At 54.7% G+C, this 115,343-nt stretch carries 88 protein-coding genes, 2 tRNA genes and 3 rRNA genes (2 of these 93 cut by a window edge); 44 read left to right on the top strand and 49 right to left on the bottom strand.

Annotated features, from left to right (window positions below; all coding sequences use genetic code 11):
* The 3 genes from K0H63_RS02390 to K0H63_RS02380 all read right to left on the bottom strand — a co-directional run.
* A protein-coding gene (locus K0H63_RS02390; protein WP_220066550.1) for a malic enzyme-like NAD(P)-binding protein crosses the window boundary here: on the bottom strand, nt 1-923 show its 5' portion. It extends 325 nt beyond the left edge of the window; the window shows 923 of its 1,248 coding nt (coding positions 1-923); its start codon is at nt 921-923; the stop codon falls past the left edge of the window.
* A gap of 503 nt (nt 924-1,426) precedes the next feature.
* Nucleotides 1,427-1,639, bottom strand: a complete 213-nt coding sequence (gene rpmE / locus K0H63_RS02385) for a 50S ribosomal protein L31 (RefSeq protein ID WP_011758567.1) — start codon at nt 1,637-1,639, stop codon at nt 1,427-1,429.
* 147 nt (nt 1,640-1,786) lie between these two features.
* Entirely contained in the window at nt 1,787-2,512 is a 726-nt protein-coding gene (locus tag K0H63_RS02380; RefSeq protein ID WP_220066549.1) for a FimV/HubP family polar landmark protein, read from the bottom strand.
* Nucleotides 2,513-2,634: 122 nt separating this feature from the next.
* On the opposite strand from K0H63_RS02380, the gene priA reads away from it, so the two are divergent.
* The 6 genes from priA to hslU all read left to right on the top strand — a co-directional run bounded on the left by priA (nt 2,635) and on the right by hslU (nt 11,728).
* Nucleotides 2,635-4,830 carry a primosomal protein N' gene (gene priA, locus K0H63_RS02375; RefSeq protein ID WP_220067786.1) on the top strand — a complete coding sequence of 732 codons (2,196 nt, stop codon included), beginning with the start codon at nt 2,635-2,637 and terminating at the stop codon, nt 4,828-4,830.
* A gap of 155 nt (nt 4,831-4,985) precedes the next feature.
* Nucleotides 4,986-6,833, top strand: coding sequence for a hypothetical protein (locus tag K0H63_RS02370; protein WP_220066548.1), 1,848 nt, complete (start codon nt 4,986-4,988; stop codon nt 6,831-6,833).
* Nucleotides 6,834-7,331: 498 nt separating this feature from the next.
* A complete protein-coding gene (gene argS, locus K0H63_RS02365; RefSeq protein ID WP_220066547.1) occupies nt 7,332-9,077 on the top strand; it encodes an arginine--tRNA ligase in 1,746 nt (581 codons plus the stop codon).
* 3 nt (nt 9,078-9,080) lie between these two features.
* The gene (locus K0H63_RS02360; RefSeq protein ID WP_220066546.1) at nt 9,081-9,638 is read left to right on the top strand and encodes an SPOR domain-containing protein; all 558 of its coding nucleotides are present in this window, start codon (nt 9,081-9,083) and stop codon (nt 9,636-9,638) included.
* A 230-nt stretch (nt 9,639-9,868) separates the two neighbouring features.
* Nucleotides 9,869-10,393, top strand: a complete 525-nt coding sequence (hslV, locus tag K0H63_RS02355; RefSeq protein ID WP_011758561.1) for an ATP-dependent protease subunit HslV — start codon at nt 9,869-9,871, stop codon at nt 10,391-10,393.
* Nucleotides 10,394-10,402: 9 nt separating this feature from the next.
* Nucleotides 10,403-11,728, top strand: a complete 1,326-nt coding sequence (hslU, locus tag K0H63_RS02350; RefSeq protein ID WP_220066545.1) for an ATP-dependent protease ATPase subunit HslU — start codon at nt 10,403-10,405, stop codon at nt 11,726-11,728.
* A 163-nt stretch (nt 11,729-11,891) separates the two neighbouring features.
* Here hslU and K0H63_RS02345 read toward each other — a convergent pair whose 3' ends face one another.
* The 4 genes from K0H63_RS02345 to K0H63_RS02330 all read right to left on the bottom strand — a co-directional run bounded on the left by K0H63_RS02345 (nt 11,892) and on the right by K0H63_RS02330 (nt 19,242).
* Nucleotides 11,892-15,347 (bottom strand): S8 family serine peptidase, encoded by a 3,456-nt coding sequence (locus K0H63_RS02345; RefSeq protein ID WP_220066544.1) that lies wholly within the window; start codon nt 15,345-15,347, stop codon nt 11,892-11,894.
* 227 nt (nt 15,348-15,574) lie between these two features.
* Nucleotides 15,575-17,848 (bottom strand): tetratricopeptide repeat protein, encoded by a 2,274-nt coding sequence (locus K0H63_RS02340; protein ID WP_220066543.1) that lies wholly within the window; start codon nt 17,846-17,848, stop codon nt 15,575-15,577.
* Between the two features lies 1 nt (nt 17,849).
* Nucleotides 17,850-18,563: a response regulator gene (locus tag K0H63_RS02335; RefSeq protein ID WP_220066542.1), complete on the bottom strand. Its 714-nt coding sequence runs from the start codon at nt 18,561-18,563 to the stop codon at nt 17,850-17,852.
* Nucleotides 18,564-18,672: 109 nt separating this feature from the next.
* The gene (locus tag K0H63_RS02330; protein WP_220066541.1) at nt 18,673-19,242 is read right to left on the bottom strand and encodes a lipid-binding SYLF domain-containing protein; all 570 of its coding nucleotides are present in this window, start codon (nt 19,240-19,242) and stop codon (nt 18,673-18,675) included.
* Between the two features lie 227 nt (nt 19,243-19,469).
* On the opposite strand from K0H63_RS02330, the gene K0H63_RS02325 reads away from it, so the two are divergent.
* Both K0H63_RS02325 and K0H63_RS02320 read left to right on the top strand, forming a co-directional pair.
* Nucleotides 19,470-20,051, top strand: coding sequence for a histidine phosphatase family protein (locus tag K0H63_RS02325; protein WP_220066540.1), 582 nt, complete (start codon nt 19,470-19,472; stop codon nt 20,049-20,051).
* A 133-nt stretch (nt 20,052-20,184) separates the two neighbouring features.
* Nucleotides 20,185-21,477 carry a Xaa-Pro dipeptidase gene (locus K0H63_RS02320; protein WP_220066539.1) on the top strand — a complete coding sequence of 431 codons (1,293 nt, stop codon included), beginning with the start codon at nt 20,185-20,187 and terminating at the stop codon, nt 21,475-21,477.
* A gap of 17 nt (nt 21,478-21,494) precedes the next feature.
* Here the strand turns inward: K0H63_RS02320 and K0H63_RS02315 are convergent, their stop codons facing one another.
* The 4 genes from K0H63_RS02315 to K0H63_RS02300 all read right to left on the bottom strand — a co-directional run bounded on the left by K0H63_RS02315 (nt 21,495) and on the right by K0H63_RS02300 (nt 26,624).
* Entirely contained in the window at nt 21,495-21,746 is a 252-nt protein-coding gene (locus K0H63_RS02315; protein WP_220066538.1) for a hypothetical protein, read from the bottom strand.
* 15 nt (nt 21,747-21,761) lie between these two features.
* Entirely contained in the window at nt 21,762-22,673 is a 912-nt protein-coding gene (locus tag K0H63_RS02310; protein WP_220066537.1) for a GGDEF domain-containing protein, read from the bottom strand.
* A 246-nt stretch (nt 22,674-22,919) separates the two neighbouring features.
* A complete protein-coding gene (locus K0H63_RS02305; RefSeq protein ID WP_220066536.1) occupies nt 22,920-23,267 on the bottom strand; it encodes a DP-EP family protein in 348 nt (115 codons plus the stop codon).
* 132 nt (nt 23,268-23,399) lie between these two features.
* A complete protein-coding gene (locus K0H63_RS02300; protein WP_220066535.1) occupies nt 23,400-26,624 on the bottom strand; it encodes an nSTAND1 domain-containing NTPase in 3,225 nt (1,074 codons plus the stop codon).
* A gap of 118 nt (nt 26,625-26,742) precedes the next feature.
* On the opposite strand from K0H63_RS02300, the gene K0H63_RS02295 reads away from it, so the two are divergent.
* A complete protein-coding gene (locus K0H63_RS02295) occupies nt 26,743-27,123 on the top strand; it encodes a gamma-butyrobetaine hydroxylase family protein (protein WP_011758549.1) in 381 nt (126 codons plus the stop codon).
* A 272-nt stretch (nt 27,124-27,395) separates the two neighbouring features.
* A complete protein-coding gene (locus K0H63_RS02290) occupies nt 27,396-29,723 on the top strand; it encodes a M4 family metallopeptidase (RefSeq protein WP_220066534.1) in 2,328 nt (775 codons plus the stop codon).
* A 51-nt stretch (nt 29,724-29,774) separates the two neighbouring features.
* Here K0H63_RS02290 and K0H63_RS02285 read toward each other — a convergent pair whose 3' ends face one another.
* Complete coding sequence (locus tag K0H63_RS02285) at nt 29,775-30,317, bottom strand: hypothetical protein (protein ID WP_220066533.1); 543 nt, start codon at nt 30,315-30,317, stop codon at nt 29,775-29,777.
* A 97-nt stretch (nt 30,318-30,414) separates the two neighbouring features.
* On the opposite strand from K0H63_RS02285, the gene ubiD reads away from it, so the two are divergent.
* The 3 genes from ubiD (at nt 30,415) to K0H63_RS02270 (ending at nt 33,593) form a co-directional block, all read left to right on the top strand.
* The gene (gene ubiD, locus K0H63_RS02280) at nt 30,415-31,896 is read left to right on the top strand and encodes a 4-hydroxy-3-polyprenylbenzoate decarboxylase (protein ID WP_220066532.1); all 1,482 of its coding nucleotides are present in this window, start codon (nt 30,415-30,417) and stop codon (nt 31,894-31,896) included.
* Between the two features lie 121 nt (nt 31,897-32,017).
* Nucleotides 32,018-32,716, top strand: coding sequence for an NAD(P)H-flavin reductase (fre, locus tag K0H63_RS02275; protein ID WP_220066531.1), 699 nt, complete (start codon nt 32,018-32,020; stop codon nt 32,714-32,716).
* A 106-nt stretch (nt 32,717-32,822) separates the two neighbouring features.
* Entirely contained in the window at nt 32,823-33,593 is a 771-nt protein-coding gene (locus tag K0H63_RS02270) for a substrate-binding periplasmic protein (RefSeq protein WP_220066530.1), read from the top strand.
* Nucleotides 33,594-33,605: 12 nt separating this feature from the next.
* Here K0H63_RS02270 and K0H63_RS02265 read toward each other — a convergent pair whose 3' ends face one another.
* A complete protein-coding gene (locus K0H63_RS02265) occupies nt 33,606-33,896 on the bottom strand; it encodes a helix-hairpin-helix domain-containing protein (protein WP_220066529.1) in 291 nt (96 codons plus the stop codon).
* A 94-nt stretch (nt 33,897-33,990) separates the two neighbouring features.
* Here K0H63_RS02265 and K0H63_RS02260 point away from each other — a divergent pair, with 94 nt between their 5' ends.
* The gene (locus K0H63_RS02260) at nt 33,991-34,569 is read left to right on the top strand and encodes a nucleoside triphosphate pyrophosphohydrolase family protein (RefSeq protein WP_220066528.1); all 579 of its coding nucleotides are present in this window, start codon (nt 33,991-33,993) and stop codon (nt 34,567-34,569) included.
* Between the two features lie 133 nt (nt 34,570-34,702).
* Nucleotides 34,703-35,767, top strand: coding sequence for a TMAO reductase system periplasmic protein TorT (torT, locus tag K0H63_RS02255; protein ID WP_220066527.1), 1,065 nt, complete (start codon nt 34,703-34,705; stop codon nt 35,765-35,767).
* On the opposite strand, the gene ubiA is transcribed toward torT, so the two are convergent.
* Nucleotides 35,718-36,590 (bottom strand): 4-hydroxybenzoate octaprenyltransferase, encoded by an 873-nt coding sequence (ubiA, locus tag K0H63_RS02250; protein WP_434086744.1) that lies wholly within the window; start codon nt 36,588-36,590, stop codon nt 35,718-35,720. The two genes, torT and ubiA, sit on opposite strands and share 50 nt — an antisense overlap.
* A gap of 79 nt (nt 36,591-36,669) precedes the next feature.
* Entirely contained in the window at nt 36,670-38,835 is a 2,166-nt protein-coding gene (gene uvrD / locus K0H63_RS02245; protein ID WP_220066526.1) for a DNA helicase II, read from the bottom strand.
* Nucleotides 38,836-38,984: 149 nt separating this feature from the next.
* Here uvrD and K0H63_RS02240 point away from each other — a divergent pair, with 149 nt between their 5' ends.
* The gene (locus K0H63_RS02240) at nt 38,985-39,878 is read left to right on the top strand and encodes a winged helix-turn-helix domain-containing protein (protein ID WP_220066525.1); all 894 of its coding nucleotides are present in this window, start codon (nt 38,985-38,987) and stop codon (nt 39,876-39,878) included.
* A gap of 361 nt (nt 39,879-40,239) precedes the next feature.
* Here K0H63_RS02240 and K0H63_RS02235 read toward each other — a convergent pair whose 3' ends face one another.
* The 4 genes from K0H63_RS02235 to K0H63_RS02220 form a co-directional block, all read right to left on the bottom strand.
* Nucleotides 40,240-41,214 (bottom strand): homocysteine S-methyltransferase family protein, encoded by a 975-nt coding sequence (locus tag K0H63_RS02235; RefSeq protein ID WP_258405637.1) that lies wholly within the window; start codon nt 41,212-41,214, stop codon nt 40,240-40,242.
* Between the two features lie 316 nt (nt 41,215-41,530).
* Nucleotides 41,531-42,463 carry an SPFH domain-containing protein gene (locus K0H63_RS02230; protein ID WP_220066524.1) on the bottom strand — a complete coding sequence of 311 codons (933 nt, stop codon included), beginning with the start codon at nt 42,461-42,463 and terminating at the stop codon, nt 41,531-41,533.
* Between the two features lie 12 nt (nt 42,464-42,475).
* Nucleotides 42,476-43,390 (bottom strand): SPFH domain-containing protein, encoded by a 915-nt coding sequence (locus K0H63_RS02225; RefSeq protein WP_220066523.1) that lies wholly within the window; start codon nt 43,388-43,390, stop codon nt 42,476-42,478.
* An 18-nt stretch (nt 43,391-43,408) separates the two neighbouring features.
* Complete coding sequence (locus K0H63_RS02220) at nt 43,409-43,876, bottom strand: NfeD family protein (RefSeq protein WP_220066522.1); 468 nt, start codon at nt 43,874-43,876, stop codon at nt 43,409-43,411.
* A gap of 396 nt (nt 43,877-44,272) precedes the next feature.
* On the opposite strand from K0H63_RS02220, the gene K0H63_RS02210 reads away from it, so the two are divergent.
* Nucleotides 44,273-45,025: an outer membrane protein OmpK gene (locus tag K0H63_RS02210; RefSeq protein WP_011758533.1), complete on the top strand. Its 753-nt coding sequence runs from the start codon at nt 44,273-44,275 to the stop codon at nt 45,023-45,025.
* A gap of 57 nt (nt 45,026-45,082) precedes the next feature.
* On the opposite strand, the gene udp is transcribed toward K0H63_RS02210, so the two are convergent.
* The gene (gene udp / locus K0H63_RS02205) at nt 45,083-45,841 is read right to left on the bottom strand and encodes a uridine phosphorylase (protein ID WP_011758532.1); all 759 of its coding nucleotides are present in this window, start codon (nt 45,839-45,841) and stop codon (nt 45,083-45,085) included.
* Between the two features lie 437 nt (nt 45,842-46,278).
* On the opposite strand from udp, the gene K0H63_RS02200 reads away from it, so the two are divergent.
* Complete coding sequence (locus K0H63_RS02200; RefSeq protein ID WP_011758531.1) at nt 46,279-46,494, top strand: HP1242/YdcH family protein; 216 nt, start codon at nt 46,279-46,281, stop codon at nt 46,492-46,494.
* Between the two features lie 86 nt (nt 46,495-46,580).
* Here K0H63_RS02200 and K0H63_RS02195 read toward each other — a convergent pair whose 3' ends face one another.
* Nucleotides 46,581-47,756, bottom strand: a complete 1,176-nt coding sequence (locus K0H63_RS02195) for a type III PLP-dependent enzyme (protein WP_220066521.1) — start codon at nt 47,754-47,756, stop codon at nt 46,581-46,583.
* A 306-nt stretch (nt 47,757-48,062) separates the two neighbouring features.
* Here K0H63_RS02195 and ygiD point away from each other — a divergent pair, with 306 nt between their 5' ends.
* Both ygiD and K0H63_RS02185 read left to right on the top strand, forming a co-directional pair.
* A complete protein-coding gene (gene ygiD, locus K0H63_RS02190) occupies nt 48,063-48,836 on the top strand; it encodes a 4,5-DOPA-extradiol-dioxygenase (protein WP_220066520.1) in 774 nt (257 codons plus the stop codon).
* Nucleotides 48,837-48,977: 141 nt separating this feature from the next.
* Nucleotides 48,978-49,826 carry a mechanosensitive ion channel family protein gene (locus tag K0H63_RS02185; RefSeq protein WP_220066519.1) on the top strand — a complete coding sequence of 283 codons (849 nt, stop codon included), beginning with the start codon at nt 48,978-48,980 and terminating at the stop codon, nt 49,824-49,826.
* 27 nt (nt 49,827-49,853) lie between these two features.
* On the opposite strand, the gene K0H63_RS02180 is transcribed toward K0H63_RS02185, so the two are convergent.
* Entirely contained in the window at nt 49,854-50,738 is an 885-nt protein-coding gene (locus K0H63_RS02180) for a radical SAM protein (protein WP_220066518.1), read from the bottom strand.
* Nucleotides 50,739-50,940: 202 nt separating this feature from the next.
* Between K0H63_RS02180 and K0H63_RS02175 the strand changes: the two genes are divergently transcribed.
* Complete coding sequence (locus K0H63_RS02175) at nt 50,941-51,120, top strand: hypothetical protein (RefSeq protein ID WP_258405636.1); 180 nt, start codon at nt 50,941-50,943, stop codon at nt 51,118-51,120.
* Between the two features lie 96 nt (nt 51,121-51,216).
* On the opposite strand, the gene K0H63_RS02170 is transcribed toward K0H63_RS02175, so the two are convergent.
* From K0H63_RS02170 to K0H63_RS02155, 4 genes are all read right to left on the bottom strand, one after another.
* On the bottom strand, nt 51,217-51,534 hold the full coding sequence (locus tag K0H63_RS02170) for a putative quinol monooxygenase (protein ID WP_220066516.1): 318 nt from the start codon (nt 51,532-51,534) through the stop codon (nt 51,217-51,219).
* Between the two features lie 4 nt (nt 51,535-51,538).
* On the bottom strand, nt 51,539-51,997 hold the full coding sequence (locus K0H63_RS02165) for a GNAT family N-acetyltransferase (RefSeq protein WP_220066515.1): 459 nt from the start codon (nt 51,995-51,997) through the stop codon (nt 51,539-51,541).
* Between the two features lie 128 nt (nt 51,998-52,125).
* A complete protein-coding gene (locus tag K0H63_RS02160) occupies nt 52,126-53,715 on the bottom strand; it encodes a DHA2 family efflux MFS transporter permease subunit (RefSeq protein ID WP_220066514.1) in 1,590 nt (529 codons plus the stop codon).
* 10 nt (nt 53,716-53,725) lie between these two features.
* Entirely contained in the window at nt 53,726-54,772 is a 1,047-nt protein-coding gene (locus K0H63_RS02155; protein ID WP_220066513.1) for an HlyD family secretion protein, read from the bottom strand.
* A 99-nt stretch (nt 54,773-54,871) separates the two neighbouring features.
* On the opposite strand from K0H63_RS02155, the gene K0H63_RS02150 reads away from it, so the two are divergent.
* Nucleotides 54,872-55,813, top strand: a complete 942-nt coding sequence (locus K0H63_RS02150; RefSeq protein ID WP_220066512.1) for a LysR family transcriptional regulator — start codon at nt 54,872-54,874, stop codon at nt 55,811-55,813.
* Nucleotides 55,814-55,949: 136 nt separating this feature from the next.
* Nucleotides 55,950-56,978 (top strand): DUF4382 domain-containing protein, encoded by a 1,029-nt coding sequence (locus tag K0H63_RS02145; protein WP_220066511.1) that lies wholly within the window; start codon nt 55,950-55,952, stop codon nt 56,976-56,978.
* A 24-nt stretch (nt 56,979-57,002) separates the two neighbouring features.
* Here the strand turns inward: K0H63_RS02145 and K0H63_RS02140 are convergent, their stop codons facing one another.
* The 4 genes from K0H63_RS02140 to zntR form a co-directional block, all read right to left on the bottom strand.
* Nucleotides 57,003-57,329, bottom strand: a complete 327-nt coding sequence (locus K0H63_RS02140) for a hypothetical protein (protein ID WP_220066510.1) — start codon at nt 57,327-57,329, stop codon at nt 57,003-57,005.
* 31 nt (nt 57,330-57,360) lie between these two features.
* On the bottom strand, nt 57,361-59,334 hold the full coding sequence (locus K0H63_RS02135) for an alpha/beta hydrolase family protein (RefSeq protein WP_220066509.1): 1,974 nt from the start codon (nt 59,332-59,334) through the stop codon (nt 57,361-57,363).
* Nucleotides 59,335-59,529: 195 nt separating this feature from the next.
* Nucleotides 59,530-60,963 (bottom strand): SO_0444 family Cu/Zn efflux transporter, encoded by a 1,434-nt coding sequence (locus K0H63_RS02130; protein WP_220066508.1) that lies wholly within the window; start codon nt 60,961-60,963, stop codon nt 59,530-59,532.
* Nucleotides 60,954-61,415 carry a Zn(2+)-responsive transcriptional regulator gene (gene zntR, locus K0H63_RS02125; RefSeq protein WP_220066507.1) on the bottom strand — a complete coding sequence of 154 codons (462 nt, stop codon included), beginning with the start codon at nt 61,413-61,415 and terminating at the stop codon, nt 60,954-60,956. The genes K0H63_RS02130 and zntR overlap by 10 nt, the downstream gene beginning before the upstream one ends.
* Nucleotides 61,416-61,707: 292 nt before the next feature.
* Between zntR and purH the strand changes: the two genes are divergently transcribed.
* The 3 genes from purH to K0H63_RS02110 all read left to right on the top strand — a co-directional run bounded on the left by purH (nt 61,708) and on the right by K0H63_RS02110 (nt 68,042).
* Nucleotides 61,708-63,297: a bifunctional phosphoribosylaminoimidazolecarboxamide formyltransferase/IMP cyclohydrolase gene (purH, locus tag K0H63_RS02120; protein ID WP_220066506.1), complete on the top strand. Its 1,590-nt coding sequence runs from the start codon at nt 61,708-61,710 to the stop codon at nt 63,295-63,297.
* A gap of 57 nt (nt 63,298-63,354) precedes the next feature.
* Entirely contained in the window at nt 63,355-64,650 is a 1,296-nt protein-coding gene (purD, locus tag K0H63_RS02115) for a phosphoribosylamine--glycine ligase (RefSeq protein ID WP_220066505.1), read from the top strand.
* Nucleotides 64,651-64,844: 194 nt separating this feature from the next.
* Nucleotides 64,845-68,042: an ImpA family metalloprotease gene (locus tag K0H63_RS02110; protein ID WP_220067782.1), complete on the top strand. Its 3,198-nt coding sequence runs from the start codon at nt 64,845-64,847 to the stop codon at nt 68,040-68,042.
* Between the two features lie 68 nt (nt 68,043-68,110).
* Here the strand turns inward: K0H63_RS02110 and K0H63_RS02105 are convergent, their stop codons facing one another.
* Nucleotides 68,111-68,923 (bottom strand): SDR family oxidoreductase, encoded by an 813-nt coding sequence (locus tag K0H63_RS02105; RefSeq protein WP_220066504.1) that lies wholly within the window; start codon nt 68,921-68,923, stop codon nt 68,111-68,113.
* Nucleotides 68,924-68,994: 71 nt separating this feature from the next.
* On the bottom strand, nt 68,995-71,511 hold the full coding sequence (locus K0H63_RS02100) for a putative bifunctional diguanylate cyclase/phosphodiesterase (protein ID WP_258405635.1): 2,517 nt from the start codon (nt 71,509-71,511) through the stop codon (nt 68,995-68,997).
* Between the two features lie 278 nt (nt 71,512-71,789).
* Between K0H63_RS02100 and K0H63_RS02095 the strand changes: the two genes are divergently transcribed.
* From K0H63_RS02095 to K0H63_RS02080, 4 genes are all read left to right on the top strand, one after another.
* On the top strand, nt 71,790-72,491 hold the full coding sequence (locus K0H63_RS02095) for a spondin domain-containing protein (protein WP_220066503.1): 702 nt from the start codon (nt 71,790-71,792) through the stop codon (nt 72,489-72,491).
* 11 nt (nt 72,492-72,502) lie between these two features.
* Nucleotides 72,503-73,222, top strand: coding sequence for a spondin domain-containing protein (locus K0H63_RS02090; RefSeq protein WP_220066502.1), 720 nt, complete (start codon nt 72,503-72,505; stop codon nt 73,220-73,222).
* 108 nt (nt 73,223-73,330) lie between these two features.
* Nucleotides 73,331-74,044, top strand: coding sequence for a response regulator transcription factor (locus tag K0H63_RS02085; protein ID WP_220067780.1), 714 nt, complete (start codon nt 73,331-73,333; stop codon nt 74,042-74,044).
* Nucleotides 74,044-75,471 (top strand): HAMP domain-containing sensor histidine kinase, encoded by a 1,428-nt coding sequence (locus K0H63_RS02080; RefSeq protein WP_220066501.1) that lies wholly within the window; start codon nt 74,044-74,046, stop codon nt 75,469-75,471. Before K0H63_RS02085 ends, K0H63_RS02080 begins: the two co-directional genes overlap by 1 nt.
* Nucleotides 75,472-75,636: 165 nt before the next feature.
* Here the strand turns inward: K0H63_RS02080 and hemE are convergent, their stop codons facing one another.
* Nucleotides 75,637-76,701 (bottom strand): uroporphyrinogen decarboxylase, encoded by a 1,065-nt coding sequence (gene hemE, locus K0H63_RS02075; protein WP_220066500.1) that lies wholly within the window; start codon nt 76,699-76,701, stop codon nt 75,637-75,639.
* 456 nt (nt 76,702-77,157) lie between these two features.
* Between hemE and K0H63_RS02070 the strand changes: the two genes are divergently transcribed.
* From K0H63_RS02070 to K0H63_RS02055, 4 genes are all read left to right on the top strand, one after another.
* Complete coding sequence (locus K0H63_RS02070) at nt 77,158-77,622, top strand: Rsd/AlgQ family anti-sigma factor (RefSeq protein WP_011758507.1); 465 nt, start codon at nt 77,158-77,160, stop codon at nt 77,620-77,622.
* 185 nt (nt 77,623-77,807) lie between these two features.
* On the top strand, nt 77,808-78,428 hold the full coding sequence (locus K0H63_RS02065) for a glutathione S-transferase family protein (protein ID WP_220066499.1): 621 nt from the start codon (nt 77,808-77,810) through the stop codon (nt 78,426-78,428).
* Between the two features lie 187 nt (nt 78,429-78,615).
* Nucleotides 78,616-79,344: a lipase family protein gene (locus tag K0H63_RS02060; protein WP_220066498.1), complete on the top strand. Its 729-nt coding sequence runs from the start codon at nt 78,616-78,618 to the stop codon at nt 79,342-79,344.
* Nucleotides 79,345-79,644: 300 nt separating this feature from the next.
* Nucleotides 79,645-81,054, top strand: a complete 1,410-nt coding sequence (locus K0H63_RS02055; RefSeq protein WP_220066497.1) for a DEAD/DEAH box helicase — start codon at nt 79,645-79,647, stop codon at nt 81,052-81,054.
* 490 nt (nt 81,055-81,544) lie between these two features.
* Here the strand turns inward: K0H63_RS02055 and K0H63_RS02050 are convergent, their stop codons facing one another.
* Nucleotides 81,545-81,907 carry a hypothetical protein gene (locus tag K0H63_RS02050; protein WP_041409643.1) on the bottom strand — a complete coding sequence of 121 codons (363 nt, stop codon included), beginning with the start codon at nt 81,905-81,907 and terminating at the stop codon, nt 81,545-81,547.
* 586 nt (nt 81,908-82,493) lie between these two features.
* Entirely contained in the window at nt 82,494-85,091 is a 2,598-nt protein-coding gene (gene acnB, locus K0H63_RS02045) for a bifunctional aconitate hydratase 2/2-methylisocitrate dehydratase (protein ID WP_220066496.1), read from the bottom strand.
* 371 nt (nt 85,092-85,462) lie between these two features.
* Here acnB and hxpB point away from each other — a divergent pair, with 371 nt between their 5' ends.
* A complete protein-coding gene (gene hxpB, locus K0H63_RS02040; RefSeq protein WP_220066495.1) occupies nt 85,463-86,128 on the top strand; it encodes a hexitol phosphatase HxpB in 666 nt (221 codons plus the stop codon).
* A 75-nt stretch (nt 86,129-86,203) separates the two neighbouring features.
* Here the strand turns inward: hxpB and K0H63_RS02035 are convergent, their stop codons facing one another.
* From K0H63_RS02035 to ampD, 9 genes are all read right to left on the bottom strand, one after another.
* Nucleotides 86,204-88,264: a M13 family metallopeptidase gene (locus K0H63_RS02035; protein ID WP_220066494.1), complete on the bottom strand. Its 2,061-nt coding sequence runs from the start codon at nt 88,262-88,264 to the stop codon at nt 86,204-86,206.
* Nucleotides 88,265-88,380: 116 nt separating this feature from the next.
* Nucleotides 88,381-90,582, bottom strand: coding sequence for a patatin-like phospholipase family protein (locus tag K0H63_RS02030; protein WP_220066493.1), 2,202 nt, complete (start codon nt 90,580-90,582; stop codon nt 88,381-88,383).
* Between the two features lie 103 nt (nt 90,583-90,685).
* Nucleotides 90,686-95,161, bottom strand: a complete 4,476-nt coding sequence (locus K0H63_RS02025; protein WP_220066492.1) for an EAL domain-containing protein — start codon at nt 95,159-95,161, stop codon at nt 90,686-90,688.
* Between the two features lie 150 nt (nt 95,162-95,311).
* Nucleotides 95,312-96,742 carry a dihydrolipoyl dehydrogenase gene (lpdA, locus tag K0H63_RS02020; protein WP_126169213.1) on the bottom strand — a complete coding sequence of 477 codons (1,431 nt, stop codon included), beginning with the start codon at nt 96,740-96,742 and terminating at the stop codon, nt 95,312-95,314.
* A gap of 170 nt (nt 96,743-96,912) precedes the next feature.
* Nucleotides 96,913-98,871: a pyruvate dehydrogenase complex dihydrolipoyllysine-residue acetyltransferase gene (gene aceF, locus K0H63_RS02015; protein ID WP_220066491.1), complete on the bottom strand. Its 1,959-nt coding sequence runs from the start codon at nt 98,869-98,871 to the stop codon at nt 96,913-96,915.
* A gap of 11 nt (nt 98,872-98,882) precedes the next feature.
* The gene (aceE, locus tag K0H63_RS02010; protein WP_220066490.1) at nt 98,883-101,552 is read right to left on the bottom strand and encodes a pyruvate dehydrogenase (acetyl-transferring), homodimeric type; all 2,670 of its coding nucleotides are present in this window, start codon (nt 101,550-101,552) and stop codon (nt 98,883-98,885) included.
* A 74-nt stretch (nt 101,553-101,626) separates the two neighbouring features.
* On the bottom strand, nt 101,627-102,379 hold the full coding sequence (gene pdhR / locus K0H63_RS02005; protein ID WP_220066489.1) for a pyruvate dehydrogenase complex transcriptional repressor PdhR: 753 nt from the start codon (nt 102,377-102,379) through the stop codon (nt 101,627-101,629).
* 205 nt (nt 102,380-102,584) lie between these two features.
* Entirely contained in the window at nt 102,585-103,445 is an 861-nt protein-coding gene (gene ampE, locus K0H63_RS02000) for a beta-lactamase regulator AmpE (protein ID WP_220066488.1), read from the bottom strand.
* A gap of 83 nt (nt 103,446-103,528) precedes the next feature.
* Nucleotides 103,529-104,101, bottom strand: a complete 573-nt coding sequence (gene ampD / locus K0H63_RS01995; RefSeq protein WP_434086743.1) for a 1,6-anhydro-N-acetylmuramyl-L-alanine amidase AmpD — start codon at nt 104,099-104,101, stop codon at nt 103,529-103,531.
* A 332-nt stretch (nt 104,102-104,433) separates the two neighbouring features.
* Here ampD and nadC point away from each other — a divergent pair, with 332 nt between their 5' ends.
* From nadC to mutT, 9 genes are all read left to right on the top strand, one after another.
* A complete protein-coding gene (nadC, locus tag K0H63_RS01990; RefSeq protein WP_220066487.1) occupies nt 104,434-105,291 on the top strand; it encodes a carboxylating nicotinate-nucleotide diphosphorylase in 858 nt (285 codons plus the stop codon).
* A gap of 1,640 nt (nt 105,292-106,931) precedes the next feature.
* On the top strand, nt 106,932-107,369 hold the full coding sequence (locus K0H63_RS20180) for a pilin (protein ID WP_220066486.1): 438 nt from the start codon (nt 106,932-106,934) through the stop codon (nt 107,367-107,369).
* An 11-nt stretch (nt 107,370-107,380) separates the two neighbouring features.
* Nucleotides 107,381-109,087, top strand: coding sequence for a type IV-A pilus assembly ATPase PilB (pilB, locus tag K0H63_RS01980; protein WP_220066485.1), 1,707 nt, complete (start codon nt 107,381-107,383; stop codon nt 109,085-109,087).
* Nucleotides 109,088-109,245: 158 nt separating this feature from the next.
* Nucleotides 109,246-110,505 (top strand): type II secretion system F family protein, encoded by a 1,260-nt coding sequence (locus K0H63_RS01975; protein ID WP_220066484.1) that lies wholly within the window; start codon nt 109,246-109,248, stop codon nt 110,503-110,505.
* A 46-nt stretch (nt 110,506-110,551) separates the two neighbouring features.
* Nucleotides 110,552-111,466: a prepilin peptidase gene (locus tag K0H63_RS01970; protein ID WP_220066483.1), complete on the top strand. Its 915-nt coding sequence runs from the start codon at nt 110,552-110,554 to the stop codon at nt 111,464-111,466.
* Nucleotides 111,466-112,083, top strand: coding sequence for a dephospho-CoA kinase (coaE, locus tag K0H63_RS01965; RefSeq protein ID WP_220066482.1), 618 nt, complete (start codon nt 111,466-111,468; stop codon nt 112,081-112,083). The genes K0H63_RS01970 and coaE overlap by 1 nt, the downstream gene beginning before the upstream one ends.
* On the top strand, nt 112,076-112,810 hold the full coding sequence (gene zapD, locus K0H63_RS01960) for a cell division protein ZapD (protein WP_220066481.1): 735 nt from the start codon (nt 112,076-112,078) through the stop codon (nt 112,808-112,810). Before coaE ends, zapD begins: the two co-directional genes overlap by 8 nt.
* A 62-nt stretch (nt 112,811-112,872) precedes the next feature.
* Nucleotides 112,873-113,088 (top strand): DNA gyrase inhibitor YacG, encoded by a 216-nt coding sequence (gene yacG / locus K0H63_RS01955; protein ID WP_220066480.1) that lies wholly within the window; start codon nt 112,873-112,875, stop codon nt 113,086-113,088.
* Nucleotides 113,089-113,129: 41 nt separating this feature from the next.
* Nucleotides 113,130-113,525: an 8-oxo-dGTP diphosphatase MutT gene (mutT, locus tag K0H63_RS01950; protein WP_220066479.1), complete on the top strand. Its 396-nt coding sequence runs from the start codon at nt 113,130-113,132 to the stop codon at nt 113,523-113,525.
* A gap of 143 nt (nt 113,526-113,668) precedes the next feature.
* Here the strand turns inward: mutT and rrf (K0H63_RS01945) are convergent.
* The 5 genes from rrf (K0H63_RS01945) to K0H63_RS01925 all read right to left on the bottom strand — a co-directional run.
* A 5S ribosomal RNA gene (gene rrf / locus K0H63_RS01945) occupies nt 113,669-113,784 on the bottom strand.
* A gap of 40 nt (nt 113,785-113,824) precedes the next feature.
* Nucleotides 113,825-113,900 (bottom strand) — tRNA-Thr (locus K0H63_RS01940).
* Nucleotides 113,901-113,943: 43 nt separating this feature from the next.
* Nucleotides 113,944-114,059: ribosomal RNA gene (gene rrf, locus K0H63_RS01935) — 5S ribosomal RNA — on the bottom strand.
* Between the two features lie 41 nt (nt 114,060-114,100).
* Nucleotides 114,101-114,176: transfer RNA gene (locus tag K0H63_RS01930), tRNA-Val, on the bottom strand.
* A gap of 85 nt (nt 114,177-114,261) precedes the next feature.
* A 23S ribosomal RNA gene (locus K0H63_RS01925) occupies nt 114,262-115,343 on the bottom strand (it continues 1,812 nt past the right edge of the window).

The following is a 115,343-nucleotide window of genomic DNA, read 5'->3' as shown; positions in this document are numbered from 1 at the left end:
CGGCCGGTACCCATAATGATGTCCTTGCGGGTATCGTGGGCCAGTTCAGGCTTGATCTCGGGATCCGGGTTGGAACAGGCAAAGATCACCGGATTGTCGGCCATCAAGAGCACATCTTCGGCGCCAAGGACGTCCGGACCGGACAGACCCAGGAACACGTCGGCGCCCTTAATCACATCCTGCAGCGTGCGCTTGTCAGTGTTGTTGGCAAACAGCGCCTTGTATTCGTTCAGGTCATCGCGGCGGGTGTGGATGACACCTTTGCGGTCCAGCATGTATACATTTTCACGCTGGGCACCACACTTGACCAACATGGTCATACAGGCGATGGCGGCGGCGCCGGCACCCATACACACGAACACGGCTTTATCGATGGATTTACCCTGAATTTCCAGCGCGTTGATCATGCCGGCAGCGGTGACTATGGCAGTGCCGTGCTGATCGTCATGGAAAACCGGAATGGCGCAGCGCTCAATCAGCTCACGCTCAATCTCGAAACACTCGGGCGCCTTGATGTCTTCCAGATTGATGCCACCGAAGGTGTCGGCAATGGCTTCAACGGTATTGATGAATTCTTCTGTAGTGCGGTGCTTCACCTGAATATCGGTGGCATCGATATTGGCAAAATGCTTAAACAGCAGCGCCTTACCTTCCATCACGGGCTTGGAGGCCAGGGGACCCAGGTTACCCAGACCCAAAATGGCGGTACCGTTGGAAATCACGGCAACCGTGTTGCCCTTGGCGGTGTAACGATAAGCGTCGGCAGGATTGGAGGCGATTTCACGCACCGGCTCGGCCACACCCGGGCTGTAAGCCAGCGCCAGATCCATGCTGGTTTCAGCGGGTTTGGTGAGACACACAGCCATTTTTCCAGGAACCGGAAATTCATGATAATCGAGTGCTTGTTGACGAAGGTCTGCCATTTTTTAATCCTGAACGACGTTTTTATGGGTAAATCCGCGGGTAAAAGGGCATTGCAACAGCAAGTTCAGGCCCCTTTACTAAGGCCATAAAGATTACGCGAATTACCTGGGCTTTGAAACCAACCTTCAACAAATTTCAGGGACTTGATCGTCGCCAACACATCAAAGCGCCATTTTCAGCAATTAACTTTGGCAAACAAAAGCCAAACCATTAATTAACTTTGTTGTTTTTATACTGAAGCAACTCGTGAAAACCGCCTTATTGGCGCAGCGCAACACGATTTATGTAGCAAAATTACCAAATTTAATTCCATTTTCATGACTTCACCGGAAATCACAGCCGAAAGTCGTAAAATCATCGCTCGGAAAATAAACTCATCTGACCTCGGTGCACACAACACGGTTCGTGGCAAGGTTGGTGGAAAAATGAAGAACAGGCTCAGGCGCAAAAGCAAAAAGGGCACCACGAGGGTGCCCTTTTTATGAATTCATTGCTGTTGCAATTACTTCTTGCCAAGCATACCGAAACGCTTGTTGAACTTGTCGATACGACCACCAGTGTCAACCACTTTCTGGGTACCAGTGTAGAATGGGTGACAAGCACCACACACGTCCAGGTGCAGGTCTTTACCTACAGTGGAGTTGATCTTGATAACGTTACCACAGGTACAGGTGGCAGTGATCTGGGCGTATTCAGGATGGATACCTGGTTTCATCGGGATTACCTCAAAGTAAAGGCCATGTCGCTCTTCCAACCCGAAGTCGGACACCACATGCAGTTAATAACAAGTATGTTAGGGCGCAGAATGGTACAGGATCTCACCCATACTGACAAGCGGATTATCGCTTAAAAAGCCAGCGATTCACTCCAGGCTTTTGGCTTCAAAAATACGTCTCGCCTCACGGGTATCCGGATAACGCCCCAGCAGCGCCGGTGATGGGCACTCCAGCTTCACATCTTGCTTGAGGCCGCTGATTTTGCCCTTGGTAAAGGCGCGGGGATTGGCATCAAACAGTGCCATCATGGTGCTGTATACGTTGGTATTCCAGCGCGGCGCATAACGGCTGGCAATGCGCCAGAGGGTCTCGCCCGGCTGGTACTCCACGGCGCAGCCACTGCTGTGGTTGGCGGCGCTGGCAGCCGCCAATTGCGGATGAGTGGGTTTCGCCACAGGAACAGACTCGGGCGCCAACAGTTCGGCGGCCTTTCTTGGGGGCGCACTCGGCGCTTTCGCGACTCGCTCCTGGCCGCCAAACAGCGGGATAACCTTATACTCCTGCCACTGATTGACCACGTATTCGCGCACCACCAATTCGGCATTGGCGTCTGTCACATTGTCAACGCCAAACAGCAACAGCATAAAGTTGTTAAGGGGCTCCACCATGAGCTTTTCTTCCCGGGAACCCTGGCGCACCACAAACTCCAGTCGCGACAGGTCACTGCGCTCAGACACGATGTTAACTCGCAGGCGCGGGTATTCCCCCAGGGTGAATTGGCTTTTATTGATACTGACATGGGATAGACGCGCCTGTGCGGGCGTCAGGGCCTGAACCATCAACAGCAAGGCAAGGATGAAAAGTCTAGTCATTGTTTTTCCTGCATCGTTTTCTTGCATTGTTTTTCTTGCATAGCTACCGGGCTGCTTTAGCTGTGGCTGAGTTCCCACGCTGCCGTTACACTAGAGGCAACTCAAGCCAGATGTACCTGATTATGCCACAGTTTGTTGAAGTTGCTCTGCCGGTTCCCATGCGCCGCAGTTACAGCTATCGATTGCCAGCACAGCCAAGCTCTGCACCCTGCCCCGGCAAAAGGGTCAAGGTCCCCTTTGGCAAACAACAACTGATAGGTCTTATTACCGCCATCAAAGACAGCTGCGAGCTGCCCGAAGCCCAAATCAAAGAAATCATTGAGATAATCGATGATGCACCGGCCCTGTCTGAACCACTCTATAAACTGACTCTCTGGGCCGCAAGGTATTATTTTTGCAGTCAGGGACAGATGCTGACCCAGGCATTGCCGGTGGCACTGCGCAAAGGTGCGGATGCCGCCCCAAAGAGTCGCACCTGGCTTAAATTAACCGACAAGGCCAGAGAGGCTGGCATCGCCACCCTGAAGCGGGCACCTGCGCAGCAAAAGCTCGCCGAAATGCTCTGGCAGCATCCCCTGAGCCTGGATGAGTTCAACGCCATGGAGCTCAGCAAGGCGGCGCTGAAAGGTCTCGAAGACAAAGAGTGGGTACAGCGGGAACAGGTACCGGTAGACATCAACCTTGGCTGGCGAACAGCTCTTGAGCTTGGGGAAACGCCCCATAAGCTGAACAAGGAGCAGGCCGTAGCGGTCGCCGCCATCAACGCCGCTCAGGGGTACGAATGCGCACTGCTGGAGGGCATCACGGGCTCAGGTAAAACAGAGGTGTACCTTTCAGTATTGGAAAAGGTTCTGAGCGAAGGCAAACAAGCCCTGATTTTGGTGCCTGAGATAGGCCTGACGCCCCAGACCATTGACCGCTTCCGTCGCCGCTTCAAGGTTGAAGTTGCGGTCATCCACTCCAACCTCACCGACAATCAGCGCCTCGATGCCTGGCGTGCAGGGCGCAGCGGCGAAGCCGCCATCATTATCGGTACCCGCAGTGCGCTGTTCACGCCCATGGCGTTCCCCGGCATTATCATCCTCGACGAAGAGCACGACAGTTCCTTCAAGCAGCAGGAAGGCGTGGGCTACCATGCCCGTGACTTGGCGGTGATGCGTGGCCATTTGGAAAATATTCCCGTGGTGCTGGGCTCGGCCACCCCTTCGTTGGAGTCGCTGCAAAACGCCCTCTCGGGTCGTTACCGGCACCTGCATCTGGGGGAGCGGGCCGGCAACGCCAAAAAGGTACGCCAGGGCATTATCGATATCCGCAACCAGCCGCTGAAGGCAGGTATGTCGGCGGCGCTGCTCAACGAAATGCGGCTGCATCTGGATGCAGGCAATCAGGTGCTGCTGTTTTTGAATCGCCGCGGCTTTGCTCCGGCGCTCCTGTGCCATGAGTGCGGCCATTTACATGAGTGCGATCGCTGCGATGCCTTTTTTACTGTGCATCAAAAGCTTGGCGAAATTCGCTGCCATCACTGTGGCAACCAATATGCGATTCCGCGCCAGTGCCATAACTGCGGTTCCACCATGCTGATGGGCCAGGGCATAGGCACAGAACAGCTCGAGCAAGTGCTGAAAGACGAGTTCCCCAAGTACCCTGTGGTACGCATCGACAGAGACACAACCCGCCTCAAGGGCTCGCTGGAAAATCACCTGCAGGCCATTCATCGGGGTGACTACAAAATCCTGGTGGGTACCCAGATGCTGGCCAAGGGCCATCACTTCCCGGACGTGACCCTGGTGGGTCTGCTGGATGTGGATGGCGCCCTGTTCAGCGCCGATTTTAGGGCGCCGGAACGCTTTGGCCAGCTCTACACCCAGGTGGCGGGCCGTGCTGGCCGCGCCGCCAAACCCGGCACTGTACTGCTGCAAACTCACCAGAGCGATAACCCCATACTGCGGGAGCTGATGCACAAAGGCTACGGTGAATTTGCCCGTGGCCAGCTCAGTGAGCGTAAACAGGCAGCACTGCCACCGGCGTGGCACATGGTGCTGGCACGGGCCGAAGCCCACAGGGCAGAAGATGCCGAGGCCTTTTTGGCTGCCATTGCAGCCATGTTGCCAAGGGACAAGGGGTATGAAGTTATTGGCCCCCTGCCCGCCCCCATGGACCGTAAGGCCGGCAAGCACAGACGCCAGTTGATGTTTCAGGCCGAGCAACGTCAGGGATTACAGCAGGCGCTGGAAGCCATCTTGCCTGCCATCGACCTCCTGCCAGAGGCCAAACGTTGCCGTTGGAGTCTGGACAGGGACCCGCAGGATTTGCTGTAACCACAAAAACACCTAAGGCACTGACTTTAAAAGATTCAAATCTTTTCAAAAAGAATCACATCTCACTTTTGTCGGTCTTTCTTATGCTGTCATCTGGGCGTACACCCCCAATTCCCAACAGGGACTAAACGGACGCATAACTTAAGGATCGAATCATGCACATATCCCTCTTCTTACGCGGTGGTCTGTTGCTGCCGCTGGCACTTGGCCTGGCCGCCTGTGGTGGCAGCGACAATGACGACAACACAGAGCAACCCACTGAACCTGCCCAGCTGAAGATTGGCGGCAGCATCAGCGGCCTAAATGGCACTCTGGGACTGACGCTCACCGCTGGCAGCACGCAAACCCAAAGCGTCACAGCAAGCAGTTTCCAGTTCACCAACAGTGTGGCTGAAGGCACGGGATTCAGCATCAGTATCAGCAGCCAACCTGAAGGACAGGTCTGCAGCATCACAGGTGCCAGCGGAACCCTGAGCAGTGCCAATGCCAACGCCGCTCAGGTCAGTTGCGTCAGTGCTCAGGCAGGGCTATTCCTTGACAGTCCGGTCGCTGGTATAGGTTATCGCACCGAAACCCAAAGTGGCCTCACCGACGCTATGGGTCGCTACCAGTATTTGCCGGGCGAAACCGTGGTGTTTTTCATTGGCGATCTGACGTTTCCTGCTGTTGAAGCCACAGGACTGGTTACCCCCAATGATTTTGCCGATGGCGATGCCACCACGGTTTCCAACATCGCCCGCATATTGCAAACGTTGGATGAAGATGAAGACCCCAGCAACGGTATTACATTGTCACAGGCCACCACAGAGGCCTTTAACGGCACGGCACTGGACGTCGGCAGTACCGGCTTTGCCGATGCCGTTGCCTCAGTGCTGACCACATTGGATAACCGCACCCTGATAAGTGATGCCGATGCCAGGGCCCATGTGGAAACCTCTCTCAGGCAACAACTGCTTGGCAGCTGGCTGCTTAAAGAAGGTGAAGGCATGCGCAATATCCTCACCTTTGTGGATGAAAGCCATTATTTGATACTTCACGAACATTCAGACGATGGCGATCAGCTGGCAGGCAGTGCCGAGTTGGGTGAGTATGAATGGGACCCTACTACCGGTTCGCTCAGCCTGAGTTTGATTGCCGAGTCTGACAACAGCGGTGGCTTTTTTGATGGTGGCAGCCACGAAGCAAAGTCCATGACGTTGGGTGAGTCGCTGACCATTCAATTCAGCGAGGACAGCATTAGCCTGACTCGAATAGATGATGGCAGCAGCGACCTCGTCGGCTCCTGGAAGGTGTGGGAAGAAGCCGATGAAAACCTCACCGTGGTGGTGTTTCTCTCAGGCACTGAATACGCTCTGGTGCACACCAACAATCAGGAAAGCTACGCCGACTCCTCGCCCCGGGCACTCTCCGGAGAATTTGGCCAATACCAGTGGAATGGCAGCAGTTTCAGCGTTACCGCGGTCACCGTGGATGCCGATGGTCCGGGTGGGCTTTACGACAAGGACAGCTCAACCTCAGGTGACACTCTCGTGCTCAAACCTTTTGGCGAAATCTGGTTCCAGGATGCTGAAGATGGCCGCTACAGCCTGCCTAAACTCGAACGCTTTGCTGCCATGCTGCAGGATTACGACAGCGAACATCCCCTTGGTCAGGTCAGCTTGGTGCGCGCCACCGACGGCTTCAGCAATGCAGATGTACTGACCCAACAGTTCAGTATGAATTTCAAACTTTTCGATGGTGACATGGGTACCTTCCATGTCTATTTCGATGCTGACGGCGTCGGTACCATCTGGGAAGGTGAAGAGCCCAGTCTGGCAATGAACTGGCACATCAATTTGGCTGGTTCCATCGAGATAAACTATACCGACACCAGTGAAACGACCTTTGTGATGGTGCTGGCACCGATTGCAGGGAAACCCAACGCCGTCCTTATCTCTCTGACGTCATCAGAAAACGAAGACTCCCTCTGGCAGAGCCAGATGATGGCTGAGTCCGCCAACTGACCAGACTGAAGTCACACTCTGCAGAATGCAGCCTCAGGGCTGCATTTTTTAGAACCGCTATTTGAATAACAGATAAAAAAATCGCGGCTAAAAAGCCGCGCAAGGTGGGATGTCAATGAGCTCTGTTCACAAAAGCGGGCAAACAGGAGTGAGAAACAGGTGAAAAAACATGGCCACAGAGGACACACCAGAGCAAAGTTACATTTCACTCTGCAGCCTCTGTGAGGCCATAAGTCGCTGGTCAACCTTACTGCGCTAACAAGAACAAGCTACCCAGCATAACCAACATCCATGTCTAACGAACCATGCTGACACTATGCACCAGTCACCATGAACTCCCCCTTGGCAACGCATGAATTAATGTTCATCTACACAATTCACCCGGGTGCTTTGTGTTTTTGCTCAAAAAGTTCCTTCTGCCAATAGCCAGCCGGGGGGCGCAGAGGCTACAATTCCCGGTTATTCCCGTTAAACCTTGAAGTCAATAGATACAGGCCGATGAAAGAACTCATTCAATCCTTGCTCGAACAAACCCTTGAATCCTTGAAAGCTCAGGGCATAGTGCCCGCCGACTTTGAAGCGCGCATTCAGGTCGACCGAACCAAGGACAAGAGCCATGGCGATCTCGCCACCAATCTGGCCATGATGCTGACCAAGGTTGCCGGTAAGCCGCCACGTGAAATGGCGCAGCTGATCATCGACAATCTGCCCGCGTCCGCGCAGGTAGCCAAGGTCGAAATTGCCGGCCCCGGCTTTATCAACTTCTTTATTGACGACAACGCCCTGGCCAACCAGCTCAAGGCCGCGCTTGGCGATGCTATGCTGGGCGTAAAAGCCGCCGCATCTCAAACCGTGGTGGTGGACTACTCCTCCCCCAACCTCGCCAAGGAAATGCACGTAGGTCACCTGCGCTCCACCATCATTGGTGACAGCGTGGTGCGCGCGCTGGAATTCCTCGGCCACAAGGTCATACGTCAAAACCACGTGGGTGACTGGGGTACCCAGTTCGGCATGCTGCTGGCCTACATGGAAGAGCTGCGCGCACAGGGCGACGACAAGGCCAACCTGGAACTGTCAGACCTCGAAAGCTTCTACCGCGCCGCCAAGCTGCGCTTCGACGAATCCGACGAATTCGCCACCCGCGCCCGTCAGTTGGTGGTTGAGCTGCAAAGCGGTGATGAGTACTGCAACAAGCTGTGGCGCGAATTTAACGACATCTCCCTGAGCCATTGTCACGACGTGTATGCGCGTCTGGGTGTGAGCCTGACCCGAAACGACGTCCACGGTGAGAGCGCCTACAACGCCGATCTGGCCCAGGTTGTTGCCGATCTCGATGCCAAGGGCCTGCTGGCCATCAGCGACGGCGCCAAGGTGGTATTCCAGGAAGAATTCCGCAACAAAGACGGCGAGCCACTGCCGGTGATCATCCAGAAAGCCGATGGCGGCTTCCTGTATGCCACTACCGATCTCGCTGCTATGCGCTACCGCTCCGGCACCCTCAATGCCGACCGCGTGCTCTACTTTGTGGATCTGCGTCAGGCACTGCACTTCCAGCAGGTGTTCAGCCTGGCTCGCACCGCCGGTTTCGTGCGTGACAACATGACACTCGAGCACATGGGCTTTGGCACCATGAACGGCGAAGACGGCCGCCCATTCAAGACCCGCTCCGGCGGCGTGGTGAAGCTGGTTGACCTGCTGGATGAAGCCGTTGAACGTGCCGAGCAGCTGGTGCGCAGCAAGAACCCGGATATGGATGAGGCCGAAGTTAAAGAAATCGCCCGCGTGGTCGGCATCGCCTCGGTGAAATACGCCGACCTGTCCAAAAACCGCAGCAGCGATTACATCTTCAGCTTCGAACAGATGCTGAGCTTCGAAGGCAATACAGCCCCCTACCTGCTGTACGCCTACACCCGTGTGGCCGGTATCTTTAAGAAAGCCGAGAACATCGATTTGTCCGGCGCCGAGCTGGTGCTCGAGCACGACAAAGAGAAGGAGCTGGGCAACAAGCTGGCGCAGTTCGGTGAAATCCTTGCCCGCATGGTGGACAAGGGTCAGCCGCACATCCTCTGCGGTTACCTGTATGAGCTGGCAGGCGCCTTCTCCAGCTTCTATGAGGCTTGCCCAGTGCTGAGCGCTGACACCGAAGCTGCCCGTGACAGCCGTCTGCTGCTGTCCCGCCTGACCGCCAACACCCTCAAGCAGGGGCTGTCGCTGCTGGGCATCGAGACTCTGGAGCGCATGTAATCCATGAGTCGCGATTACGCCAACCGTACGCCACGAAGCAAAGGTCGTGGCGGTAACAAGAATGCCCGCACGCCGGGGCGAAAGCCCTGGATCGCGCTGATTGTGGTTGTCGCATTGGTGGCGGGCTTCGGCTATTTCCTGTGGACCATCAAGGGCAGTGCTGACCAGGTGGAACCGGCCAAAACCGAGACCAAAGCCAGTAAGCCCAAGAAAGACCCCAACGCGCTGCCGCCCAAGCCGCAGGAAGAATGGACCTACCTGAAAGAGCTCGAGAATAAGCAGGTTGAGGTGGATGTTCCGCCACCTGAGACACTGCGCTCAACCGGTCCTTATCAGATGCAGTGTGGCTCTTTCCGCGAGATGTCCCAGGCAGAAAAGATGAAGGCGGTCATCGCCTTCCAGGGCATGGAAGCGCAAATTCGCAAGGTGCAGGGTGGCAGCGGCACCTGGTACAAGGTGGTGATTGGCCCCTATGAGCGCAAGCGCGAGGCCGAGCGCGCCCGCCACAAGCTGCAGGCCATCGGCATGAACACATGCCAAATATGGCTGTGGCAAAACTGAGTATCAGCTCAAGTGTTCAGCACCCCATCGGCATGAACACCTGTCAGACATGTCTGGCTGTGACAAACAGAGCATAAGCACACAACACTTAAGGTCGCCTCAGGGCGACCTTTCTTTTGACCCTCATCACTTGAAACTCTTTACTCACTTGAAAAGCGGGCGCACGACCCCATATAGGCTGTATTCGTCCCCCGAAGGCCCATCCTTCGGACGCTAAAAGAGGATCCATTGTGACTACTATCGTATCCGTGCGCCGTAATAATCAGGTGGTTATCGCAGGTGATGGCCAGGTATCCCTCGGCAATACTGTCATGAAAGGCAATGCCCGCAAGGTTCGCCGCCTGTACCACGGCAAGGTATTGGCCGGATTTGCCGGTGGTACCGCCGATGCTTTCACCCTGTTCGAGCGCTTTGAAGCCAAGCTGGAAATGCACCAGGGCCATTTGATGCGCGCTGCGGTGGAGCTGGCCAAAGACTGGCGCACCGATCGCATGCTGCGAAAACTCGAGGCGCTGCTGGCCGTGGCCGATGCCGAAAGCTCACTCATCATTACCGGTAACGGCGACGTGGTGCAGCCCGAAAACGATTTGATTGCCATTGGCTCAGGCGGGAATTTCGCCCAGGCTGCCGCCACTGCACTTTTGGAAAACACCGACCTTGGCGCCCTCGAGATTGCCGAAAAGTCACTGACCATCGCCGGCGATATTTGCGTATTCACCAACCAGTTCAAGACCATCGAAGAACTGAGTTACTGAGGAATCACCATGTCTGAAATGACTCCCCGCGAGATTGTTCACGAGCTGGACGCCCACATCATTGGCCAGCAGAAAGCCAAACGCAGCGTGGCCGTGGCCCTGCGTAACCGCTGGCGCCGCATGCAGCTGGATGCAGCGCTTCGTCACGAAGTGACCCCCAAGAATATCCTGATGATTGGCCCCACCGGCGTGGGTAAAACCGAAATCGCCCGCCGCCTGGCCAAGCTTGCCAACGCGCCCTTTATCAAGGTGGAAGCCACCAAGTTTACCGAAGTGGGTTATGTGGGCAAGGAAGTGGAGCAGATCATTCGCGATCTGACCGACACCGCCATCAAGCTGACCCGCGAAGTGGAAATGAAAAAGTGCCGTACCCGCGCCGAAGAGGCCGCCGAGGAGCGGGTACTGGATGCCCTGCTGCCACGCCCCAAAAACGACTGGGACAACAGCAGCGATGACAACTCTGCCAGCCGTCAAATCTTCCGCAAGAAGCTGCGTGAAGGTCAGCTGGACGATAAAGAAATCGAAATCGATATCGCTGGCCCGCATATTGGCGTGGAAATCATGTCACCACCGGGCATGGAAGAAATGACCAACCAGCTGCAGAGCCTGTTCCAAAACATGGGTCAGGCACCTGCCAAGCGCAAAAAGATGAAGATCAAAGATGCACTCAAGCAACTGGTGGATGAGGAAGCCGCCAAGCTGGTGAATCAGGAAGATCTGAAAGAAAAGGCCATCGAACTGGTTGAGCAGAACGGCATCGTCTTTATCGATGAAATCGACAAGATCTGTAAGCGCGGCGAAACCTCTGGCCCCGATGTATCCCGCGAAGGGGTGCAGCGCGACCTGCTGCCCTTGGTTGAAGGCTGCACAGTCAACACCAAGCACGGTATGGTAAAAACCGACCATATCCTGTTTATTGCCTCGGGCGCGTTCCAGATGTCCAAGCCATCGGATCTTATCCCCGAGCTGCAGGGCCGCCTGCCCATCCGGGTAGAGCTGGATGCCCTTACTGCCTCCGACTTCAAGCGTATTCTCACCGAGCCACACGCCTCGCTCACCGAGCAGTATGTGGCGCTGATGGCCACCGAAGGCGTGACCATCGAGTTTACCGAGACAGGCATCGATCGTATCGCCCAGGCCGCCTGGCAGGTGAACGAGCGCACCGAAAACATCGGTGCCCGCCGTCTTCACACAGTAATGGAAAGGTTGATGGAAGATATCTCCTTCGAAGCCAGCGACAAGTCCGGCAGCAAGTTCACCATAGATGCTGATTACGTGAATGCGCATCTGGACAACCTGGTGCAGGACGAAGACTTAAGCCGCTTTATTCTGTAAGCCATCGGCTTGGGATGCTTTGTTTGATACGGCAAAGCACTTGAGCATAGAAAAGGCCGGGATGATTCCCGGCCTTTTTATTTACCTGAGATAAGGTATCGGATAGTCCTCCCTGATTAAGCCACCTGACTGGCAAGCGGCTTAGCAGCGAAGGAACTCAGTGTTACTTACCCTTACCGCGGGTGTTCAACACTGGGGTTACAGTGATGACTTCGGAGCAGATATCGCTGCCTGCTTCACAGACCTGGTAGGCAAAGCTACCTTCGCTGCTGTTGAAGCGGTCGCTGAAGCTGCCACGGTCACGGGTGCTGCTGATCAGCTGGCCATCACGATACACATCAACGTTGCGGGCAGTAGAACCACTCCAGCTCAGGCTGATGTTCACCTTGTTACCGTCGGTGCTGCCGGCTGCATCAAGACTGATGGCGGCTTTTACAGTGACCTGCTTGCTGATGCTGTGGCTGGCGCCATTGTTGTCGGTCACAGTCAGTGTCACCTGATAGCTGCCACCTGTTGCATAGCTGTGGCTTGGGTTGGCAAGCGTTGAAGTATTGCCATCACCAAAGTCCCATGCCCAGGTAACCACGGAACCATCGGCATCACCAGAGCCATCGACAAAGCTCACATCCAGGTGATTGACCTGGAAGCTGAACTCGGCGGTAGGCAGCTCATTCACTGGGGCAGGCTCTACTGTCAGGGTCACCATAGTTTCACCGTTGGCAGCTTCGCTATCGGCGGCGCTGGCGGTGACAGTGTGCTGGCCCACACTCAGGCTGTTGGTGCTGAAGTAAGCGCCAGAGCCAATCACACCGTCCAGATCCGAGGTCCATACCAGGGTGTTGGTCACATCACCGTCTTCGGCATCGTTGGCAGAGCCTACGAACGTCACTGTGTCACCTTCGATAACGCTGCTGCCACCCACTGGGGCATGGATGTTAACCACAGGCGCTTGGTTGTCTGGGGTCGTAGAACCGCCATCATGGGTAAAGCTCAGTGTCCAACGGTTCAGCCAGCCGGAGTTGTTGCTCCACTCATCCTTAATGATGAGCTGCCAGGTGCCCGCTGCCATTTCGCCATTGAACTCAACCGGATAGAAGGTTTTCACCAGGTCACGATAGTATTCGCTTGAGTCTTTGCGATCGAAAATCTCGACCCGGGTGCCATTGGGCGATACCAGATGAATGAGCATATCGTTGGCGAAGCTGTGCTGAATATCAACGAACAGGCTCATGTCCTTGATTTTCAGCCCCAGGGGCACGTCAATCTCGGCCACTACTGTTCCCAGATCCACAATCGGTTGACGGTTCGTGTCCTCATAGGAAACAACGGTGCCGTCACTAACAACGTACAGAAAGAACTCACGGCTGCTCACCACCCCTTGGCTGTCAGAGGCTGATACTGTGATCTGGTGGGTACCCTGACTCAGGTCTGAGCGGGAGAAGCTGCCACCGGTACCAATCTGACCATCGAGGCTGGAGGTCCACACCAGCGAAGCACGCACATCACCATCTTCAGAGTCGGTGGCGTCGGCAACAAAATTAATTACATCGCCGGGCAGGTACAGGGCATTTTGCAGGTTGGCGCCAATGGTCACCGTCGGTGGCAAGTTGGTGCCGGGCTGAGAGCCACCGGTCACGTCCATGCTCCAGCTATTGAGGGTGCCCACATCGCGGAAACCTGAGTCAACCACGTGCAGGGTCCAGTCACCGGAGGCGTCTTCCAGATCGAAGTCTTCCACCGCGTAGCTGGCCACCAGGTTATCTGCGCTGCCGCCAGTACGGTTGTGCAGGGTCACGGCACGGCCACTTGGCGAAGCGAGGGTAACGGTAAGATCGCCAATGTAGGTGTGGGCGATATCCACATTCACCACCAGATCGGTCAGGGTCAGGTTCATGGGCACATTGATAACACTGCTCACACCAGCGACATTGTCATCGGGAATCGCTACCGGAATGTCATTGCTGTAAGTGGTGCTGAAGGTACCTGCGGGGTACACCAGCAGGCTCACATCTATGCTCTTGTGGATATCAGCGTCAACGGCGTTGATGGTGATGATGTGATTACCCAGAGCAGTGTTGGCATCGGTGGCAACCGTCATGGTGGTGCGACCGTCGGCAGGCACAGTGCTGCTGGAGAAGGTCACAGCTGCATTCAGTCCAGCCGGTACATCGGCGCTGAAGCTGGCGTTGCCGTTGTAACCGCCCACGGCATTCATATCGATATCAAAGGTGACAGAGGAGTCCTGGTTCACCGTGCGGCTGGCAGGGCTCACCAGCAGGTAGTAGCCCGGGCCACCGGCACCGGCCATGTTCAGGGCACCTTCCAGATTCAGGCGCTTACCTGTCACTGTCTTTCCTTCCAGCGCGGCAATGGGGTCGCCGGAGGACATCAGGATGTTCTTCACATCGGCGGTGGTCAGAGTGGGATCGGCGGCCAAAATCAGTGCAGCGGCTCCCGCCACATGGGGAGTCGCCATGGAGGTACCGCTCAGGTTGTTGTAGTCATTGCCCGGAATGGTGGAGTACACATCCGAGCCGGGTGCACCCATATCCACAGTGTTCAGGCCCCACTGAGAGAAGTAGGACATCTGGTCATCACTGGTGGTGGAGGCAATGGCCATCACGTTGGGCACATCATAGTTTGAGGGCCAGTTGTCGTTGACATCGTTGTCCACCGCATCGTTACCGGCCGCGGCCACAAACAGGATATCGGCATTGTTGGCCGCGGTGATGGCATCTTCCAGCGCCTGACTGAAGGCACCACCACCCCAGGAGTTGTTCGTTACGCGGATGTTCACGCCACGGTTTTTCAAATCCACCATGTAATCAATACACTGGATACCGTCTGCTGTGGTACCGCCCTGACTGCCGAGGAAGGAACAGCCCACCATGGCGGTATTCCAGTTAACACCTACCACACCTGTGCCATTGTTGCCGGTGGCGCCTATGGTGCCGGCAACGTGGGTGCCATGGTAGTGAGTGTCCTGGGGGTTACCGTTGTCATTGATAGCAGAAATACCATGAATATCATCGATATAGCCGTTGCCGTCGTCGTCAATACCATTGTTGGGCACTTCGTTGGGGTTGACCCAAACGTTGTCACGCAGATCTGGATGGTTGTAGTCAAAGCCGGTGTCAATCACACCAACCACTACCTCTCGTGAGCCCATTTCCATTTCCCACGCCTGCTCGGCATGGATTTTTGGCATGCCCCAGAGCTGGCTGTAGCCTGGGTCGTTTGGCACCACTGAGGGGTAGAATCTGTGGTTGAGTTCGGCGTATTCGATGTTTGGATTGTGCTTGAGACGCTCCACCATAAGACGGGGATCCAGCCCCCGGGGCACAGTGAGTTCAGCCAGGCGTCCTTTGGCGATGTTACGGAAACGGTCATCCACACCGTCGTCATTTTTGTCTTTAAATGACACACCGTACTGAGCAAGCAACTGCTTGCGGTCCGCTTTCTTGGCGGTTTCTTTGAATTTAACGATAACAGAGGAATTGTCGAAGTCTTGTTTGGGTTCAACCTTCTTTGCGGCCAGCGCCGGAGCGGTAACAGCCATCAGGGAAGTTGAGAGCATGGCCAAAGTCAATCGGCTCAGGCGTGGGTGCAGCTTTCTCATGTGTGGTCTCCTGTGATTAAGAGTGTCCGCTATAATGATTATGTATGCGAACACATACAATCTAGACACACAAGAAACAAAATTCAAACAAAAATGACACTTTTTAGACAAAAAAGATCGCCGCATCCTGTCTGAGTACGCTTTTTATCAGCAAATAGAAGGAGTTTGAGACAAGTGTATTTTTTCGAATACAAAGAAAGTGCAGGATGGGTGAACGTGCAAATGCGTCAGCAGGGCCAGATAAGTTCGAAACGGGCGCCGCCCAACGGACTGTCGCTCACCCGGATATGGCCATGACCGTTTTCAGCCAACCGACGGGCAATCGCCAGCCCAAGGCCAATACCACCAGTGGCCCGGGTGCGACTGGGATCCAGGCGCACAAAGGGCTCGAAAATACGTTCCCGTTCAGAGGCTGGCACGCCCGGTCCGTCGTCATCCACTATGATGCAGATGTGTTCCGCTTCTCGCTGGCAGCTGACCTGAACCTGCTGGCGGCTGTAGCGCAGGGCGTTGGAGAGTAAATTATTGATGGCCCACTCCAGATGTTTCTTACTGGCGGTGAGCCTTAAGTCTTCATCGATAGCCGCCAATTTCAGATGCTTCTCTGGGAACAGCTGATGCTGGCGTGCCACCAGGGTTTGCAACAGGGGCGCCAATGACAGGGATTCACTCGGCGCACGTCGCGGGCTGCCTTCTGCTTTGATAAGTTTGACAATTTCTCGGATTAGTTCGTCCAGTTCTTCCAGCCCGCGCAGCACCCTGTCTTCCAACTGTGGCTGCTCATTGGCATCGGCTTCCATCAGCATATCGAAGGCCAGTTGTACCCTAGCCAACGGTGCCCTGAATTCATGGGCCACCGCCTGCATCAAGTCCCGCTGCATTTGAATGGAGCGCTGCAGCGCCTGATTGACCCGGGCCTGACTGTGTCGGCCGTAGAGCAGCAGCATGATGGCGGCAACGGCAATCAGCGCCAAAATCCAGAGGTTACGGGCCACCCGCTGCTGTTTTATCACCTCCGCCTGCAGTGCTTTTTCATTCTCAAGCTCGGTTATCTGGCGCTGGCGTTTTTCCGCCTCGAAGGAGCTGCGAAGCCAGGCCAGCCGCTCCTGGGAACTGGCATTGAAAAGGGCATCATTAATGCTTTTGAATTCTTTGTGGCTGGCAAGCGCCTGTAGATAATCCCCTTTTCGCTCATAGACTTGCGAAAGGATGTCATAGGTATCCCTCAGCAGGCTGCGATCGCCGCTGGTCAGAGCCAATTGCTGTGCCTGCAGCGCCCGTTCCCGCGCCACGTCCACCTCACTGGTCACCAGAAAATAATCCGCAAGTCGCAGGCGCCCCTGAGCCTGCAAGGCCACCAGTCCCAGGCGATCGGCAATGGCCAGCCCGCGCTCCAGATAGCGCCTTGCGCCCTGAGTATCACCCATGGCCAGCGAAAGCTTACCCAGGCTCATCAGGGCTGTGGCCGTGATATTGCCATCGTTAAGCTCTTCACCGTAGGCGAGAGCCTGCTCCATGGAGGCTCTGGCATCGGCATCATTTTTCAGTTTCTGATTGACCATGCCCAGGGCTGTGAGCGCCTGCGCCATGCCGGTTTTATCCCCCAGCGCCTCAAATCCCTTCAGCCCCTGCTGCAACTGAAGCATGGACGCCTTCAAATCCCCTATCTGCTCATAGGTAATACCCATGTTGTGATGCAGCTCGGCAACGCCGGGCTTATCGTCCAGCTTTTCGCGGATCCGCAGCGATGCCTGCTGATTGGCCAGCGCCTCTCCATAATCCCCGAGGGTGGCATGAATGCCGGCAATATTGTTCAGCGCCGTAGCCAAAGGCCGCTCGTCCCCCAGTCCCTGGTGTATGTCCCGCGCCCGGGTAAAACACTCCAGCGCCAGTTGGTACTCCGCCTTGTCGCTGTAAATAAGCCCCATATTGTTGTAGGTGGTCGCCTCAAACGAGCGCTTATTGAGCCCTTTGGCAACCTCCAGCGCCCGCTGATAATAGGTCAGCGCCTTGTCCAGCTGGCTCTGACGCCAGTAAATAAGGCCTGTTACATTGAGGGGCACCACCAACATCTCGGGCTGGTGCTGATTCTCCGCCAGCGTTAACGCCGCCTCGCCGTATTTTGCGGCCTCGGCAAAGTCTCCCAATAACATCTTGGCCCAGGCTAGGTTGCTGAGCGCCATCACTTCGGAGGCGGGTTCGGGCCTTTCTTTCAGCAGCGTTAATGCCTGACTGCTGTAGTCGATGGTTTTGAGGGGATCGTCATTGCGGGACGCGGCAGCGAGTTCGAGCAGCGCCTGCACTCTTGCATCACCGCTTAACTCAGCGCTGGCTCTGTCAGCGTCACTGGCCTGATTTTCCCTACAGCCAGAGAGGGACAAGGCCATTATCATTGCCAACATCAGCGCCAATACGCAGGACGAGAGCGACGACAGCCATGGCATCCCACCCGACCGCAAACGGCGTCCTTGAGGATGGGGTAATGCCGATGGCTGCGTCATTTCAATTCAATGTCAGTACGTAGCCCTGGCCACGCATGGTTTTGATGAGAGCAGGTTCACGGGGGTCGTCGCCCATTTTGCGGCGCAGGTGTGACACCCTGAGGTCGATGGTGCGGGGGGTACTGTCGTAGCCAATTTCTTTGAAGTGGTCGCAAATAGCGTCACGGTCCAGGATGCGGCCGGCGTGCCTGGTTAAGAGCCACAGCAGCTCGAATTCGGCCAGGGTCAATTCCAGATTACCACCGTGCAGCATCGCCGTGCGCTCAAGCTTATCGAGAATAAGCCCATTGACCACAAGCCGCGATTCGCTGGCAGCAGGTGCTTCCTGCAGCTGGGTATCCTGCAATTCTGAGCGGCGCAGCAAGCTGCGAATGCGGGCAAGGAGTACCCGGGAACGAACAGGCTTGGCGATATAGTCATCGGCACCGGTTTCCAGCCCCGCCACCTCATCAATATCGTCCCCAAGGCCGGTCAGCATCAGAATGGGCCCAGCGTATTGAGAACGCACCTTGCGGCAAATAGACAAGCCATCCATGTCTGGCAGCATCACGTCAAGCACCACCAGTCTTGGTCTTTCTTCTATGATGCGTCTTGCCGCGTTGAGACCGTTGGATTCGGTTCTGACCTCAAAGCCGTTCTTGGTCAGAAAGTCACTGAGCAGCTCTGTCAGTTCCTGATCGTCATCCACCAGCAGGATAAATTCATTTAAGTCCATGATCGCCTGTTTCCTGAAGCTATGGACTTGATTGTATGTAATTACGTACAAAATTCAAATTCTGTATTCCGGTAGTGACCAAACAGACACTACCGGAAAAATCAGTCGTCTAATTGTACTCAGTCACATCCTGGGTAAAGTCAGTGGGCCAGAATTTGTATCCCTGAACCGTGGCCTGAGCGGCAGCGCCCCAGATGGCCGACTGGAACACCTTCACACCACCCACATCGTAGGAAGTATTCGCCGCCACCTGGCCACCATCTTCCTCGTGTCGGGCCGTGGCTTCGGCGCGGGCGCCGGCATCCCAGCCCTCGGTACGAAAACGCTGCATGGCAGCGGCATCGTGGAAGGTATAGAGGAAGGCCACTTTTTTAAACCCAATTCCCAACCCGGCACCGAGGGAGGCGAAGCGATAGTATTCAATCTTGCCGGCGCTGCTGAAGGTACAAACTCCCCCCCCGGTGGAGGCTGCAAACAGGTAACTGTCGCTGCCGGTACACACCAGATACCCCAAACTGGAAGATACCGCAGACTTTGCTGTGGGATGATCTTTATAGATATCCTGCAGCGCTCCGGCGGTTTCTTTTCTGGCATTGGCCTTCTTGGCCTCGGGAGTCGAGCCGGTGGCGCAGCCACCAAGCACTAAGATGAGGGGAATGGCTAAGTATCCAAGTTTCATGGTCGCGTCCTTGTCTGATTGATTAACAGTATAAAAATCAATCAAAACTCTAGTTTGCTGCCAAACAAATTGCCAGTCGCCCCACTATCAAGGGCATTGGACATCAACGACTGCTGGGCTTGCCATGACGTAAGCGGGGTCGGGCTCTGCATGCCAATCCGCTTGCCGCCACCTGTCAGCTCGGCTAGAGTCCCGTCTTTACCGCTGTAATTCGTGAAAGGTTTGCCATGCCCACCGATATTTTTCTGCTTCGCCACGGCCAAACAGAGTTCAATGCCCAAAGGCGACTCCAGGGACACTGCGACTCGCCCCTCACCGCCCTTGGCAGAGCGCAGGCCAGAGCCTACGGGCAGGCACTCAGGCGTTGTGGCAACCTCGACGACTACGCCCTGCTGACGAGCCCTTTGGGTCGGGCGATGGAAACCGCCGCTATCGTGGCCGACACCCTGGGGCGCACGCCTGACAGCATCATCCCAGAGCCACGCATCAAAGAAGCCGGCTTGGGTGAGTGGGAACAGGAACATATCCCCGATATCCACAGCAGCTGGCCGGGACTCGAGGCCATGCCGGGCTGGTATATCAAGGGCCCCGGCGCCGAGCCATTGAGTGCACTGCGTGAGCGTCTGCTTCACTGGCTTGAGGACCCGGCCACACCGCAAAAAGTGATTTTGGTGTCACACGGGGTGACCGGCGTGGTACTCAGAGGCCTGCTGCAAAACCTCGGTGATGACGAGATGTGGCGCCAGGATAAACCCCAGGATGCCTTTTATTATTTCAGTCACAATCGCCTGCACCGGATATCCTGCTAAGGTCCCTCACCAGGGCTGAACCCCTTGAAAGTAAAGACTCCTGTCCGGGCGTTGTTGCGTCCGGGTCGCTGAGGTATGCTCAAAAATCTGCCCGCTGCCGGGCCATTTTGCAGAACAACAACGAGAACATCCGATGCGCCATACCTCATCCCTGCCCCGCTTGTCTTATTTGTCACTGTCATTGACTTTGTCGGCGGCCATGCTGCCCTTTTCGGCATTGTCTGCCACCTTTATCAGCGCCGATGCACTGCTGGATGTGCGCAGCGGCAAGATAATTGACTCGCCGCTGCTGAAAATCGAAGAGGGTCGCATCGTTGAGTTGGCTACCCAGGGCAAGCTCGACATCCCAGTTGGCAGCGAGCTCATTGAACTCAAAGGCAAGACCCTGTTGCCGGGGCTGATGGACATGCACGTGCATCTTGGCAGCGATGCCGAGGACAACTTCCTCGAATCGATGAACTACTCAATCCCCCGTCAGACGGTCAAGGCGGTGAAAAACGCCAAAAAGACCCTCGAAGCAGGCTTTACCACGGTGCGGGATCTCGGCGATTCGGGCTACAGCGTGATTGCGGTACGTGATGGTATCAATGCCGGTGAAATCCCCGGCCCACGTATTTGGAGCGCGGGCCATGCCCTGTCAATCACGGGTGGCCATTGCGACGACAACTTCAGCGCCCCCGAAATGCACTCGGTTGCCGGCGGTGTGGCCGATGGTCCCTGGGCGGTACGGGCCAAGGCGCGGGAAAATATCAAATACGGCGCCAACACCTTAAAGATTTGCGCCACCGGCGGTGTGTTCTCCAAGGGCACCAAGGTGGGCGTACAACAATACACCGAAGATGAACTCAGGGCCGCTGCTGAAGAAGCCCATCAGCGCGGGCTTATCATCGCCGCCCACGCCCATGGCACCGGCGGCATCAAGGCCGCCATCCGCGCCGGCATCGACAGCATAGAGCACTGCAGTTTTCTCGACGATGAGGCCATCAAGCTGGCCATCAAAAACGGCACTTACCTGAGCTGCGATATTTACAACACCGAGTACACCCTCGCCTTTGGCGCAGCCAACGGTGTGCCTGAGGAAAACATCAATAAAGAAAAACAGGTGTCTCAGGCCCAGCGCGATAGTTTCCGCAAGGCCACCAAGGCCGGTGCCCGAATGGTATTTGGCTCGGATGCCGCCATTTATCCCCATGGTGACAATGGCAAGCAGTTCGCCACCATGGTGCAATTTGGTATGACGCCACTGCAGGCGATTCAGGCAGCCACCCTTACCAGCGCCGCCCTGCTGAAACAGCAGGATGTAGGCGAGCTGAAACCCGGCTTCCTGGCCGACATCATCGCAGTAGACGGCAACCCACTGGACAATATCCGCCTGCTGGAAAATGTCAGCTTCGTGATGAAAGACGGCAAGGTGTTCAAGGGCTGATGACCTTTGTGCCCCTTTCAGGACAGATGGTCAAAATGATTGAGCACTCCGTGTAAATAGGCCTTTTCGCTACCGTCGAGATGGGGTTGCCGGGATAGGTTTTTAAGATCCATGACGATGCACCGGGCCGAAGGCTCGGTGCAAATCCCCTTCCACAGCGACAGCGCCGCCTGCTGGGGCGTGCGGCCATAGCGTTTGCGTTGCAGCTCGAGGAAGGTTTTGGCCCGCTCACGGCCGCAGCCCAGCTTGGAAATTGCCTGCCAGTTCATGGCATCCCTCCCCGCTCAGTCCGACAGTATTATCTTGTTTCTGCCTTCGCGCTTGGCCCGGTACAGCGCCGTATCGGCCCCCAGCAACATGGCATCGGCAGTGCGGAACTGACCACTTATCTCACAGGCAATCCCCTGGCTGACGGTCAGCAAAGCCCCCTGTGGCAAGCCCATGGCGGCAATATCTATGGCTGCTACCGCCTCAGACACCTGTTTGGCTATCAATTCCGCCATGGCCGCATTAAGGCCGGGGAGCAGCAGCACAAACTCTTCACCGCCGAATCGCGCTGCCAGGCATTGGGGTGAAGGCAGGGCAGAAGCCAAGGCAGCAGCAATCTGCCGGAGGCAGTCATCACCCTTTAAATGGCCGTAGAGATCGTTGAACTGCTTGAAAAAGTCCACATCCACAATCACCACACTGATAGGGTGACGACGGGCCAGACACTGTCGCCACTGTTTTTCCAGCGCCTCCATCAGGGTGCGACGATTGGCAAGACCGGTTAAATAATCGGTGGCCGCCAGCGCAGTGAGCCTTTGCACCTCCGCCTTTTGCGAAGACAAGTCCTCAAAACCCACCAGAAACAGCGGCAACAACCCTTGCACAAACGACAGACTCAGCTTCACCCACAACAGGGCACCGTCCACCCGCCGAAGCTGCACTTCCCTGCCGCCGTGTTGCAGACCCTGATATTGCCCTTCGGCGGCAGACTGCAGTTCCCGATAGAGGCCCTGATATCCACTCTCCAGCCAACTTGGCCACAGCTCCCCAATAAAGGTCTCAGCTTCGTCCCCCAGCAATGCGGCTGCGGCTTGATTCACGCAGAGCACCTTACCGGAGGCATCGGCCAAAGCCATGGGTTGCTGAAGGCACTGAACGACCTCGGCAACGGCGGCAAATTCACAATAATTTTCATGGACGGGGTACATGGCTGGCTCCTGACGGTGTGTCCTATGCCAACCACTTTAGAATGCGGCGTCAACTTTAACCTTCCCGCAAGCTTACGACGCAAAACACTGATATCAAATGATATAAATAAACCTTACGAAGACTGATTTCCGCTGAAAGGCTATCTTTTGCCACCAAAAATGGCCAAAACCGGGGCTCCACCCGCCATTGCTGCGCCCTAAAACAAACACACCCGGCACAGGGCCGGGTGTGTGTGACGTACCAAATTACTTCACGTCTTTATTGATGACCTGGGGGTCAGGGCTGCAAAGTTGCAGCGTGCTGCCGGCTATGTTGAACACCAGTCTGAAGCCGGTCTCGCCGACTATGGTATCTGTGTCATAGAGGGCCAGGGTGGTTTCATTCAGCAACTCCACCGCATCTATCACCTGATCAAACGGGGTAGCAAAGGCCGCACCGGCAAAACTCAGGCCTTTACCGGTCTTGTCCTGCAACGAATAAATAATCTGGGTGCCTGATTCGGTCACGACCACGGGTCCTGCCGGCACATAGTTAAATACCGGGGTGTTATTGGCATCGAGAGACACAGTGACCTGAATATTCTGAACTGACATAGATTTTCCTTTATTTTGCTGTCTATGAGCCCCCGCCGCGGGGGCTGCTAAGGCCATACTAACAAGCTTGCCTGAAGGCACCTTCCGGCAAGCTTACGGGGTAGTCAATTGATTTTATTTCATAAAATAGAATCAGAAAGTCTGGAATCTAACCCCCTGAGCGGCAAGTGGGCTTTTAAGAGCATCGGCGGCATCCGTCTGCCCCAGACATTCCAACGCCATCACATAGGCACGCACAAATCGCGGGGCCCGTGACACGGCGATAACCGGGTCGAGGCGGGTTTTCACCGACCGGCACATAGCCAACCTTTCCTCACCTTTGCCCTGCGCCGACTGGCTCTGTGCCAACAGCAGTTCGGCATCCGCCATCCGGGCCTTATCTTCCCAGTCGTCGGACACCTGGGCCGCCCCTGCCGACAACACCGCGATTGCCTGCTCGGCCATGGCTTCGGCGGCGGTAAAATGCCCAAGTTGCAACAGCCGTCTGCCGGCAGCGAGCGGATACAGCTCGGCAAACTTTTGCTGGCGCTGGAGCGACAACGTCTCGGCTTCGGCGCTGAGTCGCTGTCGGCTGGCTTCCAATTCAGCCTCGGAGCCGGAACCTATGCCGAGTTCAATCTCGTGCAGACCGGTTATCAACAGGTCGTAGCGCCAGGATTGGTTACCCGGGTCTTTGGCCAGGGCCTGAATGCGAATGGCTTTGGCCCTGAGGATGGCTTCCCTGGCTGCGTCGGTATTGCCAAGCCACTCATACAGACGGGCAAGATTGGCCTGACTGTGGGACAGACGGTCGAGGGCGTAGGCCTCACTGGAGCGCCCAAGCAAGGTGCCAATATCGGTATGCAGTTTCACTGCAAGGGGAATATCCCCCGTGGCCATGGCCGCGCTGGCAAGCCAGGATTGGGTATCGGCCACGTCAGCAATCAGCTGGCCATCGTCGGGGGCGTCGCTGAGCAGCTGTAATTTCAGGGCGAGAGAAGCCTCAAACATTTGCTGAGCCAAGGGGTAATCCTGCAGCTTCATGGCGAGACTGCCGAGGGAGTTTTCGGCATAAGAAAGCTCCAAACGTGCATCCCGACTTTCCGGTGCCAGTTTCACCATGGCTTCACTGTGCTCAAGGTATGCCCCGAACCAGATTTTTACCTCTTCCCAATTGTTGTTGTCGTACTCAATCTGCCCCAGCCAAAACGCATTGGCGCCCAGGGTTTTGTACAGTTCGAGCTGAGGCACATCACGGCCTCTGAGGGGCAATAGCTTATCCCGCGCTGCCAGCAGCGCCGCCCTGGCCTCATCGGGCTTTTCGCGGCTGTAGGCCACCTCACCCATGGCCTCCAGTGTCTGACCATGGCGGAACAGCGCTGCCACCGACAAACTGGCGTCGGGCGTACTGAAATAATCCAGCGCCTTGTTGCTGACCCCGTCGAGCAAGTCCATACGGCCGATGCTGCGCAGCCGGTCGGCGAACTGGCCCACCATAAAACCCAGCAAATCTTCAGCAGCGAGACGCCGCTCGGTGGCAAGGCGCTCGGCCTGCATACTCCTGACGCCCATCACCACGGAAATTAGCGTCAGCACACCAAGCAGTGCCACAGTGCCTCGCTTTATCCAGCTGCGGCGCACATCCCGGGCGAGGGAGGCATGAATAAAGTCACGACTTTGCGCATCCAGCGCCAATTGGCCATCTTCGAGGAGTTGCCTCGCCTCCAGCATGGGCTTGCCCGGCCCGAGCAGGTAGTCACGCTCACGCCCCGCACTGTGCCAGCGGCTGGCCTGATGAAACAGGCGCGACTTGAGCGCCAGCAACTGCCGATGTTCTTCAATCCAGCGTGACGCACGGCGCCAGCGCCGCAGCAAGGCTTCGTGGGCCACACTGAAACTGGGTTCGGCTCCCTCGAGATGGGAGACAAACAACCGGCTGTCCACCAGCGCCTGTACCAGTCGGCGCTCATCCCCGGTGGAAAGCTCACTGTAGCGGGCACTGCGACTGGTTACCGACAGCTCATCTTCCTTGAGGGTCACCAGCCGCGCCAACACCCCGGGCAGAGCGGCGCGGGTGGTGGCGCTCTGGTCGGCAATGGCCTCATCGGCGGCGCGGCCGATGGCGCCTTCGATGCCGCCCAGTCTGTGGTAGACATCGAGTTTTAGCTGATTGGATTCATCCCGGGCCAGATACAGCGCCTGCAACAGGTATTGCAGCATGGGCAAGGCATCCGGACTCTCGGCCGCCTCTCGGCAGAGAAGCTCATCCAGCCCCAGGGCGCTGTCTTTATCATGCTCCCAACTGAGCCCCGCCGCAGCTGCAGGCAAACGGATCATTTGCAGCAGTGATTGGCGACTGGGTGGCTCCAGGTCAAAGTGTGCGCCGTTGCCCTTGCCCGCCATCAGCACACTGTGGCTTACCACCAGAGGATAAAAGTCGTTGCGACAGGCACAGAGAACCAACAGGGCACCACTGCGGGAAAAAGTATCCAGCAACGCCAGAAATGCACTTCTGTCTGCTTCATCAAACGCAGGCGAAGAGAGCAGAACTTCGAGCCTGTCCACCACCAGTGCAAAACGCGGTTTTTCCCAGCGTCCTGAAGGCAACGCCGCCAGCAAGCTTTCTGTCACAGACTCGCCGCTCTGGCCAAGCATCAGGGCGAGAGTGTCGGCACTTTCACCCTCAAATACCGGCTTATCATCCACCTCCCAGTCGAGCATGGCCGATGCCAGCTCCAGCATCAGCGCACCCGGGGCCACATCGGCCATATCCAGCCCGGCGCTGGACACCAGGCCGATGCCATTAACTCCCTGAGGGGTACTGAGGTTGGGCAGAATACCGGCGTGGATCAGCGACGTTTTACCGCTGCCACTGGGGCCAAGCAACAAACACAGGCCCCGGCCACTGCGTACCTGGCGATGGATATTCTCAAGCAGGGTGTTGATTTGCTCCCGGCGGCCGAAAAATACGTCGGCGTCCTGGCTGCCGAAGGGGCGCAGCCCCGGAAAAGGTGACCCCGCCTGCCACACGCCTTCGGCAGCACCCTGTTCATGGCCAGACGGAAAAGAAACAGGCGCCAGGGTGCGGTAACCGCGGCGGCGCAGGGTCTCGATAAATTGGGGATTGGTGGCACTGTCATCCAGAGCACGACGCAGCACGGCGATGGTTTTATGCAGCGGATTATCGCCTGTCTCAAGACCGGCCCAGCAGGCATCCAGCAGTTCATCACTGCTGACAACCTCTCCCTGGCGCTGGCACAGAAACAAGAGTACCTCCATGGCCTTGGGCTCGAGCTGGCGGCTGATACTGCCGCGACTGACGCGGTTGCTTTGGGGCGAAACCTGCCAGTCGCCGAAGAAGAAAATCGTCTCTGTCATCCCTTTGAAGCCCTCTGTGACCTTGGCTGGAAAGCCACACCTTTTTCTGTGTTTCGGGGTTCACAATCATCGCAAAGCGAGCGACCATACCCGGGTTAATCTACGGTCAGGAGCCCCCATGAGCCATCCCCAGGTTGTATCCCTTAAGCTGAAACGAAAATCACGTCTGCTGGAAGTGGGATTTGACGATGGCAGCCAGTATCAGCTGAGCTGCGAATTCCTGAGGGTTTACTCCCCATCGGCAGAAGTTCACGGCCACGGTAACCCGGTACTGGTTACCCATAAAAAGGACGTCAACATCACGGCCATCGAACCCGTAGGTAACTACGCGGTTAAACTGGTGTTTGATGACGGCCATGATACCGGACTTTATTCGTGGCAGGTATTGCATCAACTCGCCACCAATCAATTAAATTTATGGGAACAATATCTGGCGCGGCTGCGTGCCGAAAAAGGCTCCAGAGAGCCAATGATCCCCATGAATATCAGTTATCGCTAGTGTTTCAAGGGCCGGAATAATCGTCCGGCCACCTAGTCGAAAGTAGCATCCCCCACGGACGAAAAGCCGCAAGTATAGTGCATTTGTGCAATTGCCCATCCATTTACAGCTCCATAACATGAGGTTTCGTTCAGGTTAAAACCCTGTAACAGCGGGCCTCAATATCCCGCAAAAACCTGTTGAGCCATGGCCATTCGCCGTTAACCCGGCTGATGGCACTAAGGAAGTGCTTCGCGGCAGCTTAGCCGCAACACAACAAGGACAAGTCACCTATGCGCAAGCAACAACTCTCACTCTTGTTTATCGCCGTTTCGGCAACCCTGGGTACATCAGCCTATGCCGCCAACGTAGTGGACGTGGCCAAGATGCGCCACGCCACTGGCGACATCGGCAGCGTACTGCAACTGGCCCCCGGTCACGAGTTCCGTACTGCAAAACAACTGGATCTGGGCAAGGGCCTGAAGAAGGAACGTCTGCAGCAATACTTCCACGGCGTGCCTGTTTATGGTTTCACTGTGGCCGCTGATCGCTCTGAGATGGGGTTCTACAGCAACCTCAAAGGCCAGATGCTGGCGAATATCGACAAGGATGCGGCTTTTGCCAAGCCCAGCCTGAGCAAAGAAAAAGCCCTGGAAATCGCCAAAGCCGCCAAGGGTGGCCACGGTCTCAAGGCCGGTAAGACCCGTAACGACAGCGCCCAGCCATGGATCATCCTGTACGGCAAAGCTCAGGAGCCACGACTGGTGTATATCACCTCTTATGTGGTTGATGGCGATGCCCCAAGCCGTCCGTTCACCATGGTCGACGCCCACTCAGGTGAAGTACTGGAACGCTGGGAAGGCCTGAACCATGCCGGCACAGGTACCGGCCCAGGCGGTAACGCCAAGACTGGCCAGTATGAGTACGGCACTGACTTCGGCAACCTGGACGTGGAAGTGAATGGTGACACCTGCACCATGAACAATGCCAACGTGAAAACCGTCAACCTGAACCACGGCACCAGCGGCAACACCGCATTCAGTTACACCTGTCCACGCAACACAGTGAAAGAAATCAACGGTGCCTACTCACCGCTGAACGATGCCCACTACTTCGGTGGCGTTGTGTATGACATGTACGATCAGTGGTATGGCACAGCGCCCCTGTCTTTCCAGCTGACCATGCGCGTGCACTACAGCAACAACTACGAAAATGCCTTCTGGGACGGCAGCGCCATGACCTTCGGTGATGGCCAGAACTACTTCTACCCACTGGTGTCCCTGGACGTTTCTGCCCACGAAGTGAGCCACGGCTTTACCGAACAGAACTCAGGTCTGGTATATGCCAACCAATCCGGTGGTATGAACGAAGCCTTTTCGGATATGGCCGGTGAAGCGGCCGAGTTCTTTATGAAAGGCAGCAACGACTGGCTGGTTGGCGCCGATATCTTCAAAGGCGACGGTGCCCTGCGCTACATGGCTGACCCAACTCTGGACGGCCAGTCTATCGGTCATATCGACGACTACTATGATGGTCTGGATGTACACTACAGCTCAGGTGTATTCAATAAAGCCTTCTACACTCTGGCGACCACCGAAGGCTGGGATACCCGCAAAGCCTTTGAAGTCTTCGTTATTGCCAACCAGTTGTACTGGACGCCCAATAGCCTGATGTACGAAGGTGCCTGTGGTGTACGCAACGCGGCTTCCGACAAGGGCTACAGCACTGCCGACGTAAACTCAGCATTCGCAGCCGTGGGCATCACCCCCTGTGACGTACCGCCACCACCACCACCACCAGAAGCTGACGTACTGCAAAACGGCGTAGCCGTGACTGACATCAGCGGCGCCACAGGCTCCAAGCAATACTGGACCCTCGATGTGCCCGCCGGCGCCAGCAACCTGGTGTTCAACCTGTCCGGTGGCTCGGGCGATGCCGACCTCTATGTGAAGTTTGGCGCCAACCCAACCAGCACTGACTACGATTGCCGCCCCTATGCAGCAGGCAACAACGAAAACTGTGCCATCAGCAATGTACAGCAAGGTACTTACTGGGTGATGCTGAACGGCTACAGCTCGTACAGCGGCACTACTCTGGTGGGCAGCTTCGATGGCGGCAGCACTGAGCCAAACGAAGCCCCTGTTGCCAGCTTCACCGCTGACTACACCGGCGCCCTGTATAACTTCACCAGCACTGCAACCGACTCTGACGGCAGCGTTGTGGCCTGGAGCTGGGATTTCGGTGACGGTGAAACCGCTACCGGTTCTGCTGCAAGCCACCAGTATCTGGTGAGCGGCAGCTACACAGTGACTCTGACCGTGACCGACGATGACGGCGCCACCGCCAGCACCTCTGAAGTGTTCAACGTGGAAGTGCCTGCTGCCGAGATGGATCTGAGCATCACCAAGGTGAACGTATCACGCCGTGGCAGCGCCCGTATCGGTTTGGAATGGACCGGCAACAGCGCCTCTTACACTGTGCTGCGTAACGGTGAAGCCGTAGGCAGCACCAGCGCCAACAGCTATGTTGACCGCTTCACTGCCACTGCCGGCAGCAGCGTCACCTTCCAGGTGTGCAACTCCGATGGTGGTTGCTCCGACATTGAAACCGTAAGCTTCTGATAAGCTAACCGGTTTAAACTGAAAACGCCGTCCAGTGGACGGCGTTTTTTATTACTTACTTTCGCTTGAGGACACTGGCGGCAGCGGCATGTAACGCTGAGTCTGCCAGTCGAAACTGTATCTCTGCCCCTGCCATTCATACTGAGGTTTGCCGTCAACCATGATCACTCTGGCGTTTTGCGGCAAAGAGGCCAAGCCTTCAACCTGTTCCCGGGAACGGGTGATCATGGCGGGCGGTACCGGCCTTGGCTGCGTTATCAATCGCTGGCGTTCACGCTCAGCCTGACGCTCACGCTCCCTCTCTCTTTCCGCCCAGACACTTTCGGCAAAAGCCCGCTGCTGCCAATACCCGCTGTCGTTGTAGCGCCAGAAGGGATCCCGATAGAAGGGATCGCGCCACCCCCAGCCGATGCCGGTGCGCCAATAGGGTCCCGGGTAGCGCCAGTGGCCATAACCGCCGCTGGAATAACTCAGGCCCAGACCATTGTGATTGCCAATCCACACCGAGGTACTTAAATCCGCCAATGCAGGCAAGGGCGCGGTGGACAGGGCCAGTACCGCCACCACAGCCAAAGAACACCAAGGCTTTGTCATACTCCCCTCCTGCCCGGGGCGCTTTTGATTCCGCCAACGGGGCTTTAGTGGTATAGTGCGCGCCACAAAAGGGTTTTGCAAACAGAGGCATTTCCATATGAGTTTTAAGGATTTACGTAGCTTTATCAGCCACCTCGAAGAGTGCGGCGAGCTTAAGCGCGTCAGCTATCCGGTTGATCCTTATCTTGAAATGACCGAAATCGCCGACCGCGTGTTGCGTGCCGGTGGCCCGGCGCTGCTGTTCGAACAGCCAAAAGGCCACAGTATGCCGGTATTGGCAAACCTGTTTGGCACACCAAAGCGTGTCGCCATGGCACTGGGCAAAGAAGACCCACTTGCGCTGCGCGACGTCGGCGAGCTGCTGGCCTTCCTCAAAGAGCCTGAGCCACCACGGGGCTTTAAAGATGCCATTGCCAAAATTCCCATGTTCAAGCAAGCGCTTAACATGCCCCCCAAGACAGTGAGCCGCGCGCCCTGCCAGGAAGTGGTGATTTCCGGTGAGGATGTCGACCTGACCAAGCTGCCGATTCAACACTGCTGGCCCGGCGACGTGGCGCCACTGGTGACCTGGGGCCTGACTATCACCAAGGGCCCACGCCAGAAACGTCAGAACCTCGGCATTTACCGTCAGCAGCTGCTGGGCAAAAACAAGCTCATCATGCGCTGGTTATCCCACCGTGGCGGCGCCCTGGATTTCCGTGATTTTCAGGAAAAGCACCCGGGCGAAAACTACCCTGTGGTGGTGGCGCTGGGCTCAGATCCCGTGACCATTCTTGGCGCTGTTACCCCTGTGCCGGACTCCATGAGCGAATATGCTTTTGCGGGTCTCTTGCGTGGCGAGCGTACCGAGGTGGTCAAGGCCCTGTCCTGTGACCTCGAAGTACCGGCCACCAGCGAAATCATCCTCGAGGGATATATCGCCCCCGGTGAGATGGCCGAGGAAGGTCCTTACGGCGACCACACCGGCTATTACAACGAAACCGACAGCTTCCCTGTGTTTACCGTAACCCACATTACCCACAGGAAAGATGCTATCTACCACAGCACCTACACCGGGCGTCCACCCGATGAACCGGCCATGTTGGGGGTGGCACTGAACGAAGTGTTCGTGCCGATTTTGCGAAAGCAATACCCTGAAATCGTTGACTTTTACCTGCCACCCGAAGGTTGTTCCTATCGGATGGCGGTGATCTCCATCCGCAAACAATACCCGGGCCATGCCAAGCGGGTGATGATGGGCGCCTGGTCGTTCCTGCGTCAGTTTATGTACACCAAGTTTATTGTGGTGGTGGATGAAGATGTGAACTGCCGTGACTGGCAGGACGTCATTTGGGCCATTACCACCCGTATGGATCCCACCCGCGATACCGTGATGATAGATAACACCCCTATCGATTACCTCGACTTTGCCTCTCCGGTCGCGGGCCTCGGCTCCAAGATGGGCCTGGATGCCACCAACAAGTGGGAAGGTGAGACCAATCGTGAATGGGGCACCCCCATAGTGATGGACGAGGCAGTGAAACGCCGGGTGGATGACATTTGGGACCAACTCGGTATCGACCAGTCCCCAACCCTCTAGTCCCCAGCTATACCCAATACCAAAATCCGGGTGCCGCACAGCGGCACCTATACTAAAGACACAGTAAAGAGAAACCCTTCACAGAAAGGGAAAGCATACCAAGAGGTTTCAAAGAACACAGATGAACAGCATTCGTTGTAAAGTCCTCAGTATCACGCCGTTCAATGACGCCGTGTATCAGGTTAGCCTGGCCCCGGAAACGCCTGTGGAGTTCAAGGCAGGCCAATACCTGTGCGTGGTGATGGGTGAGAAGGACAAGCGCCCCTTCTCCATCGCCTCGGCCCCCGGCAATGACACTCTGGAGCTGCACATAGGTGCTGCCGTCAGTGAAAGCTACCCCATGCAGGTGGTGGAACGCCTCAAGACCGAAAGCCACATCGACATCGAAGCCCCCGGCGGCGACGCCTTCCTGCGGGAAGACAGCCACCGTCCACGGCTGCTGATTGCCGGCGGCACGGGTTTCTCTTACATCAAGAGTATTGTCGAGCAGCAGATAGCCCTGGGGCAGAAAGTGGAAACCACCCTCTACTGGGGCTGCCGTACCCAGGATGCCATGTATTACGAGTCCATCGCCCGCCAGTGGCACCAGGCTTATCCCTGGCTGCACTTTGTGCCCGTGGTGGAAGAGGCCCCCGAAGGCTGGGATGGCAAAACCAATAACCTGCTGGCGCAAATCAAGGCTGATTTTATCAGCCTCGTCAGTTACGACATCTACATTGCTGGCCGCTTTAATATGGTCGGCGCCGCGCGGGAGCAGTTCCGTGAAATGGGTGTGGATGAAGCCCACCTGTACGGTGATGCCTTCGCCTTTATCAAGTAACTGCGCACCAACGACCCAATGCAAAATCCCGGCAATTGCCGGGATTTTTTACGCCCGCGTCCGGGAGAACTACACTCAAAGAATCCGGGCATTGAGGGCTTTATCCATGCATCACGCCATCCGGCTTCTGCTGCTGTTCCTGACTGTGTTGCCCGGCATCACTGCGCCCCTGGCCCAGGAAAAATTGAGCTCCTTGTCGTTTCTGACCGAAGAGTACCCGCCTTTCAATTTCACCCGCGATGGCAAGGTGCAGGGTATCGCCGTGGATTTGCTGCTGAGCGCCGCCGCCCTGGAGGGGCAAAGCATCAGCCGCGAATCCATCCGGGTGTACCCCTGGACCCGAGCCTACGCCATGGCATTGCGCGGCCATAACATGGTGCTGTTTTCCACCACCCGCACCGAGGAGCGGGAACCCCTGTTTCACTGGGTCGGCCCCATAGCTCCGATGCGAATCGTGCTGATTGCGCTCAAGCAGCAACATATCCACGTTGAGTCGTTGGCAGACTTACAAAATAAGCAAATAGGTGTGGTCACCAACGATATAGGCGAAGAAGTGCTGACACAGCTTGGCCTGGCGGACCAACTTCAGCCCAATGCCAGCGCCGACTTGCTGCTGAAGATGATGGCCCGTGGCCGCATCGACCTCTGGGCCTACGAAGAAACCGTGGCGAAATGGCTTATCAAAGAGTCGGGTATGAGCTTTGATGACTTTGAGGTGGTGTACCTGCTAAGAGAAGCAGAGCTCTACTACGCCTTCAGCCGCGATGTGCCCGAAGCGTTACGGGTACAACTACAGCACTCCCTGGATACGCTCAAAACGCCCCTGGCAGACGAAACCAGCAGCTGGGCAACCATTACCCAGAAGTACCTGCACTGAAAAGTACCCCGGTTAAAGCTCCGGCCACAGGCGTTTGCGCTCGTCGGTATAATGCCACCAGGGCTGGGGAGCTTCCCCTTCACTGAAGGCCACCAGAGACATAAACACATCCAGTACGCAGGGATCATGGCGCTCGCCGGTCAGCTCACATAATTTCAGATACAGAGCCATGGGCTCCTGTCCCTTCAGACCATCCACAGTGTGAATTCCCAAAAGCACCAGGTCCTTGGCGGTGGCAGGTCCCACATTGGGCAAATCGGTGAGCTTACGTAAACGGTTTCTATCGACCTTGTCCGGGTTCATCTTTCTCCATCCTTACCTGGCAGCTTTCTTTGCCTCGGGCGAGGCAATTCTTTATCATCCCGAGTCTCACGTAATTTCCGCAAAAAGGCGAGCCATGAAACTGACCATGCTGACTCCGGCACTCTATGAAAAGCTGTACCGGGATATCCACGAATTTCGCACCACCTTTGATTTACCAGTGGAAGACACTGCCAGCCTGGATGCCAAAGCCGATACCCTGCACTCTTCATTGATCATTGAAGAGCTGACCGAACTTGCCGAAGCCGGTTGCAAGGTTGAGCAGGCCGACGCCATAGTGGACAGCGTTTATGTGCTTATGGGCCGCGCCGTCCATCTGGGCGCCAAATCTACCGATGCCAGCCTGGAAATCAGCTACTTTGTCGATGTGCTGCTGCATGTTGCCGCCAACCGTGGCATCAATTTCGAAATCTGCTGGGATGAAGTGCACTCCAGCAACATGAGCAAGGTATGCCGCACCGAGCAAGAGCTGGCCGACACCATTGCCCACTACGCAACACAGGGGGTAGAGATTGTGGGCAGTCGTCAGGGGGACTTCCTGATTGCCAAGTGCGCCAAAGACGTTGAGCTGGAAGGCAAAACCGTGCGTCAGGGCAAGGTGCTTAAATCTGTGTACTACCGTCCCGCCAACTTAAGTGCACTGGTCGCTGGCTGATACGCCTTTCAATCCCCAAAGCCCCGTCAACGGGGCTTTTTTATTGGAACCGTGGAATTTCTGTTTCAGCTGCTGTCAATTCAAGAACCCCCGACTAGGCTTAATCAAAAGGACGTCTGTCACCCAAGGGATCATGAATATCTTTCTGCTGCTACTCAGCCTCATCGCCTTTCCCGTTTTAGCAGAGGGCCCCGCGCTGGAGATGAATGTCGACGGTAAGGCAGGGCTCTTTCAAGCGCCGGACAAAGCTACCCGCCCGTGGCGCATTTGTGCGCTGCTGCCCCATGGCAAGGATCATTACTGGTGGGGCGTTGCCTGGGGATTGTCACAGGAAGCGGCACGGCTGGGGGTAGAAATCGGCATTTATGATGCCGGGGGCTACGACAAGCTGGCTGAACAAAAAAGGCAGCTGAAACACTGCCACCGCCTCAAAGCCGATGGCTATATTATCGCGGCCATCGCCGCCGACGGTCTGTCGGCCGAAGTGGATCTCTTGATGGCCGATGGCATTCCTGTAATAGACCTTGTCAACGGCATGAACAGCCAGGTGAGCAGCCGCTCGCTGGTGTCCTTCGCCGATATGGCCGCAGCTGCTGCCCAGTACATGCTGACGACCGAGCCCAACCGCCCCCTCAATCTTGCCTGGTTTCCCGGCCCGGATGGCGCAGCCTGGGTCAGGGATGCCGAAACCGGATTGGCTGAAGCCATAGTGGGGGAAGATGTCAGGCTGGTGCACGGCGGTTACGGGATGACGGAAACCTTTGTCCAGGCGGACCTGGTCCGTGGTTTGGTCAGTGGCATTCAGCCAGAGTACATCATCGCCAACGCGGTGGCGGCCACTGTGGCAGCCAAATATTTTGGAAAGCGGGGCAAAACCAAGGTCATTGCCTTTTACTCCAACCCCCAGACCATAGAGCTGGTCCGGGATGGTACGCTGCAGGCCACGGTCACCGACTCGCCGGTACTGCAGGCCAGGGTGTCAGTGGACCTGGCGGTGCAATGGCTGGAACAGGGCAGCGCACCCCGGCTTGTCAGTCCGGTTATTCAGGTACTGACCAGTGAAAATCTGGCAGAGGCAGATTTAAGCCTGACACTGCCGCCGGAACATCAGTGGATGATCCATCAGGATCTCTCCCCCATCGGCGGCGCTACAGCGCTGCAAAGGCGTAATCAGCTCCAAGAGCCAAGAACAGACTGAGTCCGGCCCAGTTGTTGTTCAAAAAGGCCTTGAAACAATCACTCCGTTCGCGACCATAAATGAGCCTTTGCTGATAGGCGGAAAAGCCAACAAAGGTCAGCACCCCCAGACCATACAGCAGGCCGCGATCGGCACTCCAGCCCGCCGCGATAAAGCAGCCCAGGGCCGCAAGCTGAAATGCGCCTATGATTTCACGGTCAAAGCGACCAAATAAAATCGCGGTGGACTTGATCCCCACCTTGAGGTCGTCATCCCGGTCAACCATGGCATACATGGTGTCGTAGGCCACTGTCCAGAACCAGTTAGCCGCAAACAGCCACCAGGCCGAGGCAGGCACTTCACCGGTTTGTGCTGCATAGGCCATGGGAATGGACCAGCTCCACACCACCCCCAAAAACATCTGCGGCATATTGGTCCAGCGTTTGGTGAAGGGGTAAATGATGGTCAGGATAATGCCCACCACCGAGAGCTGCACCACCAAAGGGTTGAGCAGCAACACCAACGAAAAAGCGAACAGACCCAACACCACAAATAGGGTCAGGGCCTCGGCAACCGTGACCTCACCACTGGCCAGAGGCCGAGACCTGGTGCGGGCCACATGGGAGTCGAGCTTGCGGTCGGCATAGTCGTTGATGATGCAGCCACAGGCGCGCATCACCACCACCCCAATGATAAAGATGAGAAGCACCCGTAAGTCGGGCATTCCATCAGCGGCCAGCAGCAGCGCCATCAGGCAGGGCCACAGCAGCAGCATGGTGCCTATGGGTCTGTCGAGTCGCATCAACCGGTAATAGGCATCCCACTTTTGCGCCATTTTGCTCATTGTCTTTCCTTGTCCCCGTTTGGGGTCATCGCGCGGTTGTTATCTTGTGTGTGTTGCTCTGGCATCTTTGCCATTGGGCTCACAGGGATTCCAGCTTGGCGTAGCTGACCACCAGCCACTTGCTGCCGAAATCATCAAAATGCACCTGTACCCTCGCCTGTGGGCCACTGCCCTCGTAGTTGGTGACAGTGCCTTCACCAAACTTAAAATGCCGTACCCGGCCGCCAATCTTTAAGCCTGAATCATTAAAGGTTTGCTGGGCATGGGCAAAACGGTTGGCCACCAGTGGCGCCGATACCTGCGCCTTGAGGCGAATTTCTTCCACATACTCGGGGGGGATTTCGCGGATAAAGCGCGAGGGTCTGGCATAGTCTTCACGGCCATAGATACGTCGTGACTCGGCATAGGTGATGTAAAGCTTTTGCATTGCCCGGGTCATGCCCACATAGCAAAGGCGACGCTCCTCTTCGAGGCGGTCGCCCTCCTCCAGCGCCAGCTTACTGGGGAATATGCCTTCTTCCACCCCGGCCATGAACACCATGGGGAATTCCAGTCCCTTGGCGGAGTGCAGTGTCATCAGTTGCACAGCATCTGTGTGGGCATCGGCCTGACCTTCCCCCGCCTCCAGTGCCGCATGGGACAAAAAGGCATTGAGCTCCCCCATGTCTTCCAGCTCTTCCGGCATCTCAAAGCTGCGGGCTGCCGTGACCAGTTCTTCCAGGTTTTCCACCCGGGCCTGGGCGTTTTCACCCTTTTCGGCCTCGTACATGGCCTTAAGCCCTGAGTGCTGAATCACATGATCGGCCACGCGGTACAGCGGCAACTCGTCGGTGTCACTTCGAAGCTGCACTATCAAATCCAAAAATCCTTTCACCGCATTGGCAGCGCGGCCCGACAGCACCTTTTCCTCGAGCAGACGCAGCGAGGTCTGCCATAGGGTCAGTTGCTCTTTGCGGGCAGTGCTGCGCAAAATATCCAGCGTACGCTCACCTATACCACGGGCCGGCGTATTGACCACACGTTCGAAGGCGGCATCGTCGTCGCGGTTGGAGATAAGGCGCAGATAGCCCATGGCATCCTTGATTTCCTGACGCTCGAAGAAGCGCAAGCCGCCATAGATACGATAGGGCATGCCCTTGTGGAGTAAGGCTTCTTCCAGCACCCGCGACTGGGCGTTGGAACGGTACAGAATGGCGCACTCACCGAGCATGCCGCCCTTGTCCTGCCAGTCGCTGATGCGGCCGACAATAAAGCGGGCCTCGTCCATCTCGTTAAAGGCGCAGTAGAGGGAAATTGGCTCGCCATCCTTGTCTTCGGTCCACAACTCCTTACCCATACGGTCGGGGTTGTTGGCGATAAGTTCGTTGGAAGCCTTGAGAATATTGCCGGTGGAGCGGTAATTCTGCTCCAGGCGTATGGTGTTGGCGCCGGGGAAGTCCTGCAAAAAGCGATGCAGGTTTTCTATCTGAGCGCCGCGCCAGCCGTAAATCGACTGATCATCGTCCCCCACTATCATCACATTTGCCGTGTTGCCTGCCAGCACCCGGATCCAGGCGTACTGAATGGCGTTGGTGTCCTGAAACTCGTCCACCAGAATATGGCGGAACCTGTCCTGGTAGTGGGCCAGCAGATGGGGTTTATTGAGCCAAAGCTCATGGGCGCGCAACAGAATTTCGGCAAAGTCCACCAAGCCTGCCCGGTCACAGCTGTCCTGATAGATACGGTACAGTTCCAGCAGCTTTTGCTCCATGGGGAATGGACCTGCGTCTATATGGCCTGGGCGCAGTCCCTGGTCTTTTTTACCGTTGATATACCCGGCAACCAGGCGCGGTGGATACTGTTTTTCGTCCAGATTCATGCTCTTGAGAATGCGTTTCAGCAGACGCTGCTGATCGTCTGAGTCCATGATCTGGAAGCTTTGTGGCAGGCCTGCATCCTGCCAGTGGGTACGCAGCAGACGATGGGCCAGACCGTGGAAGGTACCTATCCACATACGGCCGGTATTGTGGCCAACGATTTTCTCGACCCGCTCACGCATTTCGGCCGCAGCCTTGTTGGTGAAGGTTACCGCCAGTATCGAATAGGGACTCTGGTTTTCCACCTGTAGCAGCCAGGCGATACGGTGAGTTAACACCCGGGTCTTGCCACTGCCGGCACCGGCCAACACCAGCATGCTGGACTGGGGTGCAGCCACGGCTTCGCGCTGCTTATCGTTCAGGCCATCCAGCAAAAAAGAAACGTCCATTCATGCCTCCCAAAAGTCGAGGCGGCATTATATCAGAAGCCTGCGGCAATGGGTGGAATTGCCCCTGAGAGTTGGGCTGGGCAAATGCCTGCAACTGTGGCTATGATAGAGCTGCAAATGCCAATCATTGAGATGAACCTTTCGCCAAGATGATCTATTCACTCGATCCACTCACATTGGATGTGCAGGGACGCAGCCTGACGTACAAAGGACGCAAGCTTCAGTGCGATGAACGCACCCTGATGCTGTTTCAGCTGCTGATTGAATCCTATCCTGAGCCCCTGGAAGCCACGCTTTTGCTGGAAAAACTGTGGCCAAATACGGTTGTCAGTAGCTGGTCGGTCGCCCGGCTTATCTCCGATGCCCGTAAATTGCTCAAAGATGCGGGCATGGAAGACTCCGTCATCCAAACCCTCCACGGCAGGGGGTATCGCCTTGAGCCCGAGCTGGCCGCCAGACTCCAAAGTCACGTCCAGGCCGGCAACACCGGCGTGACTCGCGTACCCAAAACCCGCCCTTTGGCCTGGGCTGCATTGACAGCCGCACTGATGGTGGCCGCGATTGTGCAGTATGTGGGCCAATCTCCCCGGGGGTTATTGATAGGTGAACCTGCCAATGTCAAAGGCCGCCTTCTTTGGGTGGATGATCATCCTGAAAACAACACTGCCGAAATAGCCAAACTCAGGGATGCCAATATCGCTGTCTATACCACCTTGGATACTGAAGAAGCCCTGATGTTATTGTCCATGTATCGCTACGATGCGGTAATTTCAGACATGGGGCGTGCCGACGATTCCCTGGCCGGACTCAAACTGGTGGAAAGCCTCAGGCAAAGCGGCGACCAAACGCCATTTTTTCTGTACACCATATTACCGTCCGATGCCCAGCGACAATTGGTGCTGGAACACGGCGCACAGGGCGTGGCCGTGGATGAAACAGCCCTGTTTGCCCTGCTCGAACGGGTCAACTGGGGCATAAAATCGACAGCGCCGCGTGAGGACGAACGAAGCACCCCGCTCACTCAAATCGATTCAAACAATTGATTTAATACAATTTCAAAAACATTCACAAAGTTTCAAACCCGTTTCTGCAACAACGAATGCTATAACCTTGGTGTCCGACATCAGCGCCACTTACAGGCGTTGTCCCGGCGGAAAGGGTATTGGGAGATCCCTTCAAGATGGCGCCCGCAGTGGAAGAAGTTCTGGAGTCGAGCCAGCCTTCAACCATGGTCATGGATGACCAGGGCGCCACCAACCCACATCCTCATCCCTGATTTTGGGAGTCGCTTGCTATGTTGTTGGCACTGCTGTTAATCATCCTTATCGCCACCAGCCTCTATCTCTTGTTTCAGCTCAATAAATAGCTATCTGTTTGTACAGGAAATTGCCAAGGACCCGACTGTTATCCGGGGTTAATACAGGCCTTGGCTATCTGCTCCAAATGACGATGATCTGTACCACAACAGCCACCCAAGACATTCAGCCCTTTAAGCCGGGTCGACATCAAGCTGGCATACTCCTGCCCCAATTGATGGGGATCGCCATCATCCAGGGTTGTGGCATCGTTTAACTCGGCATGGCTTAGGGATGATGCATTGGCACGAAATCCTTTCACCCTGGCAAGCCAGGGTGCTTCATCCGGCACAGCCTCCAGATGGCTCGGGTGAGCACAATTAATCATAAAGTAGGCGGCATAGCCTGCAGTTGCTTCATCCACCTGAACCACAGCATCACCCAGGCTTTGACCAGTGGGCAAGCGGCCGTCGGTCTCGAGGGTAAATGAAATCACCACGGGCATCGCCGCTTCCCTCGACGCTTCCACTATGCCGATAGCTTCTTCAACACGATTCAGTGTCAGGGCACAAATCATGTCAGCCGAGGTCGAGGCGAGGGTCTCAATCTGAATGCTGTGGTAATGCCTTGCGTCCTCTGCCGTCATGCTTTGGTCAGGCAGATAGCCGTCAAAACGGGGGCCGATACAACCACTGACGACTATAGGCAGGCGCCCTGAATGTGCCTGACGTATGGCTTCAAGCAGTGCTATCGCATCCCGGTTCGCCTGGGCAAGGGCCTCTGGGGTGTAACCCAATAGCGCACCCCAATCGCTGCTGGCGCGCCAGGTTGGGCTTTCGAGAATAAAACCGGTGTGAAATTTCCCGGCCAGCTTCACATAGGTCACAAAGTAGTGAGTCAGGGCTTCTCGCCCCTGGGGCGTTTTCAGCAGCTCAAAGGCCGCAAAGTAAGGCAGTTCAAACCCCTCGTGGAACATCAGGGTGGTTTCGATACCACCATCGGTGAGAAACACACTGCCATCAAGCTGTGGCAGTTGGGTGCGATAGATACCCATAAACACCTCTGAGAAAAAGGACAGGGTCATAGCCCGCTGTCCAAACTGCCACTGAGCGGCGGTTCGTTGCGGGTCGTTGGCTGTCCATTGCCTCGGATGCGAAGAGGGTTCCCATAGAGGATGTTTTAAAACAGCTATGCGCCATTGATTTTGCCTGATGACGCCAGGTATCTGTACCAGTGGCCAAATGCAGCGCACTGCTCGCTGACTTCTTTATTCACTATTCCTTAACTATAGGTCCCAAATAAAAAAGGTCCTCCCCGGGGAGGGAGAACCTTTATCTCATTTACTACTCAGCGCCTTTATTTCAGCGCTGCGCTTTTATTTCAACGCTGTGTTTTCAGGGTTAACGCTGCTCTTTCAAGCCCATGGCGTCCATCCACTGGTCGAAGTTCACCATATTGGCGGGTACCACAACACGGCTGCCCTGTTGCCCCAGCCCTTTCAGCTGCGTCAGGTACTGCTCACCCAGTTGTAAACGCAGGGCATTCTGGCCACCGGGAGCGGCAATCACTTCGGCAAGGCGTTCAATGGACTCGGCGGTGGCCCTGGCGATGGCGAGGATTTCCTCGGCCTTACCTTCGGCTTCGTTGATGCGTTTTTGCATCTCACCCTCAGAGCGGTTAATGGTTTCGGCCTTGATACCCTCGGAGCGGTTAATCTTGGCCTGCTTGTCACCCTCACTCTTGGCCAGCAAGGCACGGCGCTCACGCTCGGCATTCACCTGCATTTCCATGGCGTTTTTCACGGTTTCGGGTGGCTGGATGTTTTTGATCTCATAGCGGTGCACGCGGATACCCCAGAGAGCACCGGCCTGATCCAGCACTTCCACCACCTTGGCACTGATAACATCACGCTCTTCGAAGGTGCGGTCCAACTCCAGGGTACCAATGACAGAGCGGGTGGTGGTTTGGGCCAACTGGATAGCCGCATAGCGATAGTCGGTCACGCCATAGCTCGCTTTCACAGGGTCCACCACCGAGATATAGATAACACCATCGACCTCAACCTTAACCTCATCGCTGGAGAAACACTCCTGAGGTGGCACGTCGATAGTTTCTTCTTTCAGGTCATGAACATAGGCAACCTTGTCCACAAAGGGGATCAAGGCGTGAAAGCCCGCATCCAGGGTTGAATGGTATTTGCCCAGACGCTCGACTATGTAAGCCGACTTGGTTGGCACCAGACGAATAGACTGGAACAGCTTGATAATAAATATAAAGAAGATAAGTCCCCAAATCGCCATCACGATCAGGTCTTCGTTCACTGCTAGTTGCATCTGTGGTCCTCCTTATACCTTGCCATTCAGCGCGTGGCTGACTTTATCCATGCCTTCGAAAAAGCCTTCCATTTTCGCCAGCTCCGCCGGCACCACAGAGACTTCGGCATTTTTCATCACTTCGCCTATCTGTTTGATGAACTGCTCTTTGAGCTGCATGTTCATGGCTTCGGTTCCGCCCTGAACCGCCAGCGCACTGGATACCATGCCCATGCCTTCGGCCTTGGCACGGGCGATGATGGCGATTTCAGCCGCGGTGCCTTTAGCCTCGTTGATACGCTTCTGCTTTTCCCCTTCTGAGAGGTTGATGGCTTCCTGGCGCTCCCCTTCGGAGAGATTGATCATCGCCGCCTTTTCGGCGTTGGCCAGGGTAATCTCGGCCCGCTTGCGACGCTCGGCTTCCATCTGTTTCTCCAGGGTGTGGATCACATGCCTCGAAGGAGTAATGTTTTTAATCTCGTAACGCAGTACCTTGATGCCCCAAGGCTCAGAGGCCTTATCGATTTCGCGCACTATGGACTCGTTCAGACGGTCACGCTCAGAAAAGGTTTCGCTCAGGGTGAGCTTACCTATTTCCGATCTCATGGTGGTTTGAGCCAGGTTTACTGCAGCGAGGCGATAGTCTTCGATACCGTAGCTCGCCAGCTTGCCGTCCATCACCTTGAGATACACCAGGCCATCCACCTCCAGCTGGGTGTTGTCCTTGGAGATACAGCTTTGGGCAGGTACATCCAGCACCTGCTCACGGGTGTCATGGCGGTAGGCCACCCGATCGACAAAGGGGATCAGGAAGTGAAACCCGGGCTCCAGCACGGTGCGAAATTTACCGAGACGCTCAATCACGGCCACTTCCCGCATTTGAACTATCAGCATCAACTTATACAAAATGAAAAGAATAAAAAGAAAAGCTATGGTTAACAGCAACATGGTTCCCTCCTTGCAAAATCAGACATTGTGCTGCGCAGGAAGCGCCTCAACAATCAAAGAAATGTTTTCCCTGCAGATCACCCGTACCTGGGTGCCACTGGGGATAAGAGTGCCATCCCCCAGTGCAGGCCAATCGGCTCCCTGAAACTCCACCCTGCCGGCCTTTTCACCCGGCCCTATGTCGGCCTTGACCAGCGCAGTCTGGTTATAGATGTCCAGCGCCTCATCTGTGTTGTCCACATGGGAGTCTCCCCCCACCAGACGCTGGGTAATATGACGAAAGCCAAGCAGCAATACCATGGACGCGATAAACCACAGCGTCATGCTCTGGATGAAACCGTCCACCAGGCCCAGTCCCAACGCCCCCGAAACCACCAAGCACGCAGCCCCGAGCAGTATCACTATGCCACCTGGCACTATGACTTCGGCCAGCATCAGCACTACGCCAATACCCGCCCATATCAGTACCGGATTAGAAAACTCCATCTCCCCCTCCAATGCAGAGCATCCTTGTGCCGACTATAACAGCAGATTTGTTGCAATGCGACATATTATGTCAACTGAGACTTTTTGTTGGTGGATAAAATGGGACACTGGAGGGAGCAAGGTCACAAAATCAAGAGTTTATCCCGAGCTCTACCAAAAGCCATGCGTAAAAAAACACCACGAAATCGCTTATAAGATAATAATTTTGTTAAATAAAATGGAGAAAAAACGGCCGACCTTCGCGGTGAAAAAAGGGTTTGAGCCCGAAGGACTTTTTCCCTATATTGCCTTGGCTTTTCGACCCGGACCGGACACAAAAATGCCGGAGGCCATCAGGCACTCATATATGCCGGGCGAATGCAATCTGCATCTGCCTCTACCCAAGGGAAATGAATAATGAAAAAAACCTGTCTGTGTCTTGCCCTGCTGCTGTCGCCCCAGGCGTACAGCAACGAATTGGTTCAGTGGTGGGACGCCAGCGTCACCGCACTCTATGGCACCAATTACGATTTAGCCCCTTCTGATGAACAAACCACTATCACCCTGGAAACCGCCGGCGGCTGGAAGTACGGTGATTGGTTTGCGTTTCAGGACTTTATTAACTTTAACGGCCACAATGGCGGTAAGGACAGCACCACCTACGGTGAAATATCCACTCGCTTCAGTGCCGGTAAAATCCTCGGTAAGTCCGTCGGCTTTGGCCCGGTAACCGATATGTCACTGGCGCTGACCCTGGAAGAAGGCGAAGGCCCGGTGGAGACCCTGCTCTATGGCGTGGGTATGGATTTTAAACTGCCGTTTTTCACCTATTTCCAGCTCAACACTTACCGCCGCGACGCACAAAACAGTGCCAATATCAGCGATGGTTGGCAGTTGACCCCGGTATTCCGGATTGATATTCCGGCCGGCCGCAGCAAAATCGTCCTCGATGGCTTTATCGATTGGGTATTTGTCGCCGATGAAGACGGCTATGAAGAAAACTTCCACTTCAACCCGCAAATCAAATACGACCTGGGCGCCACTCTCTTTGGTGATGCCAGGAAAGACCATTTGCTGGTCGGTATCGAATACGACTACTGGAAAAACAAATACGGTGTGGACGGTGTAGACCAGAGCACCTATTCCATCATCGCCCAGTACCATTTCTGATAAGCTGGACCACCCATAAAAAAGGCGCCCCGGGGCGCCTTTTTTATTCATTGACCATCAAGCCAAGAGTTTGCGGGCTGCAGCGACCACCACAGACACAGCGCTGACTTCGGTATTTTTCATGGTCGCCTCATCAGGAATTTCCTGCTGAGTACGGTTTACAATCACACCCGCCACGCAGGCAGCGCGCCAGCCCTGGGAAGCACACATGGTAAACAGGGTCGCCGACTCCATTTCATAGTTCAGCACGCCCATTTCCTGCCACTCTTTCATGGAACCTTCGAAACGGCGGGTCACGCGACCTGATACTGTGTCGTAACGCTCCTGACCGGGATAGAAGGTATCACTGGAAGCGGTCACACCAACATGGGGCTCAACGCCGGCATCACGGCAAGCCGCCACCATGGCAGTGGTACACTCAAAGTTGGCTACCGCCGGGAACTCCATCGGGGCAAAGTGTAGGCTGGCACCATCCAGACGCACTGACGCCTGGGTCACAATCAGGTCACCTACGTTCACATGGGGCTGGATCGCACCTGTGGTGCCTACACGCAGGAAAGTGTTGATACCCAGCTGCGCCAGCTCTTCCACAGCGATAGAGGTGGAAGGACCACCGATACCGGTTGAACAAACCACAACAGGCTTGCCATCCAGATACGCCAGGTAACTGGTAAATTCACGATGGCTGGCCAGGAAGGTTGGCTTATCCATCAATTCGGCAATACGTTTCACACGCTCTGGGTCGCCAGGCACAATCGCCAGCGTGGCACCATCCAACATGTTTTTTGTTAAACCCAGGTGAAATACATCAGCCATGGTGAAAACCCCTTTCATTTTTGATAATAAAATTCTAATAGCTTCGACTTTAACCTAGTATCGAAGCGGATAAGGTTAACTGGATCACGAATTTTCCGCCAAGCTTTATGGCAAAAAACGTAATCCAATTACCAATACGGTTACGAATACCGCGTTGAGACGCTTAAGCCTTGTCCCGGCCACTTTTCAGCCCGCGAAGCACGCTTACTGACTATTAAGATAGCAGCCGTGGGGTGATACGCCATGGCCCGAATGACGGATTAACAGCAAGACAAATCAGGACTTGGACCTGCAATGTGAAACAAGATAATTTAAATAAAAATCAAATAGATAAAATATGTGTATCGACTTAGTGATCCGGATCACTTTTATCCCATGCAACTGGGCGTAGGGTTGATTTGAACCCAGGAGAAAACGCACAGCAGAGGGAAGAATAGATGTTTCCAGAATACCGGGATCTGATTACCAGATTAAAAACCGAAGATGCGCATTTTTTAAAAATATTCAACGAGCACAATGAGCTGGATAAAGAAGTAAAGGAGTTGGAAAAACATCTTTCCAGTGATGCCACCCCAGAATTAAAAGTTTTGAAGCAAAAGAAGCTGCACTTGAAAGAGGAACTGCAACAGATCCTCAAGTCATACGACAACTGATGTCACACTGCCAGCTTGCTTCAAAAATAAAGGGTGCCTGAATGGCACCCTTTATTTTTACGTTACCGTTATCCCTGAAACGCCGATTACAGGTAGTAATCCTTGAGCGGCGGGAAACCGTTGAAGCACACTGCTGAGTAAGTGGTGGTATAGGCACCGGCGGTCAACCAGTACAGGCGGTCACCGATGGCGAGATCCGATGGCAAACCATAGGCATAGTGCTCATACATGATGTCGGCACTGTCGCAGGTTGGTCCGGCAATCACACACTTGTCCAGCTCACCCTTCTTTTCGGTGAAGATGGGGTATTTGATGGCCTCATCCATGGTCTCAATCAAACCTGAGAATTTACCCACATCTGTGTATACCCAACGCTCAAGCGCTGTGTGAGATTTACGGCTGATAAGTACCACTTCAGAAATCAGCACGCCGGCGTTGGAAATCAGTGAGCGACCGGGTTCCAGAATGATTTCAGGCAGCTCATCACCAAAGTCTTCCTTAAGGAAGTGCTTGATTTGCTGAGCGTAAACACCGAGTTGATTGGTCTTGTCGATGTAGTTGGCCGGGAAACCGCCACCCATGTTAATCATCTTAAGCACAATACCGTGATCTTCACGCAGACGATCGAACAGTACCTTCACCTTACCGATGGCGGCATCCCAGGCGCCGATATCGCGCTGCTGAGAACCCACGTGGAAGGATATGCCGTAAGGATCCAGACCCAGCTCTTTTGCCAGCGCCAGCAGCTCATAGGCCATTTCATTCTGGCAACCGAACTTGCGTGACAACGGCCAGTCAGCGGTTTGCGAACCTTCCGTCAGGATCCGCACATACACTTTGGAGCCCGGGGCTTCTTCGGCAATCATGCGCAAGTCGGCTTCAGAGTCAGATGCAAACAAACGCACGCCACGCTCATAAAAAGCACGGACATCTTTGCGTTTTTTGATGGTGTTGCCAAAGCTGACGCGATCCGCAGTCACACCGACTGCCATCACCATATCCAGCTCATAGATAGATGCGATATCAAAGTTGGAGCCTTTGTCTTTCAGCAGGGTCAGGATCTCCTTGGCGGGATTGGCCTTAACTGCATAATAAACGTTGGCAAACGGGAAGTTGGTCACCATGTCATCGTATTGCTTCGCGATGATATTGGTATCAATCACCACAAAAGGGGTTGCCTTGTCTTTGGCGAATTCCTGAATTCGTGCAAAGGTTTCACTATCGTAAAAATCAGCAACGTCAATAGATTGAAACTGGCTCATTGGCCTTGGTTCTCCTGTACTTAGCCCGAGTGGATGGCATCAATGTGATGGTAAAAAACGTGCGAAGTAGACGCTATTTTCGCTGAAGATGCAACGAATTTTTATGCCATAAAAGCAAATTTTTATTCCACTCATTTTCCACTTCAATGACTGCAATTTTTTACCAATTTAATCAGTAGCTTGAGTATCAGTTTACCTATCTCTTTTACTGTTCGATTTTCTGAGCAGATTTGACGAGAATTTTGCAATTTTCCTGATGGATGTGTCGGACTATGCTGGACCGACAAATCAACCAATGGAGTCCCAATGTCAACCTTACCCATGCCTGCCCTTTTTCTTGGCCACGGCAGCCCAATGAATGCGCTCGAACATACTCCCATCAGCCAAAGCTGGCGCAAGCTTGGGCAAACCCTGCCCAGACCCAGGGCCATATTGATGATATCGGCCCACTGGAACACCCGTGGCACTTTGGTTTCGGCCGCTACCCAGCCCGACACTATCCACGACTTCGGCGGTTTTCCCGATGCCCTTTATGCCATGCAGTATCCAGCGCCGGGGGCGCCTGAGCTGGCGGCGCAAATCGCAGCACTGTTACCCAACAGTCGCCTGGATCACTCGCGTGGTTTGGACCACGGCGCCTGGTCACTCTTGGTTCATCTGTACCCCGAGGCAGATATTCCGGTATTGCAGCTGAGCCTGGACATGCAACTCACGCCAGAACAAGAGTATGGCACAGGACGGGCATTACGGACGTTGAGGGAGCAAGGCGTGCTGATTATCGGCTCGGGTAATACTGTGCATAACCTGCGGGCGCTGGTTCCCGGCGACGGTACTTATCCCTGGGCATCAGCGTTCAACGAAGCAATAGGCCAACGGCTGCTGGATAAGGCCGATGACGCCGTATTGGATTACACCAGTCTGGTCAATGCCGATACCGCCAGACTCTGCCATCCCACGGACGAGCACTTAAGGCCATTGTTTTACCTTTTGGGCACAGGCTACCCGGATGAACCCAGAACTCTGTTCAACAACCAGTTGACCATGGGTGCCATCAGCATGCTGAGTCTGAAACTGGGCTGAGGAGAAGTCAGCCTCCTTCTCCAGCCGCCACACAGGCATTCTCTTTCCCATCGCCAACAGGCAAAATGTCAGGATATTTGAAGCAGATGTTGATACCTCAGGGTGAATTCATCGGCAAATGAAGGAAGCTGCGGAGGAAATATGAATAACACAGGTCTGGAGCAGGGACTGCAACAGGAATTGGCTCAGCTGCAAAACGTCTATGACCTCATCACCGAGTTTTTGGTGCAATACAGTTTTCAGCTGATTGGTGCCCTGCTTATCTTTTTGCTCGGCCTTTGGCTTGCGGCCAAGGTCGCCGGCATGGTCAACAAACAACTGGAAAAGTACCGGGTCGATATCACCCTCGCCAGCTTCGTCACCCACCTGGTACGCATTCTGATTATCATCATGGTGGCCATAGTCGCTTTGGGTAAGCTTGGGATCAGCGTCACCCCCATGGTGGCGGCCATAGGCGCAGCCTCACTCGGTGCCGGTCTGGCCATTCAGGGGATGCTGTCAAACTATGCCGCCGGCATCACCATCATAGTGACCCGCCCCTTTGCCGTGGGTAACACCATCAGTGTGCGCGGGGTGACCGGGGTGGTGAAAGACATAATGCTTGGCATGACAATTCTCACCAATGAAGAAGGCGAACAGATCAGCATTCCCAACAAGCACATAGTGGGAGAAATCCTGCATAACTCCTTTGAATACAAGCTGGTAGAAAGCCAATTCAACATCTGTTATGACCAGGATGCCGATGCCGTTATCGCCTTGGTCAACAAGGCGCTGCTTGGCAGCGGAAAGCTTCATGCCGAGCAGCCTCCCCAGGTGGGGATTAACGGGTTTAACAATCTGGGTATTGAAATTGGCCTCAGATACTGGCTGCCCACCCAGAGCTATTTTCAGGACAAATACATCACCCATCAGGCTATTCACGGGGCGCTGAAAGCCGCTGCCATCAAGATCCCGTCTTTGAGCCGGGAAGCCCACCTTATCGGTGAATAAACAGGCCGGAGGCGCTCCACGAGCGCCTCACAGTCCCCGCTGCCATTCCTGCCTCAGCGGCACGGCGCCCGGCGAGTCCAGCGCCAAACGCACCTGCGACAACAACTTGTCTTTGTCCCGCCCCAGAACACCCTTGAGCACCAGATAATTCGACGCATGATCCGAGCGAAACACTGTCTGCGACAACTCAAGGTGCGTCAGCAGGGTATGCATTTCTTCCAGCAACCCTCGCTGTTCCGGCAAGCGGAAGTCCTTGTCAAAGCCTTCATCCATGCGTGCCTTGCCCAGGGGCAGCGTAACCACCAGGGTACTCAAATAGTCCGGCTGGGCGGCATTCATCAGCCGGGCAGAATTCATGGCATGTTGCTGTGACAAATGTATGCCACCAAGGCCGGTTAGAATCATCACCGAGGACTTCATCCCGGCCGCGCGTATTTTCTCCAGTGCCGCCAGGGAGGATGCAAAGGTTTCACCCTTCTCGACTCGGGCCAGTACTTCATCATCGCCACTCTCGCAGCCCACATACATGAGGCTGAGCCCCAGCTCTCTGAGGCGGACAAGTTGCTCCACCGACTTGTTGCTGAGGTTTCTTGGCAGGCAATAGCTGCTAATCCGGCTCACATCGGGCAGGTATTTGTGGATAAGCAGCAAAATGGCTTCCAGGCGGGCAAATGGCAGTGTCATGGCGTCACCATCGGCCAGAAACACCCGTCTTATGGGCACACCTGATGCGGCGGCCTGTTTCAGGTCAGCTTCAATTTTGTCTTCTTTAAAGGCACGGAAACGCTTTTGTTCAGCGGTGTACATGTCGCAAAAACGGCAGCGGTTATAACTGCAGCCGTTTGTCACCTGCAGGATCAGCGATTGCCATTCAGAGGGAGGACGAAATACCGGAGCTATGTAATTGAGCATGAACAGGAACCTTTGACTATTCAGTCATAAGAAATGCTTACAAATATGCGCCAGCGCAAATTTTAACCATACAACTGCTGTTAAAATGCGCGGCAACTGTGCCAGTTTTCACCTAAAAAGGCGAGTCATGATGAATCAAACCGCATTGGTGGAGCAAGACAGGCGAGGGAGCGCCCCAACGTTTCAGCAGCATTGGAATATCATGACTGCCGAACAAAAAATGAGTTTTTACCGCTTACAGGCCTGGGGATACAGGTTGTTGTTTGTGCGCAGCATGCCAAGGGGACCGCTGGCGGTGATAGCGCAGGATCAAGAGTTGGCAGCCCTGACTGCCGATGGCGAATTGGATACCAATCCGCAAATAGTGCTGCGCGGCCAATAAAAGATAACTACCGCCGGTTTTCAGCATTAAAAAAGCCCCTCTCAGGGGCTTTTTAACGTCTGTGTTACTGCTGCCTGCTGCCAAATATCAACCGACTCAGACAATGATCTCGTGGTAGGTTTCTACCTTGAAAGACTCCACCAGTTCGGGCATCTGCTGATGAAAATAGTGCTGAATGGCATCCTTGGCACAGTGGCTGTCGAACGCCTCCACATCCACGAACTTTTCGATAAAGGTAATGCGCCCTGGCTCGTCGCGGCTCTGGTTCAGCTCGTATCGGATGCAACCCACTTCCCGGCGGGTATCGGGAATAAGCGCACCCAGGGCCTCAATCAGGGCTTCTTCTTTACCGGGAAACGCTAAAAAGCTCGCCACACACACCAGTTGGCGACGGTTAATCACATAGTTTGTCATCTTCTCATGTCCTTTGATGAAAGCGCATATCCAGATGGGGGATCCCATCTTCAAGGTAAACGTCGGAGGCTGGTGTAAAACCAAGTGAGGAATAAAAACCCTGCAGGTATTCCTGCGCCCCGATTTGAATGCCGGCGTCAGGCCATGTTTGCAGGGCATGTTCAATGGCTTTGTTCATTAACGCTCTGGCCATGCCACCACCGCGCACCGCTTCGGAAACAGCGACCCGGCCGATACTGGCTTCAGGGTAACTGAGTCCCGGCGGCAATATGCGCGCATAGGCGACCAGCGAATCCTGCTGCCAACCCAGCAGATGCATCGCCTGCGGATGCAAATCTTTGTCGTCGAGTTCGGGATAGGGGCAATGCTGCTCTACAACAAAAATATCCACTCTGAGCTTCAATAAACGGTACAACGTCAGGGCATCGAGGTCGGAAAAAGCCTGTGTTTGCCAGCGGATCATAGGGGCCTCCGGGTAATTGACCGCGGTCAGTCTATCACCGCCATCGGCCCCTTGCAGCCCCGCTTTGGAGGATTAGACGCCATCCCGCTGCTGCCAACCAAGACGCCTCGCCCCACAAACGCCTTGCCTCAGTGCCCGGCACCGCTGCCATTCCCGGCCTGAGAGGAAGGTCTGATAAGCAATACGGCTACTACGGCCACCAGCAGCAGGCCCCCTATGGCAAAAAACACATCGTTATAGGCCTGCATGTAGGCTTCCCGCACCAGGGTATCAGACAGCATCTTGCGGGCCATCGAATCGGCTGCCATGGGATCGGCCCCTGCCGCAAACAGGCTGCTTGCCTGCTGTTGCAGGTAGGAGTGCGCTTGTTGACTGACCGCGGGCAGCGACTCTTTCAAATAGGCCAGATGCTGGCGGAAGCGGTTATCCAGCATGGTTGCCACCAGCGCAATACCACAGGCACCACCGAGGTTACGGATAAGATTCAGTAGCGTAGAGGCGCTTGGGGTATCTTCCTGACGCAAATGCATGGTCGCTATCATACCAATGGGCACCAACACGAATGGCTGCCCGAGCGCCCTGACGATTTGCGCCAGAATCATCTGCTCACCGGCATACTGAGCCGTCATATGGGCATTGAGATAGTAACTCAGGGCAAACAACAAAAAGCCCCAGGCCGCCAGATAACGGGGATCCAGCTTTTGGGTCAGTTTTGGCACCAGAGGCAGCACCAAAAGCTGCGGAAACCCCATCCACATGATGACCTTGCCGATTTCCAGCGCCGAATAGTTATGGATCTGCGACAGGTAAAGCGGGATCAGGTAAATGGCGCCAAACAACCCCAGCCCCAACAAAAAATACGACAGTGACGACAGCGCAAAGTCCCTGTGGGCCAGCAGACGCAGGTTCACCAGCGGGTTGCGGCTCCTCAGCTGCAAATAGACAAACAGCACCAGGTTGACGGCGGCTATGATGGCCAAATCACGGATAAAGTCGGAGCCGAGCCAGTCTTTGCGGTTCCCCTCTTCCAGCACCACCTCAAGGCAGCCAAGCCCGAGCGCCATGGTGGCGATGCCACCCCAGCTCACCTTGCCAAGCTTTGCCCAGTCGATGGGGCCTTTTTGCAGGCCATACGCCAGCATCCACAGCACCAGGAGTCCGGGCGGTACATTGATATAAAACAGAAAATGCCAGCTGAAATGCTCGGTCAGCCAGCCACCCAGAGTAGGCCCGATGGAGGGCGCAAAGGTGGCCGTGACGCCAAAGAGCGCCATCCCCATGGCACGCTTCTCAAAGGGCAGGCATTCCACAATCAGACGAAACGCCAGCGGGATCAGGGCGCCGCCAAAAAATCCCTGCAGGGCACGAAACGCAATCAGCGAGTTCAGGTCCCATGCCATGGAACACAGCAGTGAGCTGATAATAAAGGCGGTGGTACTCCACAGCAGGTAACGGCGCACCGACAAACCGGTACTGAGCCACCCCGACAGGGGGATGGCAATCATTTCAGCAACCAGATAAGCGGTCGAAATCCAGGAACCTTCTTCAAGGGTCGCCCCCAGACTGCCCTGGATCTCCTTCATGGAAGCATTGGTGATCTGGATATCCAGAATCGCCATAAAGGCGCCGATAAGCCCCCCCATCACGGCAATCCAGGCGCGGCGACTGCCTACACCGTAATCCACCTCGGTTTGCGGCAACGCAATACTCGCACTCATGCCCGTCCCCTCAGCGACCGGCGGTCACTGTCAGCTCAGGCGTAGCGGCCGTATCCACAGACACCACAGCGCTGAGCCCCGGTACTACCTTTTGCTCTCCGGGTGGCAGCTCAAGGCGGATACGGACGGGAATGCGCTGTACAATTTTTGTGAAATTGCCAGTGGCATTTTCGGCGGGCAATAAGCTGAATTTGGCGCCGGAAGCCGGTGACAGGCTGTCGATGACTCCATGGAAATCATGGTCGGGAAACGCGTCGAGTGACACTGCCACCGGCTGGCCCGGAACCATGGCCTGGATTTGGGTCTCTTTAAAGTTCGCCGTAATCCACACAGTTCCGTCCGGTACCAAACTGAAAAGCGCCTGTCCCGGCTGCACATATTGGCCGACAAAGGCGCCGCGCTTGCCCACTATGCCGTTAAAGGGTGCGCGAATTTCGGTATCTTGCAATTGAAGCCGGGCCAGCTCCAGCCCCGCATTGGCTTCGGCCCTGGCAGCAAACAGCTGCTCGCGCTGGGCCTTGAGCACCCCCAGCTCCTGCTCTCTGGCAGCCAGTGACGCCCGGGACTCGGCGAGTCTGGCGGCAGCGCCATCAAACTCGGCTGTCAGACGGTCAACATCATCCTGGGAGCTGTAATCGCGACGACGCAGCTCGGTGGCGCGTGTCAGTTGTTGCTGTACCCGGCGAACATCGGCCTCACTGGCCTGCACTCCCGCCTTGGCCTGGGCAATCAAAGATGCCTGCAGCAGCAGCTTGGCTTCCAGGGTCGCGAGCTCGGCCCCTACGCTGGCCAGCCTGGCTTCACTTTGCAGCACTCTGGCGCGAAACTCGCTGTCATCCAGCTTCGCCAGCAGGGTGCCCGCCGTGACATATTGGTTGTCCTGCACCTCAGATTGCACAACCAGCCCAGGCACTTTCACGCTCAATTGGGAAATATCGGCTTCAACGTAGGCATTGTCTGTGTGTTCAATAAATCTGAGGCTGTGCCACAGATAAAAGCCACCACCGGCCAGCACCAGCAGTACGGGTAACAGCACCAGGGCTTTTGACTTGCTCATACAATAGACTCCTTATTCAGTGGCTGCTATTGTAAAACTGTCTCTTTAATATTATTAGTCAGTGGAAATTCAACCCACTGTTTCACAGGTGTAACAATAATGGATTTGAATCGGGTGCAGATATTTGCGGCCGTGGTGGAGCATGGCAGTTTTACCGCCGCAGCCACCGCACTGGGGATCACCAAGGCCACGGTGAGCCGCAAAGTTGCCGAGCTGGAAGAAAACGCCGGCGTCCAACTGCTGTTTCGCACCACCCGCGCGCTCAAGTTAACCGAAGCCGGCAGCAACTATTACCACAGGGTCAGCAGGGTGCTGTCGGAGCTGCAGCAGGCCGAAACCCAGCTGAGTGCCAGCCAGCAAAACATCCGCGGCAAGCTGAAGATTGTCTGCCCCATAGAGCTGGGCCAGCTGTTTCTTGGCAGTATTCTCGCCCGCTTTTTGAAGCAATATCCCGACATCCAAATCAATACCGAACTCACCAATCGCCGGATCGATGTGATTGAAGAAGATATCGATATGTTGTTTCAAATCGCCGAACCCAAGGACCCCCGCCTCACCTGCCATGCCATGGTCAAGGCAGACAAGATGCTGCTGGCCTCCCCCGAGTATCTGGCACAGTTTGGCACACCAAAGGCACCGGCCGATTTGGCGCACCACAGGGCTATTAGGCTGGTATCGGCCCATATCGACGGCGTCTGGAAGATATTTGATGGCAAGCAGTGGCAGATATACGAACCCGTGGCCCAGCTCACCGTCAACAATGTCACCCTGGCAAGGGAGGCCGCCATCGAGGGGCTGGGCATAGCGACTGTGCCAACCCTCATCGCCAGTGAGGCCCTTGCCTCAGGCAAACTGGTCCCCGTTCTGGAGGACTATCCCATGCATCAGGCGAAAATTACCCTGAGCTACCCTCAAAGCGCGTACTTACCACGGCGATACCGGGTATTTATCGAGTTTATTTATCAACACCTGGTGGCCCAATTCGGCGATCAGGTGCTTGAAATACCTGACTTCATTAACATCAATTCATCTCAGGTTTAATGGGCAAAAGATTGCGTTTACCGCATGATTGCTTATCCTGATAGGCACGCCCTGACTCTCAGGGCTGGGGGATCATGGAAGAAGACAACCTCAAAAAAAGGGAAAAATGGAACTCTGAATAACAAAAAGGTGCAACATGAAACTCACCAAAACGCTTATCGCCGTCACCCTGACCTCGTTGCTTGCAGCCTGTGGTGGCAGTGACAATGACTCAAATCCACAACCTCAGATGGGCAGCTTCAGTCTGGGCGTATCTGACAACCCAGCCGATGCAACCCAGGTCAACATTGCCTTCAAACAGGTAGTGCTGAAAAACGCCGATGGGTCTCAGTCTTTCAATGTGTCCACCGACGGCAACTCCAAACAGGTTGATCTGCTGGCATTTCAGGGCAGCTCGGCCGAAATCCTGGTAGAAGGCGTTCAGGTACCGGTTGGCGAATACCAGATGTGTATCTACATGGAAAACCGTGAAACTGTGGATACCACCAGCTCATTCGTTAAAACCAACGATGGCAACGACCACGGTCTGGTGACCAACAGCAATGGCAGCTGTGGTGGCGTTGGCGCCGATGAAGCCGATACAGGTCGCCTGTTCTTCAACAAGTCTTTCACCATTGCAGCCGGTGCCAACGATTACGTGGCCGAGTTTGATCTCGCCCGTGGCATCCAGGCGCCCCATGGCAACAAAGACTACTGGACCCTGAAGCCTACCTCAGTGCAACTGGTAAACCGCGCCGAAGTTGGCAACATCAGCGGCCAGGTCAGCGACGAGCTGATGGCTGCCTGTGAAACTGCCGCCGGTGGCAGCGAGTTTGCCCCCGCCGTGTACCTCTACCCCGCCGCAACTCTGCTGGACAACATGAGTGATATCAGCCCCACGGTTACCGAACCCATGGTCGCTCCGCTGGCCGTTGCCCGCGTAAACGAAATCACCAATGCAGAGGAAGCCGTAATCGGTCATGACTACGAGTTTGGTTTCGTGGTCACCGGTGATTACGCACTGGGCTACACCTGTGTTGCCCAGAACGACGATCCGGAAGCCGACAACTCGCCAACCGATGTTGAAATGCCTTTCTTCATCCATGCCGATGAGCAGGATGTAACAGTGACCAAAGGTGAAACCACCATTCGCCACTTCCCCGGTGACTTTACTCCCGCCAGCTGATAATCAGCATCCAAAGCCCCTGTTTCAGGGGCTTTTTTGTGCCCCCATTTTGCCAGTACGACCAGCTAGTATTTGTCGATATAAGCAATGTTGGCTTAGCTTAAAATAATCTATCCACGCCAATTTCAATTCTCTATTCTGGTTCTTGCCGAACAAAAAATGTCCTGGCAAACGTTCACAACAACGCAGGAAGCCACCATGAGCAGAGATCAGAAAAAACAGCCCCAAAAATCCATGAAGGAAAAGCGCGCCGCCAAACAAGCCAAAAAGCAGGTTGTCAGCAGCGGCAAGGTTGAAAACCTCGGCAAAAAAAGCAAATAAGGTCGTGACCTTATCCAATAAAAAAGGCACTCAATGAGTGCCTTTTTTGATTGCCTTAATCTCAGGGTTTCAGGTACGTATCCAGAAACTTGAGGTACGCCTCGGATGCGGTGATCCGATTGGCTTTCTTGGTAAAGCCGTGGCCTTCGTCATCGAACAGCACATACTCAACCGGCACGCCATTGGCGCGGACTTTTTCGACCAACTCATCGCTTTCCACCTGCAGTACCCGCGGATCGTTGGCGCCCTGAATGACCATCAGAGGGCGAACAATTTTTTCGGCATGGAACAGCGGCGAAATGGCCTTGTGCCGCTCGGCATCGGTGGCGGGGTCGCCCATCTCGTCGTACAACGACTTACGGAAACTCTCCCACCAGGGCGGGATGGAGTTCAGGGTACGCACCCAGTTGGTAACACCGAAAATATCTATCCCCACCTTGAACTCTTCGGGAGTAAAGGCGAGCGCGGCGGCAACCATGTAACCACCGTAGCTGCCACCCATGATGCCGATACGCTCCTTATCCACCCAGTCCAGGCTCTGGAGGTATTTCTTGCCCCACACCATGTCCTTCAGGTCGCCATCACCGTGTTTTTTGTCATCCAGATGGAAGAAGGTTTTGCCATAACCCGAGCTGCCGCGGTTGTTAATGGCAAAGACCACGTAGCCGTGATTGACCAGATGTTGGATGGCCGGATTGTAGCCGCTGCGGCTCTGGCCACCGGGGCCACCGTGTACATAAATAACCGCAGGGGACGGACTGGCGGCGTGGGCCAGCTTGGGTCTATACAGGAGACCTGGGATCTCCAGACCATCAAAGCTCTTGAACCTGACCACCTCAGAAGGCACCAGATTGGCGCTGTCCATGGCAGGACTGAGTGCCTTGGTGAGACGCTTTACTGAAGGCTCGCCTATCTGCCAGACATACAGCTCAGACGGTGAAATATCTGAATTCAGATAAAACACCATGGTTTTATCGTCTTTGGAAAAACTTACGCCACGGAAATCCCCCGGTGGCAAAGGTGGCAGGGCCAACGCCTTGCCGGTTTGGGTGTCTGTGATGGTGACCTTGGTGCTGGCATCGGCATTCACCGCCATGGCCTGATAGCGACCACTGTCCGAAAAACCGTAATAGCTGACATCCCAATCACGGCTGGCGATAGGTTTACGGGTGCCGGAGGCGATATCATATGCCCACACCTCGTTGAACTCGGATTTGGCATCGCTGCCGTAATACAGGGTTCGACCATCGTGGGAAAAGCTGAATACCTCCTCGGCAGCCTCAAGTCCCGGTTCGCTCACCATCACGGGTTTGAGGGCGCGGCTTCGAAGGTCCAGCAGATAGATGTCGATATCCTTGTTACTGACTGACTTATTCAGCGCCACGAAGCGGCCACTGCGGTCTATATCACCCAGTGAATAGCCTTCATCGTTTTGAAAAACCAGGGTGCGCTCATAGGTCCTGGCATCGTAACGATACAAATCCATAAACTTGGGATTGCGCTCATTGGTCTGCACAAAAAACACCGTGCCATCACCACTGAATCCGGCAAAGCTCGCCCGGGTGTTATCGCCCGGAGTCAGGTCTTTCACACTGCCATCCAGCTCACGCACATACAGGTGGTTCAGCTCATTACCGCCCTTGTCCTTACTCAGCAGCACCCTGTCATCCCCTGGGAACCAGCGCACCGGGAAAGTACTGTCTTCAAAGTTGGTCAGCTGAGTTTTGCTGCCATCGAGCAGGCTAAGGCGATACAGGTTATAAATACCTGATTCATCCGACCCCACCAGCACGGCGCTGCCGTCGGCAGAAATGCTCGAACCCGTGTAGGAGGTGGTATCAAAAAAGGTTTTGGCATCGTACCTGGGGTGTGCCAGCAGCAAGGGTTTGGCGTAGGGCTGCTTGGCAGTGGCGGCATCCTGATTATTGGTGGCGTTGGCATTCGCCGCTGTATCCGCCCCCTGATTGGATTGGGTCGATTGGCAACCAGCCAGCGCCAACGTGGCCAGGCTGAGTGTCAGCAGGGTCTTTTTCATGTGTATCCCTCTTTGTAATAAGGTCAGTCCGTTACCGCAGGAACTTCCACATCATTCAACGCCAATGCCGGGAAGACAAGTCTATTTTGTAAACAAATACAATAACCAACGGCAAGTTCAACCTCGCCTTCATGGCATCAACGCCAATAAAAAGGCCCCGCTGGTGCGGGGCCTGTTAATGCTGTGCCGTGAACCTTAGCTGCAGCAGCTGCCGGTTTTCTGTTTGCGCGGCAGCTTTTGCCACAGCACCCGGCCCATCAGGAAAGCGAGCAGCAGCCCGGATGAGGCCACCAGCCAGTCTGGCAGCATGGCATGCTCTTCACCAATCTGCGGCGCCACTTCAAAGCCGAAGGTCGCCACCAGATAGTTCACCAGCACACCAAACACCAGGGCCACACCCAGCACACCGCCGAGGTAGCCAAACAGCGCCCGCTTACCCAGCTCCTTGGTCACTACCCCCAGGGTTGCGATATTGGTGGCAGGGCCTGCCATCATAAATACCAGCACAGCCCCGGGTGAGACACCGGCCAGCAGCAAACCGGCCGCAATCGGGGTCGATGCCGTGGCGCAGATATACATGGGAATGGACACCACTACCATCACCAGCATAGCGAGAATGCCATTGCCCCATTGAGCCAAAAAGTCTGCCGGTACATAGGTTTGCACCAAGGCGGCAAAGAAAAGACCAATCAGCAGCCAGATGGCGGTATCGCGCACCAGGTCGGTTGAGGCATACACCAGCCCGTCCCATATCCGCGCAATCACAGAGGCAGGCTTATCCGCCGTGTGAGCATGCTGTTGCGTGCTGCCGCAGCAGCCCGCATCGGCAGATTTGGCTGTGGGTGTGGATGAAGAAGCGCAGCAGCTTTGTGCCTCGGGCACCGCGACCTTGGGGCTGCAACAGGAGGCCGTTTCAACGGCGGGCTTGGCGTCGCAACAAGAAGCCGCAACCGCCTTTGGCGTGCAGCAGGCTCCCTGTATGGGTTCGGGCTTGGACTCAGCTTCGGCTTTGCCGGAGCAGCAGCTGGCGCCAGTCTTTGCCGCTGTTTTTTCGGTAACTGGTTTGAAACTCACCGCAGGCGCCCCCGACAGCTTGGCGCCGGTGGGGGTCATCAGTGGGCTGTCTGCCGCAACCGGTTTGAAGCTCATTGCAGGCTTGGCGGTCTGGGCCATTGGCTTTTCAGACTGCGTTTCAGACGATGCTTCTGTGGATTGGGATCTGTTATCCGGCTCATCTTCATCGCGGCCGACCAGCAGCCCTGCCACTATGGCGCTGGTCACGGCGGCAATGGGGCGCACTATGGCCATAAAGGGGCCTAGCAGCACATAGGAGACGGTCACTGAATCGACGCCTGTCTCAGGAGTGGAGACCAAAAACGAGGTGGTGGCCGCCTTGGAGGCGCCGCTGCGCCGAAGGCCAACGGCCGCCGGAATAACCCCGCAGGAGCACAGCGGCAAGGGCGCGCCCAGCAGCGCCGCCTTCACCGTGGCCTTAAAGCCGTGGCCACCGAGCTGCTTTTGCATCCACGCCATGGGCACAAACATTTTCAGCATACCGGCCAAAAACAGCCCCAGCAGCAGCCAGGGGGCCGATTCCAAAAACAAGTGGAGAAAGTTATTCAACAACATGAGTCATCATCCTTATGCTGCGCGCTGCCGTGATGTTCCGGGCGCACCTGATGATTGGTTTCCAAGGCTTCCAAAATGGAGCAGTGTTCGGCGCTTTCGGGGCCGCCGCAGCAGGCGTCTGACAAACGCTGTAAAGAATCGCGAAACACCGTCAGCTCAGCGATTTTGGCACTCACCTGCTCGAGCTTGTCATCCACCATGCCCTTCACATCGGCGCAGGCCCACTCGGCCTTATTAAGCTCAATGGACAAGAGCTCGGTGATTTCATTCAGGCTAAAGCCCACCGCCTTGGCACGTAAAATAAACTTGAGCCGGGCGGCATCTCCCTGGCTGTAAAGCCGGTAGCCCGAATCGCTGCGCATTGAGGGCGCCAGCAAACCGTGCTTTTCGTAAAACCTCAAGGTATCGGCTTTCACCTCACAGAGGCTGGCCAACTCACCAATGCGATACATGTGTCTATTCCGAATTTCAACAATGGCGCCAGTATAAACCTTGGAGTTTAATCCAAGGTCAAGGGTCTGTATTGCCTTGTGTGTCGTTCGCAGAACGATATTGTGAAATCACGCAGAAAAAACAGCGCCGGGCAGCGTTTTACGGTAGAATACGCGCCCATAAAAAGGTGTCTTGGCAGACAAATAAACTCGCGTAAGGGGAACGCGAGGGGCTTTTGGAAAATAAAACCTTGATGTTGTTTTGTTTTCCGAAAGATCCTTGAACCCTTAACAGCGGAAAACTGTACCCAAAATGAATAATGCCAGACCCATTCGCCGCGCGCTGCTGAGCGTGTCCGATAAAACAGGTATCCTCGAGTTTGCCCAGGCACTGCATGCACAGGGCGTAGAACTTCTGTCCACCGGTGGCACTGCCAAGCTGCTGGCCGATAACGGCGTACCTGTGATCGAAGTTTCTGACTACACAGGTCACCCTGAGATCATGGACGGTCGGGTCAAGACCCTGCATCCCAAGGTGCATGGTGGCATTCTGGCGCGTCGCGGCCAGGACGAAGATGTAATGGCTGCCAACAACATTGGTCCTATCGATCTGGTTGCCGTTAACCTGTATCCCTTTGCCGCTACCGTTGCCAAGCCTGGCTGTACCCTGGAAGACGCCATCGAGAACATCGATATCGGCGGTCCTACCATGGTGCGCGCTGCCGCCAAGAACCACAAAGACGTGGTGATTGTGGTTAACGCCAAAGACTACGACCGCGTGCTGGCCGAAATGAGCGCCAACGGCGGCTCTACCACCCACGCTACCCGTTTCGACCTGGCCATTGCCGCCTTTGAGCACACTGCTGCTTACGATGGCATGATTGCCAACTACTTCGGCACCATGGTGCCTGCTCACAGCAGCGACGAGTGCCACGACGACTCCAAATTCCCACGCACCTTCAACACCCAGCTGGTGAAGAAGCAGGACCTGCGTTACGGCGAAAACAGCCACCAGAGCGCTGCCTTCTACGTGGATTTGAACAGCGACGAGGCCTCTGTGGCCACCGCCACTCAGCTTCAGGGTAAGGCCCTGTCTTACAACAACATCGCCGACACAGATGCCGCCCTTGAGTGCGTAAAAGAATTCGACGCCCCTGCCTGCGTTATCGTCAAGCACGCCAACCCCTGTGGTGTGGCCTTGGGCGACAACCTGCTGGACGCCTACAACCGCGCCTACAAGACCGACCCAACGTCTGCTTTCGGTGGCATCATCGCCTTTAACCGCGAGCTGGACGGCGACACCGCCGCTGCCATCGTTGAGCGTCAGTTCGTGGAAGTGATCATCGCCCCCGTGGTGAGCCAGGCTGCCCGCGACGTGGTTGCCAAGAAAACCAACGTACGCCTGCTGGAGTGCGGTCAGTGGACCGAGCAGACCAAGGGTCTGGACTACAAGCGAGTAAACGGTGGTCTGCTCATTCAGGACCGCGATCAGGGCATGGTGACCGAGGCTGAGCTTAAAGTCGTGACCAAGCGCGTACCGACAGAAGCTGAACTCAAAGATCTGATGTTCTGCTGGAAAGTAGCCAAGTTCGTTAAATCCAACGCCATCGTTTATGCCAAAGAAGGCATGACCATTGGCGTGGGCGCAGGCCAGATGAGCCGCGTTTACAGTGCCAAGATTGCCGGCATCAAAGCCGCCGATGAAGGTCTGGTGGTTGAGGGCTCTGTGATGGCGTCTGACGCCTTCTTCCCATTCCGCGACGGTATCGACGCCGCAGCGGCTGCCGGGATCAGCTGCATCATCCAGCCCGGCGGTTCTATCCGCGACGAGGAAGTGATTGCCGCCGCCGACGAGCACGGCATGGCCATGGTGTTCACCAACATGCGCCACTTCCGCCACTGATAAGATTGAGGCAGCCTTAGGGCTGCCTTTCGCATTCAAGATTTAAGGAATAAGCAGATGAATATTCTCGTAATTGGCAGTGGTGGCCGCGAACACGCCCTGGCCTGGAAAGCCGCTCAGAATGCCGACGTAAATACCGTATTTGTGGCCCCCGGCAACGCCGGCAGCAGCCTCGAGCCCAAGGTGGAAAACGTGGCGATTGATGCCACCGACATCCCTGCGCTGCTGGCCTTTGCCAAAGAAAGCAATATCGCCCTGACCATAGTTGGCCCCGAAGCGCCGCTGGTGATTGGTGTGGTTGATGCGTTTCGCGCCGAAGGCCTGACCATCTTTGGTCCAACCCAGGGTGCCGCTCAGCTGGAAGGCTCCAAGGCCTTCACCAAGGACTTCCTGGCCCGCCATCAGATCCCAACGGCGGATTATCAGAACTTCACCGAAATCCCACCCGCCAAAGCCTTTGTGGCCGAGCTTGCCGCCAAGACAGGTTTCCCAGTGGTGATCAAGGCCGATGGTCTGGCCGCAGGTAAGGGCGTGATCATCGCTCAGGATCAGGCCGAAGCCGATGCCGCCATCGACGATATGCTGGCTGGCAACAAGTTCGGTGAAGCCGGTTCCCGCGTGGTGGTGGAAGAGTTCCTCAGGGGCGAAGAAGCCAGCTTTATCGTGATGGTCGATGGCAAAAACATTCTGCCGATGGCCACCAGCCAGGATCACAAGGCCCGCGATAACGCCGACCACGGCCCCAACACCGGTGGCATGGGCGCTTACTCACCAGCCCCTGTGGTGACTCAGGACGTACACGACTGGGTGATGGCCAACGTCATTCGCCCAACCGTGGATGGCATGGCTGCCGAGGGCAATGTCTACACCGGCTTCCTGTATGCCGGTCTGATGGTTGACCCACAGGGTCAGGCCAAGGTGCTGGAATACAACTGCCGCTTCGGCGACCCGGAGACTCAGCCCATCATGATGCGTCTGAAGTCTGATCTGGTTGAGCTGTGTCTGGCAGCCTGCCGCGGTGAGCTGGATAAAGTCACCGCCGAGTACGACAGCCGCGCCGCCGTAGGTGTGGTGCTGGCCGCCGGTGGTTATCCCGATGACTACCGCAAGGGCGACGTGATTGAGGGGCTGTCCCTTGGTAACAACGATGCCAAGGTGTTCCACGCCGGTACCAAGATGGTCGATGGCCGCGTCGTCACCAACGGTGGCCGCGTCCTGTGCGCCACAGCCCTTGGCAACAGCGTGACCGAAGCGCAAAAAGCCGCTTATGCGCTGGTGGATGAAATCCACTGGGATGACGTGTACTTCCGCACCGACATTGGCTATCGCGCCATTGCCCGCGAACAGCAGTAAATACCCGTCCTTGAGAAAGCCGGCATACGCCGGCTTTTTTGTGCCTGCATTTTGACGAACGTCAAAGACACCATTCTGTAACGCAATGAATTTATTAAACTAAATTCTTTAAAGCCAAGAGGGAAAGGTTATAATGCCCGCACAAAAACAGTACAAAAAACCCACAAGGAATACCCATGAGAAACACAGTGGCCATGCGAAATACCCTGATATTCACCGCCCTGAGCCTGGCCCTCTATGGCTGCGGAGGAGGTGGTTCTTCCGACGGTGATGGTGGCACCACGCCACCCGCTGCAACCCTGTACACCGCCAAAGCCCAAAGCAGCAGCGGCGGCCAGCTGTCTCCCGCCAGTCTCAGCATTGAAGCAGGTAAACAGGGTAGCTTTACTGTAACTCCAAGCAGCGGCTTTATCCTGGATACCATTGAGGGTTGTGGCGGCACCTTGTCGGGCAGCAACTACACCACGGCTGCCATGGGTGCGGATTGCACCGTCAGTGCCAGCTTTATCACCAATGCCGCCAATGCCATTCGCCACCGCGACCACAGCCTGGCCACCGATGATGAGCTTATCAGCCACGCAAGAGATGCCGTCGCTGCGGCCGAAGGCTCCCGTAAGGCGCTGGTCGACTCCCTATATCAGGGCATTTCCCAAATCAGCTGGCACCCGAGCCACGACTCCATCACCTTCACCAGTTTCCTGCCTGAACGCACCCACACCTTACTGCCCGCCAATAAAGATGGCGGTGGCAACAGCGCCAATCGAGGTCTGGTGATGGTGTCAGAAGAGGGTGAGTACCGCAGCGCCGCCATGGCAGCAAACCTGTTTTCGGTCAGCACCTCAAGCGACACCGATATGCTGCTCAAACGCCTCATCGGCTGGCTCACCAGGGGCGCCGACCAAACCAATGGCCTCAGCATAGTCACGGCGCAAATGCCAAGCCGCGCCGACAGCTGGTACTTCCCCCATAACGAAGGGATTCGCACCTGGCTGACCAATAACTATGCCAATGCCCACAGCATCAACGACGCCAACAGCTGTGATTACAATGCGTTATCGACTTGCATAGATAACCTCAAGCCCGACCTGATTATCCTGTCGGACATCGACCGCCAATCCCTTGGCCATGAGGGCATAGCCGCGGCCGTCGCCAAAGCCAAAGCAACGGGGATCCCGCTGCTGCTGTCCAACTACTGGCGTGAAGCCAGCCCCATGCTCAGCCCGCTGTACCAGCAAATGGGGCTGGTGACCTATGGCAACTATTGGTCAAAACTCAACGCCGACAATCTGGCCGTGAGCGACATCCGCGCCAGCGATGCCAATCTGGCAGCGGTCGACCGTCTGCTGGCCAACCTCGGCGCCGGTAACTTCGATACCGCGCTGCTGGCCAACTGTGGCGGCAACTTCCTCTCCTGTGATGAGGCTGGCTTTGTTGATGCCTTCAAAGCCGGTGCCGACTGGCTTCGAGGCGCAGCCGTCACGCTCGATAATATGGGCCAGGATGCCTTGTCACTGAATGGCGCCGACACCCTGCATGCCGCCGTGCTGCTTGCCGACAAATACCGCGCTGCCATCGACTACCCCATCGCCTGGGAAGAGCAGCAAAACTGGCAGCAAGCCATGTTCGCCGACTGGCTGGTGAACTATGCCCGCACAGATAATAAACCCCAGCCCGATCTGGGTGAGTACGTGACTGACCGCAGCAATCTCGCCAAGGGCAGCAACGCCAGCTATGCCCATCCGGCCACAGTCACCGAGCGCAAGACCATAGGCGTGCCCTACCCTAACCAGTGGACCACCACCGGCTGGTATGTGCTGCCGGGGCAAACTGTGACCCTGAATCGACTGGATAACAGCGATGCACGGGTGGAAATCAAACTCAACTACCACAGACGCAACACCAACCGCGCCTTCGAGCAAAAGGTGTACCGGGCACCACTGGAGCTGGCCACCCAGCGCCTGCGACTGGAAAAGGGCGAAAGCATCAGCTTTTCAAGTCCCTATGGCGGACCTCTGTACCTGTATCTGGGTGGCAGCGGTGAAGCCCTGAGCACAGACATCAGCGCCAGCGGCGTAACCCGTCATCCGGCCATCATGAATTTCAGCGATGACAGCCAAATCACCGCCTTTAATGAGCGCCTGAGCCAGACCGAGCTGCCCCATGTGGATCTGCGTACCGATGGCGCCGAGCAGCATATGCGCCGTGACCGCTTTACCAATGCCATTGGCGGCGCCGTGGCCGATGTGAATGCGCTGCTGAAAAGCATCTCGGAAGATCATATCAATGCGGTTTACACCCTGGCCGGCTTTAAAATTCAGGGCAAAACCCTGGCTGAATCTCTGCCTGCCGATGTGAAAGCCGCCTGTGTGAATCTACTTGGCAGCGAGTGCCTGGATGAAGCCCTGCACACCCGCAAAATCATCCAGCACGCCAACTACGACCAGAACGCCCACTGCGGCGCCGGTTGCAGCGGCAACCCCTGGGATGCGGCCTGGAACATCAGCCCGACCGGCTGGGGCGATAACCACGAGCTTGGCCACAACCTGCAAACCAACCGCCTCAATGTGCAATATGCCGCCGCAGGCGACGTAGACAACTGGGCCGGTTACGGCAGCCGCGCCGGGGAAAACTCCAACAATATCTTCCCCTACGTGGTGAAATGGCAGGCTCACTATCTGCGTGACGGCAACACCACGCCTATCACCGATGGCCATATGAACCATAAAGATTTGTTTTATGTGTTTATGTCGGACGCCGCCAGCGTGAAAGACAGCAGCGGCAACCGGGTGGTGCTTGGCGCCAACTGCAAGGTACTGGATGCGGGCAGCGACCGCTATGAAGCCCCATGGAAGAGCAACAACTATGCGGTGCACAACGGCTATCGGATGGCGTTTTACATCCAGATGGCGCTGCGCAGCCACGGCATGCAGCTGGCCGATGGCACCCGTCTGGCCAATGGTTTCAATATCTTCACCCTGCTGTACCAGCACCAGCGCATCTTTGGCGCCTTAAGCGGCAATCAGGCCGATTGGGATGCCAATAAAGACCGTCTCGGTTTTGGCCTGTTCCCCTTCGAAGGCCACAGCGTTTACGCGGGCAAGAAGGTGCGGGATATTCCGGGCAACGACTTTATGCTGGTGTCGTTAAGCAAGCTCACCGGCATCAACTGGCAGAGCCACTTCGACATGCTGGGGCTGCGCTACTCAAGCCTCGCCGCCACTCAGGCGCAGGCCAATGCCACCAAAGGCAGTCTGCCGATGGGCATGTATGTGCTGGAGACCGACCTGCCGCCAGCCAATATGAGTGAAGGCCTGAGCTTCCTGCCGCTGTCACTCTCAGATGCCACCACCCAGTGGCGCGATGGCAGCTCACCGGCAAGTTGCAGTTTGTAAAACAAAAAAACGCCCTTCGGGGCGTTTTTTAATGGGTAACTCAACCGTGTTTACAGGCCTGAGTAACCTCAATGCCCGCCGGCTATCGCCTTTCTGGCCAGCTTATCAATCAGCGAAGGCCACAGCAGACGCACCCAACGACCGAGACGGCCACGGCGGGACATGATAAGCAAGCGCTCGCGACAGGCGATGGCAGGCGCCATGGCCGCCGCACAGGCTTCGGCCGACATTATCTTGTCTTCCTTCATTGGGGTGGTGCCGAGGGGATTGCCTTTGCCATCCAGCGCGCGCTTATGGATTTGCGATACCACAAAGTCGGGGCAAATCACGGTGACGGCCACGTCATCGTCGGCAAGCTCTATTCTGAGGGAGTCGAAAAAGCCCATCACGGCATGCTTGGAAGCCGCATAACCACTGCGGGTAGGCACGCCTGTCAGGCCTGCCACCGAGGCAATGGCCACGACCTGCCCCCGGCTTTGTTTCAAATGCGGCAGGGCCATATGGGTGAGGCGCGCCGGAGCGAGGTAATTCACAGCCATGATCTGTTCAAGAATGGCGAGATCTTCCAGCTCATCGAAACGTGACCACATGGTCATACCGGCGTTGTTGATAAGAATATCCAAACGGCCAAAGCGGGCTATACAGACATCGATGAGCTCACGACATTCATGCGCATGGGTAAGGTCAGCGCTGTGAACAAGGACATCAGCCTGTGCTCCCTGTTCCTGTGCCAACTCCAGCGCCAGCGACTGCAGCCGGGTTTCGCTGCGGGCGGTGAGTACCAGATGGCAGCCAAGCCTGGCCAGCTCCCTAGCCAAAGCCCGGCCAATGCCTTCCGAAGCCCCGGTTAAAATCACCACCTTGTCCATCAGGCCATCCATAGTTCCCCCGAATTAAGATTTTCCAATTTTACAGAGAGTTACACTGTCACAATCCCTGCTGACTTGCAATCTTAAGCCGGTTGCCGCAACGGAAATGGGGCGTAGTCTACCAGGGGTTTCGGGCGCCCCACGGCATACCCCTGCGCATAATTAATGCCGATTTCTTCAAGGCGCTCCATGATGTCCTGGCTTTCCACAAACTCCGCCACGGTTTCTATCCCCATCACGCTGCACACATCATGGATGGACTTCACGATGGCATAATCCTTGGCATTGCTGGCCAGTTGGCGAACAAAGCAGCCGTCGATTTTCACATAATCCACCGGCAATTCCCGCAGATAACCATAGGATGCGAAGCCGCTGCCGAAGTCGTCAATAGCAAAGGCAAACCCCTGTTTTCGAAGACTCCTGAGCATATCCAGCGCCCTTTGGCGATTTTGAATTGCCGTGGTTTCAGTGATTTCAAAACAGATACAGGCAGGCGGGATGCCATTTCGCTTAAGCTGTCCCACGATATAGGACTCCATGCCCTCCACGCCCAGACTATTGCCCGACAAATTGATGGAAAGACAATGGTCGTGCCAAAGTTCGGGGTGTGCAGCCAGCCACTCCATGGCCATGGCTACCACAGCCTTGTCCACTTCAGGCATCAGCTTAAAGCGCTCCGCCGAAGCAATAAATTGTGCCGGCGGCAAGATGCGGCCATTACTCTCACGGATCCTGAGAAGGATTTCCATCCGCTTGCGCAGGCTGCGGCCATGGAGCGAATGTATGGGCTGAAAATAAAGCTCCAGCTCCCTGTTGTGGATGGCTTTGGCAATGCGCAGTGCCCATTTGGGAGCATTACGCTGATAATTCAGCTCTTTGTCTTTATCGTCGTAAAAATGAATTTGGTTGCTGCCTTTTTGCTTGGCCGCCACGCAGGCAATATCGGCATCTTTGAACAGCTCGGCCACGGGCGGCAACGGCGCCCGGGCAAACGCCACCCCAATACTGACACCGACCCGATAACACTGTCCCTGACTCTCGAGCACCTGCATAGCCAATTTTTGCTGCAGCGTTTTGAGCAACAGGGCGACCTCATGGGCGCTGCGCTCCAACAGTAAAATGCCAAACTCATCCCCACCGACACGCCCCAATAATTCACCGGGTGCCAAACAGGATTGGAAGGCTTTCGCCACCATACACAACATGCGGTCGCCCTCGAGATGACCACAGCTATCGTTGATGATTTTAAATTGCTCGAGGTCGAGATAGCACAGGGCCACGGTGTCGTGCCCCGACGCAAGTCGCTTCATTCGGGCCTCGAAGGTGGTTCTGTTGGGCAATCCGGTTACCGCATCTTCTTCTGCCTGACGCCTGAGCTCAGCCTTGAGGCGCTCCTCAGCGGTGACATCCCGCAACGCCAACAAGGCACCGGTACGCTTGTGCTGATGGTCATCAATCGGGCTCAGAGTGCATTGCAATAACCTGCCAGAAAAACGCAGGGAGACTTGTTTGCATGCCTGACCCTGCCCTTTCAAAAAGGTGTGCAGCAGCGCCGGTTTAATACCCAGAATGTCGCTGATGGGTTTAGTGGTAAAATCGGGGGCTTGTCCACCAAGCAAGCGGCAGGCTGGCGGGTTGAGGTAAAGCACATCACCCTTGGTATCGGTGAGAATAACCGCATCGGCAATGCCTTCCAGAATCACCCTGGCCTGTTCTTTTTGGGCAAAGATTTCGGCCAGTAACTTATTGCTGACCCGGGAGAAATGCCGCACTTCGGCACAGCCATCGGCACTGAGGGGAAGATAACGACTGGCACTGGGGTCCATGTTGCCAAGCTGAGACATAAGTCCATTGAGCGGCACCACCAAGCTGCGGCGGATCCACAGATAACCAAGGGCAAGCAACAATATGCCCGTCAGTAAGATACCCACTACCACCCTGTCGGGCTGAATGGCCAATTTATGAAAATCACGCACTCCGAAACTGACATCGAGTACCAATCGACCAGCGCCAATACCGGCAACCGGGATTTGATATTTACCGGCAGCACCCGACTCCAGCAGCCGAATTCGTTCGACAAAACCTGACTGGCCGAGGCGGGTAAGCTCTTCCTCTGGCAGGCTGCGGGACACCAAAACACGGGAGTCGCCCTGTGTGATGGCAGTTAACAGGTGAGGACCCGAGTCCAGTAGAAGGGCCACTGCGACATCGTCGCTGCCTTGCACCAGCGCGGAGATAATATCGGGGGATAACAGAGAATCGCCGCTTTGGCCGAGGGAAATTAGCCCGGCATCAGAATAGCGGTAAAAATGCAGACCCAGGGCATGGGTGCGTTCATGCCAGGCAGAATCCATACTCGCCTGAGCTTCCGGAGAGAGACTGCTCAGCGGCCCTGCATATATGTGGCTCAGCTGCAATTGGCGCCAAACACTGCGCTGATATTGCTCTTCAATGCTGACAAGCTCCTGAGCAATGGATTGCTCCAGCAGCGAGGTGGCTTTGCGTTCAAACCAAAGACCCATACCCCAATACACCAGCAATATTGCCGGTATACAGAAAGCAGCGATAAAAACCAAAAACTTCTTGCCAATGTGCATCATAAACCACGGCTGTGTATATCCCATGAATCGAGGGTGACCACGGGTACTGCATAAGCGCGTCGAAACATACCCTATTTGCAGACGCACCGAAACCAGTCCTGAGCCTTCCAAGGCAAAAACTTTCGCAGGTTGCCCAAAAGCACATCAGCATGCCTTGATATAGCGCAGCATTTGGCACGAAGAAGTGCCCGCAGTGATTTTTTTGTGATATTTCGGCGATATTTGGGTGAAATTCTCGCGGGATGCTTTCTCCATCAATCACCAAAAGGAGAGACACCATGGCCCACAAAATTTTGCCCGCAGGCGCCCTGCTTGCCGCTGCCCTGCCCTTTGTCGGCAACGCCGCCGAATTGGACATCAGCATTACCAATCTCACCCACGGCAACCACTTTACTCCGGTGCTGATTGCCGCCCATGGCGCTGATATGCACCTGTTCCAAAGTGGCGAAATGGCCACTGCGGCGCTGCAAAAAATGGCCGAAGGCGGCGCTATCGACGAGCTGGTTACTCTGGTCGAAGGCGCCGGTGGCGTCACAGTACAAAACCCCGCCGCTGGCCTGATGGCCGCTGGTAGCAGCGTATCCGGCGTCATGATGGACAGCGGCAGCCAAACCCACCTGAGTGTGGTCGCCATGGTGCTGCCCACCAACGATGCCTTTATCGGCCTGGATAGCTGGCCTATTCCCACCGAGCCTGGCACCTACACCCTGTACCTGAACGCCTACGATGCCGGTACCGAAGCCAACGATGAAATCATCAACGGCGCAGGCGCTCCGGGCCAACCGGGTATTCCGGCTGCACCCGGCGGTGATGGCGGCAGCAACGGTACCGGCGTGGCCGACGGCTCAACCAATGACAAGGTGCATATCCACCCCGGCGTGCTGGGTGACACCGACCCCAATGGCGGCGCCTCTGATCTCGACAGCCGTATCCACCGCTGGCTCAACCCCGTAGCCCGCGTGGTTGTCACTGTGAAATAAGGAGGCTCAAGATGAATAAGCTTCCCATGAAAACCAGCCTGCTGGCGCTTGCCCTGTTGGGGCTGGGAGCCTGCTCCGACAGTGACAATCTGCCACCACCGCCGCCGGAGCCACCTGCGCCGCCTCCAGTGGTGATGAAGAGCTTTGAAGTTACAGTCACCAACCTCACTGCCAATCAGCCGATGTCGCCGCTGGCGCTTGTCAGTCATGATGATGACACAGCACTGTGGCAAATAGGTGAAAGTGCCAGCGTAGCGCTGGAGCAACTGGCCGAAGGTGGCGACAGTAGCGGATTCGATGCCATCAGCGGTGTTGATACCCTGGTGCGCGGCACAGGCATTTTGCCGCCGGGCATGAGTGAAACCCTCACGCTCACACTCGCAGAAGATAAGGTGGATGCCCTGTCGCTGCTGACCATGCTGGTTAATACCAATGATGCCTTCAGTGGTTTCAACGCCATGGATATCGAGTCCATGGAAAATGGCGCCAGCAAGAGCCTGAGACTGATGGCATACGATGCAGGTACCGAGGCCAACTCCGAAGCCAAAGGCACTATCCCCGGCCCTGCTGATGGCGGCGAAGGTTTTAACGCCGCGCGGGACGATGTGAACCGGGTTCACGTGCATCCGGGTGTTATCAGCCAGGACGATGGTTTGGCCGACTCAGTGCTGCACGCGTCACACAGGTTCGACAACCCTGTGCTCAAGGTAACCATCACACGCACCGAATAAGGGTGAAATAAAAGGCGCCGGCGTCAGGTCATCTTGTTACCTGTCACCGCCGGAGCCTGTGTGATGCCTTATCAGATTAATGGAAGCAACAGCAAAGATAGCCATGCTATGGAAGGAGGGGTGCAGATCCTGCTTGTGGAAGACGAGCAGGATTTGGCCCAAATGATTATGGTTAACCTGACGGCCCTTAATTTCCGGGTCTTTCACGCCGCCTCTTTGCATCAGGCGAAGGCGCTGTTGCAGGCCAAGCGTATCGATCTGCTGCTGCTCGACCGCATGTTGCCCGATGGCGATGGCCTGTTGCTGTGTCAGCAACTGAGAAACGCAGGCCAGGAAATGCCGGTGATGCTGCTCACCGCCCGCGATGGCGAGGCCGATACAGTTCTTGGGCTCGAAAGCGGTGCCGACGACTATATGACCAAGCCCTTCAGCGTGCTTGAGCTGCGTGCCCGTGCCAAAGCGCTGCTCAGACGCCGTCTGACCGCCGCTCCTTCGCGGCAGCTGATTGAATTTGAAGGACTGCGCATCGATGTAGACTCCCGCGAAGTGGTCGCCTTCGACAATCCCCTGCCTCTCACCGCTAAAGAATTTGACTTGCTTGCCTTTTTGGCTCGCCACCCGCAACAGGTTTTCAGTCGCACCCAACTGCTCGATGCCGTGTGGGGCTATCGTTTTGATGGCTTCGAGCACACGGTCAACAGCCATATCAATCGTCTGCGGGGCAAACTCGCCCATATCCCCGGCTCCCGTGAGCTGGTGCAAACCGTGTGGGGCGTGGGCTATAAATTTTCTCCTCCCGCAGCCCAGGCGGCATTGCACTGATGAAAACCCTGTTTTCCCGGCTGCTGCTGGCCTCGACCGTATTGATGCTGGGGCTGATGCTGGCTCTCGGCGCCTTTTTGGAGCAAAGCCACCGGCTGGGGCGTGACAAGGTGCAGCAGTCGCTGCATCTGGAGTTGGCGGCCCATATGGCCCATATCAACCCCATGCTGTCGCGGGGGGTCACCTCCGACAGCGCCCTCAAAGAAGCCTTTCACGACTTTATGCTGCTGGGGCCAAGCTTTGAGATTTATACCCTAAGCCCCACAGGACAGGTGCTGGCATTCGATGCCGCGCCAAACAAGGTCGTCACCGGCAAGGTGGATTTGGCGCCGATTGCGCGCTTTTTGCGGAGCGAGCCCCTGCCGATTACCGGCACGGATCCGCGCTCGGGCAAACAGCAAAAGATATTTTCGGTCAGTGAGCTTAAAGACCCCAGCGGCAAACTCACGGGTTACCTTTATGTCATCATCGGCGGCGAGATTTACGACAGCTGGCATCAGCTGCTCGCCAGTGACATTCAAAGCCGCGGCCTTGGCGCCGGCATGCTGCTGGCCATCGGCTTTGTGATAGCGCTGTTTTTGCTGCAGGCCAAGGCGCTGAGCACGCCGCTCAGGCGATTGAGTAAAGATTTGGAAACCCTGCGGCTGTCGGGCGCCGAGGCGGGCCACACCACATTGCCGGGGCATTATGGTGGCGGCGCCGAAATAGAAAGTCTTGCCAATAATATCAATCTGTTGCTGACAACCTTGTCGCAGCAGCATCAAAAACTGGTGAACCAGCAAGTGGCCCGGCAGCAGTTTTTGTTGCACTTGTCCCACGATCTCAAGACGCCACTGACCTCACTGTTGGGGTATCTGGAAACCTTCCTCATTACCGCAGAAAAACAGCGCGACACCGCCTGGCTTGAAGCCGGGATGCGCTCGGGGGAAAAGCTTAAATCGCAACTTGGCGAGCTGCTGGAACTGGCGGCGCTGGAAAATGGGCAGATACGGGTGCGTTCGCGCCTAACGCCGCTTAAGCCGGTGCTGGATGAGCTGGGCCAGTGCTTTGCGCCCAAGGCTCAGCAGAAACAGATTGAGCTTTGTATCGACGATCCCGGCACCTTGTCGCTGCATACCGATCCGCAGCTCTTTGGCCGGGTGCTGGCCAATCTGGTGGACAACGCGCTGCGCTACACCCCGCAGGGCGGCAAAATCTCTGTAAGCCTGCTTAAGGGCGAGCAGCAGACCATCAGCATTCGCGACACAGGCCCCGGCATGGGCGCCGAATTGCAGGCGGCCTGGCAGCAAACCGGCAGTACTGATTTGCCGCAGCTGGGGGTCGGCCTGTCGATTGTGCGCCAGTTGACCGGCCTGCTGGGCATGAAGCTGATGCCCGTCAGCCGCCCCGGTGAGGGCTGCGAGTTCAGAATTGAACTGCCCGCCTGAAAGGCGAGTCGATTTCACAGCTTCCGGCACATCGGCGACAAGCTCTGAACAATTGGCACTCACCAACCGGCATGCACCAATCGTCTTTCAATAACCGGCTTTCAAAAGCAAAAAGGCCCGCATTGGCGGGCCTTTTGACAGTATTCAGTTAAGCGTTACGACCGCTTACTTGTGATACTTGCGCGACTTCTCGTGTACCGCCTTGATGAAGGCGCCTGCATGCTCAGGATCCACATGCTGATGGATACCGTGGCCGAGGTTGAACACGTGACCGGTACCTTCACCGAAGCCAGCCAGAATTTGCTCAACTTCTTCTTCGATGCGTGGGATTGGCGCGTACAGCATGGATGGGTCCATGTTGCCCTGCAGCGCAACCTTGTGGCCTACGCGGCGGCGGGCATCGGCGATGTCCACGGTCCAGTCCAGACCCAGGGCATCACAGCCGGTTTCGGCCATAGATTCGAGCCACAGACCGCCGCCCTTGGTGAACAGGGTCACAGGCACTTTGCGGCCATCGGCTTCACGGGTCAGGCCATCAACAATCTTCTGCATGTAACGCAGTGAGAACTCACGGTAGGCGTTGTGAGACAGGGCGCCGCCCCAGGAGTCGAAAATCATCACTGACTGGGCACCGTTGGCGATTTGCGCGTTCAGGTACAGGATGACCGAGTCGGCCAGCTTGTCCAGCAGCAGGTGCAGTGCCATTGGCTCGGAGTACATCATGCGTTTGATTTTTTCGAACGCCTTGCTGGAACCACCTTCCACCATGTAGGTGGCCAGGGTCCATGGCGAGCCGGAGAAACCAATCAGTGGTACTTCACCCTTGAGTTCGCGGCGGATGGTGCTTACGGCACGCATCACGTAGCCCAGCTCATCTTCCGGATCCGGGATTGGCAGCGCTTTGATGGCTTCCAGGGTGTCGGCCTTGCGCTCGAAACGTGGGCCTTCGCCGGCTTCAAAGTACAGACCCAGGCCCATGGCATCGGGAATGGTCAGAATATCAGAGAACAGGATGGCCGCGTCCAGCTCGTAACGGCGCAGTGGCTGCAGCGTTACTTCGCAGGCCAGTTCGGCGTTTTTGCACAGTGACATAAAGTCACCGGCCTGGGCACGGGTTGCACGGTATTCAGGAAGATAACGGCCCGCCTGACGCATCATCCACACGGGAGTGACATCCACGGGTTGTTTAAGCAGGGCGCGCAGGTAACGATCGTTTTTCAATTCTGCCATTTGGCGTGATTCCTGTTCTTATGAAAGCTGCGCGGTAGTTTAGCATTTACGGGAATAAAGTAACCTTTCAAAATTCATTTCTGTGAGCTGCGCTGCGCCTCAATGCCCGGACAAAAGTTATCAGCCTATCTTCTGATCAGGATCAAAAGGATGACGGGAAAATGACGCTTATGTGAATCGGAAGACAGAAAAAAGTTGCGTGGGCAGATCCCCTTTGGTATAAAAAGTCTGCGCTAGCAAGAACAATCAAGAAGCTCGTCACATCGAGCCCGCATATATTCCGACTCGCCCGGCCACAGATTTCTGTAGCCGGGCTTTTTATTTCTGCTTTTTTGTATACAAAACAACTGGTTTGTCCATTCAATACCTGAGACTGAATGCGTCAAAAATCAGTTGATCAGGACCCGATTTCTCTCCTACAGTAAGAGAACGACATCTAAGGAAGAGAGGCCCGAAATGCTGAGTCAGCTGGAAAAAGCCGAACAAAGATGGGGCGGCGCCAATAAGCTCATTGACCAGTGGCTGGAAAACCGCAGAAACCTGCTGGTGCATTACTGCCAAATCGCGGGTTTACCTCCCTACGAAGACCGCGCACGTCTGCCTTCCTTCGATCATGTCAAAGCCTTTTGCGATCTGCTGGTTGATTATGTTTCCGAAGGCCACTTCGAGATTTATAACAAGGTGGTCAGCGCCTGTGAAACCAACGGCAAGTCAAGCCAGGACATTGCCAAGAACCTGCTTCCCAAAATTCACAACACCACAGATATGGCACTGGACTTCAACGATAAGTACACGGGCGTGGATGACGACAATGTGCTGATGCAGCTCGATGAAGATCTCTCCCACCTCGGCGACGCCATGGAGACCCGCTTCCAGCTGGAAGATCAGCTGCTCGAAGTGCTGCACAGCAAACACTCTTGAATACCTTGCAGATGTCCAACAAAGCCGGCCAGCGCCGGCTTTGTTGTTTCCAGACAGGTTTCAGGCACAAGCTGTACAGGCATACCACGCCACAAGACGATACCAGCCCCTCTTTGTCGTAACCCTCAGGGTATAAAAACGACCAGAACTCATATCCAGCAAAATACACATCCCAGGAGAGCACAATGACCCAGATTAAAGTCAGTTATTTCGATGTTGATGGCGGCCGTGGTGAGCCAATCCGTATCGTACTCCACGCCGCCGGTATCCCGTTTGAGGATTTCCGTTTCGGCTATGGTGAATTTGCCGAAGTGCGCAAAACCACACCACTGGGCCAGGTGCCCACTGTCAATATAGAGGGAGTGCAGTACACCCAGTCTAGTGCTTTGCTGCGCTATTTTGGCAAGGCGGCCGACCTTTATCCCCAGGACCCGTTTCAGGCACTGCTGTGCGATGAAATCATAGATGGCTCGGAAGACCTCACCAATAAACTGGTCGCCAGCTTCGGCCTGCAGGGTGATGCCTTAAAGAGTGCGCGCGAGGCCTTTGTGGCAGGCCCCCTGCCCCTGTACCTGGGGTGGATGTCTCAAAAGCTCGCCGCACAGGGTAACTACTTCGCCAACGGCAAGCTGACCATAGCGGATCTTAAAGTGTTTATGTTGCTGCGCTGGCTGGGTTCGGGCCAATTGGATCATATTCCGGCAGACAGCGTCGCGCGTATCGCGCCCTCGCTGCAAGCCTATGCAGAGCGCATTGGTGCCGAGCCGGTCATTAGCGCTTACTATCGGGCCCGCGCGGCCAAATAGACAATCTGTAACCGTGGGTACTGGCTGCCTGGTAGCGTTTATATCAAGGTAGTAACTTACGGCTGAAATCAGGGTACAAAAAGGCGGGCTTACGCGAATACCATTCCCAAATGGCATCTTATCTGCGCTCAAGCCTGCCAATGTATGTGACCTTGAGTGACCGGAAGAACAAACTGATGAGGTTGTGATGAAAGCAGGATTGGCAACATTGGTGCTGGCAAGCAGTTTAACCATACAGGCAACCGCTGGGCAGGCAAGCAGTTTAGCCATACAGACCACAACGGGACAGTCAACTGCAGAGCAGACGCTTGCAGGCACTGTGGTGACTACGCCGCCCGACAAGCCAAGCCCGTCGGCAACCTATCTCTTTTATTTACACGGCCGCATTATTGAAAACAGCGGCCCCAGGCCAACCGACCCACGCTTTGGCTTATATGATTACCCGGCAGTGCTGGATGCGCTGGCTTCCCGTGGCGCAGTGGTGATTTCAGCCCAGCGACCGGCCAATTCCAACAGTTACGCCTACGCCGGCACCCTGGTGGCACAAATTGAACAATTGATTGAAGCAGGCGTGCCTGAGCGCAACATAGTGGTGGTCGGCTTTTCGAAGGGCGGCGGCATTACCACCCGGGTATCCAGCTACCTGCATCGCCCTGAGCTGCGCTACGTGCTGCTGGCCTCCTGCCCCGAAGGTTCCGTGCCACCCAGCCTGAGATTATCCGGCAGGGTATTTTCGATTTATGAGGCAAGCGATACGCTGGGCGCAAGCTGCCGCCACTTTATGGACTATCCCGAAAAACCGGTGAGCTTCAAGGAGCTTAAAATCGACACGGGGAAACTGCACGGCGCCTTTTATCAACCCCTACCCGAGTGGCTGAACCCAGTGCTGGATTGGGTGCACGGTACGGCAGAGTGATCTGACGGGATAGGATCCGATGGGATCTGACGGGATAGGATGGATTGGACCGAGTCCTTTCCCCACACACCGGATGGCTATACGAGAACCAAAAACGGCTTGCATCGGTGGAATGCATCCATAGATGTGCTGACGCTTCTCTGCCGTGGCTTTCTGTGCTTGACTTGGTTCAATGTCGGCAGGCGCCATTAAGCGCCGCTGGCTTTGAATCCCGGATGAATAGCGATAGAATGCGCGCCCATCCTTAGGCTACCGCCCTAACACTAAGGCTACCGCCCTTAACACTGAGTTGGATTTGCTATGTCATTTGCCCGTCTGGGATTAGCTCCCGCCATTACTTCTGCACTTGAGTCGCTGAACTATCAACAGCCTACCGAGATCCAGCAAAAGGCAATCCCGGTGGCCTTAAGTGGCCGCAATCTGCTGGCCGCGGCTCAAACCGGGACGGGCAAAACGGCAGCGTTTGGACTGCCGCTGATTGAGCGCTTAAGCCAGGGTAAGACCGAACGGAAAAAACGGGTACGGGCGGTGATTCTGGCACCTACCCGGGAGTTGGTGGTGCAGGTGGCCGACAATCTCAGCGCCTACGCGGCGAATTTGCCGCTGACCGTGCTGGCCATGTATGGCGGTGTGGATATGCAGGCCCAAAAGCAGGCGCTGATTGAGGGGGTGGATATTCTGGTGGCGACGCCGGGTCGACTCAAAGACATGTACCATCAGCGTGCTGTGTATTTTGAAGAAATCCAGGTGCTGGTGCTGGATGAAGCCGACCGCATGCTGGATATGGGCTTTATTGAAGTCATTAACGACCTTATCGGCCGTATGCCCACGAACCGCCAGAATCTGCTGTTTTCGGCGACTTTATCCCCACGGATCCGCGAACTGGCCAAAACGGCGGTGCCGGACCCGGTTGAAATTGCCATCGCCAAGCCCAGCAAAAAGGAGATTTCCCAGTGGTTGGTAACGGTCGATAAAGACGCCAAGTCGGCACTGCTGAGCCATCTTATCCAAGCTGAACAATGGCAGCAGGCGCTGATTTTTATTGAAACCAAACATGGTGCGGCCAAGTTGGTCAGCCAGCTTGAAAAGCGTGGCATTCGCGCCGAAGCCTTTCACAGTGGCCGCAGTCAGGCGTCGCGCGAGCAGGTGTTGAGTGAGTTTAAAGACGGCAGTTTGCAGTATCTGGTCGCCACCGGCGTGGCCGCCCGGGGGATTGATGTCGATAAGCTTGAACGGGTGGTGAACTACGATCTGCCATTCCCGCCGGATGAATATATTCACCGTATCGGTCGTACCGGCCGCGCGGGCATGACAGGGGAAGCGGTGTCTTTGCTGTCAAAAGATGATTTCAAGAATCTGTGTATGATTGAAAGCCGCCTCGGGCATGTGATTGAAAGGCGGGTCATTGAGGGATTTGAGCCCAAAAAGCCTATCCCTGTGTCTATTCTCGACTATAAGCCCAAATCTCAGCCAAAAGCTCAGCGCAGCTCTCAACGCGACTCTCTGCCCAGCTCTCAACGAAAAGCTCGCCCAGAAAAGCCAAGGGCAAGCGAAGGCGGCACTGCAGCCAAAAACCCTTGGGCAGCGGCGCAACGGAAAAAACCTGCAAACCCACATCGTGGAGCGGGCACCGCCAGATCAGGGACGCCAAAGGGCAAGGACTCAGGCAAGCCACGGGGCGAATCTAAGAGGCCGCAAGCAGCGGCCTGAGCTGTGGAATCAATGAGTGAGGACGGTCGCTTTGCAAGCGACAGAAGGTCGTGGGTCTTCAACCCACACCCGACCAAGAGGGGATCTACAGCAATCCCCTCTTGCCGATTTATAAATAAGAGTCCCTGCCGCCCCAGACGAAGCCGAGCACTTTGGCCTTATGGGCTGAAAACGGTCACCAAGACCGACTCGCTCCAAGCTCGACGGTCTCTGCCTCGATATCCCTATCTCGGCTTGCCCGTTTCACTCAGCCCAACCGCCAAAGCGGCTTCGATGGGGGTAAAAGCTGGTGCAATCTGCGAGTGAAGTGTTATGGCTGTCCTGACTCTTCCGAACGTGCCTACCGGCCTTTAAACAGACGGGTAAAGTCCTTTGACAGCTTAACCCAGTTGCCTGGGCTGATATTGATTGGCTAATCAAAGATACTCATCACAGACAGCCGTGGCCGTTATTTTAAATGCGTTAATTATATCTCTACTAAATCTAATTTTTACCTTAAAAAATACCAAACGCAAAAATTTATGGCCACTAGAGAATAAACGCTTACATTATGAATGCTAATCTCTCTCGATAAAGTCTTCAACACCTCGTCGCTTTGGTATGCCTCTAGAAATTCATCCATCTTATAAATAGTAATTAGCCCAACAACCAAAAACATGAAAACTAGTTCGAATACGTACTTATCAAAAATTACAGAAAGGTCTTTAATTACATAAAAAACCACCCCTGAAAAAATTAAAGCAGGCAAGCCAAACACTGGTAATATTAGCATTGTCACAGCTTTACCGTGTTCAAGCTTTTTATTTCTGTAATATGCATATCCGCCAACAATAAAATCTTGAAAATAACGCATTTTCAATTACTCCTAGGGTTTATATCTGGGACATCTATAATCTGCTGTATCAAGCCAATTGGGTTATTATCATATTCTTACCTGATACCTTTCAAACCTCTACCAGAAGTAATAAAGACACCCATAATTATGATGACTAAACCAAACCCATATAGCAACTGGCCGCTGGCAGCTTATTTGGGATGAGAGTTGCGAATATACAGCTGGATAAAGCACGACTTTTCAGTCGTTATACTGCAGTTTTTCGGCTGACAAACAGCCTAAGCCTCAGAATGTTTTGATAGGTAGTGTGTTGGCCTTTATTGGATAATTTCGGTCAGCAAAGCCACTTCTGGCAATTGGCGTCCACTTGCTGTCGTCGCTGCTGTAAGTGTTCGCAGTAGCGGCTCAGATCTTCCAACGTGCCTACCGGGCCTTTAAACCAAAAAGAATCAGGACATCCAAAACACTTCTATTGAAGAATACATCCTAGAAAATCAGAATGACCACGACTATCAGCCCTGCACTTTAGCCAACATACCACACACGGGAAAAGGCACAAAAAAGCCGGCTTGCGCCGGCTTTTCAACTCACGAAGCGACAGTGCTTAGACCGCAGATTGGAAGATCACTTCACCGGCTTTCTTGGTGTAGGACTCAATCTCATCGAAGTTAAGGTAGCGGTAGGTATCGGCGGCAGTGGCGTCGATTTCCTTGGCGTATACCTGATATTCCTCTGGCGATGGCAGACGGCCCAGCAGGGCGGCTACGGCGGCCAGTTCGGCTGAGGCCAGGTACACGTTGGCACCGGTACCCAGACGGTTCGGGAAGTTACGGGTAGAGGTAGACACCACAGTGGCGCCATCGGCTACGCGAGCCTGGTTACCCATACACAGAGAACAACCCGGGATTTCGATACGGGCACCGACGCGGCCGAAGATACCGTAGTAACCTTCTTCGGTCAGCTGGTCCTTGTCCATCTTGGTTGGCGGAGCAATCCACAGACGGGTAGGCAGGCTCTTGGCGAACTTGTCCAGTACCTTACCGGTAGCGCGGAAGTGACCGATGTTGGTCATACAGGAACCGACGAACACTTCGTCAATCTTGGTGTTGGCAACGCTGGACAGCAGCACGGCATCGTCCGGATCGTTAGGGGCACACAGGATTGGCTCTTTGATGTTGTTCAGGTCGATTTCGATAACCGCAGCGTACTCGGCATCTTTATCGGCTTCCATCAGCTCTGGGTTCTTCAGCCACTCTTCCATGCCCTTGATGCGGCGCTCGATGGTACGGCGGTCACCGTAGCCTTCAGCGATCATCCACTTGAGCATGACGATGTTGGAGTTCAGATACTCGATGATAGGATCTTTATCCAGCTTGATGGTACAACCGGCGGCAGAGCGCTCGGCAGAGGCATCAGACAGCTCGAACGCCTGCTCAACTTTCAGGTGCTCCAGACCTTCGATTTCGAGGATACGGCCAGAGAAGATGTTCTTCTTGCCCTTCTTCTCAACGGTCAGCAGACCCATTTCGATGGCCTTGTGCGGGATGGCATGCACCAGGTCACGCAGGGTGATACCAGGCTGCATTTGACCCTTGAAGCGCACCAGTACCGACTCAGGCATATCCAGTGGCATTACGCCGGTGGCAGCAGCAAAAGCTACCAGACCGGAACCGGCCGGGAAGGAGATACCGATTGGGAAACGGGTGTGCGAGTCACCGCCGGTACCTACGGTATCGGGCAGCAGCATGCGGTTGAGCCATGAGTGGATAACACCGTCACCTGGACGCAGTGAAATACCACCGCGGTTCATGATGAAGTCAGGCAGAGTGTGGTGAGTGTTCACGTCCACTGGCTTTGGATAAGCGGCAGTGTGACAGAATGACTGCATGGTCAGATCGGCACTGAAGCCAAGACACGCGAGGTCTTTGAGCTCATCACGGGTCATAGGACCAGTGGTGTCCTGAGAACCGACAGAGGTCATCTTGGGCTCGCAGTATTGACCGGGGCGAACACCTGTCACGCCACAGGCTTTACCAACCATCTTCTGGGCCAGGGTGAAACCCTTGCCAGTGTCGGCCACATCCTGAGGACGAACGAACTCGGCAGAGGCGCCCAGACCCAGCACTTCACGGGCCTTGTCGGTCAGACCGCGGCCGATGATCAGCGGAATACGGCCACCGGCGCGAACTTCATCCAGCAGCACGTCGGTCTTGAGTTCAAACTCAGAAATCACTTCGTCGCTGCCATGGCGACGTACCTTGCCCTCGTAAGGGTAGATATCAATCACATCGCCCATTTCCATCTTGCTGACGTCCAGCTCGATTGGCAGAGCGCCGGCATCTTCCATGGTGTTGAAGAAGATAGGAGCGATTTTGCCGCCCAGACAGAAACCACCGGCACGCTTGTTTGGCACGAATGGGATGTCATCACCCATGAACCACAGCACTGAGTTGGTGGCAGACTTACGGGAAGAACCGGTACCTACTACGTCACCCACGTAAACCAGTGGGAAACCCTGGGTTTTCAGCTCTTCGATTTTCTTGATTGGGCCAACTACGCCTGGCTCATCGGGCACGATGCCGTCACGGGCGTTTTTCAGCATCGCCAGAGCGTGCAGCGGGATGTCTGGACGGGACCAGGCATCGGGGGCCGGAGACAGGTCGTCGGTGTTGGTTTCACCGGTCACCTTGAATACGGTCAGGGAAATCTTGTCAGCCAGCTTTGGACGGCTCAGGAACCACTCGGCGTTGGCCCAGGATTCAACCACTTGCTTGGCGTGAGCATTGCCGGCATTCATCTTCTCAACCACGTCGTGGAAAGAGTCGAACATCAGCAGGGTGTGTGACAGGGCTTTCACGGCCAGGGGGGCCAGCTTGTCGTTGTCCAGTTGATGGATCAGCGGCTCGATGTTGTAACCACCCTGCATGGTGCCCAGCAGCTCAACGGCACGCTCGGCGCTCAGGATAGGAGAAGTGGCAGTGCCCTTGGCGATGGCATCCAGGAAACCGGCCTTAACATAGGCGGCTTCGTCAACGCCGGGGGGAATACGGTTTTCAAGCAGGTCCAGGATGAAGGCTTCTTCACCAGCTGGAGGATTCTTTACTAATTCAACCAGTTCGGCTACCTGGTGGGCATCGAGTGGCTTAGGGACAACGCCCTCTGCAGCACGTTCTTCGACGTGTTTACGATATGCTTCTAGCACGGCAACATTCCTCTTTGTTTGGCGCTCTCAACGAAACTGCACGTCTTCGTGGATGAAGGCTACAGTCCGACAGGACGACCCGGATTTCCGGGCTGCAGTATACTACAGCTTTGAAAAAGTATGAATCAGCTCACACTCTTGTGCGGGGGAAATCTGCGGAAATTCTGTGGGCAAGCGGCACCTTATCCCAGCGATTAAACGCACGAAATTAGACAATAGTTTGAAACAAGAGCAAATTTCATACAATACAAAAAGTTACCAATAACCCATCCATTAAAATTCAACACACCCTTTTTCTGTTAACGCAAAATTGCGCTGAAAATTTTTTTTGCCCGAGCGACAATATCGGCTCATTCAGCCGAGGAGACAGCATGTTAACCAACCGCATCGATGCCGTGATTTTTGATATGGACGGCGTACTTATCGATTCTGAGCCTGTGTGGCAACTCGCCGAGTACGAAGTGCTGGCCGCGCTTGGGCTGCCCATCAAGCCCGAAGATATTCACGAAACCGTGGGGCTGCGTATCGATATGGTGGTGGACTATTGGTATCGCCGCTTCCCCTGGGACAACTACGACAACGCGGCCGTGGCCAAACAAATTGTCGATGGCGTGGTCGCTCATATCCTGGCCGAGGGTGTGCCCATGAAGGGCGTGATTGAGGCGCTGGATTACTGCAGGCAGAAGGGGCTTAAGATTGGCTTGGCCACCTCGTCAAGCTGGGCCATTATCGATGCGGTGCTGGATACCCTGAGTATCCGCGACTATTTCGAGGCCATGGAGTCTGCCGAGCATCTCGATTACGGCAAACCCCACCCCGAGGTGTACCTTAAGTGTGCCGATGCCCTGGGGGTGCCTGCACGTCACTGTCTGGCGGTGGAAGACTCTTTCAACGGCCTGATTGCGGCCCGCGCCGCGACCATGCAGACGCTGGCCATTCCCCCAGCACATGAACGTGAGCAAGCCCGCTGGGCCGTGGCCCATGTGAAAGCCGAGGATTTAACCGCGCTGCCGCCTCTGCTGGCAAACCACGGCTAACTGGCTGTAAAAAGACAATAAAAAAGCCGGGCCCTGTTCAAAACAGTGGCCCGGCTTTTTAATGGGGAAAATCGGTTACCAGATCTTCACCCGCTCCTGTTCTGACAGGTACATCTTGTCGTTTTCGGTCACACCGAAGGCCTCGTAGAAACCGGGGATGTTACGTGGCGTACCCATGGCGCGGAAGTGGCTTGGTGAGTGGTTGTCGGTCAGCAGACGACGGCCCAGCTCTTCGTCACGGTAGTTACGACGCCATACCTGAGACCAGCCCATAAAGAAGCGCTGTTCGCCGGTCAAACCGTCGATAACCGGTGCAGGCTGGCCGTTCAGGCTCATCTGATAGGCGCGCAGGGCCACCGTCAGACCACCGAGGTCACCGATGTTCTCGCCCAGCGTCAGGTCACCATTCACAAACTTGCCGGGCAGGGCCTCGTATTTAGCATACTGCTCAGACAGTTGCTTGCCACGCTTCTGGAATTCTTCGCGGTCTTTGTCAGACCACCAGTTGCGCAGGTTGCCATCGCCGTCGTACTTGGAACCCTGATCGTCAAAGCCGTGGCTGATTTCATGGCCGATTACGGCACCGATACCACCGTAGTTCACCGCATCATCGGCCGCCATGTTGAAGAAAGGTGGCTGCAGAATCGCGGCGGGGAACACAATCTCGTTCATCACCGGGTTGTAGTAGGCGTTGACGGTTTGTGGCGTCATATGCCATTCGCTGCGATCGATAGGCTGACCCAGCTTACCCAGCATGTCGGCATATTCGAAGTTGGCGTAGCGTACATAGTTGCCCACCAGGTCGTCTGCCTTGATGTCCAGACCGCTGTAGTCCTTCCACTTGTCGGGATAGCCAATCTTGTAGGTGAACTTGGACAGTTTTTCCTGAGCGGCAACCTTGGTGTCCGGGGTCATCCATTCCAGATCGTTAATGCTCACTTCAAAGCCTTTGATCAGATTATGGATAAGCTGCTCCATACGAGCCTTGGCTTCTGGCTTGAAGTGGGCTTTCACGTATTCGGCGCCCACCAGCTCACCAATCACCTGATCGGCCGCATCCACAGCGCGTTTCCAGCGTGGCGCCTGCTCTTCTACACCGGCCAGCGTCTTGGCGTGGAAATCAAAGTGCAGCTGCACAAAGTTGTCGCTCAAAAGCTCTGCTGCACCATCGGTGAGATGGAAAGCCAGGTAGTCCTGCCAGGCTTCTACCGGGAAGCTGCTATAACCCTTGCCCAGCGCTTCAAAATAAGAAGGCTGACGCACTATGACGTCGGCTACCTTTTCACCCAGGCCAGCGTTGGCGGCGAAGGCTTCAAAGTCGAAGTCACCAAAGAGGCCAGCCAGTTCCTGACGGCTCAGCTTGTTGTAAGCCTTGTTGGCATCACGGGATTCAACGCGGCTCCACTGATTTTGCGCAATAAAGAGTTCGATGTCGGCGACGCTCTTGGCGGCACGTTCTGCATTGGCGTAACCGGCAGCGGTCAGCACCTCGGTCACGTATTTGGCCAGGGCTTCACGGTTGGCCACATACTTGGCATCGTCTTTCAGGTAGTAGTCGCGGTCAGGCAGGGTCAGGCCGCCCTGACTCATATACACGGCATATTGGGTAGAATTTTTGGCATCGTTGTTAACCCAAAACCCGAAAGGAATCGAGCTGCCGTTGGTAAGCAGTTTACCCATAAGCCCCGCCAGCGCCTTGTGATCGCCGGCAGCCACTATGGCTTCCAGGCTTGCCTTGATGGGGGTCACACCCAATTGCTCCAGCTTGTCGGTGTTCATATAGCTGGCATAGAAGTCACCAATTTTCTGCTCGTTTGAGCCTGCAGCCTTATTCGGCTTGGCAGCGGCGTCTTCCACAATTTGCTTGAGCGCTTTTTGGCTGTCATCGTACAGCACAGAGAAGGCGCCGTAGTTGGATTTGTCGGCCGGGATAGGCGTGTCTTTCAGCCAGGTGCCGTTAACGCTGTAATAAAAATCGTCCTGATGGCGCACGCCCGTGTCGAAGTTTTGCTTATCGATTCCTGAGACGGCCACGGCCTTGGTGACGGCAGCTTCAGGCGCTTTATTGTTGTCGGCACAGCCAGCCAAACCCAGCCCCAGGGCAACGCCCAGCGCCAGAGTAGATAACTTGGTCATATTCATCCCCGATATTTTTCTGTTATGTGCCCAAGCTGCGGGCGGAAAGGTCCCGCACAGCCTAACAGGAGATGTCAGGCCTTTCTAAGCGGGTTTTTGTAACTTTCTGTGAGTTGTTAAAAATTCTTTCCAACGAACAGGTAGAAGGAGCGCTGACCGTCATCGGTAAGACCAATACCAAGGGCTGCAGGGCCAAGATCGGTATCCGTGCCTATGTAGAGGCTGCCGGCGTAGATGAGATCCTGCAGTGAGACATCCTTCATCTCCCACCAGACGTTACCGGCCTCCAGGCTGGCGCCAAGATAGAGTGGGTAGTCCGTCATTCCGAGGGCATCGCGCCCAAGGTCATACTGATATACAAAGGCACCAAAGACCTTGTGAGCCCCCACCAGCGAATCTTTGCGGTAGCCCGAGAGGTTGAGGAAGCCGCCCAGCTCGGCGAGGTGAACATACGACTCGCCATCGTTGTCAGAAGACTCCAGCGACACCTTGCCCACGAAGGCATGGTTACCAACGCCCAAAGCCCCTTTCCAATCGGCCTGAACCTGAGTGCTGGTTTCCAGTTCATAGTCGTCTATGTGGTAGTCTTCCTTGCGCACGGTTACGCGCAGCGTGACCCTGTTGCCGGACGTGGGGAAGCTGATGCTGTTTAGGCTGTCGTAACCAATCTGGAAATAACCGCCATAGGATGAAAACTTCAAATCCTCCAACAACAAGGCCTCATTGGAAATTTTGCCCTTCTCACCTGTGACCCCCAATTCAAGCTGACCCAGTTGGGCGAAATTCAGTCCCAGTCCCAGGTCGATTCGGTGTAAGTCTTTATCGAATTCAAACACCTTGTTGTTGGCGTCGAAGAGTTCCCATGCGGTAATTTCATACTGATAGCGGGCACGGCCGTAAAACTCCTGGTCACGGTCCAGTGGCTGGTAAAACTCGGTGCCCAGCAGCTTTTCGTAACCCAGTTTCAGCTCGTTGCGCCACTCTCCCCCATTCTCATTGAGATTGGTCATGGTGTAGGCGGTGTCCAGGGTCACTGCGGAGTCGGCCGTAAAGTCATCTTCCCAGTTAAAACCCAAATCGAAGTAGTTGGGGCCCCATGACTTGGCCTTGGTGGAGACGGTCAGTACCCGCCCTTCAGGCGTGTCGGTAAATTCGGCATCCACCCGCTCGAATCGGTTAAGGGCGTAGAGCTGGTTCACTCCCGCTTCGAGGTCCTCGCGTTTGACAATCTGTCCGGCCTTGATGCCCAGCGTATCCTCCAGCAGACTTTCGCTGACCCTGGAGTGATTGTCATACACAATGTCGACGACAGGTCGCTGCATGTCATCGAGCCATACCTTGGATCTGTCCCGCTTGCTGTGTTGATATTCTGCGTATTGCTGCGCCTCAATGCCGAGGCCCTGAAGCTGCGCGAGCTGCTCCCTCGCAGCCTGTTCGCCGAGAGCCAGCGCGGTACTCATGATGCTGAAATCTGTGGTACTGAGGGCATCGATGGCCGGACGGATAAGCACGTCTTTGTCGGTCAGCAGTTTCTTCTGCGCTTCGGTACTGGCTGCGGTCAGCATGGTAGACAACTGGTTCAGCACTGCGATAGTGCTGTTCAGCTCATCATTGCCCACCAGCGGCGAGCCTATGTCCACCGCGATGATGATATCGGCACCCATGGCCTTAACCACATCCACCGGCATGTTGTTGGCGATACCGCCATCCACCAGTAATCGTCCCTCAATCAACATGGGCTGCAGTGCACCGGGCACAGTGGCCGATGCCTGCATCGCCTTGATGACGCTGCCGCTGGACAGGATAACCGGCTGACTGGTGGCCAAATCGGTGGCCACGGCCCGGTAAGGAATCGCGAGTTCATCGAAACTGGCAAATTCACGCACCACATCGGTGGACTCACGCAGCAAGAGCGACATGGTCTGCCCCCGCAGCAAGCCGCTGGGCGTTTTCACCTCGGCATCGTAGCCGATATTCAGCGGGATGTTGTACTTGTCCCTGAGCTGCTTGTCACGATAGCTGAGTGCCTCACGGGGGATGGTATCGGAATAGCCCCGATTCCAATCGACATTCATCATGATGGCTTCAATTTCGTTGGCGCTGTAACCGAGGGCATACATGCCCGCCACATAGGCCCCAATGCTGGTGCCGGCGACGTAATCAACCGGAATGTTTTGCTCTTCAAGCACCTTGAGCACCCCGACGTGTGCGGCGCCTTTTGCGCCACCACCGCTTAGCACCAAACCCACCTTGGGACGGTCTGCCGCCTGGGCAAGAGAGAGAGAAAAGAACAGCAGCAGTGACAGAGTTTTCTTCATGTGACCCGGGAGCTAAGTGAAAGGGTTGCAGTGGTCGCCATTCTAACAGACATGGCGCAATTAAGTTAAAAACATGAGTAATTACTGAACAGTAACAAACACATCAGACCTGAACGGGGGAAGCTGATGCCGGTCCGTCCAGCATCAGATAGGCATCCATATCGTCACGGGCCATCGGCTTGGCAAAGTAGTAACCTTGAATCACATGACAACCCCGGGCCAATACCTGATTGAGCTGTTCCCGGGTTTCAACGCCCTCTGCCACCACCTTGAGTTTCAGGTTGCGGGCCAGCTCGATAATACTGGAGACTATCGCCTGATCCGCCGGATTGTCGGCGATATCTATCAGGAAGGAGCGATCAATCTTCAGCAGGTTAACGTCAAAATGGCGCAGATAAGCCAGCGACGAATAGCCGGTACCAAAGTCATCAATGGCTACCTGTACTCCCATTTCCCTGAGCAAGCGCAAATGATCGCGGGCAATGTGCAGCTCTTTCATCAACACGCCTTCGGTGATTTCCAGCGCCAGGTTTTCCACCGGAATGCATGTCTCTTCCAGGGTGCGGCGCAGGTTGTCGATAAAATCGGGCTGACGGAAATGCACTGCAGAGATGTTGACCGAGATTTTAAAGGGTCGCTTAAGTTTGCGACTCCAGCGCGCACCGTCCAAACAAGCCTGACGTAACACCCATTTATCTATGTCGATGACGAGGCCACAGGCTTCGGCCACCTTGATGAAAATGTCAGTACGGATAAAGCCATCCTTGGGATGCTGCCAGCGCAACAAGGCTTCCATCCCTATGACCTGATTATCATCATTCACATCCACTTGTGGCTGGTAGTGCAGGCAGAACTCCTGCCTTTCCAGCGCCTTGCGTAAATCTGCCTCCAAACGCAGGTGATAAAGCGCCTCGGCATTGCGTTCCTGAGAGTAATACTGGAAGTTACCGCGCCCCTCTTCCTTGGCATGATACATGGCCAAATCAGCGTTTTTGATCAACGCCTCAGGCTGGCGGGCGTCATCGGGCCAAATGGAAATCCCGATACTGGTGGAGATATAGAACTCGCGGCCAAAGAGTTTAAAGGGTGTTTCGATTTGGCCAAGGATGGTATTGGCCAGGTGGTTCAGGGTATCCACCTCAGCACCGTGGATAAGGACCACAAACTCATCGCCACCAAATCGGCACAGGGTATATTCGGGGTCGATGCAGGATTGCAGCCGCGCCGCCGCTTCCACCAACAGCGCATCTCCCATGCCGTGTCCAAAGGAGTCGTTGACGTGCTTGAATCTATCCAAATCAAGGAACATCAAGGCCAGCTTTTCTTCATTCTGGGTCGCCTTGTGGATGGCCTGATTCAACCTTGCGGCAAACAGTGAACGATTGGGCAGGCCGGTGAGCACATCGTAATTGGCAAGACGGCGCAGGTCGGCCTCGCTGCGCTTACGCTCGGTAATGTCAGAGAACACCACCACATAGTGTTGTACCTTACCCTGCAGCCCCAACATCACAGAGACGTTCAGCCAAACCGGGCACACCTGCCCGGCCGCGATACGCAGCTCCCGCTCACCGGTCCAGCTCATGCCATTGGCCAGCAAAGTCGCTATCTCACTGCGATTGGTACCATGCTCGGTAAGCAAGGAAATAAATTTGCGGCCAGCAAGCTCCGCCATGTTAGCGCCCAGGATAGCTTGTGCTGCACGGTTGGCGACCTTGACCTGTTCATCGGCATCGAGGATAAGCACCCCTTCAGAGGTGTTTTCAAATGCCTGTGCCAACAGATCGACTTCGTTCTGCAGCAACTTGTGCTGGGTGATATCACTGTAGATACCACTGATTTTTTCAACGTCACCGGTCTCTTTGTTGATTTGACTTGGACGTCCCCGCACTCTGAGCCATCCCCAGGTGCCAGTGCGGCGCTGGAATCGGTATTCGGCATCGAAACGCTCAATTTCACCGTTGATCACGGCCAACCAGTGAGATACCACCCTGTCTCTGTCATCGGGGTGGATAGGAAACTCCTCAAAGGTGACCCTTAACACTTCCTGCTCCACAGATAACACGCCATTGCGGTTGTCCAGATAGAAGGCGTTATCTTTGCGGGTCCAAACCCAAAGATCCGAATCACTGCCGCGCAAAGACTGGCGCAATCTGTCTTCACTCTCCAAAAGCGCCGTGTTCATATTGCGAAAACGCTCAACCTGGCGATGCCGTATCAGAATAATGGCCAGGGTTAACAACATCAGGATCACTATCAGTGACCATTTGAACAGCGCCGTCTCCCACCAGTACTGCTGGACATGCAGACGATGAACGTATGGAGTGTCGTCCCAGATCTCATTGCGGCGGCTTAATATTTCAAGCTCCAGCTTACCGGCATCCAGTCCAGAAAGATTGAGCTGAGGCTGGCCATCCAGCAGCAGGTACTTGGGTTCAACCAATTGCCCCTGTTTGCCCAATCGATATTTGAGCCGAATGGGCGAGTCATCCAAATAGTCGTTACTGGTCAGCTGCAAACTGATCATGCGGGCGCCCGGTGCTACTGTGGTAAAGTCGCTTGGCACCAGGGATTTTTCAGTGTGGTTATCATAAAAAACCGTCACCGACTCCAGAAATACCCTTTCGTCGGTGATGCGATTATTCAGGCCGTTAACGTCCAGCTGACGCACCCCGTTGGGGCTGCCCAAAAACAGCCCCTTATCTTCACGGTAGGCATAGGCGCCTTCGTTGAACTCGGTATTGACGACACCGTCTTCCACGGTAAACACCTGCACTTCGGACGTTTCTTTGTGCTGACGCACCAAAGAACGAGGACAGAGGATCACACGGTAATCCGGCGTATCCAGCAGGCCAAAGGTGGTATAGCAGCTAAGTTTCCACTTTTCCTGCAAAGACTCCAGCGTATCCGTGCTGACCTGGTACTCCATCACCCCAAACAAGGATGTCCCCAGCCATAGCTTTCCTGGTGCAATTTCCAGAATATGCCCTACCTGTAAGTCGCCCTTCATTCCGCTGAAAAGTTCACGCTTATCGATAAAGTAGCCATCGGCATCAAGGTAACCAAACTCATCCGGACCACCCAGCCACAGCTTGCCATCCGCGCCCCTCAGCATGCTGTATATCGCGGGTTGGTGGCGCTCACCACTGCGGCTGACAATGGCATACTCCTGAGGATCAAACAGGCCAGGCTCCCAGTAGTACAAACCGGTTGCGGTTAAGAACCACAAGCGCCCCGGGATCCCCGGATCTTTGTAAACCTGAAATATCCATTTGCGTTTCAACGACTCACTACCGTGGCTCCACTCATGGAACCGCTTGGTAGCATGGGTAGTTTTATCCTGTAAAAACAGCCCATTGGTAGTGGCGAGCAACAGGTATTCACTATTCAGTGAGGTGATGGCATAGACGCTGTCATTGGGCTCAAATTCTTCAGGCGTGCTCAGCACCGAGCCGGCTATCCCCTCTTGAACGCTGACAACGCCCGCATCCGTACCGAACCAATAGCGATTGCCTTCGGTGAAGATTGACCAAATCATCTGATTGCCCAGTGAATAGGGCGGCTGATCGTTAAAGGTTCCCCTGAGGAACGTGGGCCTATCAACCGCCAGCACCAAGCCCTCGCCGGCGCCGCCCAACCAGATTAACCCCTGATTGTCGATAGCAACGTCCTGAACATAATCAATATTGGCAAGTTGACGCAGATCGCTGTCGAATTTTTCGAAAGTCTGTTCGACCGGAGACCACTTCAGCACTCCCGAACGACTCGCCATCCACAGGTTGCCTTTACCATCTTCATTGATGGCAGTGACATAGAAAGGTACCTGGGACACAGGCAAAATCTGCTGGGTGTCGGGCAGTACTTCAAACAGACCTTCACTCGAGGTAAGCCACACCCGCCCGGCCCTGTCGCGGTAGAGGCGTTTGGCCTGGCCGGATGCCTCTACCCAGGGTAAATCCACCAGCTTTTCGCCCTTGGCGGAGCGAATTTCCAGATGATAGGGCTTGCCTATGATGAGTTGTCCTGAGGGCAGATAAAGCAGTTTATCCCAAAGAACATCGGGGTCCTGCTGCAGCTGAATGACCTTCTCCAGTTGCCAGTTCTGATAGTCCAGCTTCAGCACTTGGCCCTTGCTGTTCAGCAGCATCAAGGAATGTTGATCGACCACAGTGCGATCAATAATGCCGCCCCCTTCATATGCGGGCAGTAGGGCGGCGCTGCCGATTTCTTCGAAGGTATCTGAGGGAATATGGTAGCGATATAGGGTGTCAGATACGCTGACCAGAAGATACTCCTCACCCAACGCGACCACGTCCATGATGTATGAATCGTTGAGTCGGTTTTCCCCCTGGTGGGAATCAACCCTGCGCACCATGGTTTTACTGACCCGAAACAGGCCATCTTCGGTAGCAACCCAGACAAACCCATAGCGGTCGAAGGTAATGGAGTTGATCATGCCATTGGACAGGCCATCGCGACTGGCAAAAATCCGCTGCACAAATTCACCGCCATAACTGGCGTTCAGCCAAGGCAGCATAAGTACAAACATCAGCAGCAGAGATTGAGCAACTTTTTTTATCATAGTTGTTATCGCAGCACGACCCGAACACCAAGCACAGGCAGAAACTAACTGCCTAACACCAAGAGATAATTACACAAATTTTACACCATTCACAAATAGAGCCATAAAAAAAGACGCCTCTTGGGCGTCTTTTTGCGGCTTTTCAGAAAATTACTTTTTCTTTTTCGCCTTGGGATTTGGCAGGTCAGTGATAGAACCTTCGTAAACCTCAGCCGCCAGACCCACAGACTCGTGCAGAGTTGGGTGAGCGTGGATGGTCAGCGCGATGTCTTCGGCATCACAACCCATCTCGATGGCCAGGCCGATTTCGCCCAGCAGCTCGCCGCCGTTCACACCAACAATGGCACCACCGATAACACGATGAGTCTCTTTGTCGAAAATCAGCTTGGTCATACCGTCGCTGGCGTCAGAGGCAATGGCGCGGCCGGAAGCAGCCCATGGGAAGGTCGCAGTCTCGTACGCGATGCCTTTCTCTTTGGCTTCTTTCTCGGTCAGACCTACCCAGGCTACTTCAGGGTCGGTGTAAGCGATAGAGGGGATAACCTTAGGATCGAAGAAGTGCTTCAGACCAGAGATCACTTCGGCAGCCACGTGGCCTTCATGCACACCTTTGTGCGCCAGCATTGGCTGACCCACGATGTCGCCCACGGCGAAGATGTGTGGCACGTTGGTGCGCAGTTGCTTGTCTACATTGATAAAGCCGCGCTCATCAACGTTGATGCCAGCCTTGTCGGCGTCGATCAGCTTGCCGTTAGGGGTACGGCCGATAGCAACCAGCACGGCGTCGTAACGCACAGGCTCAGTTGGGGCCTTTTTGCCTTCCATAGAGACGTAGATACCGTCTTCTTTGGCTTCAACCGCGGTCACCTTGGTTTCCAGCATCAGGTTGAATTTCTTGCTGATCTTACGGGTGTAAACCTTCACCACGTCTTTGTCTGCAGCTGGGATAACCTGGTCGAACATTTCAACCACGTCGATATCGCTGCCCAGTGCATGGTACACAGTACCCATTTCCAGACCGATAATACCGCCGCCCATCACCAGCAGCTTCTTAGGTACTTCTTTCAGCTCCAGCGCATCGGTAGAGTCCCAAATACGTGGGTCTTCATGAGGAATGAATGGCAGCTGGATTGGACGTGAACCGGCAGCAATGATGGCGTTATCGAAGTTGATTACGGTCGCAGCGCCGTCGGCACCGGTTACTTCGATGCTGTTAGGGCCGGTGAATTTACCCAGACCATTTACAACCTGCACTTTACGCATCTTGGCCATGCCACCCAGACCACCGGTCAGTTGGCCGATCACTTTCTCTTTGTAGCCGCGCAGCTTGTCGATATCGATGCTTGGCTCGCCGAATACTACGCCGTGCTCGGCAGCAGTTTTGGCTTCTTCAATCACTTTGGCAATGTGCAGCAGGGCCTTTGATGGGATACAACCCACGTTCAGACACACGCCACCCAGGGTGCTGAAGCGCTCGATGATTACGGTTTCCAGACCAAGGTCGGCAGCACGGAAAGCGGCGGAATAACCCGCAGGGCCCGCGCCCAACACTACTACCTGAGTTTTGATTTGATTACTCATGTTTTCCTCTGAATTTTTCTTCATTCCGTCGTTTAAAAAGTTGCTCAAGCATTTGAGGGAGGCGACTTTTTAAACCAACTATCGGCCCGCTTGTAAGGTGGCCGCATTTTAACCCGCGTTCGACACGGATCACAATAAAAAGGCCGTCCTATTCAGGACAGCCTTTACGGTTACAGAACGAGTTTGCGTATGTCTGACAGTACACCGCTCAGATAAGTGGTGAACTTGGCACCTTCGGCGCCGTCGATCACCCGGTGATCGTACGACAGCGACAGTGGCAGCATCAGACGTGGCAAGAATTCCTTGCCGTTCCACTTGGGCTTGAGCTCAGACTTGGACACACCCAGAATACCCACTTCAGGGGCATTCACGATTGGGGTGAACGAAGTACCACCGAGGCCACCCAGGCTGGAGATGGTAAAGCAGCCGCCCTGCATGTCAGAGGCAGTAAGCTTACCGGCGCGGGCCTTCTTGGAGATATCGGCCAGCTCGCGGGACAGCTCATAGATGCCTTTCTTGTTCACATCACGTACCACAGGTACCACCAGACCATTGGGGGTATCCACCGCAATACCGATGTTGATGTATTTCTTCAGAATAAGGCTCTCGCCATCTTCCGACAGAGACGCGTTGAACGATGGGAAGGCTTCCAGCGACTTGGCCACGGCCTTCATGATGAACACCAGTGGGGTGATCTTCATGCCGGTATCACGCTTGGCTTCTTCGGCGTTTTGCGCCTTACGGAAATCTTCAAGCTCGGTGATGTCGGCCTCATCAAACTGAGTCACATGGGGGATCATCACCCAGTTGCGGTGCAGGTTGGCACCACTGATCTTCTTGATGCGAGACAGCGGCTGAGTTTCAACTTCACCAAACTTGCTGAAGTCGACCTTAGGCCATGGCAGCAGGTTCAGACCGGCACCTGAGGCAGCGCCCGCAGCGGCGGTGGCTGAGCCTGACTCGAGACGCTTGAGTGCTTCTTTGATGTAAGACTGCACGTCTTCGCGCACCACACGGCCCTTGCGACCTGTACCTTTAACCTTGGCGAGGTTAACGCCAAACTCACGGGCCAGACGACGGATAACCGGTGACGCGTGGGCGTACTCGTGGTTTTCCACGAACTCGCCGGTCTTGCCTAGAGACTGAGATTGAGATTGAGACTGAGACGGAGACTGAGCCTGGGCATTGGCGCCCGGCGCCGCAGCGGCCGGAGCAGCAGCTGGAGCAGCTGCCTGAGCCACAGGTGCAGCTGGCGCGGCAGCAGGAGCAGCACCAGCCACTTCAAACACCATGATCAGTGAACCGGTAGACACCTTGTCACCCGCGGCCACCTTGATGGCTTTCACGGTGCCGGCGAATGGCGCAGGTACTTCCATGGAGGCCTTGTCGCCTTCCACGGTCAACAGTGACTGGTCGGCAGCAACGGTGTCGCCTACCTTCACCAGCACTTCGGTCACTTCCACTTCATCGCCGCCGATGTCCGGCACCTGAATGTCTTTGTCACCGCCGGCAACAGCAACTGGCGCTGCAGCAACCGGCGCAGGCGCGGCAGCTGCGGCCACAGGGGCAGCGGATGCAGCCTGAGTCTCGAACACCATGATAAGGGAGCCGGTGGCTACCTTGTCACCGGTGGTGACCTTAATTTCTTTCAGCACACCGGCGAATGGCGCAGGCACTTCCATAGAAGCCTTGTCGCCTTCTACGGTGATCAGTGGCTGCTCGTCAGTGATGCTGTCGCCCACTTTCACCAGAATTTCAGTGACTTCAACTTCGTCACCGCCGATGTCGGGCACGAAAACGTCTTTCAGTGCGGATACCGCAGGCGCTGCAGCAACCGGTGCTGGCGCCGCGGCCTGGGCCGCAGGAGCTGGAGCAGCAGCCGGTGCGGCAACAGCTTGCTCACCTTCAAACATCATGATGAGTGAGCCGGTGGCGACCTTGTCGCCCACCGCAATTTTGATTTCCTTGACCACACCGGCTTTGGGAGCCGGTACTTCCATGGAAGACTTGTCGCCTTCCACGGTGATCAGCGACTGATCTTCAGTGATGGAATCCCCCACCTTGACCAGGATCTCGGTCACTTCGACTTCATCAGTGCCGATATCGGGTACATGAATTTCGATTGCCATTGTCTCGTCTCTTACGCGTAAAGTGGGTTCATCTTCTCGGTGTCGATATCGAATTTCTTGATGGCAGCAACCACCACAGATTTGTCGATGTCACCGCGCTTGGCCAGCTCGTTCAGGGCTGCCACCACCACGTAACCGGCGTTCACTTCGAAGTGACGACGCAGGTTGGCGCGGCTGTCGGAGCGACCGAAACCATCGGTACCCAGCACCTTGTAAGACACGCTTGGCATAAAGGCACGTACCTGTTCGGCGTAGTTCTTCATGTAGTCCGTTGCGGCTATGGCAGGCTCATTGCCCAGCACCGAGGTGATATAAGGCACGCGGGCGTCGGCTTCTGGATGCAGCATATTGAAACGCTCACAGTCCTGACCGTTGCGGGCCAGCTCGTTGAACGAGGTCACTGAGAACACATCAGAACCTACGCCGTATTCTTCAGCCAGGATAACGGCTGCTTTACGCACTTCGTTCATGATGGTGCCCGAGCTCATCAGCTGAACTTTTGCCTTCTTGCCTTCATGGCTTTCGAGCTTGTAGATACCCTTGCGGATACCTTCCTCGGCGCCTTCAGGCATGGCTGGCATGGCGTAGTTTTCGTTCATCAGGGTCAGGTAGTAGAACACGTTCTCCTGCTCGCCATACATGCGGCGGATACCGTCCTGAATGATCACGGCTGTTTCGTACGCGAAGGTCGGATCGTAAGAAATACAGTTAGGTACGGTACCGGCCAGGATGTGGCTGTGACCGTCTTCGTGCTGCAAACCTTCACCGTTCAGCGTAGTACGACCGGCAGTGGCACCCAAAAGGAAGCCGCGCGCCTGTTGGTCGCCCGCCATCCACGCCATATCGCCCACACGCTGGAAGCCGAACATGGAGTAGTAGATGTAAAACGGAACCATCGGCAGGTTGTTGGTGCTGTACGAGGTGGCAGCGGCAACCCATGAAGACATGGCGCCCAGCTCGTTAATACCTTCCTGCAGAACCTGGCCTGAAGTGTCTTCCTTGTAGTAAGACACGATATCGCGGTCTTCAGGGATATAGTTCTGACCGTACGGGTTGTAGATACCAATCTGACGGAACAGACCTTCCATACCGAAGGTACGGGCTTCATCGGCAATGATAGGCACGATGTTTTTGCCGATATTCTTGTCCTTGAGCAGGATGTTCAGGGTACGAACAAAGCCCATGGTGGTGGAGATATCGCGCTTCTGCTCTTCCAGCAGAGGCTGGAACTCAGACAGTTCAGGAGCAATAAACTCGCCGGTGAAGTTAGGCAGACGCTTGGGCGTGTAGCCGTGCAGCGCATCACGACGCTCGTGCAGATACTTGTGCTCAACACTGCCTTCTTCGAGCTTGATGTATGGCAGGTTAACCAGGTCTTCGTCGCTGACCAGATCAGTCACACCCAGACGGTCACGCAGCTTGGCCACGTGGGACATATCCATCTTCTTCACCTGGTGCGCGATGTTCTTGCCTTCGGCCGCATCGCCCATGCCGTAACCTTTTACAGTCTTGGCCAGGATCACAGTTGGACGGCCCTTGGTCTCCTGGGCAGCCTTGAATGCCGCGTACAGCTTGGAGGGCTCATGGCCACCACGCTTGAGGGCGAAGATTTCTTCGTCGGTCATGTCGGCAACCAGCGCAGCAGTCTCTGGGTACTTACCGAAGAAGTGCTCACGCACATAGGCGCCATCTTTGGCCTTGAAGGTCTGATAGTCACCGTCAACGGTTTCGTTCATCAGCTGCAGCAGCTTGCCGGTGGTGTCTTTGGCCAGCAGCTTGTCCCAGCCACTGCCCCACACTACCTTGATCACGTTCCAGCCCGCGCCTTTGAACAGGCCTTCGAGTTCCTGGATGATTTTGCCGTTACCCATTACCGGGCCATCGAGACGCTGCAGGTTACAGTTGATGAGGAAGCACAGGTTGTCCAGCTTCTCACGGGCAGCGAAGGAGATGGCACCGCGGCTTTCTGGCTCGTCCATTTCACCGTCGCCGAGGAAGGCATATACGCGCTGCTCGGTGGTGTCTTTCAGGCCACGGCCATTCAGATACTTAAGGAAGCGTGCCTGATAGATAGAAGAGATAGGGCCCAGACCCATGGAAACGGTTGGGAATTGCCAGAATTCAGGCATCAGCTTGGGGTGTGGGTAAGACGAAATACCCTTGCCGTCCACTTCCTGACGGAAGTTGTCCAGCTGCTCTTCAGTCAGACGACCTTCGAGGAAAGCACGGCTGTAGATACCGGGGGCAATGTGGCCCTGATAGTACACCAGGTCGCCGCCATCTTTATGGTTAGGGGCGCGGAAGAAGTGGTTGAAACACACTTCGTAGAAGGCAGCCGCCGACTGGAAAGAGGCCATGTGACCACCGAGCTCCAGATCCTTCTTGGAGGCACGCAGCACGATCATGATAGCGTTCCAGCGGATGATGGAACGAATACGACGCTCGATGGTGATGTCACCCGGGTAAGCGGGTTCCTGGGTCAGCGGAATGGTGTTCACATAGTTGGTGGTGATGCCGGTTGGCATGTCCACACCATCCAGACGAGCCTGCTCCAACACTTGTTCCAGCAGGAATTGAGCACGCTCTACGCCTTCTTCGCGAACAACGGACTCGAGGGCAGCAAGCCACTCCTGGGTTTCGATGGGATCTAAGTCTTGTAGCGTTTGCATAGGTTCAGACATGAGACTGTCCTTATATATACATATTTATGGGAAAAGTGGCTTTTGAGGTACTGGCAACTTCGCCATCCCGACTATCAGGCACCACTCTTTAATCGGCGCAGGCTGCGCTGCAACCGGCTATCTTCTTCCCTCACCGCCAACATTACCTCTTCGATGTAGCTCAAGTGCTCATTCGAGGCTTCGCGGGCCGCTTCGGGATCGCGGCGAACGATAGCGGCGAGCAGTGCCCGGCGGTGTTCGTTCGCCATTCTGGAGGCATCTTCGCGGCGGCTCAGAAGCTCCAGGTTTTGTGCCACATTCTTGTGCAGCACCGGAGTTAAACTTAAAACCAGATGTAACATGGCCACATTGTGTGAGGCTTCGGCTACGGCGCGATAAAAACGCACGATGGCATCGGCCTTACTTTGGATATTTTGGGCCTCTTCCACTTCCAAAATCATTTTTTGGATGTTATTCATGTCGGCATCGGTACCGCGCAGGGCGGCAAAGTACGCCATCATGCCTTCGGTGGCATGACGGAATTCAAGCAGGTCGTACTGGCTTTCGGTGTCGCTCTGCATGAGTTCTACGATAGGATCGGCCATGCTTTGCCACAGCTGCTCTTTCACGTAGGTGCCACCGCCCTGACGGCGCATAAGCAGGCCTTTGGCCTCCAATTTTTGGATGGCTTCGCGCAGGGAAGGACGGGAAACTTCAAATTGAATGGCCAACTCCCGCTCAGGGGGCAGTTTTTGGCCGGGCTTGAGACTGCCTTCAAGGATCATGCGCTCGAGTTGCTGCATGATCACATCGGAGATCTTCGGCTGGTTTATTTTGCTATATGCCATGTGGGCCCTCAGCTCCATTGTAAATTGGTCTTACCAATTTATGCGAGTGAGCGCACTTTATCAAATCACGGTTTTAAAGTCTATACAGTGATCCATATCACCCACGACATGAGAGCATAGCTGAAAAAAATTGTCATGGGGTCAGACCAATTAACAAAGCCTACGCAAGTACGGCATTTCAGGCACCTGCACCCACCAAAAGATTTCAGTTAATCACGCCAAAAATGGTCAGCAGGGAGACCGCCGCCAGCAGCAGTATAAAGTTGCGCTTACTTAGCCCGAGCAGCACCAGGGTTGGCTGCAGACATACAGGTGCAGATGAGGGCTGTGGGATGGATTCCGCCTCGGTTGCGGTTTCTGTCACAATTTGTCTGGCGGGAGTTGATAGGTCGAATGACAGCTTGCGCCAACGATTGAATGCGCTGCTGAACTGGCCTGCAAGCACATAACCAAAGGCAAATATACGGCTTGGCAGCCAATCCAACACTGTCAGTAAAGCATCCACATAAGGGAGCTGCAGATTGCTGCGCTTTTGCATCTGCTCATAGTAACGCACGCTGCAATAGAGCACCGCCGCGACAGGGCCAAGCGCTATCAGATACAAGGCCACAGCGCCGTAAAAGCGATAGTTTATCCAGGCAACACTTTGTCCAACCTTTAGCCCCAGCTCATCGGCAGTCACGGCTTCAAGACAGGAAGAGCAATCGAGTTCTGACCCATGACGATAACAGGCTTGCGTATCGCCCCGGCACGCCGCCTGAATATACCGCTTAAAGGCTTTGCGTTGTTCCTGATGACTGAAACACACCATGGCAGTGAGTACCCACACCGCCAGTGTGAGCAGCCCCCAGGCAATGCCACTGACCAATAAAAGCGCCACATACACCAACACCGCAGGTAACAGCAGGGCAAACAACACCTGATACTCTGAAGCTTGACCCTGAGTAAATTCGTCTTTCCACAGCCTGCGATGCAATTTTGCAATCAGGGTATCGAATTGCCAGGTCTCGGGTAAAAACTTAAGGCGTTCGGCTAATATCGCCATCAATAATGAAAATAGTGCCATCCTGTTTCTCCCTTTAAGGTTACACCGCTCCGGGCTTATCCATGTGTACTAAGCGCGGGCTCAACAACAAACCACTAACTTGGTTACCCACTGAACTCCTGAGATAATTCCCTAAAATACCTCGCCCAGTCAAACTCGGGGCCCGGGTCCGTCTTACGCCCCGGAGCAATGTCACTGTGACCCACTATTCGGTCTTGGGTGATATCGGGATATTCGGCCATCAGTGCCAGCGTCAACTCATGCAGTATCTGATATTGAATATCGGTAAAAGGAAGGTCGTCCGTCCCCTCCAGCTCAATCCCCACCGCAAAATCATTACAGCCTTCACGACCATCAAAGTTGGACACCCCTGCATGCCAGGCCCTGTCTTCACAGGATACAAATTGCACCAGCTCGCCATCGCGGCGAATAAGAAAATGAGCCGATACCTCAAGGCCCTGCAAATCGGCGAAACTGGGATGTGCTTGGCAATCAAGGCAGCCCTGAAACAGCGCTTCTATATAAGGTAAGCCAAACTGGCCTGCTGGGAGACTGATATTGTGAATAACCAGCAGACTGACCTCCCCTTGAGGACGGCTATTATAGAAGGGCGACTGGCTATGTCGGGCGCTGCTTATCCACCCTTGATGCCACTGTATTAAAGGATGCGACGACATCTGGTTTCCGTATTCACAATGAGACGACTTTCAGTAACCACCACTTCGAAGTGGCGACGAACAAAGCCCAGGAACGCTGGAGGCCCGGTTCGTACCAAGGCAGACATAAGTATAACCGGCTGTGATTGTAACGATTTTTACCCTGAATCACTATCGCAATGGCTCTGCATAACACGTTCACAGCGCCAATCACTGTACCATTCAATAAAGCAATCACTGCACCTATGCCACAGCACATGGTATCCTTTGAGCATCAAGGCGCTCATAAAAATACGCCCTCGTACCGACCATACCAGATAGCAAACCAGATAAGTAAAACAAAGGACGTCGTCATGCTGGAAAATGACATCAGACTCTCAGTAAAAGCCGCATTGGATGAAGACCTTGGTCATGGCGATGCCAGCGCCGACATCACTGCTCAGCTCATTCCCGAAGATAAAATTGCTGAGGCAACGCTCATAACCCGCGAAGAAGGGATTTTCTGTGGCAAAGCCTGGGCCGAGCAAGTGTTCAATCAGCTTGGTGGAACGGTGGCAATACATTGGCACGTGGACGATGGGGATTGGGTGGTGCCGAATCAAGTACTGTGTGAGTTGTCAGGCCCCGCGCGCGCCATCCTCACCGGGGAACGTACCGCAATGAACTTTATCCAGACCCTGTCTGGCGTAGCCAGCCTGACCCGGGTTTACGTGGATAAACTTGCCGGCACCGATTGCCGCTTGCTTGATACCCGCAAAACCATCCCTGGGCTTAGAACCGCACAGAAGTACGCGGTAATTTGTGGTGGCGGTAAAAACCACCGCATTGGTTTGTACGATGCCTTCCTGATTAAAGAAAACCACATCATGGCCTGCGGTGGCATTAAAGCCGCCATAGATAAGGCCAGAACCCTGCACCCGGATAAACCGGTTGAAGTAGAGGTTGAATCCCTGGCTGAGCTGACAGAGGCGCTGCAGGCAGGCTGCGATATCATCATGTTAGACAACTTTGATGTCACCATGATGATTGAAGCCGTTGCTATTAATGATGCATTCAAGGTGCAAGGCGGCGGTGCCAAGCTGGAAGTATCCGGTAACGTCACCCTGGACACTCTTGGCGAGTTTGCCAAAACCGGTGTTGACTTCATTTCCGTCGGTGCGCTCACCAAACACGTCCGCGCCATGGATCTTTCCCTGAGACTTAAACACTAACACGCTTACTTGCTGGCAGTTGCTAACAAGAGATTTATCTTGCTGTGCAACTGCCAGGTTGTAACCCGCGCCCACGTTTCGTGTGACTTGGACGTTTTAGACCAGACATTCTGGCCTAGAGGTTTTGGCCCAGATGTTCTGACCCATACGTTTTAACATATGGGCATTCACCACGCTTTACTGGTGTCCAAATCGACTTAAACCCAAAAGCACTCTATAGCGGTGCTTATGAGCGCCAGCTTTGCGCACTTATCTCTATTTCTCTGATTCAGTCACCTTGTTCGCTCCGGGTGGCAACTCACACGGACGAATCGATGTGCATATTGCCCCAAGCCTGAGAAGATACAGATAGATGCACAGATAAAAGATTGTTTGAGGTAAAATCGAAAAGCGGTCCATCAAACCTACTGGTGAAACCTGGAACAGATTGACAAACTGTTTGAAATAGCAAACATAATACAAAGCAGTCTCGTACCACAGGATCCACTGATGCATGCCGCAATCGTCAGAATAACCTCTGCGAGCACATCAGCCATAAGTTGTATTCAAGTAAATCAATATCTCCAGTCCTGCTAGCAATCTGATGACTTTTTGCGCGACACTTTTTTGACTGAGAACACAAAACCGTCAGGGTGTGCATCATAGTCAAAAAATTGTTAGAACAAAGCGCATGCAAAACAAACTACCTTAGAAAAATTAAGCGAATAGCACAGACTTTCGTGCAATTTCTTGTTTCATTTTTGCAAACTTTGTACTAACTTTAGCCTAGGCTTTATGGCCTTTCCGGCTGGTGCATAAAAACGGCATGATTGGAGCGGAAATCTAGCAAAAGAAGTGGAAGAGAAATGGCCTAAAGGCAAATTCAAATTCGCTTCTTGGCAACATTCTTGACAACAAGCAAGCTCACTTTACTGCACTTACGGAATAAAGTACGTTATGCCCTAACCTCGATGTTTACATTTTGTCAACCTTGACTACCGAGTCTGGCGGACAGAAAGGAAAGCATAGGTGGTGATAGCCGATGGAAATGCAAAGTTCAAACTTTGGTGTAGAAACCACTCAGCGGCGTAAAAGCCAACGTTGGACTGATGCATAACCAGATGCGACTGAAACTTTGTCGGTATAACGAACACAACCGAGACAGCCGAAAGGGCCATAATCGGTTTCTACCTCAACGGATAGACAGTGTTGTGCTTAAAGCTGTTGGGCTTAAGCTTTTGAGTCTCAACGCCATCTGAACGATGGGGCAATAACAAACCAAGGTGGCGAGTTCGAGGGCATAGCTGGCACTGCTGTAATAGCAGTCAATGTGTCCCACGGCCTACCACACAGGGTGAGAACTGGCGCACAGCCAAGTTGCAGGCAGATTTGAATGCATCAGGTGTTGATGAACTGCTCATGGGTTTATTCGTGATTGACTCTCAATGGAGTCAAGAATGAGCATCGATGAACATCAGTTACGTCTGCAGAAAGATCCGTACGCGATGAAGCTTGCTCCAATTTGGTCAGAAAACAACTGGATGTAAGGTCTGCCATAGCTATTGGTGACTAAACAAACCGAGTTGAGTTAATTTGCACAGAGGTTGGATAGTCACAACGCTGAGCTACCTGCCACTACTTAGCAATAAACGGAGAGAGAAATGAAAGGTATCAATTTTAAAAAGAACGCCAAGGGTTTCACCCTGATCGAACTGATGATCGTGGTCGCCATCATCGGTATCCTGGCCGCCATCGCGCTGCCTGCGTATCAGGACTATGTTGCAAAATCCAACGCAACTAATGCCCTAGCATCTATGAGCGGTTCGAAGATCAAATTAGGTGAAAGATATTCTGTTTACAACACGTTAGATTGTTCATCCGCAGCTACAGATGATCAGGGCAATGCGTTAGAAGACATAGCATATTGCTCCGCTGATGGAGTATTGACAAACGAGGTTGGCAATATTCAAGTAGATCTTGAGGCTACTATTGCTGACGGTACAACAAGTGTTCCAGCAGGTGAAATAGAATGGACTTGTACCTTGACTGGAATTAACAACGCTACTGCGGTCGCAATCAAGAACTGTACTGTTAATTAACCATACAAAATATGCCAACTACAGGCCTCCACTTAGGGTTATCGACACTTTTTATCCGTAAGAAGCTGCTAAGTGAAGAGCAGCTGTCGGAGGCCGTCGCTCTATCGCGAAAAAACCGGCATTCGCTGGTCACCACCCTGGTGGCCAGCAAACTTTTATCGGCAAGGGAAATAGCCGAGCTCTGCTACGAGGAATATGGCACGCCGCTGCTGGACTTGGCCGAATTTGACATAAAGAGTATTCCGGAAGAGTTCCTCAATAAAAAACTCATCGAGAAACATCGCTGCCTGCCGCTCTTCAAACGTGGTAACCGCCTCTATATAGGCACCTCAGACCCCACCAATATCGCTGCTCTCGAAGATTTCCAGTTTTCCGCAGGCCTGCACGCCGAAGCCATTTTGGTGGAAGATGACAAGCTGATTGCCGCCCTCGAGAAAATACTCGAAGAAGACATCAGCGCACTGGACTTAAGCGGTATAGATAAAGACTCATTGGCGGGCATTGAGGTCGCCGATACCGATAAGCGCACGGAAAATGATAACGACGGCGCTGACGATGCGCCCATTGTTATTTACATTAATAAGATTCTCACCGATGCCATTCGCCGCGGCGCATCGGATTTACACTTCGAGCCCTACGAAAAACGCTACCGCATTCGGTTTCGTATCGATGGCATTTTGCACGAAGTCTCAGAGCCACCCATTAATCTTTCCGGCCGTATCGCTGCCCGCTTAAAGGTGATGTCGAAACTCGATATTGCCGAGCGCCGCCTGCCACAGGATGGCCGCATCAAGATGAAGCTCAGCCGCACCAAGAGTATCGACTTTCGGGTAAGCACCCTGCCTACGCTCTGGGGCGAAAAAATTGTAATGCGTATCCTTGACTCGTCCTCAGCCCAGCTGGGGATCGAGAAGCTCGGTTATGAGCCAGACCAGAAGCAGCTGTATTTGGATAACCTGGCCAAACCCCAGGGTATGATTCTGGTAACAGGCCCCACCGGCTCTGGTAAAACTGTATCCCTGTACACAGGTTTGAACATTCTCAATACCGCCGAGCGCAATATTTCCACAGCGGAAGACCCGGTGGAAATTAACCTGGAAGGTGTAAACCAGGTGCATATCAACAACCGAGCAGGGCTGACATTTGCATCGGCACTGCGCTCTTTCCTGCGCCAGGACCCTGACGTGGTGATGGTGGGGGAAATCCGGGATCTGGAAACCGCTGAGATAGCTATTAAAGCGGCACAAACTGGCCACCTGGTGTTATCTACCCTGCACACAAACTCGGCCGCCGAAACCCTGACCCGACTGCTCAACATGGGCGTACCCGGCTACAACATTGCAAGTTCGGTGAATTTAATTATCGCCCAGCGCCTCGCCCGGCGTCTTTGCCCCGAGTGCAAACAACCGGAAGAGATCCCTAATCACGAGCTGGAGCGTTTGGGCTTTAATGAGGCACAAATTGCTGAAGGTTTTACCGCCTACAAGCCCTGCGGCTGCGATTTATGTTCCGGTGGTTATAAAGGCCGGGTGGGTATTTATGAAGTGATGCCCATGAGTGATGAGATAGCAAGGGTTATCATGGAAGGCGGTAACTCGTTGGAGATCGCTCGCATGGCCAAGTCTCAGGGAGTAAGAGACCTGCGCTTGTCAGGCCTTCTTAAGGTAATACAAGGCGTAACCAGTATTGCTGAGGTAAACCGCGTCACCAGTTTCTGACGACATGGCGCAGGGCTTTAGCGAGCAGGCAGGCTATCAATCTCAGATAGACTATAACTAAAAGAACAATCCCACCAAGCCGCTTATTAATGGATTCAAAACTTGAGCGGCCGCATTCAGCCTGACCAGTCAAGCTGATATAAAAGGAAGGACAGAACATGGCAACGGCCGTCGCAAACAAATCCAAAAAGCAGACACAAAAGCTGGCACCCAAGGTCTATAACTTTGAATGGAAGGGCTTAAACCGCGATGGAAAAAAATCCAGTGGCGAGCTCAGGGGCGCATCTGTCGCCGAGATTAAAACCATTCTTAAAAATCAAGGAATAAACCCCAAGGTCGTCCGTAAAAAGTCTGATGGCCTCTTTGGTGCCAGCAATAAAAAGATCAATGCGATGGACATCGCCATGATCACCCGCCAAATTGCCACCATGCTGATGGCGGGCGTGCCCTTGGTCACTACCATAGAAATCCTCGGTAAAGGCCATGAAAAGCCCAAGATGAGAGAATTGCTTGGCACCATTCTTAATGACATTCAGGCGGGTATTCCGCTCTCTGACGCCCTTCGTCCCCACAGAATATATTTCGATGATTTATACGTCGACCTGGTGGCAGCCGGTGAGCACTCGGGCTCACTGGATACCGTATTTGACCGCATCGCGATTTATAAAGAGAAAGCCGAAGCGCTTAAGTCCAAAATCAAAAAGGCCATGTTCTACCCAGCTGCGGTTGTGGTGGTGGCTATTGCCGTTACTACCTTGCTGCTGCTCTTTGTGGTGCCGCAGTTTGAAAGCATTTTTGCCAGCTTTGGTGCTGAACTGCCAGGCTTTACCCAATTGATAGTTAACATTTCAAGATTCTTGCAGTCTTCTTGGTACATCTTTTTAATTGTGATTGTAAGCTCTATATGGCTGTATGTTCGCGCACACAGAAACTCCCAGGCGGTGAGAGACAGGCAAGACGAATTTGTGCTTAAAATCCCCGTGATTGGTGAAATTTTACACAAGGCCGCCATGGCCCGATTTGCCCGCACACTGGCGACCACCTTTGCTGCGGGTGTGCCTTTAATTGATGGCCTGGAGTCCGCTGCAGGTGCTTCTGGTAACGCTGTATACCGTAAAGCCCTGCTTAAAATTCGCACCGAAGTGATGGCAGGTATGCAAATGAACGTGGCCATGCGCACCGTAAATCTCTTCCCGGATATGCTGATCCAAATGGTGATGATTGGTGAAGAGTCAGGTTCGCTCGATAATATGCTCAACAAAATTGCCAATATCTATGAGATGCAGGTGGATGATGCAGTGGATGGCCTTTCTAGCCTGATTGAACCCATTATGATGGTGGTTATCGGCACCCTCGTGGGCGGCCTGATTGTGGGTATGTATCTGCCTATCTTCCAGATGGGTAACGTGGTTGGCTAATAGCCCAACCTAAAAACCTAGAACAATTTTGAAACTTAAAAATTAGATGACTGAATTTATCGCCCTATTGAGCCAGTACTCCTGGCTCTTTATTTTGCTCGCATTCCTCTTCTCAGCCACCATTGGCAGTTTCCTCAATGTGGTAATCCATCGTTTGCCGGTGATGATGAAAAGAGAGTGGCAGCAGGAATGTAATGCTTATCTTGAAGAGTACCAGCCAGAGCTTTTCAAAAAGATTGGCAAAGCGAATTTAGACAAACCCATTGATAGCTATCCGGAGAGTTACAACCTGATTGTTCCAGGTTCATCCTGCCCTAAATGTGGTACTCATATTAAACCCTGGCACAATCTGCCGGTAATGGGCTGGATAATCCTTGGCGGTAAATGTGCCGCATGCAAAGCCCGGATTTCCAGCCGCTACCCTATAGTGGAAGCCTTTACCGGCCTGACCGTTGCAACGCTGGCGTGGCACTTCGGCCCGACTTGGCAATTTGTGGCAACTGCATTACTGACCTTTGGCTTAATTGCCATGTCGGGTATCGACCTAGATGAAATGTTGCTGCCAGACAGCCTCACTCTTCCGCTGCTGTGGCTTGGATTGCTGCTTAACTATCAGGGTTTATTTACCAATCTGGAAGATGCGCTTATAGGTGCTGTTGCCGGTTATCTGTCGCTTTGGTCTGTCTATTGGCTGTTTAAGCTCACCACAGGCAAAGAAGGCATGGGCTACGGTGATTTTAAACTCATGGCGCTCTTTGGCGCCTGGCTCGGCTGGCAGATGCTGCCATTGATTATTCTTCTCTCAAGCCTGGTTGGTGCTGTCGTTGGCATCCTGATGATGGTTTGGAAAAGCCATAAGCGTGAAAATCCAATTCCATTCGGCCCCTATATCGCGGCCGCTGGCTGGATAGCACTGCTTTGGGGACAAGATATCGTCAGCTGGTATCTGGGTACTCTTTGATGTCCGGGTTTATCCTTGGCCTTACCGGCGGAATCGGTAGTGGCAAGACAACTGTCGCGAACCTCTTTCACGAACACGGTATTGGACTGGTGGATGCCGATGTTATCGCGCGGGAAGTTGTGGAGCCCGGTTCTGCAGGGCTCAAGGCGATTGAAGAACACTTCGGCAGTCGCATTCTCAAAGCCGATGGCAGTCTCGATCGCGCCAAGCTGAGAGAGAGGATTTTTACCGATGAATCTGAGCGGATGTGGCTGAACAATTTACTCCACCCCATGATTAGGCAAACCATGCTCTCATCAGCAAAAAATGCTGATTCAGATTATGTTATTTTGGTTGTGCCCTTGCTATTTGAGAATGGGTTGGATAGCTTAGTTGATCGAACTTTGGTGGTTGATATTTCACCTGATTTGCAAATCCAACGTACAGCCGAACGAGATAACGTGAGCGAAGCCCAAATCGCCAACATCATCGCCAGCCAAATCAGCCGGGAAGAAAGGCTGAAAAAAGCCGACGATATTATCGACAACAGAGGAGAGATTGCCGACCTCAGGGAGCAGGTTAACCGGCTCCACCAGTATTATTTAACACTGGCGGCATCAAAAGCACCGCATGACTGAATTGATATATGAGCAACCTCTGAACGAAAAAATCCGCAGCTATCTGCGGCTCGAATATCTCGCCCAGCAGGTGCAGCATAATCTGGAAAATGACCATCAGCAGCGCTGTTTCTATCCTTTATTTTCTTTGCTCGAATTGAATGAGCGTTGCGATTACCGTGGCGATCTGCTTAAAGAAATAGACAAACAACTCTTTATTCTCGCCAAGTGGCAATTATTACCCCACGTAGACGCCTCCCAAGTCCAAAATGTCGTTGATGGCTTATCTAAAGCCAGAGAACAGCTCCAGAACCCTTCACGAATTGGCAGCGCCCTCAAGCAAGATAGATTTTTAAGTGCATTACGGCAGCGATTCGGTATGCCCGGCGCCTGTTGTAACTTCGACCTGCCTCAACTGCATTATTGGCTTGCCAAGCCCTGGGATGAACGCAGGGGCGAATATCTGCAGTGGGTTGAGCACTTTACTCCCCTACTTACCCCTGTCAGCCTGCTGCTCTCGCTAATCCGCAGTACGTCTGAATATCAGGACGCCACGGCAGCCGGCGGTTTCTATCAGGGAACCAATGCCCAACCGCTTTCTCTCATCCGGGTTAAGATTGATCCGGCACAGGGTTGTTATCCCACCATCAGTGGTCACAAAACCCGCTATGCCATACACTTCGTTCAATTCGCCGATCAACGCCATTCCGACAAGACTATTGCCTTTAAGCTGGCGACCTGCGCCTGAAGGCTTTACCATAAAGCCATCCCAATTTTGTGTTTGTTATTCCATCCGAAAAGGTTTTTCTCATGACATTGACGGTTAAGTGTCCCCAGTGCCAAAAGCCTGTTATCTGGGACGCCTCCTCCGCCTTCAAGCCATTTTGCAGTGAACGCTGCAAACTGATTGACCTGGGAGATTGGGCCTCCGAGAAGCACGCTATTCCCGTAAAAGATGACATCAGCGAAGAGCTGCTGGATCAGCTGGGTTATGAAGAAGCAGACTTCTTTAAAACTCCCGATTGACCCAAGGCCAATTCAGAAACTTACTATCAAAGAGTCATCGTATGACCAAACGTGTTCACGTTGCCGTAGGCATCATTAAACAGGGCTCGCACATCTTGCTGGCGAAGCGTCATGGTCATCTGCATCAGGGTGGGAAATGGGAGTTTCCCGGAGGCAAGGTCGAGGCCGGTGAGACCACTTCAGAAGCCCTCAAACGCGAGCTAAAAGAAGAAGTTGGCCTGATGGTACACACCAGCCAACCTTATATGGAAATCAGCCACGATTATCCTGACAAACAGGTACGGCTGGATATTCATCTGGTTGAAGACTTCAGTGGTGAAGCACGCGGTATCGAAGGGCAGGAAATCGAATGGGTGTCACTGCAGGACATCTGCAACTATCAGTTCCCGGATGCCAACCAGCCAATTCTAAATAAAGTACTGAAGGACTTTAGCTGAACTTTTCTGCAGAAGTGTTGCGTCAACGGCGACGTAATACTTCTACCGAAGAACTCTAATGATGTCCTGGAGTATTCAAATAGATTTTTTATACACAGATAAAGAAAAACCCCGACGTTGACGTCGGGGTTCTCGTATTTGAAGCCTGGAAATGTCCTACTCTCACATGGGGAGGCCCCACACTACCATCGGCGCTACTGCGTTTCACTACTGAGTTCGGAATGGGATCAGGTGGGACCACAGCGCTATGGTTTCCAAGCAAATTTTGTTGCTACCATTTAGTACCTGGCTGCTAATAATGGTGCTGATACCCAGAATCGAACTGGGGACCTCATCCTTACCAAGGATGCGCTCTACCGACTGAGCCATATCAGCAAACTCTTTGATTTCACGTTAAAACTAGAAATCAGAATTAGGCGTCTGGCAATGACCTACTCTCACATGGGGAGACCCCACACTACCATCGGCGCTGCTCCGTTTCACTACTGAGTTCGGAATGGGATCAGGTGGGACCAGAGCGCTATTGTCACCAGACAAATTTGTTAATTCGGAAAGCTGCGTTTCTCAGAAAATGATGGTGGTCGCTACTGGGATCGAACCAGTGACCCCCTCCTTGTAAGGGAGGTGCTCTCCCGGCTGAGCTAAGCGACCGGTATTCTGTGTTATTGAGTTATCACTTCAATCAAGTCTGGTTTCTTCAAGACTATCTACACCATCTGAAACCCATCTGGGTTGTATGGTTAAGCCGCACGAGTCATTAGTACAGGTTAGCTCAACGCCTCACAACGCTTACACACCCTGCCTATCAACGTCCTGGTCTCGGACGGCTCTTCAGTGGACTCAAGGTCCAAGGGAAGACTCATCTTGGGGCTCGCTTCCCGCTTAGATGCTTTCAGCGGTTATCGATTCCGAACGTAGCTACCGGGCAATGCCATTGGCATGACAACCCGAACACCAGCGGTTCGTTCACTCCGGTCCTCTCGTACTAGGAGCAACCCCCCTCAATCTTCCAACGCCCACGGCAGATAGGGACCGAACTGTCTCACGACGTTCTGAACCCAGCTCGCGTACCACTTTAAATGGCGAACAGCCATACCCTTGGGACCGACTTCAGCCCCAGGATGTGATGAGCCGACATCGAGGTGCCAAACACCGCCGTCGATATGAACTCTTGGGCGGTATCAGCCTGTTATCCCCGGAGTACCTTTTATCCGTTGAGCGATGGCCCTTCCATGCAGAACCACCGGATCACTATGACCTACTTTCGTACCTGCTCGACGTGTCTGTCTCGCAGTTAAGCTGGCTTGTGCCATTACACTAACCACACGATGTCCGACCGTGTTTAGCCAACCTTCGTGCTCCTCCGTTACTCTTTGGGAGGAGACCGCCCCAGTCAAACTACCCACCAGGCACTGTCCCTAGTCCAGATTCATGGACCGAGGTTAGAACACCAACACTACAAGGGTGGTATTTCAAGGTTGACTCCACGAGAACTGGCGTTCCCGCTTCAAAGTCTCCCACCTATCCTACACATGTAGGGTCAATGTTCAGTGCCAAGCTATAGTAAAGGTTCACGGGGTCTTTCCGTCTAGCCGCGGGTATACGGCATCTTCACCGCAATTTCAACTTCACTGAGTCTCGGCTGGAGACAGCGTGGCCATCATTACGCCATTCGTGCAGGTCGGAACTTACCCGACAAGGAATTTCGCTACCTTAGGACCGTTATAGTTACGGCCGCCGTTTACCGGGGCTTCGATCATGAGCTTCTCTTGCGATAACCCAATCAATTAACCTTCCGGCACCGGGCAGGCGTCACAC

The sequence above is a fragment of the Shewanella zhangzhouensis genome, assembly GCF_019457615.1.
Classification (GTDB): Bacteria; Pseudomonadota; Gammaproteobacteria; order Enterobacterales; family Shewanellaceae; genus Shewanella; species Shewanella zhangzhouensis.
Note: the sequence above shows the minus strand (reverse complement) of the source record. Positions and strands in the feature narration are given on the sequence as shown.

What these genes read in the sequence shown, in the direction of transcription:
- rpmE (WP_011758567.1), bottom strand. Translation starts at nt 1,639, where the DNA reads ATGAAACCAGGTATCCATCCTGAATACGCCCAGATCACTGCCACCTGT.
- K0H63_RS02380 (WP_220066549.1), bottom strand. Translation starts at nt 2,512, where the DNA reads ATGACTAGACTTTTCATCCTTGCCTTGCTGTTGATGGTTCAGGCCCTG.
- priA (WP_220067786.1), top strand. Translation starts at nt 2,635, where the DNA reads ATGCCACAGTTTGTTGAAGTTGCTCTGCCGGTTCCCATGCGCCGCAGT.
- K0H63_RS02370 (WP_220066548.1), top strand. Translation starts at nt 4,986, where the DNA reads ATGCACATATCCCTCTTCTTACGCGGTGGTCTGTTGCTGCCGCTGGCA.
- argS (WP_220066547.1), top strand. Translation starts at nt 7,332, where the DNA reads ATGAAAGAACTCATTCAATCCTTGCTCGAACAAACCCTTGAATCCTTG.
- K0H63_RS02360 (WP_220066546.1), top strand. Translation starts at nt 9,081, where the DNA reads ATGAGTCGCGATTACGCCAACCGTACGCCACGAAGCAAAGGTCGTGGC.
- hslU (WP_220066545.1), top strand. Translation starts at nt 10,403, where the DNA reads ATGTCTGAAATGACTCCCCGCGAGATTGTTCACGAGCTGGACGCCCAC.
- K0H63_RS02345 (WP_220066544.1), bottom strand. Translation starts at nt 15,347, where the DNA reads ATGAGAAAGCTGCACCCACGCCTGAGCCGATTGACTTTGGCCATGCTC.
- K0H63_RS02340 (WP_220066543.1), bottom strand. Translation starts at nt 17,848, where the DNA reads ATGACGCAGCCATCGGCATTACCCCATCCTCAAGGACGCCGTTTGCGG.
- K0H63_RS02335 (WP_220066542.1), bottom strand. Translation starts at nt 18,563, where the DNA reads ATGGACTTAAATGAATTTATCCTGCTGGTGGATGACGATCAGGAACTG.
- K0H63_RS02330 (WP_220066541.1), bottom strand. Translation starts at nt 19,242, where the DNA reads ATGAAACTTGGATACTTAGCCATTCCCCTCATCTTAGTGCTTGGTGGC.
- K0H63_RS02325 (WP_220066540.1), top strand. Translation starts at nt 19,470, where the DNA reads ATGCCCACCGATATTTTTCTGCTTCGCCACGGCCAAACAGAGTTCAAT.
- K0H63_RS02320 (WP_220066539.1), top strand. Translation starts at nt 20,185, where the DNA reads ATGCGCCATACCTCATCCCTGCCCCGCTTGTCTTATTTGTCACTGTCA.
- K0H63_RS02315 (WP_220066538.1), bottom strand. Translation starts at nt 21,746, where the DNA reads ATGAACTGGCAGGCAATTTCCAAGCTGGGCTGCGGCCGTGAGCGGGCC.
- K0H63_RS02310 (WP_220066537.1), bottom strand. Translation starts at nt 22,673, where the DNA reads ATGTACCCCGTCCATGAAAATTATTGTGAATTTGCCGCCGTTGCCGAG.
- K0H63_RS02305 (WP_220066536.1), bottom strand. Translation starts at nt 23,267, where the DNA reads ATGTCAGTTCAGAATATTCAGGTCACTGTGTCTCTCGATGCCAATAAC.
- K0H63_RS02300 (WP_220066535.1), bottom strand. Translation starts at nt 26,624, where the DNA reads ATGACAGAGACGATTTTCTTCTTCGGCGACTGGCAGGTTTCGCCCCAA.
- K0H63_RS02295 (WP_011758549.1), top strand. Translation starts at nt 26,743, where the DNA reads ATGAGCCATCCCCAGGTTGTATCCCTTAAGCTGAAACGAAAATCACGT.
- K0H63_RS02290 (WP_220066534.1), top strand. Translation starts at nt 27,396, where the DNA reads ATGCGCAAGCAACAACTCTCACTCTTGTTTATCGCCGTTTCGGCAACC.
- K0H63_RS02285 (WP_220066533.1), bottom strand. Translation starts at nt 30,317, where the DNA reads ATGACAAAGCCTTGGTGTTCTTTGGCTGTGGTGGCGGTACTGGCCCTG.
- ubiD (WP_220066532.1), top strand. Translation starts at nt 30,415, where the DNA reads ATGAGTTTTAAGGATTTACGTAGCTTTATCAGCCACCTCGAAGAGTGC.
- fre (WP_220066531.1), top strand. Translation starts at nt 32,018, where the DNA reads ATGAACAGCATTCGTTGTAAAGTCCTCAGTATCACGCCGTTCAATGAC.
- K0H63_RS02270 (WP_220066530.1), top strand. Translation starts at nt 32,823, where the DNA reads ATGCATCACGCCATCCGGCTTCTGCTGCTGTTCCTGACTGTGTTGCCC.
- K0H63_RS02265 (WP_220066529.1), bottom strand. Translation starts at nt 33,896, where the DNA reads ATGAACCCGGACAAGGTCGATAGAAACCGTTTACGTAAGCTCACCGAT.
- K0H63_RS02260 (WP_220066528.1), top strand. Translation starts at nt 33,991, where the DNA reads ATGAAACTGACCATGCTGACTCCGGCACTCTATGAAAAGCTGTACCGG.
- torT (WP_220066527.1), top strand. Translation starts at nt 34,703, where the DNA reads ATGAATATCTTTCTGCTGCTACTCAGCCTCATCGCCTTTCCCGTTTTA.
- ubiA (WP_434086744.1), bottom strand. Translation starts at nt 36,590, where the DNA reads ATGAGCAAAATGGCGCAAAAGTGGGATGCCTATTACCGGTTGATGCGA.
- uvrD (WP_220066526.1), bottom strand. Translation starts at nt 38,835, where the DNA reads ATGGACGTTTCTTTTTTGCTGGATGGCCTGAACGATAAGCAGCGCGAA.
- K0H63_RS02240 (WP_220066525.1), top strand. Translation starts at nt 38,985, where the DNA reads ATGATCTATTCACTCGATCCACTCACATTGGATGTGCAGGGACGCAGC.
- K0H63_RS02235 (WP_258405637.1), bottom strand. Translation starts at nt 41,214, where the DNA reads ATGACCCTGTCCTTTTTCTCAGAGGTGTTTATGGGTATCTATCGCACC.
- K0H63_RS02230 (WP_220066524.1), bottom strand. Translation starts at nt 42,463, where the DNA reads ATGCAACTAGCAGTGAACGAAGACCTGATCGTGATGGCGATTTGGGGA.
- K0H63_RS02225 (WP_220066523.1), bottom strand. Translation starts at nt 43,390, where the DNA reads ATGTTGCTGTTAACCATAGCTTTTCTTTTTATTCTTTTCATTTTGTAT.
- K0H63_RS02220 (WP_220066522.1), bottom strand. Translation starts at nt 43,876, where the DNA reads ATGGAGTTTTCTAATCCGGTACTGATATGGGCGGGTATTGGCGTAGTG.
- K0H63_RS02210 (WP_011758533.1), top strand. Translation starts at nt 44,273, where the DNA reads ATGAAAAAAACCTGTCTGTGTCTTGCCCTGCTGCTGTCGCCCCAGGCG.
- udp (WP_011758532.1), bottom strand. Translation starts at nt 45,841, where the DNA reads ATGGCTGATGTATTTCACCTGGGTTTAACAAAAAACATGTTGGATGGT.
- K0H63_RS02200 (WP_011758531.1), top strand. Translation starts at nt 46,279, where the DNA reads ATGTTTCCAGAATACCGGGATCTGATTACCAGATTAAAAACCGAAGAT.
- K0H63_RS02195 (WP_220066521.1), bottom strand. Translation starts at nt 47,756, where the DNA reads ATGAGCCAGTTTCAATCTATTGACGTTGCTGATTTTTACGATAGTGAA.
- ygiD (WP_220066520.1), top strand. Translation starts at nt 48,063, where the DNA reads ATGTCAACCTTACCCATGCCTGCCCTTTTTCTTGGCCACGGCAGCCCA.
- K0H63_RS02185 (WP_220066519.1), top strand. Translation starts at nt 48,978, where the DNA reads ATGAATAACACAGGTCTGGAGCAGGGACTGCAACAGGAATTGGCTCAG.
- K0H63_RS02180 (WP_220066518.1), bottom strand. Translation starts at nt 50,738, where the DNA reads ATGCTCAATTACATAGCTCCGGTATTTCGTCCTCCCTCTGAATGGCAA.
- K0H63_RS02175 (WP_258405636.1), top strand. Translation starts at nt 50,941, where the DNA reads ATGACTGCCGAACAAAAAATGAGTTTTTACCGCTTACAGGCCTGGGGA.
- K0H63_RS02170 (WP_220066516.1), bottom strand. Translation starts at nt 51,534, where the DNA reads ATGACAAACTATGTGATTAACCGTCGCCAACTGGTGTGTGTGGCGAGC.
- K0H63_RS02165 (WP_220066515.1), bottom strand. Translation starts at nt 51,997, where the DNA reads ATGATCCGCTGGCAAACACAGGCTTTTTCCGACCTCGATGCCCTGACG.
- K0H63_RS02160 (WP_220066514.1), bottom strand. Translation starts at nt 53,715, where the DNA reads ATGAGTGCGAGTATTGCGTTGCCGCAAACCGAGGTGGATTACGGTGTA.
- K0H63_RS02155 (WP_220066513.1), bottom strand. Translation starts at nt 54,772, where the DNA reads ATGAGCAAGTCAAAAGCCCTGGTGCTGTTACCCGTACTGCTGGTGCTG.
- K0H63_RS02150 (WP_220066512.1), top strand. Translation starts at nt 54,872, where the DNA reads ATGGATTTGAATCGGGTGCAGATATTTGCGGCCGTGGTGGAGCATGGC.
- K0H63_RS02145 (WP_220066511.1), top strand. Translation starts at nt 55,950, where the DNA reads ATGAAACTCACCAAAACGCTTATCGCCGTCACCCTGACCTCGTTGCTT.
- K0H63_RS02135 (WP_220066509.1), bottom strand. Translation starts at nt 59,334, where the DNA reads ATGAAAAAGACCCTGCTGACACTCAGCCTGGCCACGTTGGCGCTGGCT.
- K0H63_RS02130 (WP_220066508.1), bottom strand. Translation starts at nt 60,963, where the DNA reads ATGTTGTTGAATAACTTTCTCCACTTGTTTTTGGAATCGGCCCCCTGG.
- zntR (WP_220066507.1), bottom strand. Translation starts at nt 61,415, where the DNA reads ATGTATCGCATTGGTGAGTTGGCCAGCCTCTGTGAGGTGAAAGCCGAT.
- purH (WP_220066506.1), top strand. Translation starts at nt 61,708, where the DNA reads ATGAATAATGCCAGACCCATTCGCCGCGCGCTGCTGAGCGTGTCCGAT.
- purD (WP_220066505.1), top strand. Translation starts at nt 63,355, where the DNA reads ATGAATATTCTCGTAATTGGCAGTGGTGGCCGCGAACACGCCCTGGCC.
- K0H63_RS02110 (WP_220067782.1), top strand. Translation starts at nt 64,845, where the DNA reads ATGCGAAATACCCTGATATTCACCGCCCTGAGCCTGGCCCTCTATGGC.
- K0H63_RS02105 (WP_220066504.1), bottom strand. Translation starts at nt 68,923, where the DNA reads ATGGATGGCCTGATGGACAAGGTGGTGATTTTAACCGGGGCTTCGGAA.
- K0H63_RS02100 (WP_258405635.1), bottom strand. Translation starts at nt 71,511, where the DNA reads ATGATGCACATTGGCAAGAAGTTTTTGGTTTTTATCGCTGCTTTCTGT.
- K0H63_RS02095 (WP_220066503.1), top strand. Translation starts at nt 71,790, where the DNA reads ATGGCCCACAAAATTTTGCCCGCAGGCGCCCTGCTTGCCGCTGCCCTG.
- K0H63_RS02090 (WP_220066502.1), top strand. Translation starts at nt 72,503, where the DNA reads ATGAATAAGCTTCCCATGAAAACCAGCCTGCTGGCGCTTGCCCTGTTG.
- K0H63_RS02085 (WP_220067780.1), top strand. Translation starts at nt 73,331, where the DNA reads ATGGAAGGAGGGGTGCAGATCCTGCTTGTGGAAGACGAGCAGGATTTG.
- K0H63_RS02080 (WP_220066501.1), top strand. Translation starts at nt 74,044, where the DNA reads ATGAAAACCCTGTTTTCCCGGCTGCTGCTGGCCTCGACCGTATTGATG.
- hemE (WP_220066500.1), bottom strand. Translation starts at nt 76,701, where the DNA reads ATGGCAGAATTGAAAAACGATCGTTACCTGCGCGCCCTGCTTAAACAA.
- K0H63_RS02070 (WP_011758507.1), top strand. Translation starts at nt 77,158, where the DNA reads ATGCTGAGTCAGCTGGAAAAAGCCGAACAAAGATGGGGCGGCGCCAAT.
- K0H63_RS02065 (WP_220066499.1), top strand. Translation starts at nt 77,808, where the DNA reads ATGACCCAGATTAAAGTCAGTTATTTCGATGTTGATGGCGGCCGTGGT.
- K0H63_RS02060 (WP_220066498.1), top strand. Translation starts at nt 78,616, where the DNA reads ATGAAAGCAGGATTGGCAACATTGGTGCTGGCAAGCAGTTTAACCATA.
- K0H63_RS02055 (WP_220066497.1), top strand. Translation starts at nt 79,645, where the DNA reads ATGTCATTTGCCCGTCTGGGATTAGCTCCCGCCATTACTTCTGCACTT.
- K0H63_RS02050 (WP_041409643.1), bottom strand. Translation starts at nt 81,907, where the DNA reads ATGCGTTATTTTCAAGATTTTATTGTTGGCGGATATGCATATTACAGA.
- hxpB (WP_220066495.1), top strand. Translation starts at nt 85,463, where the DNA reads ATGTTAACCAACCGCATCGATGCCGTGATTTTTGATATGGACGGCGTA.
- K0H63_RS02035 (WP_220066494.1), bottom strand. Translation starts at nt 88,264, where the DNA reads ATGACCAAGTTATCTACTCTGGCGCTGGGCGTTGCCCTGGGGCTGGGT.
- K0H63_RS02030 (WP_220066493.1), bottom strand. Translation starts at nt 90,582, where the DNA reads ATGAAGAAAACTCTGTCACTGCTGCTGTTCTTTTCTCTCTCTCTTGCC.
- K0H63_RS02025 (WP_220066492.1), bottom strand. Translation starts at nt 95,161, where the DNA reads ATGATAAAAAAAGTTGCTCAATCTCTGCTGCTGATGTTTGTACTTATG.
- lpdA (WP_126169213.1), bottom strand. Translation starts at nt 96,742, where the DNA reads ATGAGTAATCAAATCAAAACTCAGGTAGTAGTGTTGGGCGCGGGCCCT.
- aceF (WP_220066491.1), bottom strand. Translation starts at nt 98,871, where the DNA reads ATGGCAATCGAAATTCATGTACCCGATATCGGCACTGATGAAGTCGAA.
- aceE (WP_220066490.1), bottom strand. Translation starts at nt 101,552, where the DNA reads ATGTCTGAACCTATGCAAACGCTACAAGACTTAGATCCCATCGAAACC.
- pdhR (WP_220066489.1), bottom strand. Translation starts at nt 102,379, where the DNA reads ATGGCATATAGCAAAATAAACCAGCCGAAGATCTCCGATGTGATCATG.
- ampE (WP_220066488.1), bottom strand. Translation starts at nt 103,445, where the DNA reads ATGGCACTATTTTCATTATTGATGGCGATATTAGCCGAACGCCTTAAG.
- ampD (WP_434086743.1), bottom strand. Translation starts at nt 104,101, where the DNA reads ATGTCGTCGCATCCTTTAATACAGTGGCATCAAGGGTGGATAAGCAGC.
- nadC (WP_220066487.1), top strand. Translation starts at nt 104,434, where the DNA reads ATGCTGGAAAATGACATCAGACTCTCAGTAAAAGCCGCATTGGATGAA.
- K0H63_RS20180 (WP_220066486.1), top strand. Translation starts at nt 106,932, where the DNA reads ATGAAAGGTATCAATTTTAAAAAGAACGCCAAGGGTTTCACCCTGATC.
- pilB (WP_220066485.1), top strand. Translation starts at nt 107,381, where the DNA reads ATGCCAACTACAGGCCTCCACTTAGGGTTATCGACACTTTTTATCCGT.
- K0H63_RS01975 (WP_220066484.1), top strand. Translation starts at nt 109,246, where the DNA reads ATGGCAACGGCCGTCGCAAACAAATCCAAAAAGCAGACACAAAAGCTG.
- K0H63_RS01970 (WP_220066483.1), top strand. Translation starts at nt 110,552, where the DNA reads ATGACTGAATTTATCGCCCTATTGAGCCAGTACTCCTGGCTCTTTATT.
- coaE (WP_220066482.1), top strand. Translation starts at nt 111,466, where the DNA reads ATGTCCGGGTTTATCCTTGGCCTTACCGGCGGAATCGGTAGTGGCAAG.
- zapD (WP_220066481.1), top strand. Translation starts at nt 112,076, where the DNA reads ATGACTGAATTGATATATGAGCAACCTCTGAACGAAAAAATCCGCAGC.
- yacG (WP_220066480.1), top strand. Translation starts at nt 112,873, where the DNA reads ATGACATTGACGGTTAAGTGTCCCCAGTGCCAAAAGCCTGTTATCTGG.
- mutT (WP_220066479.1), top strand. Translation starts at nt 113,130, where the DNA reads ATGACCAAACGTGTTCACGTTGCCGTAGGCATCATTAAACAGGGCTCG.